122 protein-coding genes and 7 pseudogenes (1 of these 129 running past the window's edge) are annotated in these 115343 nt (G+C 39.8%); 113 read left to right on the top strand and 16 right to left on the bottom strand.

Annotated elements, in window-relative coordinates; all coding sequences use genetic code 11:
• The 4 genes in view from AB5916_RS08355 to AB5916_RS08340 are tightly spaced (at most 55 nt apart) and all read left to right on the top strand, a layout consistent with a single transcriptional unit that may run on beyond the window.
• Positions 1–1134 carry the 3' portion of a restriction endonuclease subunit S gene (locus tag AB5916_RS08355; RefSeq protein WP_368190261.1) on the top strand. It extends 900 nt beyond the left edge of the window, so the window shows 1134 of its 2034 coding nt (coding positions 901–2034); the start codon falls outside the window, past its left edge; its stop codon occupies positions 1132–1134.
• Positions 1135–1189: 55 nt separating this feature from the next.
• Positions 1190–4351 (top strand): type I restriction endonuclease subunit R, encoded by a 3162-nt coding sequence (locus AB5916_RS08350; RefSeq protein WP_368190259.1) that lies wholly within the window; start codon positions 1190–1192, stop codon positions 4349–4351.
• 12 nt (positions 4352–4363) lie between these two features.
• Entirely contained in the window at positions 4364–6430 is a 2067-nt protein-coding gene (locus AB5916_RS08345) for a DUF262 domain-containing protein (protein WP_368190258.1), read from the top strand.
• 31 nt (positions 6431–6461) lie between these two features.
• A complete protein-coding gene (locus AB5916_RS08340) occupies positions 6462–7496 on the top strand; it encodes a virulence RhuM family protein (protein ID WP_368190256.1) in 1035 nt (344 codons plus the stop codon).
• Between the two features lie 697 nt (positions 7497–8193).
• Here AB5916_RS08340 and AB5916_RS08335 read toward each other — a convergent pair.
• Positions 8194–9378, bottom strand: a complete 1185-nt coding sequence (locus tag AB5916_RS08335) for an IS110 family transposase (RefSeq protein WP_368190254.1) — start codon at positions 9376–9378, stop codon at positions 8194–8196.
• Positions 9379–9685: 307 nt separating this feature from the next.
• On the opposite strand from AB5916_RS08335, the gene rhuM reads away from it, so the two are divergent.
• The 29 genes and pseudogenes from rhuM (at position 9686) to AB5916_RS08190 (ending at position 36657) form a co-directional block, all read left to right on the top strand.
• Complete coding sequence (gene rhuM / locus AB5916_RS08330) at positions 9686–10678, top strand: RhuM family protein (RefSeq protein WP_368190252.1); 993 nt, start codon at positions 9686–9688, stop codon at positions 10676–10678.
• Between the two features lie 417 nt (positions 10679–11095).
• Positions 11096–11872 (top strand): CpsB/CapC family capsule biosynthesis tyrosine phosphatase, encoded by a 777-nt coding sequence (locus AB5916_RS08325; RefSeq protein ID WP_173726881.1) that lies wholly within the window; start codon positions 11096–11098, stop codon positions 11870–11872.
• The gene (locus AB5916_RS08320) at positions 11865–11987 is read left to right on the top strand and encodes a hypothetical protein (protein WP_262582731.1); all 123 of its coding nucleotides are present in this window, start codon (positions 11865–11867) and stop codon (positions 11985–11987) included. Before AB5916_RS08325 ends, AB5916_RS08320 begins: the two co-directional genes overlap by 8 nt.
• 31 nt (positions 11988–12018) lie before the next feature.
• Entirely contained in the window at positions 12019–13026 is a 1008-nt protein-coding gene (locus tag AB5916_RS08315; RefSeq protein ID WP_368190250.1) for an LCP family protein, read from the top strand.
• A gap of 85 nt (positions 13027–13111) precedes the next feature.
• On the top strand, positions 13112–13852 hold the full coding sequence (locus tag AB5916_RS08310) for a YveK family protein (RefSeq protein WP_368190249.1): 741 nt from the start codon (positions 13112–13114) through the stop codon (positions 13850–13852).
• Positions 13849–14589 (top strand): CpsD/CapB family tyrosine-protein kinase, encoded by a 741-nt coding sequence (locus AB5916_RS08305; RefSeq protein ID WP_368190247.1) that lies wholly within the window; start codon positions 13849–13851, stop codon positions 14587–14589. The genes AB5916_RS08310 and AB5916_RS08305 overlap by 4 nt, the downstream gene beginning before the upstream one ends.
• A gap of 165 nt (positions 14590–14754) precedes the next feature.
• A complete protein-coding gene (locus AB5916_RS08300; RefSeq protein WP_368190245.1) occupies positions 14755–15333 on the top strand; it encodes a hypothetical protein in 579 nt (192 codons plus the stop codon).
• A gap of 156 nt (positions 15334–15489) precedes the next feature.
• The gene (locus AB5916_RS08295) at positions 15490–16941 is read left to right on the top strand and encodes a sugar transferase (RefSeq protein WP_368190243.1); all 1452 of its coding nucleotides are present in this window, start codon (positions 15490–15492) and stop codon (positions 16939–16941) included.
• Between the two features lie 41 nt (positions 16942–16982).
• On the top strand, positions 16983–18113 hold the full coding sequence (locus AB5916_RS08290) for a glycosyltransferase family 4 protein (RefSeq protein WP_368190242.1): 1131 nt from the start codon (positions 16983–16985) through the stop codon (positions 18111–18113).
• Positions 18113–19312 carry a glycosyltransferase gene (locus AB5916_RS08285; RefSeq protein WP_368190240.1) on the top strand — a complete coding sequence of 400 codons (1200 nt, stop codon included), beginning with the start codon at positions 18113–18115 and terminating at the stop codon, positions 19310–19312. The genes AB5916_RS08290 and AB5916_RS08285 overlap by 1 nt, the downstream gene beginning before the upstream one ends.
• A 17-nt stretch (positions 19313–19329) precedes the next feature.
• Positions 19330–20304 carry a glycosyltransferase gene (locus tag AB5916_RS08280; protein ID WP_368190238.1) on the top strand — a complete coding sequence of 325 codons (975 nt, stop codon included), beginning with the start codon at positions 19330–19332 and terminating at the stop codon, positions 20302–20304.
• 145 nt (positions 20305–20449) lie between these two features.
• Positions 20450–21631, top strand: a complete 1182-nt coding sequence (locus AB5916_RS08275; protein WP_368190237.1) for a radical SAM/SPASM domain-containing protein — start codon at positions 20450–20452, stop codon at positions 21629–21631.
• 118 nt (positions 21632–21749) lie between these two features.
• Positions 21750–22286 (top strand): DapH/DapD/GlmU-related protein, encoded by a 537-nt coding sequence (locus AB5916_RS08270; protein WP_368190235.1) that lies wholly within the window; start codon positions 21750–21752, stop codon positions 22284–22286.
• Positions 22261–23076 (top strand): 6-hydroxymethylpterin diphosphokinase MptE-like protein, encoded by an 816-nt coding sequence (locus AB5916_RS08265; RefSeq protein ID WP_368190234.1) that lies wholly within the window; start codon positions 22261–22263, stop codon positions 23074–23076. The genes AB5916_RS08270 and AB5916_RS08265 overlap by 26 nt, the downstream gene beginning before the upstream one ends.
• A 1-nt stretch (position 23077) precedes the next feature.
• Positions 23078–23734, top strand: a complete 657-nt coding sequence (locus AB5916_RS08260) for an acylneuraminate cytidylyltransferase family protein (protein WP_368190233.1) — start codon at positions 23078–23080, stop codon at positions 23732–23734.
• Between the two features lie 23 nt (positions 23735–23757).
• Positions 23758–25332: an aldolase catalytic domain-containing protein gene (locus tag AB5916_RS08255; RefSeq protein WP_368190231.1), complete on the top strand. Its 1575-nt coding sequence runs from the start codon at positions 23758–23760 to the stop codon at positions 25330–25332.
• 14 nt (positions 25333–25346) lie between these two features.
• Positions 25347–26369 (top strand): PfkB family carbohydrate kinase, encoded by a 1023-nt coding sequence (locus AB5916_RS08250; RefSeq protein ID WP_368190230.1) that lies wholly within the window; start codon positions 25347–25349, stop codon positions 26367–26369.
• Positions 26370–26383: 14 nt separating this feature from the next.
• On the top strand, positions 26384–27592 hold the full coding sequence (locus AB5916_RS08245; RefSeq protein WP_368190229.1) for a hypothetical protein: 1209 nt from the start codon (positions 26384–26386) through the stop codon (positions 27590–27592).
• On the top strand, positions 27589–29106 hold the full coding sequence (locus tag AB5916_RS08240) for a lipopolysaccharide biosynthesis protein (protein ID WP_368190227.1): 1518 nt from the start codon (positions 27589–27591) through the stop codon (positions 29104–29106). The genes AB5916_RS08245 and AB5916_RS08240 overlap by 4 nt, the downstream gene beginning before the upstream one ends.
• Before the next feature lie 140 nt (positions 29107–29246).
• Positions 29247–29503: pseudogene (locus AB5916_RS08235) on the top strand (nucleotidyltransferase); the annotation flags it as partial.
• A 1309-nt stretch (positions 29504–30812) separates the two neighbouring features.
• A complete protein-coding gene (locus AB5916_RS08230) occupies positions 30813–31781 on the top strand; it encodes an alpha/beta hydrolase (RefSeq protein ID WP_368190226.1) in 969 nt (322 codons plus the stop codon).
• A 230-nt stretch (positions 31782–32011) separates the two neighbouring features.
• Positions 32012–32914: a sugar phosphate nucleotidyltransferase gene (locus tag AB5916_RS08225; protein ID WP_368190225.1), complete on the top strand. Its 903-nt coding sequence runs from the start codon at positions 32012–32014 to the stop codon at positions 32912–32914.
• Positions 32914–33522 carry a VanZ family protein gene (locus AB5916_RS08220; protein ID WP_368190224.1) on the top strand — a complete coding sequence of 203 codons (609 nt, stop codon included), beginning with the start codon at positions 32914–32916 and terminating at the stop codon, positions 33520–33522. Before AB5916_RS08225 ends, AB5916_RS08220 begins: the two co-directional genes overlap by 1 nt.
• Positions 33523–33630: 108 nt before the next feature.
• Positions 33631–33960: a hypothetical protein gene (locus AB5916_RS08215; protein ID WP_161283974.1), complete on the top strand. Its 330-nt coding sequence runs from the start codon at positions 33631–33633 to the stop codon at positions 33958–33960.
• Between the two features lie 51 nt (positions 33961–34011).
• A complete protein-coding gene (locus AB5916_RS08210) occupies positions 34012–34404 on the top strand; it encodes a pyridoxamine 5'-phosphate oxidase family protein (RefSeq protein ID WP_368190223.1) in 393 nt (130 codons plus the stop codon).
• 105 nt (positions 34405–34509) lie between these two features.
• On the top strand, positions 34510–34893 hold the full coding sequence (locus AB5916_RS08205) for a VOC family protein (protein ID WP_161283976.1): 384 nt from the start codon (positions 34510–34512) through the stop codon (positions 34891–34893).
• A gap of 15 nt (positions 34894–34908) precedes the next feature.
• Positions 34909–35424, top strand: coding sequence for a GNAT family N-acetyltransferase (locus AB5916_RS08200; protein WP_368190221.1), 516 nt, complete (start codon positions 34909–34911; stop codon positions 35422–35424).
• A gap of 3 nt (positions 35425–35427) precedes the next feature.
• A complete protein-coding gene (locus tag AB5916_RS08195) occupies positions 35428–36222 on the top strand; it encodes a hypothetical protein (protein ID WP_368190220.1) in 795 nt (264 codons plus the stop codon).
• An 87-nt stretch (positions 36223–36309) separates the two neighbouring features.
• Positions 36310–36657: a hypothetical protein gene (locus AB5916_RS08190; RefSeq protein ID WP_368190218.1), complete on the top strand. Its 348-nt coding sequence runs from the start codon at positions 36310–36312 to the stop codon at positions 36655–36657.
• Between the two features lie 65 nt (positions 36658–36722).
• On the opposite strand, the gene AB5916_RS08185 is transcribed toward AB5916_RS08190, so the two are convergent.
• The 7 genes and pseudogenes from AB5916_RS08185 to AB5916_RS08155 all read right to left on the bottom strand — a co-directional run bounded on the left by AB5916_RS08185 (position 36723) and on the right by AB5916_RS08155 (position 40839).
• Positions 36723–36911: a DUF6219 family protein gene (locus AB5916_RS08185; protein ID WP_368190216.1), complete on the bottom strand. Its 189-nt coding sequence runs from the start codon at positions 36909–36911 to the stop codon at positions 36723–36725.
• Positions 36912–37083: 172 nt separating this feature from the next.
• Positions 37084–37536 carry a YolD-like family protein gene (locus AB5916_RS08180; protein WP_368190214.1) on the bottom strand — a complete coding sequence of 151 codons (453 nt, stop codon included), beginning with the start codon at positions 37534–37536 and terminating at the stop codon, positions 37084–37086.
• Between the two features lie 11 nt (positions 37537–37547).
• A pseudogene (locus tag AB5916_RS08175) lies at positions 37548–39015 on the bottom strand (DNA methylase).
• Between the two features lie 61 nt (positions 39016–39076).
• Positions 39077–39268: a hypothetical protein gene (locus AB5916_RS08170; RefSeq protein ID WP_368190213.1), complete on the bottom strand. Its 192-nt coding sequence runs from the start codon at positions 39266–39268 to the stop codon at positions 39077–39079.
• Positions 39269–39282: 14 nt separating this feature from the next.
• Complete coding sequence (locus AB5916_RS08165; protein ID WP_368190211.1) at positions 39283–39555, bottom strand: hypothetical protein; 273 nt, start codon at positions 39553–39555, stop codon at positions 39283–39285.
• On the bottom strand, positions 39548–39928 hold the full coding sequence (locus AB5916_RS08160) for a hypothetical protein (protein WP_368190210.1): 381 nt from the start codon (positions 39926–39928) through the stop codon (positions 39548–39550). Before AB5916_RS08160 ends, AB5916_RS08165 begins: the two co-directional genes overlap by 8 nt.
• Before the next feature lie 11 nt (positions 39929–39939).
• Positions 39940–40839 (bottom strand): S24 family peptidase, encoded by a 900-nt coding sequence (locus AB5916_RS08155; protein WP_368190209.1) that lies wholly within the window; start codon positions 40837–40839, stop codon positions 39940–39942.
• Positions 40840–41025: 186 nt separating this feature from the next.
• Here AB5916_RS08155 and AB5916_RS08150 point away from each other — a divergent pair, with 186 nt between their 5' ends.
• The 11 genes and pseudogenes from AB5916_RS08150 (at position 41026) to AB5916_RS08100 (ending at position 47543) form a co-directional block, all read left to right on the top strand.
• Positions 41026–41235: a hypothetical protein gene (locus tag AB5916_RS08150; protein WP_368190207.1), complete on the top strand. Its 210-nt coding sequence runs from the start codon at positions 41026–41028 to the stop codon at positions 41233–41235.
• Between the two features lie 18 nt (positions 41236–41253).
• A complete protein-coding gene (locus AB5916_RS08145; protein WP_368190205.1) occupies positions 41254–41487 on the top strand; it encodes a hypothetical protein in 234 nt (77 codons plus the stop codon).
• 67 nt (positions 41488–41554) lie between these two features.
• A complete protein-coding gene (locus AB5916_RS08140) occupies positions 41555–41824 on the top strand; it encodes a hypothetical protein (protein WP_368190286.1) in 270 nt (89 codons plus the stop codon).
• A gap of 118 nt (positions 41825–41942) precedes the next feature.
• Positions 41943–42527 (top strand): abortive phage infection protein, encoded by a 585-nt coding sequence (locus AB5916_RS08135; protein ID WP_368190204.1) that lies wholly within the window; start codon positions 41943–41945, stop codon positions 42525–42527.
• Position 42528: 1 nt separating this feature from the next.
• Positions 42529–43368 (top strand): nucleotidyl transferase AbiEii/AbiGii toxin family protein, encoded by an 840-nt coding sequence (locus AB5916_RS08130; protein WP_368190202.1) that lies wholly within the window; start codon positions 42529–42531, stop codon positions 43366–43368.
• Between the two features lie 259 nt (positions 43369–43627).
• On the top strand, positions 43628–43756 hold the full coding sequence (locus AB5916_RS08125) for a hypothetical protein (RefSeq protein WP_368190200.1): 129 nt from the start codon (positions 43628–43630) through the stop codon (positions 43754–43756).
• Positions 43757–43875: 119 nt separating this feature from the next.
• A complete protein-coding gene (locus AB5916_RS08120; RefSeq protein WP_368190199.1) occupies positions 43876–44670 on the top strand; it encodes a hypothetical protein in 795 nt (264 codons plus the stop codon).
• A 96-nt stretch (positions 44671–44766) separates the two neighbouring features.
• Positions 44767–44936 (top strand): annotated as a pseudogene (locus AB5916_RS08115) (VOC family protein); the annotation flags it as partial.
• A 343-nt stretch (positions 44937–45279) separates the two neighbouring features.
• Positions 45280–45570 carry a hypothetical protein gene (locus AB5916_RS08110; protein ID WP_368190197.1) on the top strand — a complete coding sequence of 97 codons (291 nt, stop codon included), beginning with the start codon at positions 45280–45282 and terminating at the stop codon, positions 45568–45570.
• Positions 45571–45732: 162 nt separating this feature from the next.
• The gene (locus AB5916_RS08105; RefSeq protein WP_368190196.1) at positions 45733–46656 is read left to right on the top strand and encodes an ABC transporter ATP-binding protein; all 924 of its coding nucleotides are present in this window, start codon (positions 45733–45735) and stop codon (positions 46654–46656) included.
• The gene (locus AB5916_RS08100) at positions 46653–47543 is read left to right on the top strand and encodes an ABC transporter permease (RefSeq protein ID WP_368190195.1); all 891 of its coding nucleotides are present in this window, start codon (positions 46653–46655) and stop codon (positions 47541–47543) included. The genes AB5916_RS08105 and AB5916_RS08100 overlap by 4 nt, the downstream gene beginning before the upstream one ends.
• Here AB5916_RS08100 and AB5916_RS08095 read toward each other — a convergent pair.
• On the bottom strand, positions 47530–49173 hold the full coding sequence (locus tag AB5916_RS08095; RefSeq protein WP_368190194.1) for a hypothetical protein: 1644 nt from the start codon (positions 49171–49173) through the stop codon (positions 47530–47532). The genes AB5916_RS08100 and AB5916_RS08095 overlap by 14 nt on opposite strands.
• A gap of 223 nt (positions 49174–49396) precedes the next feature.
• Between AB5916_RS08095 and AB5916_RS08090 the strand changes: the two genes are divergently transcribed.
• From AB5916_RS08090 to AB5916_RS08065, 6 genes are all read left to right on the top strand, one after another.
• Positions 49397–49945: an NUDIX domain-containing protein gene (locus AB5916_RS08090; RefSeq protein WP_368190192.1), complete on the top strand. Its 549-nt coding sequence runs from the start codon at positions 49397–49399 to the stop codon at positions 49943–49945.
• 161 nt (positions 49946–50106) lie between these two features.
• Entirely contained in the window at positions 50107–51648 is a 1542-nt protein-coding gene (locus AB5916_RS08085) for an ABC transporter substrate-binding protein (protein ID WP_368190191.1), read from the top strand.
• 73 nt (positions 51649–51721) lie between these two features.
• Positions 51722–52735, top strand: a complete 1014-nt coding sequence (locus AB5916_RS08080) for an ABC transporter ATP-binding protein (protein ID WP_368190190.1) — start codon at positions 51722–51724, stop codon at positions 52733–52735.
• A complete protein-coding gene (locus AB5916_RS08075) occupies positions 52728–53639 on the top strand; it encodes an ATP-binding cassette domain-containing protein (protein ID WP_368190188.1) in 912 nt (303 codons plus the stop codon). Before AB5916_RS08080 ends, AB5916_RS08075 begins: the two co-directional genes overlap by 8 nt.
• Positions 53639–54643: an ABC transporter permease gene (locus AB5916_RS08070; protein WP_368190187.1), complete on the top strand. Its 1005-nt coding sequence runs from the start codon at positions 53639–53641 to the stop codon at positions 54641–54643. The genes AB5916_RS08075 and AB5916_RS08070 overlap by 1 nt, the downstream gene beginning before the upstream one ends.
• Entirely contained in the window at positions 54640–55527 is an 888-nt protein-coding gene (locus AB5916_RS08065; protein ID WP_368190185.1) for an ABC transporter permease, read from the top strand. The genes AB5916_RS08070 and AB5916_RS08065 overlap by 4 nt, the downstream gene beginning before the upstream one ends.
• 60 nt (positions 55528–55587) lie before the next feature.
• On the opposite strand, the gene AB5916_RS08060 is transcribed toward AB5916_RS08065, so the two are convergent.
• The 3 genes from AB5916_RS08060 to AB5916_RS08050 are packed head-to-tail and all read right to left on the bottom strand — an operon-like array spanning position 55588 to position 60226.
• Positions 55588–57090, bottom strand: a complete 1503-nt coding sequence (locus AB5916_RS08060) for a response regulator (protein ID WP_368190184.1) — start codon at positions 57088–57090, stop codon at positions 55588–55590.
• A 2-nt stretch (positions 57091–57092) separates the two neighbouring features.
• Complete coding sequence (locus AB5916_RS08055; protein WP_368190183.1) at positions 57093–58871, bottom strand: sensor histidine kinase; 1779 nt, start codon at positions 58869–58871, stop codon at positions 57093–57095.
• A 2-nt stretch (positions 58872–58873) separates the two neighbouring features.
• Positions 58874–60226: an ABC transporter substrate-binding protein gene (locus AB5916_RS08050; RefSeq protein ID WP_368190181.1), complete on the bottom strand. Its 1353-nt coding sequence runs from the start codon at positions 60224–60226 to the stop codon at positions 58874–58876.
• A 122-nt stretch (positions 60227–60348) separates the two neighbouring features.
• Here AB5916_RS08050 and AB5916_RS08045 point away from each other — a divergent pair, with 122 nt between their 5' ends.
• The 5 genes from AB5916_RS08045 to iadA all read left to right on the top strand — a co-directional run bounded on the left by AB5916_RS08045 (position 60349) and on the right by iadA (position 66366).
• Positions 60349–61947, top strand: a complete 1599-nt coding sequence (locus AB5916_RS08045) for a carboxylesterase/lipase family protein (protein ID WP_368190179.1) — start codon at positions 60349–60351, stop codon at positions 61945–61947.
• A gap of 250 nt (positions 61948–62197) precedes the next feature.
• Complete coding sequence (locus AB5916_RS08040) at positions 62198–62683, top strand: HD domain-containing protein (protein ID WP_368190177.1); 486 nt, start codon at positions 62198–62200, stop codon at positions 62681–62683.
• 19 nt (positions 62684–62702) lie between these two features.
• Positions 62703–63743 carry an alcohol dehydrogenase gene (locus tag AB5916_RS08035; protein WP_368190176.1) on the top strand — a complete coding sequence of 347 codons (1041 nt, stop codon included), beginning with the start codon at positions 62703–62705 and terminating at the stop codon, positions 63741–63743.
• Positions 63731–65185 (top strand): putative basic amino acid antiporter YfcC, encoded by a 1455-nt coding sequence (gene yfcC / locus AB5916_RS08030; protein ID WP_368190175.1) that lies wholly within the window; start codon positions 63731–63733, stop codon positions 65183–65185. The genes AB5916_RS08035 and yfcC overlap by 13 nt, the downstream gene beginning before the upstream one ends.
• Positions 65186–65217: 32 nt before the next feature.
• The gene (iadA, locus tag AB5916_RS08025; RefSeq protein WP_158421283.1) at positions 65218–66366 is read left to right on the top strand and encodes a beta-aspartyl-peptidase; all 1149 of its coding nucleotides are present in this window, start codon (positions 65218–65220) and stop codon (positions 66364–66366) included.
• A gap of 421 nt (positions 66367–66787) precedes the next feature.
• On the opposite strand, the gene AB5916_RS08020 is transcribed toward iadA, so the two are convergent.
• Positions 66788–67252, bottom strand: a complete 465-nt coding sequence (locus AB5916_RS08020; protein ID WP_158421228.1) for an Rrf2 family transcriptional regulator — start codon at positions 67250–67252, stop codon at positions 66788–66790.
• Between the two features lie 260 nt (positions 67253–67512).
• Between AB5916_RS08020 and AB5916_RS08015 the strand changes: the two genes are divergently transcribed.
• The gene (locus AB5916_RS08015) at positions 67513–67719 is read left to right on the top strand and encodes a hypothetical protein (RefSeq protein WP_368190174.1); all 207 of its coding nucleotides are present in this window, start codon (positions 67513–67515) and stop codon (positions 67717–67719) included.
• Positions 67720–67813: 94 nt separating this feature from the next.
• A complete protein-coding gene (locus tag AB5916_RS08010) occupies positions 67814–68440 on the top strand; it encodes a DUF3786 domain-containing protein (protein ID WP_368190173.1) in 627 nt (208 codons plus the stop codon).
• Here AB5916_RS08010 and AB5916_RS08005 read toward each other — a convergent pair.
• On the bottom strand, positions 68362–69009 hold the full coding sequence (locus tag AB5916_RS08005) for a TetR/AcrR family transcriptional regulator (RefSeq protein WP_368190172.1): 648 nt from the start codon (positions 69007–69009) through the stop codon (positions 68362–68364). The two genes, AB5916_RS08010 and AB5916_RS08005, sit on opposite strands and share 79 nt — an antisense overlap.
• A gap of 173 nt (positions 69010–69182) precedes the next feature.
• Here AB5916_RS08005 and AB5916_RS08000 point away from each other — a divergent pair, with 173 nt between their 5' ends.
• The 38 genes and pseudogenes from AB5916_RS08000 (at position 69183) to AB5916_RS07815 (ending at position 96632) form a co-directional block, all read left to right on the top strand.
• A complete protein-coding gene (locus AB5916_RS08000) occupies positions 69183–69953 on the top strand; it encodes an AAA family ATPase (RefSeq protein WP_368190170.1) in 771 nt (256 codons plus the stop codon).
• Positions 69950–70519, top strand: coding sequence for a hypothetical protein (locus AB5916_RS07995; protein ID WP_368190169.1), 570 nt, complete (start codon positions 69950–69952; stop codon positions 70517–70519). Before AB5916_RS08000 ends, AB5916_RS07995 begins: the two co-directional genes overlap by 4 nt.
• Before the next feature lie 227 nt (positions 70520–70746).
• A complete protein-coding gene (locus tag AB5916_RS07990; RefSeq protein ID WP_368190168.1) occupies positions 70747–71529 on the top strand; it encodes a ZIP family metal transporter in 783 nt (260 codons plus the stop codon).
• A 19-nt stretch (positions 71530–71548) separates the two neighbouring features.
• A complete protein-coding gene (locus tag AB5916_RS07985; protein ID WP_262583268.1) occupies positions 71549–71731 on the top strand; it encodes a hypothetical protein in 183 nt (60 codons plus the stop codon).
• A 14-nt stretch (positions 71732–71745) separates the two neighbouring features.
• Positions 71746–72414 carry a class I SAM-dependent methyltransferase gene (locus tag AB5916_RS07980; protein WP_368190282.1) on the top strand — a complete coding sequence of 223 codons (669 nt, stop codon included), beginning with the start codon at positions 71746–71748 and terminating at the stop codon, positions 72412–72414.
• A complete protein-coding gene (locus tag AB5916_RS07975) occupies positions 72404–73105 on the top strand; it encodes a transglutaminase family protein (protein ID WP_368190166.1) in 702 nt (233 codons plus the stop codon). The genes AB5916_RS07980 and AB5916_RS07975 overlap by 11 nt, the downstream gene beginning before the upstream one ends.
• A gap of 402 nt (positions 73106–73507) precedes the next feature.
• Positions 73508–74500, top strand: coding sequence for a helix-turn-helix domain-containing protein (locus AB5916_RS07970; RefSeq protein ID WP_368190164.1), 993 nt, complete (start codon positions 73508–73510; stop codon positions 74498–74500).
• Positions 74490–76301, top strand: coding sequence for an ABC transporter ATP-binding protein (locus tag AB5916_RS07965; RefSeq protein ID WP_158422739.1), 1812 nt, complete (start codon positions 74490–74492; stop codon positions 76299–76301). Before AB5916_RS07970 ends, AB5916_RS07965 begins: the two co-directional genes overlap by 11 nt.
• Positions 76286–78046, top strand: coding sequence for an ABC transporter ATP-binding protein (locus AB5916_RS07960; RefSeq protein WP_368190162.1), 1761 nt, complete (start codon positions 76286–76288; stop codon positions 78044–78046). Before AB5916_RS07965 ends, AB5916_RS07960 begins: the two co-directional genes overlap by 16 nt.
• Before the next feature lie 14 nt (positions 78047–78060).
• Positions 78061–78657 carry an MptD family putative ECF transporter S component gene (locus AB5916_RS07955; protein WP_368190161.1) on the top strand — a complete coding sequence of 199 codons (597 nt, stop codon included), beginning with the start codon at positions 78061–78063 and terminating at the stop codon, positions 78655–78657.
• Entirely contained in the window at positions 78657–79334 is a 678-nt protein-coding gene (locus AB5916_RS07950; protein WP_158422742.1) for an energy-coupling factor transporter transmembrane component T, read from the top strand. Before AB5916_RS07955 ends, AB5916_RS07950 begins: the two co-directional genes overlap by 1 nt.
• A 5-nt stretch (positions 79335–79339) precedes the next feature.
• Positions 79340–80722: an ABC transporter ATP-binding protein gene (locus tag AB5916_RS07945; protein ID WP_368190159.1), complete on the top strand. Its 1383-nt coding sequence runs from the start codon at positions 79340–79342 to the stop codon at positions 80720–80722.
• A 336-nt stretch (positions 80723–81058) separates the two neighbouring features.
• On the top strand, positions 81059–81478 hold the full coding sequence (locus tag AB5916_RS07940; RefSeq protein ID WP_368190158.1) for a DUF6361 family protein: 420 nt from the start codon (positions 81059–81061) through the stop codon (positions 81476–81478).
• The gene (locus tag AB5916_RS07935; RefSeq protein ID WP_368190156.1) at positions 81432–81932 is read left to right on the top strand and encodes a hypothetical protein; all 501 of its coding nucleotides are present in this window, start codon (positions 81432–81434) and stop codon (positions 81930–81932) included. Before AB5916_RS07940 ends, AB5916_RS07935 begins: the two co-directional genes overlap by 47 nt.
• Positions 81925–82764: a GIY-YIG nuclease family protein gene (locus tag AB5916_RS07930; RefSeq protein WP_368190155.1), complete on the top strand. Its 840-nt coding sequence runs from the start codon at positions 81925–81927 to the stop codon at positions 82762–82764. The genes AB5916_RS07935 and AB5916_RS07930 overlap by 8 nt, the downstream gene beginning before the upstream one ends.
• Before the next feature lie 51 nt (positions 82765–82815).
• On the top strand, positions 82816–83883 hold the full coding sequence (locus tag AB5916_RS07925) for a macro domain-containing protein (RefSeq protein WP_368190153.1): 1068 nt from the start codon (positions 82816–82818) through the stop codon (positions 83881–83883).
• 178 nt (positions 83884–84061) lie between these two features.
• Positions 84062–85390: an ADP-ribosylglycohydrolase family protein gene (locus AB5916_RS07920; RefSeq protein ID WP_368190152.1), complete on the top strand. Its 1329-nt coding sequence runs from the start codon at positions 84062–84064 to the stop codon at positions 85388–85390.
• Positions 85374–86042 (top strand): SIMPL domain-containing protein, encoded by a 669-nt coding sequence (locus AB5916_RS07915; protein WP_368190151.1) that lies wholly within the window; start codon positions 85374–85376, stop codon positions 86040–86042. Before AB5916_RS07920 ends, AB5916_RS07915 begins: the two co-directional genes overlap by 17 nt.
• A gap of 94 nt (positions 86043–86136) precedes the next feature.
• The gene (locus AB5916_RS07910; protein ID WP_368190150.1) at positions 86137–86529 is read left to right on the top strand and encodes a pyridoxamine 5'-phosphate oxidase family protein; all 393 of its coding nucleotides are present in this window, start codon (positions 86137–86139) and stop codon (positions 86527–86529) included.
• Positions 86530–86541: 12 nt separating this feature from the next.
• Positions 86542–87228 carry a PAS domain-containing protein gene (locus AB5916_RS07905; protein ID WP_368190149.1) on the top strand — a complete coding sequence of 229 codons (687 nt, stop codon included), beginning with the start codon at positions 86542–86544 and terminating at the stop codon, positions 87226–87228.
• A 4-nt stretch (positions 87229–87232) separates the two neighbouring features.
• A pseudogene (locus AB5916_RS07900) lies at positions 87233–87355 on the top strand (DUF4186 family protein); the annotation flags it as partial.
• A gap of 71 nt (positions 87356–87426) precedes the next feature.
• Positions 87427–87645: an aspartate dehydrogenase gene (locus AB5916_RS07895; protein ID WP_368190147.1), complete on the top strand. Its 219-nt coding sequence runs from the start codon at positions 87427–87429 to the stop codon at positions 87643–87645.
• A 3-nt stretch (positions 87646–87648) separates the two neighbouring features.
• A complete protein-coding gene (locus tag AB5916_RS07890) occupies positions 87649–88167 on the top strand; it encodes an O-acetyl-ADP-ribose deacetylase (RefSeq protein ID WP_368190146.1) in 519 nt (172 codons plus the stop codon).
• Between the two features lie 364 nt (positions 88168–88531).
• The gene (locus AB5916_RS07885) at positions 88532–89299 is read left to right on the top strand and encodes a zinc ribbon domain-containing protein (RefSeq protein WP_368190144.1); all 768 of its coding nucleotides are present in this window, start codon (positions 88532–88534) and stop codon (positions 89297–89299) included.
• A gap of 92 nt (positions 89300–89391) precedes the next feature.
• Positions 89392–89985, top strand: a complete 594-nt coding sequence (locus tag AB5916_RS07880; RefSeq protein ID WP_368190143.1) for a TetR family transcriptional regulator — start codon at positions 89392–89394, stop codon at positions 89983–89985.
• A 14-nt stretch (positions 89986–89999) separates the two neighbouring features.
• Entirely contained in the window at positions 90000–90623 is a 624-nt protein-coding gene (locus tag AB5916_RS07875; protein ID WP_368190142.1) for a GNAT family N-acetyltransferase, read from the top strand.
• Between the two features lie 193 nt (positions 90624–90816).
• Positions 90817–91278, top strand: a complete 462-nt coding sequence (locus tag AB5916_RS07870; protein WP_173728360.1) for a LytTR family DNA-binding domain-containing protein — start codon at positions 90817–90819, stop codon at positions 91276–91278.
• Positions 91265–91705 (top strand): hypothetical protein, encoded by a 441-nt coding sequence (locus AB5916_RS07865; protein WP_368190140.1) that lies wholly within the window; start codon positions 91265–91267, stop codon positions 91703–91705. Before AB5916_RS07870 ends, AB5916_RS07865 begins: the two co-directional genes overlap by 14 nt.
• A 10-nt stretch (positions 91706–91715) precedes the next feature.
• Positions 91716–92060, top strand: a complete 345-nt coding sequence (locus AB5916_RS07860) for a DJ-1/PfpI family protein (RefSeq protein WP_368190138.1) — start codon at positions 91716–91718, stop codon at positions 92058–92060.
• A 13-nt stretch (positions 92061–92073) separates the two neighbouring features.
• Complete coding sequence (locus AB5916_RS07855) at positions 92074–92517, top strand: GNAT family N-acetyltransferase (protein ID WP_368190136.1); 444 nt, start codon at positions 92074–92076, stop codon at positions 92515–92517.
• A 363-nt stretch (positions 92518–92880) separates the two neighbouring features.
• Positions 92881–93246, top strand: coding sequence for a hypothetical protein (locus AB5916_RS07850; protein ID WP_368190284.1), 366 nt, complete (start codon positions 92881–92883; stop codon positions 93244–93246).
• The gene (locus AB5916_RS07845; RefSeq protein ID WP_368190281.1) at positions 93140–93463 is read left to right on the top strand and encodes a helix-turn-helix domain-containing protein; all 324 of its coding nucleotides are present in this window, start codon (positions 93140–93142) and stop codon (positions 93461–93463) included. Before AB5916_RS07850 ends, AB5916_RS07845 begins: the two co-directional genes overlap by 107 nt.
• Positions 93464–93541: 78 nt before the next feature.
• Positions 93542–93676: a hypothetical protein gene (locus AB5916_RS07840; protein ID WP_368190134.1), complete on the top strand. Its 135-nt coding sequence runs from the start codon at positions 93542–93544 to the stop codon at positions 93674–93676.
• 13 nt (positions 93677–93689) lie between these two features.
• Positions 93690–94292, top strand: a complete 603-nt coding sequence (locus AB5916_RS07835) for an alpha/beta hydrolase (protein WP_368190132.1) — start codon at positions 93690–93692, stop codon at positions 94290–94292.
• Positions 94289–94531 (top strand): hypothetical protein, encoded by a 243-nt coding sequence (locus tag AB5916_RS07830; protein WP_368190130.1) that lies wholly within the window; start codon positions 94289–94291, stop codon positions 94529–94531. The genes AB5916_RS07835 and AB5916_RS07830 overlap by 4 nt, the downstream gene beginning before the upstream one ends.
• Positions 94532–94697: 166 nt before the next feature.
• Complete coding sequence (locus AB5916_RS07825; protein WP_368190128.1) at positions 94698–94922, top strand: hypothetical protein; 225 nt, start codon at positions 94698–94700, stop codon at positions 94920–94922.
• 129 nt (positions 94923–95051) lie between these two features.
• Entirely contained in the window at positions 95052–95513 is a 462-nt protein-coding gene (locus AB5916_RS07820) for a DUF1284 domain-containing protein (protein WP_368190126.1), read from the top strand.
• A 222-nt stretch (positions 95514–95735) separates the two neighbouring features.
• On the top strand, positions 95736–96632 hold the full coding sequence (locus AB5916_RS07815) for a helix-turn-helix domain-containing protein (protein ID WP_368190125.1): 897 nt from the start codon (positions 95736–95738) through the stop codon (positions 96630–96632).
• An 88-nt stretch (positions 96633–96720) separates the two neighbouring features.
• Here the strand turns inward: AB5916_RS07815 and AB5916_RS07810 are convergent, their stop codons facing one another.
• A complete protein-coding gene (locus AB5916_RS07810) occupies positions 96721–97584 on the bottom strand; it encodes an AraC family transcriptional regulator (protein WP_368190123.1) in 864 nt (287 codons plus the stop codon).
• A 200-nt stretch (positions 97585–97784) separates the two neighbouring features.
• Between AB5916_RS07810 and AB5916_RS07805 the strand changes: the two genes are divergently transcribed.
• From AB5916_RS07805 to AB5916_RS07725, 17 genes and pseudogenes are all read left to right on the top strand, one after another.
• The gene (locus AB5916_RS07805; protein WP_368190121.1) at positions 97785–100823 is read left to right on the top strand and encodes a glycoside hydrolase family 2 TIM barrel-domain containing protein; all 3039 of its coding nucleotides are present in this window, start codon (positions 97785–97787) and stop codon (positions 100821–100823) included.
• 167 nt (positions 100824–100990) lie between these two features.
• Entirely contained in the window at positions 100991–102388 is a 1398-nt protein-coding gene (locus tag AB5916_RS07800) for an MFS transporter (RefSeq protein WP_368190279.1), read from the top strand.
• A gap of 351 nt (positions 102389–102739) precedes the next feature.
• Positions 102740–103540: a helix-turn-helix domain-containing protein gene (locus AB5916_RS07795; RefSeq protein ID WP_368190119.1), complete on the top strand. Its 801-nt coding sequence runs from the start codon at positions 102740–102742 to the stop codon at positions 103538–103540.
• 161 nt (positions 103541–103701) lie between these two features.
• Positions 103702–104514: pseudogene (locus AB5916_RS07790) on the top strand (HAD-IIA family hydrolase).
• Between the two features lie 783 nt (positions 104515–105297).
• Complete coding sequence (gene ltrA / locus AB5916_RS07785; protein ID WP_202188988.1) at positions 105298–106830, top strand: group II intron reverse transcriptase/maturase; 1533 nt, start codon at positions 105298–105300, stop codon at positions 106828–106830.
• A gap of 80 nt (positions 106831–106910) precedes the next feature.
• Positions 106911–107333, top strand: a pseudogene (tnpA, locus tag AB5916_RS07780) (IS200/IS605 family transposase); the annotation flags it as partial.
• 609 nt (positions 107334–107942) lie between these two features.
• Positions 107943–108107: a rubredoxin gene (gene rd / locus AB5916_RS07775; RefSeq protein ID WP_015524975.1), complete on the top strand. Its 165-nt coding sequence runs from the start codon at positions 107943–107945 to the stop codon at positions 108105–108107.
• Positions 108108–108183: 76 nt separating this feature from the next.
• On the top strand, positions 108184–108618 hold the full coding sequence (locus AB5916_RS07770) for a bacteriohemerythrin (RefSeq protein WP_019161195.1): 435 nt from the start codon (positions 108184–108186) through the stop codon (positions 108616–108618).
• Positions 108619–108879: 261 nt separating this feature from the next.
• Entirely contained in the window at positions 108880–109029 is a 150-nt protein-coding gene (locus AB5916_RS07765) for a hypothetical protein (RefSeq protein ID WP_015524977.1), read from the top strand.
• Positions 109030–109208: 179 nt separating this feature from the next.
• Complete coding sequence (locus AB5916_RS07760; RefSeq protein WP_158422007.1) at positions 109209–109421, top strand: DUF6219 family protein; 213 nt, start codon at positions 109209–109211, stop codon at positions 109419–109421.
• 3 nt (positions 109422–109424) lie between these two features.
• Complete coding sequence (gene bcp / locus AB5916_RS07755) at positions 109425–109880, top strand: thioredoxin-dependent thiol peroxidase (RefSeq protein WP_368190117.1); 456 nt, start codon at positions 109425–109427, stop codon at positions 109878–109880.
• Complete coding sequence (yaaA, locus tag AB5916_RS07750; protein ID WP_005421606.1) at positions 109880–110626, top strand: peroxide stress protein YaaA; 747 nt, start codon at positions 109880–109882, stop codon at positions 110624–110626. Before bcp ends, yaaA begins: the two co-directional genes overlap by 1 nt.
• Positions 110627–110701: 75 nt before the next feature.
• The gene (locus AB5916_RS07745) at positions 110702–110860 is read left to right on the top strand and encodes a rubredoxin (protein ID WP_005339874.1); all 159 of its coding nucleotides are present in this window, start codon (positions 110702–110704) and stop codon (positions 110858–110860) included.
• 153 nt (positions 110861–111013) lie between these two features.
• Positions 111014–111760 (top strand): SDR family NAD(P)-dependent oxidoreductase, encoded by a 747-nt coding sequence (locus AB5916_RS07740; RefSeq protein ID WP_368190115.1) that lies wholly within the window; start codon positions 111014–111016, stop codon positions 111758–111760.
• A 92-nt stretch (positions 111761–111852) separates the two neighbouring features.
• Positions 111853–112158, top strand: coding sequence for a thioredoxin (trxA, locus tag AB5916_RS07735; RefSeq protein ID WP_005421612.1), 306 nt, complete (start codon positions 111853–111855; stop codon positions 112156–112158).
• 12 nt (positions 112159–112170) lie between these two features.
• Positions 112171–112491 carry a rhodanese-like domain-containing protein gene (locus AB5916_RS07730; RefSeq protein ID WP_368190113.1) on the top strand — a complete coding sequence of 107 codons (321 nt, stop codon included), beginning with the start codon at positions 112171–112173 and terminating at the stop codon, positions 112489–112491.
• Position 112492: 1 nt separating this feature from the next.
• Positions 112493–114184, top strand: a pseudogene (locus tag AB5916_RS07725) (FAD-dependent oxidoreductase).
• A 120-nt stretch (positions 114185–114304) separates the two neighbouring features.
• Here the strand turns inward: AB5916_RS07725 and AB5916_RS07720 are convergent.
• The gene (locus AB5916_RS07720) at positions 114305–114988 is read right to left on the bottom strand and encodes a Crp/Fnr family transcriptional regulator (protein ID WP_173718988.1); all 684 of its coding nucleotides are present in this window, start codon (positions 114986–114988) and stop codon (positions 114305–114307) included.
• Between the two features lie 166 nt (positions 114989–115154).
• Here AB5916_RS07720 and AB5916_RS07715 point away from each other — a divergent pair.
• The coding region (locus tag AB5916_RS07715) for a thioredoxin family protein (protein WP_368190277.1) at positions 115155–115343 on the top strand (189 nt) is incomplete at its 3' end.

Below are 115343 nucleotides of genomic sequence, written 5' to 3'. Positions count from 1 at the left end.
TGTGATAGAGACTTCTTTGATTTTGGAAATTTGGAAGTGCAGCCAGAATTATTAGGCGGAACGTCTTATGACGGAACACAAGAGGAAAAAGATAAGCATAATAAAATAACAGAGTTAGAATACAGTTTACATCGAGTGCAGATGATGGACTGGTACGTAACTACCTTTGATGGAATGTTGTTTTTGCCGCTTGCAATTGAAAATGTTTCTACTGTTTACGACGAAGATGTTGATATTCACTTTAGTGTTAAAGGAAATGTTGATATAATTCGCCCATCGAAAAAACTGATAAAATCTGAAATGCAGGGATTGGAGGGCTTGATTTATGAGGAAGATATCATTAAGGAACTTTTATTGATGCCAGAAACAGCAGATATATCCTATGATACCGACATATCTTACAACATAAATGATAGTTTAGCAGAGAGTCAAGCTACTGTCAGAGCACAGTTTAGTGGAGCCGGAATTAATGGGAATTTAGAGCAGCAAGCAGAAGCTCTTTTTCACTCATTATTTATTGAGAATGCTAATCCAATATGGGAAGATGGTGTGCTTTCCGACCTTGGAACTGTAGTCGCAGGTGGAACTCCATCCAAAACAAAGCCAGAATATTACTCCGAGCAAGGTATAGCATGGATCACTCCAAAGGATTTATCTCTTAATAAGTCAAAATTTATCTCTCGCGGTGAAATTGATATTTCAGAATTAGGACTTTCCAAGAGTAGTGCAACCAAAATGCCAACCGGAACAGTTTTGTTTAGTTCCAGAGCGCCTATTGGGTACATTGCCATTGCTGCCAATGAAGTAACAACTAATCAGGGATTCAAATCGGTAGTTCCAAATGAAAATGTTGGTACAGCCTTTATGTATTATCTTCTGAAATTTTTATTGCCAACCATCGAGGGAATGGCTTCAGGTTCAACTTTTAAGGAAATATCAGGCGCAGGGATGAAATCTGTTCCTGTTGTAATTCCAGATAATGAGACTATTGAAAAGTTCAATGCCTTTTGTACTCCAATCTTCCAACAGCAGGAAGTGCTTGAAGCAGAAAACTCACGACTTGCTGATATTCGAGATACGTTGTTACCTAAGTTGATGTCTGGCCAACTTGATGTCTCTGACATCGACCTTTAAACCGCTAAATTCTTGTTTACCATAGAAATATAACGAAAAATACAGGAGGTTGAACATGCCAAATTTATTTACAGAGGATACATATGAACAGGCAATCATTGAATTGTTTGAAAACATGGGCTATGACCACCTCTACGCTCCGGATTTTGATAGAGATTATACCAGTCCGATTCTGGATTCTATTCTGAGAGATAGTTTGGTGCGTATCAACCGTGGTCTGCCTGTAGAAGCTATTGATGAGGCAATGGCCAAATTGAAGAATTTTGATACCGGAAGCCTGCTGCAGAAGAATATGATATTTATGGATTATCTGCAAAATGGCATCACGGTTAAGTTCTTTGTGAAGGGCGAGGAGCAATCGTCGATTGTACGTTTGATTGATTATCAAAATATAAAGAACAACTCTTTCTATGTGGTAAATCAGTTTACATTCCTTGAAAACGGAAATAACCGTCGTCCGGATATTATTCTATTTATAAATGGATTGCCGCTTGTTTTAATGGAATTAAAGAGTCCGGCGAAAGATGAAGTGGGAGCGGAGAATGCATTCCATCAGATTCGCAATTATATGCAGGACATACCATCTATCTTTTATTATAACGCAATCTGTGTAATTAGCGATTTGTCTACGAATAAAGCAGGAACGATCACTTCCGGATTAGATCGCTTTATGGAATGGAAAACAAAAGACGGTAATTACGAAGATACTGCGTATGCGTCCTTTGAAACTTTCTATGAGGGTATGTTCCAAAAGGAGCGTCTGTTGGATATCTTGAAGAATTTTATTCTTTTCTCGGGCGTTAGCAATAGTCGTTTCAAAGTATTAGCCGGATATCATCAATATTTCGCAGTCCGCAAAGCAATCGAAAAAGCAAAGGTAGCAACTAAGACCGACGGCAAGGGTGGCGTGTTCTGGCATACACAGGGCTCCGGTAAGTCATTATCTATGGTTTTCTATGCACATTTATTGCAGGATGCATTAGACAGTCCAACAATCGTAGTTATGACAGACCGTATTGATTTGGATGATCAGCTTTATGCACAGTTCTTACAATGCGCAGATTTTTTGCGTCAGACACCGGTACAAGCAGAGAGCAAGGAACATTTGAAGTCACTTCTTGATGGCAGAAGTGCGAATGGAATCATATTTACTACGATGTTTAAGTTTGAGCGTGGAGAGAAAGCCTTATCGGAACGTAGAAACATTGTTGTTATGGCAGACGAAGCACATCGTGGGCAGTATGGTTTTGATGAGAAAATCGTTATGTCAGAGAATGAAAACGGTGAAAAGGAAGCGCATACGGTAATTGGTAATGCCCGTGTTATTCATGACGCATTGCCAAATGCTACATTTATTGGTTTTACTGGTACACCGATCTCAGCTAAGGACAGAAATACTCGTGAAGTGTTTGGTGACTATATCGATGTTTATGATATGACACAGGCAGTGGAGGATGGCGCCACTCGTCCGGTTTATTATGAAAGCCGTGTGGTTCATCTAAAGTTGGATGAGAATACGCTAGCGTTAATTGATTCCACTTATGATGTCTTGGAGCAACAATCCGACGCGCAAACAATCGAGAAGAGCAAAAAGATGCTTGGCCAGATGGAAAGCGTATTGGGAGCAGATTCTACAATTGAATCTCTTTGTGATGATATCGTTGAACATTATGAAAAATACAGAGCAAATCTTCTGACAGGTAAAGCTATGATTGTGGCGTATTCTCGTCCGATTGCAATGAAAATTTACCGCCGTATCTTAAAAATTAGACCTACATGGACAGATAAAGTGGGTGTGGTCATGACTGGCGGTAACAATGATCCAGAAGATTGGAAAGAGATTATCGGAACCAAAGCGCACAAGGAGGAACTCGCGAGGAAATTTAAAGATAATAATGATCCGATGAAAATAGCCATTGTTGTAGATATGTGGCTTACCGGATTTGATGTACCTTCTTTGGCGACTATGTATGTGTACAAGCCAATGCATGGCTATAACTTGATGCAGGCAATAGCTCGTGTTAACCGTGTATTCAAGGATAAAGAAGGTGGATTGATCGTTGATTATGTTGGAATTGCGTCAGCTCTAAAGGCGGCGATGAAAGAATATACGAAGCGTGATCAGTCTAAATATGGTGACATGAACATTGCAAAAATGGCCTATCCGAAGTTTCAAGAAAAGCTGCAGGTCTGCAAGGATTTACTGCATGGCTTTGATTTTAGCGGCTTTGTAGGTGGCTCTCCGCTTACAATGGCTAAGCTTATTACGGGTGGTGTAAACTTTATTCTCGATGCAAGTGTACCAGAAAGAAAAGATTTGTTCTTGAAGGAAGCTATGCTTTTGAAACAGTCTCATTCGCTTTGTTCCAGTATGACAACAGAACAGGAAAGGCATGAAGCAGCTTATATGGAGGCTTTGCGATCTACGGTTATTAAAATCACTTACGGTGGTACTGGTGGAAAGAGCCTGTCGCTTACCGAGATTAACGATCAAATCAACGAACTTTTGAAAGCGGCAGTACAGAGCGAAGGTGTCATCAGCTTATTTGACAGCAGCAAAAGTGGCGGTGAAAATTTCAGCTTGTTTGATCCGGCTGTTTTGGATGAAATCTCTAGAATGAAGGAAAAGAATATAGCTGTTGAGATTTTGAAAAAACTTATGGCTGAGCAGGTGGCCCTTTACAAGAGAACAAATGTGGTGCAGTCACAAAAATTCTCAGAAAAGATAGCGCAACTGATGAACTCCTATTATAACGGATTAATCACCAATGAAGAAGTTATTAAAGAACTGCTTAAAACTGCGGAGGAAATTGCAAATCTCTATAAGAATGGTCAAGAGTTGGGACTTTCGCAAGAAGAGCTGGCATTTTATGATGCACTTACAAAACCAGAGCATATCAAGGATTTTTACAAGAATGATGAATTGATTGCTCTGACAAGAGAACTTACAGAAATGCTTCGCAAAAATCGCACTATCGATTGGCAGAAAAAAGAAACCGCTAGAGCACAAATGCGTAAGATGGTTAAGCGACTCCTTAAGAAATATAAGTATCCGCCGGAAGATTACGATTTTGCAATAAGCACAGTAATTAGTCAGTGTGAGCTTTGGACAGATAATGTGGAACCACGAAAAGAGGAAAAGCTATATAAATATGTGTCTGAAATAGAACTAAGCAAGGTGGCAGAAGATACTGTTTCTTACGGAGAAAAGAAGTAATGGAGGTGCGGTATGGATGCACGTAAAGGCAATATCTATGAGATATTAAATGGAAATAAACAGTTTTTGATTCCAGTTTATCAGCGATTTTACAGCTGGGACATTGATCAGTGTAAACGACTTTGGAACGATATTGTAGAGATGCAGAGAAAAGGTAAAGCTGGTCATTTTGTTGGATCTATTGTTAATATTGCTGAGCAGGCAATGCCAACAGGTGTTCAGAAGTATATGATTATTGATGGGCAGCAGCGAATGACTACGTTAACGCTTCTCCTCCTGGCTTTGCGCGATTATGCAATAAAGAATCCTAGTGACACAACAATTAATGCTCGTCGTATAGATAATATGCTTCTAAAAAATGAGTACGAAAATGGTGATGAACGGTATAAGTTACTGTTAACCGAAACAGATCGGGACATTCTTATAAGCCTTATTGAGGAAAAGCCAATTGCAGAAGGTACTCGATCAAGGCTGATTGAAAATTACAACTTTTTCGCTAACAAGCTGGCCGATAAAGAAATTCAGCCTGCAGAGGTATACGAGTCAATTGGAAAATTACAGATTGTTAATATCACGTTAGACCGTACTGTAGACGATGCACAGGCAATTTTTGAAAGCTTGAACTCTACCGGTAAGGAACTTTCAGAATCTGATTTGATTCGTAACTATGTTTTGATGGGATTAGAGCCATCAGAGCAAACCTATGTATATGAGCATCTCTGGCGGCCTATGGAACAACTGTTTATTTATGAAACGCAAGGATCTGTAATGGATGCTTTTTTCCGCCATTACTTAACCATGAAGCTTTCTCGTATTCCAAAGCAAGGACGTGTATATGAAGAGTTCAAGTTGTATCACTTGAACTGCGAATTTGGAAGTATTAGAGAACTGTGTCAAGATTTGCTGGACTACGCAAAATATTACACTAACATCGTATTTAAGCGAAATTCTGACACGGATTTAAAGAAGTTATATGAAGATATTATTGATTTGAGAATGGAAGTATCTTATCCGTTCTTACTGAAAATTCATCATGACTGTACTGAAGAACTGATAACATCAGATGAATTGAAGAAAATTCTGAAGCTTTGTATTAGCTATGTCCTGAGACGTGCAATTTGCGAAATTCCGACTAATTCGATGAACAAGACCTTTGCAACGTTGAAGAATTATATTAAACCAGATGATTACCTGAATTCTGTTAAGGCATTCTTTGTAATGCAGGATACTTATAAAGAATTTCCAGATAACGATAAGTTTGAAGGTGCATTCGTAAATCGTGATATTTATAATATGCGTGCTAGAAATTATATCCTAAGTCGATTGGAAAACTTTGAAAACAAGGCTCCAATTACTATAGAAAATTACACCATTGAGCATATTATGCCGCAAAACAAAAACCTTTCTTTGGAGTGGCAAACTGATCTTGGCCCTGAGTGGCAGGAGGTCCAGAAAAAATATTTACATACAATTGGCAATCTTACTTTGACTGCATATAATTCCGAGATGAGTGACAGGCCTTTCTTGGATAAGATGGATATGCCGGGTGGATTTAAGGAAAGTGCACTTAGGCTTAATAAATATGTGGTTTTGCAGAATGAATGGAATGAGAAAAACATCCAAGAGAGAGCAAATGAATTAGCAAAGAAAGCAGAAGCTATTTGGCCATATCCAACTTTAACAGATGCAGAACTAGCACCATATCAAGCAGAAGAAAAAACAGTGCAGAAGTATTCCTTAGAATCATATGATGTTAATGCTTTTACAAGAATGCTGTTTGAGTCTTTGGATAAGCGTATTATGAACTTATCTCCAGCGGTGAAGAAGGAATATAAAAAATTGTATGTTGCTTATAAGCTGGATACTAATTTTGTTGATATTGTCTTCCAGAAACAAAGATTGCGTATTTCGATTAATATGAAGTTTTCAGAGATTAATGATCCTAACGGTATCTGCAAGGATATTACAGGTTTAGGACGCTGGGGAAATGGTGATGTAGAATTGTTTATGGAGCATCAGGATGAATTAGATCAAATCATGGAAATTGTGAAGCAATCCTATGATGCACAGGCAGAATAATGATTTGGGAACATTAAAGGAGGCCTCTTATTTGAAAAAGAAAAAAGATGAAATAACCATCCGTTCCAGTGCTGCAGAATACCTGACGTATGTTGCCTCTGTCGGCGACCAGCAGGATAGTATCGAGATGCGCTATGAGGATGAGAATATATGGCTGACACAGAAGATGATGGCAACATTGTACGATGTCGGCACTAACACTATAAATTATCATATTAAGAAAATCTTTGAGGACAGTGAGTTACAAGAGAATTCAGTTATTCGAAAATTTCGAATAACTGCTGCCGACGGAAAAAGCTACAGCACAAATCACTATTCCTTAGAGATGGTCATTGCAGTAGGATTTAAGGTAAATTCTGAGCGTGCGGTACAGTTCCGTAAATGGGTAAACCAGATTGCCAAAGACTACACCATCAAAGGATGGGTTATGGATGACGAGCGCCTGAAACGCGGAACTTATTTGACAGAAAAGTATTTTGATGAGCAGTTAGAGCGAATTCGTGAAATTCGAGCAAGCGAAAGAAAGTTCTATCAGAAAATAACTGACCTGTATGCCACAGCCATTGATTACGATAAGAATTCTGCAACTACCAGGAGATTCTACGCAACAGTTCAGAATAAAATGCATTACGCAGTTCATGGCCATACGGCGGCTGAACTGATTGTAGAAAGAGCTGACCATACAAGAGAGCATATGGGATTAACTACTTGGGCAGATGCTCCTGAAGGAAAAATTAAGAAGAGCGATGTTACGGTTGCCAAGAATTATTTGAGTCAGGATGAAATGAAACAGCTGAATCGTATGGTTACTGCATACTTAGATTTTGCTGAGAATATGACATTAAGGCATATTCCTCTCACGATGCAGGACTGGGAAAAAAGGCTTAATAGTTTTATTGAAATGTTTGATTATGGTATTTTGCAGGATGCAGGGAAAGTGTCAGCTGAAATTGCAAAGCTTCATGCTGAGACCGAATTTGAAAAGTATCGAGTCATTCAGGACAGATTGTTTATGTCTGACTTTGATAAATACATGCTGGAATTGGAAGAGAATGCGAAGAAATAACAGGAGTGTTTCTTCGTTTCAATGCCGAATTTTCAGGCTTAATAAGGTCGAGTGCATGGAAAACAGATCATCAGTTAGAACGAAAAATAGCCGTTGACCCGTTTTTGTAGGAAGAACGGACAAGGTTGAGACAATGGCAGTTCTTCGCCGAATTTGACTTTTATGTTGGAATCACTATAATAGTAGAAACGATAAAAAAGTTGAACTTTTTCCGTGGAAGGGCAAGGTTCAGGCTGCGATATGGATAGCAGAATGTATCAAGAATTTTCTGCTACAGAATTTGTGGATATGTTTCCGCAAACAAACGGAGATATTTGGGTACATGCCATATTAGTCTGGACAGGTTCCAGATGACTGACATCAATCCGGACCTATCGAGCCATGTGGAAACTGTGTGCCTCTTGAGCAAACGAAAACCAGATGCCACGGTAAAACTCAGTGTGGATATGGATGATTACTACCGTATTAAGGATGGTAAAGATGAGGAATGATGATTTCGCTAGAGTGACTCGTTCACGTTGATAATGTATCTGATTTTGGAGCTAATTATATAAAAATCAAGTAGTTTTTTAGAAAAATTGAATTTTAGTTAGCAAAAGTATGTACCTTGAAAATATGTGAATAATTATGGATTTTATGGCACGACAAATAGACCTTTCAAAGAAGGCTGAATTTATAAGGTAAGTGGTATGTATGGTTATATCAGTAAAGCGGGATCAAATGTCTGTCCGGTACTTAAAAGATGATAGATGATTCTTAAAAGTTTTCTGATACAGTGACCCTGGGCACATCTGTAACCTTTGCCTTCGATTAGCTTTTTGTTGTAATACGCAGTAAAGACCTTGTTGTGGTTGATAACCAGCAAAATAATCTGATATAGAGTTTTCCTCAGATATCTGGATCCTTTCTTGGTTATTGCAGTGTGTTGGGCAGTAAACTGGCTGGATTCATAGTGATATGGAGCAACACCAGCGAATTTGATTATTTGAGACGCTTTTGTATAGTTGCAAATATCTCCTAACTCCGCTAAAATAGAAGTACCAGAGAAGTGAGAAATTCCTGGTATGGAGAGGATAGGAGAGTTGTTTTGTAAGGAGAACTCTTCTATCTTTTTGTCTATTTCAGAAAGCTGTTCTTCAATCATTTCAATCTGACATACAAGATGTCTGATCTGTATTTCTTCGGCAACAGAAGGTATGCCGACAGAAGTTTTTGCCGCTGCTTTAAGCTGCTCAGCAGAAAGCGTGATCCGTTTTCCACGTCCTTCATACTCAAAGTATTTCCGGATGGTTCGAATATCAGAAGTTGCAATTTTTTCAGCAGAAGCAAAAGCTTTCAAAACATTCATATAAACAATACCATATTTTGACTGGAATAAGGAATTAGATTCAGGAAATACGATGTCGATACATTTTTGAAGACGGTTTTTATAAATATTTAATTCCTCTTTCAAGTTGTGATGATGACGTGTCAATTGCTTTTGTTCATAAAGGTCAAAGCGATTCACTTTTGTAATACGATATGGTTTCTTACGCTGATTAGAGCCGATCACATCACAAATAGTAAGAGAATCAAGAGGGTCATTTTTGGTGATTCCACCTTGAAGTTTTCTGGTAAGGTCAGTAGTTGTTGGATTGATCAGTGCAACAGTATAACGGATATCAAGAAGATATTTGAGTAAGGCAAAGTGATAATGCCCGGTGTCTTCCATACCGATTAAAAGGTCTGATTTGGAATATCTGTTTAGCTTTTTGATGAGGCACAGAAACCCTTCCTGATTATTAGTAAAAAGGGAAGGGTTAGAAAGTATTTCTCCAGTATTCTTGTCAACGATGGAGAAGGTGTGTTGGTTTTTACCAATGTCAATTCCGACTAAAATCATGATAATACATTCCCTTCGTAAAAATATGCAATGTGTTATCCATAGCACTTACTTCGTAAAACCTGGTACAAGATACGAATTCAAGACTCATCTAACTAATCATTATTTAGAAATAAGGTGTGGTAAGAACCTCCAAAAAGTAGTCAAAGCCACAGGGAAATAATATACAAATCCACATCACATATTTTAATAATACAAATGTATAACACCGTAATCAACCACGGATAGTAGGTTGATAGAAAGGAAAAGGTATATTTGTAAATGACCGTTAGATGAGTCAATTACAATATACCAGGAAAATTAATTTATGGACAAAGAAAAAGCAAATATGATTATTTATACGACAGAGGATGGTCTGACGAAAGTTGAAACTACTTTTGATGGTGATACAGTCTGGTTGTCTATTGATCAGATGGCAGAATTGTTTCAGAGAGATCGTAGTGTGATTGGAAAACATGTCAGAAATATTTTTAAAGAGGGAGAGTTAGAAAAAGAGTCAGTGTGGGCAAAATTTGCCTACACTGCTACTGATGGAAAAGTTTACAATGTAGATTATTACAATCTTGATGTTATTATTTCTGTTGGCTATCGTGTAAAATCAAAACGAGGAACACAGTTCAGAATCTGGGCAGCTGGGATTTTAAAAGAATACATGAGAAAAGGTTTTGCACTTGATGATGATCGTTTGAAAAATCTAGGTGGCGGTGGATATTTCAAGGAATTGCTAGAGAGAATCCGTGATATTCGTGCATCCGAGAAAGTATTTTATCGCCAGGTTCTGGAAATTTATGCAACGAGCATAGATTATGATCCGAAAGCGGAAATATCCATTGCATTTTTCAAAAAAGTGCAAAATAAAATTCACTACGCAATTCATGGACAAACTACAGCAGAAGTAATCTATAACAGAGCAGATGCAGAAAAAGAATTTATGGGACTTACTACTTTTAAAGGAAATCAACCAACATTAAAAGAAGCTGTAGTTGCAAAGAATTATTTATTTGAAAAAGAATTACGTGCAATGGGACAGCTGGTATCGGGATATCTTGATTTTGCAGAACGTCAGGCAGAACGGGAACAGGCTATGACAATGAGGGACTGGGCAGAGCATCTGGATCGGATTCTGACAATGAGCGGGGAACAGCTTTTACAGGGAAACGGAAGTATATCGCACAAACAGGCTGTTGATAAAGCAACGGACGAGTATAAAAAATATAAAGCACGAACACTCAGCACGGTGGAAGAAGACTACCTGAATTCAATAAAAATGTTGGAGAAAAAAACAGATAAAAAACAATGAGAACATCATCAGAATTAGTGGTCTGGAATTCCCGGTGTATAATGACCGGATACCAGGTCGAAACGGTGGCAGGCGGTAGCGGTGTAAAATCGCCTCTGCGGTCTTTTCATACAACGAAGTCAATCGCACCGCAGAAAATTTACAATTGACTTCATTGCTCCACACATCCCAAACAATATAAGCAAAAAAGCCGATAAGCTTGTGAGTAATCACAGGAATATGCTTTTTTTTATGAAACTCTTGATATATATCAAGATAAGCAGGTTTGCACTCTTGACAAATTTTGAGAAGAAATTTATATTACACGAGATTTAGTACATGATGTACTTGTATCATGCCGTTTTATACGGTATTAGCTGGTTTTGTACAGTATCATGCAGCGTAGTTCTCTGTATATCAGGTTTTGGAGAAAAGAATATGATTATTGACTTTCATTCACACATACTTCCGGGGATCGATGATGGATCCAGGGATCTGGATACATCCATGGCAATGCTGGAGCAGATCAGGGCACAACAGACAGACATTATGATAGCAACACCGCACTTTTGTGCCACACAGGACAGGATTGACACTTTTCTTCAACTTAGACAACAGGCCTATGATGCTCTTTGCAAAGCCACAGCAGAGCGTGGATGGACAGACTATCCACAGATTCTGACCGGCAGTGAAGTGGCATTCTTTAATGGTATCAGCAGATCAGAAGAGATCTGCAGACTCACCATAGAAGGCACAGATCTTCTGCTGCTTGAGATGCCCTTTGTCCCATGGAATGAACACATTATTGAAGAAGTTTCCGGCCTAATCCAGAATCGTCATTTACGGATCATGATCGCACATCTTGACCGTTTCATCCGGATGCCAGGCAACAAGAAGTACATCTGCCAGTTACTGGAACTTCCGGTGTACGTACAGCTTAATGCAGAATGCCTGACAAACTGGAGATATCGACATTTCTTCCTGAAAATGCTGGAAGAGGGCACTGCCCATGTTCTTGGCAGCGACTGCCATGGAGCCCATCACCGGGTACCGAATTTAAAGGCTGGCAGAGATATGATCCAAAAGAAAAAGGGCATACAGCTTCTGGAGAAGATTGACCGGCAGGGATATGAATTATTGTTTGACAATGGGCAGACGGTGCCCACGAAAGCAGCAGGATATTCAGAAAAAAAACGGAGGAGTAATAATGTCTAAAAAAGTATGTATCACATTCAGCGTGATATTATTTATCATTTTGGCAGCACTTATGTATTGTGAAGCCACCCATCCGGCAGGCGGTCCCGCTATGCTGAAAGAGATGATGAAGTGATCTGCCTGAAGAAGTTTAGAAAAGGAACAGTATGACCAGATACAGAAAAAAATCAGAAATCAAGCGTATATATGCGAAGATTGGGATATTTATTGCTATACTTGCAGCAGGATTCGCTATCATATCCTGCATCCTTGGCATGGCAGACAGGCAGTCCCTGAAGAATACCGTTCAGAAGAATGAGGATAATAAGATCCTCTATCAGGGTACTGCGTATGTGCCAAGAGGAAATCTGGAGACCTATCTTTTTGCCGGTATCGATGATCCGGGAAAAGTGGAACAGATCAGTGAATATGATGGCAGCGGTCAGTGTGATGTACTGATCCTGTTGGTACGGGATCGAAGTACCGATCAGTGCCAGATGGTAACGATAGATCGAAATACGATCACACCAGTTCAGAGTCTGGAGGATGATGGGAGCTACATCAGTACAGATGATATGCAGATTTCACTGGCACACGCCATGAGCCTGGATCATATTACCAGGGCAGAGAATACAGTTCAGGCAGTGTCCACTCTTCTGAGTGGAGCCAGGATCGACTATTATGCCATGGTAAATATGGGAGCGATCCAGACAGTGAACGATCTGGTAGGCGGTGTTACTGTTACTATCCAGGATGATTTCACCGGTGTGGATGACAGCTTGAAAAAAGGAGAAACCGTTACTTTGACTGGATCTCAGGCAGAGCATTTTATTCGTGGCAGGATGACGATGAAGGATGATGATACCAATCAGAACCGTATGGCGCGTCAGACACAGTATGAGGATGGCTTCAAGACAGCATTCCGGCAGAAGTGCAAGGAAGACAATACCTTCCCACTTCAGATGTATCATGTGCTGGAAGATTATATGACTACGAATATCAACGCCAAAAAGTTCAGTCGCCTGTCGCTTCTTTTGACAGATGGCAGGGAGGTTGGAAGGCTGTCCATTGATGGGAAATATGGCGTGGATGACAGCGACTGGCAGACCTTTGTACCGGATGAAAACAGTCTGGAACAGGTGATACTGACCTTATTCTATGAGAAGCAGAAATAGATTCTTGTAAGAAACAGGACAAAAGATGCTTTCCAATATGCATTGAATAACTATCAATAAGAAAACAGTACAAGGAGAAAGGAAAATGAATCAGAATCAAACAAACGAGGAGATGGAGATCAATCTTCTGGATCTGGCAAACAAGCTGCTGGATAAGTGGTATTACCTGCTTCTCTGCCTGCTGGCAGGTGCGGTGCTGCTGAATGCATATGCTTTTTTCTTCATTGAACCTACCTACGATTCCACATCAAAATTATACGTAGTATCTGCATCCGATGACTCAGTGGTTAATCTAAGTGACCTGAATCTGGGTACATCCCTTACTGCAGATTATGAAGAACTGATGCTTAGCTATCCGGTATTGAATCTGGTTATTGATAAGCTGCACCTGGATATGACACCGGATGATCTGAAAGGACTGTATTCCTTAAGCAATCCGGCTGATACACGTATTCTTCAGATCACAGCAACCACTACAGACCCGCAGCTTTCCATGGATCTGGCAGAAGCAATGGCAGAAGTGGCAGTATCCTATCTTCCGGAGACTATGAGCACACTGGCACCAAATATAGCCCAGCATGCCAAGCTGGCAGATTATAAGGCAGGCCCAAGTTACAAAAAGTATACAATGATCGGTGCGCTTCTGGGGCTTTTTATTATGGCTGGGATTCTGGCGGCACAGTATCTTATGGATGATACCATACATACTGCAGAAGACATGGAGAAATATTTTGGCCTGGTACCGCTTACCACGATTCCGGACAGCGAGCAGGTGGTTGATTTTGAAGAAGAGGTACATTCCGGAAAGAGAGGACATAGAAGATGAAGCAGCTGACGATCACCCTTCCTGAATTGCCATATGCAGTAGAAGAGGCAATGAACCGTTTGCGTATCAATATTAAATTCTGTGGCAAGAATACACGAAAGATCCTGTTGACAAGCTGTCTGCCAAATGAGGGCAAAAGCACGGTATCTTCCTACCTGTGGAAGATGCTGGCTGAGGCCGGGTTTCCTACTGTGCTGGTAGACGCTGACCTGCGTAAATCCGTGATGAGGAAGCGCCTCCAGATCGAATACAAGGAGGATGTGCGAGGCCTGAATCATTACTTATCCGGCATGGCAGAATACGATGAAGTAGTCTATCAGACCAACGTAGCCAATGGATATCTGGTGCCGTGCACACAGCTTCTGGAAAGCCCGTCTGCCTTACTGGAGGACAGTCGTTTCCGGGATCTTCTGAATACCCTGGCAGAGAATTACCGTTTTGTCATAATTGATACACCACCTCTTGGCAGTGTATCTGACAGTGCACTGATTGCTTCCATGTGTGATGGAGCAGTACTAGTCATACGTGCCGGAGTTACCCCAAAGGGTATGATCAAGCAATCCTTATTTGAATTGGAGCAAGTCAGTTGTAAACTGCTTGGAACCGTACTGAATCGTGCAGAAGTACATAGCCGTGCCTATGGCAAATATTACAGCAAGTATTATGGGAAATATGGAAAGAAATATGGATATGGTTATGGCTATGGAAAAGAAGAAAAACCGGATGCAGGCAAATAAGCTTTGCAACGCAGGAAGATAAGCGTGCATCCGATGATATATCATATGGATCCGGAAGCACAAAGCTGTACCGGAATGGCGCACAGACGTCACTGAATCTTGGATAAATGGAAGGTGCGTGGAAGCTTCTGTTTATTGATACATGCAACAAAAGGAGTGAGAAACATGAAACTTTCTAAAAGAATCGCCCTTATTTTTGCTTCTTTACTGATGGTTCTTTGTGTATCAGTATCGGTATCCGCAAAAGAATCACCGACAAAACAATCCTTTAAGGCTTCTCTGAAGCAGTCTGCAGTGGTATATGATGGCAAGACTCATAAACCATCTGTAGTTGTAAAAGACCTTAATGGCAAAACGCTTAATAAGAAGTACTACACTGTACAAGCAAAGAAAGTGAAAAATGCCGGTACCTATACCGTTACTATAAAAGGTAAAGGAAAATATGCCGGATACGTTCAAAAGCTTACTTACAAGATCAAACTGAGGAAACAGAAAGTATCTGTATCCAAGTCGAATATTACAGTAAGGTACAACAGAAATAAAGCTACAAGCCAGGTGGTTAAAGTTACTAAGAAGACCGGAAGGGTTACCTACAAAACCAACAGCTCCAGGATCAAAGTCAACAAATATGGCAAGATCACTGTGGCTAAGGGCACCAGAAAAGGTGTTTATCGTATAACAGTTACTGTTAGAGCAAAGAATTACAGGACAGTAAAGAAATCTATTAGAGTTACTGTAAAATAAGCCGGCTATTTGGCAAAAAAGCTTTAGCAAGTTCCCCAACCACGCAGGGGAACGCTGGCTTATTATAGCAGTACCCTCAGAATTACAGAGGTAATCTCAGACCATTATGTTACCACCAATATACGTTTTGAAAAATAGAAGGAAAAAGAAAAATACATGTATAGAAAAGATTCTGAAGGATGGATAAAGCATCTGGACTTTATTATTTTAGATTTGATCTGTTTGCAGATAGCATTTATATTGGCGTATGCGTTTAGTGGATATGGGATCAATCCATATACAAATTTTAATTACAGAAATATGGCAGTATTTATCGAAATGGCAGATCTGCTGGTAATGTTTGAAGCAAATACAATGAAAAATGTTCTGAAACAAGATTTTTACAGGGGATTTGTTTTAACGGTGCGCCAAGGGGTGACGATCGGGGCACTTTCTTTAGTATATCTGTTCATGTTACAGCGGAGCCATTCTTATTCCAGACTTGCGTTAGTGCTGACTATCATAATATACATATTGCTTACGTACCTGATAAGAGTGCTCTGGAAACGCCATCTACGTAAAAAAATGAAAGAGGATGGGGATTGCTCTTTATTGCTGGTGGTTTCTGAAGATGTGGCTAATACAGTAGTAGAGAACATGATAACACATAATTATGGCAGATATAAGATCGCCGGTATCGCTGTCATTGATAAGGAGATGACAGGTCAACATATAGGCGGTGTGGAAGTGGTTACGGACATGGCGAATGCTGCCGAATTTGTATGTAAGCAATGGATCGATGAAGTACTGATTGCAACCTCCGGCACGGTGCCTTATCCCAAAGAACTGATCCGGCAATTCACAGAAACAGGTGTGACTGTACATCTGAACCTGGTAAAGGTACAGAGCGTACCAGGCAAGAAACAGTTCGTGGAAAAGATCGGAGATTATACAGTCTTAACCACCAGTATTAATTATGCATCTACCCAGGAGCTTATGCTGAAACGTCTGATGGATATTGTAGGTGGCTTGGTTGGATGTCTGGTTACAGGGATCTTATTTATATTCCTTGCACCTGCCATCTATATAGCATCCCCCGGCCCCATTTTCTTTGCCCAGGAGCGTGTAGGAAAGAATGGAAAACGTTTCAAGATGTACAAATTCCGCAGTATGTACATGGATGCGGAAGAACGTAAAGCGGAACTGATGAAAGATAATAAACTGGGTGATGGAAAGATGTTTAAACTGGATTTCGATCCACGGGTCATTGGAAATAAGATCTTGCCCGATGGAACTCATAAGACAGGCATCGGAGAATTTATCCGGAAAACAAGTATTGATGAGTTTCCACAGTTTTTCAATGTATTAAAAGGAGATATGTCTATTGTGGGGACACGTCCGCCACTTATTTCCGAGACAAACCTATATGAGCTTCACCAACGTGCAAGACTGGCCATTAAGCCAGGGATAACCGGCATGTGGCAGGTGAAAGGACGCAGCACGATTACCGATTTTGAAGAGGTTGTAAGGCTTGATAAAGAATATATTGAGAACTGGAACTTTGGAATGGATATCAAGATCTTACTTGAAACATTGTTAGTGGTTTTTAATAAAAAGGGAGCTGTCTAAGCTTCAGTCATTTTAAATGGACTGTATTATGGAGAAAAGCGATGGAAAAGAACTTAAGGTTGGCTGTATTTGGCCACAAACGGTGGTCCAGAGAGGGCGGTATCGAGATCGTGGTAAAAGAGTTATGTACCCGGATGGCCCACATGGGATGTCAGGTAACATGCTACAACAGGTCAGGGCATCACGTCAGTGGGGCAGAATATGACAATACGGATCAAATGGAATATCAGGGGATCTGCCAGAAATATGTTCCCACGATCGAACAGAAAGGGCTTGCGGCCGTAAGTTCTTCCTTCTTCGCAGCTCTCTTTTGTGCACTGGGAAAATATGATGTGGTTCATATTCATGCTGAGGGACCGGCCTTTTTCGCATGGCTTCCCAAGTTGTTTGGCAAAAGAGTCATAGTCACCATTCACGGGATCGACTGGCAGCGTGAGAAATGGAAGTCTGGTTTTGGATCCAGATTCATCCGGCAGGGTGAAAGAAATGCGGTAAAATATGCAGATGAAATAATTGTCCTAAGCAAAAGTGTTCAGGATTATTTCAGTGATACATATGGCAGAACCACTCGATTCATACCTAACGGTGTGAATCCTCCGGAACTGAAAGCAGCGGAGCATATTACAGCCAAATATGGACTGACAAAGGATTCTTACATCTTATTCCTGGGTCGCCTGGTACCGGAAAAAGGGATCCGATATCTGATCGAAGCATTCAAGCATGTTCACACAGATAAAAAACTGGTGATTGCCGGTGGCTCCAGTGATACGGATTCTTTCATGAAGGAGATGGAAGATCTGGCCAAAGAAGATGGAAGAATCCTTTTTACCGGATTTGTGCAGGGGCAGATGCTGGAAGAATTATATAGTAATGCCTACATTTACACATTGCCTTCAGATCTGGAAGGCATGCCCCTGAGCCTGCTGGAAGCAATGAGCTATGGGAATTGCTGTCTGGTTTCCGATATTCCGGAATGTGCAGAAGTAGTGGAAGATAAGGCACTAACCTTCAGGAAATCCGATGTGAATGCTCTCAGGGAAAAGCTGCAAGATGCCTGCGATCATCCTGAAAAGATCAAGAAGTATAAAGAACAGGCAGCAGACTTTATCTGTGGGAAATACAACTGGGATGATGTTGCAGAAGAAACGATAAAGCTATACAGGAGAACATGATGAGAAGTTTGATGATAAATAAATTTTTATATCCCAATGGCGGCAGCGAGACGTACATATTCAAATTGGGTGAGGCACTGGAGCAGCATGGACACGAGGTTCAGTACTTCGGTATGGAGCATGAAGGCCGCTGCGTGGGCAACCGTGTCAATGCTTATACATCTGATATGGACTTCCACGGTGGCAGCAAACTGAGCAAGCTGACCTACCCGATCAAAACTATCTACAGCAAGGAAGCGCGGGTGCAGCTGAGAAAAGTTCTGGACGACTTCAAGCCGGATGTCTGTCACCTGAACAACTTCAACTACCAGCTGACACCTTCCATCATTCTGGAAATCGTGAAGTGGCGCAAGGAGACCGGAAGAGATTGCAAGATCATCTTCACGGCACATGACTACCAGTTGGTCTGCCCGAACCACATGCTGAACAATCCGAACACTCACCAGAACTGTGAGAAGTGCCTGGGCGGCCATTTCGTTAACTGCATGAAAGGCAAGTGCATCCACGGCTCCACGGCGAAGTCAGCCATCGGCATGATGGAGGCTGAGTTCTGGAAGTGGAAGGGCACCTACAAGTACATTGACACCATGATCTGCTGCTCGGAGTTCATGAAGAGCAAGATGGACAGCAACCCACTGTTTGCGACCAAGACCGTGGCGATGCACAACTTCATCGACAAGGTGGAGTGGAAAGAAACGGAGAAGAAGGATTACGTCCTCTACTTTGGCCGCTTCTCTGAAGAAAAGGGCATCGGCACACTCATTAGGGTCTGTAAGGAGCTGCCGGATGTACAGTTCATCTTCGCCGGCACTGGCCCGCTGGAAGAGACGGTAAATGGTATTAAGAACATCAAGAACGTTGGCTTCCAGAAAGGCGAGGCACTGGAAAAGCTCATCCGTGAGGCACGGTTCTCCATCTATCCGTCTGAGTGGTATGAGAACTGCCCGTTCTCCGTAATGGAATCCCAGATGTATGGCACACCGGTGCTGGGAGCGAACATTGGTGGCATCCCTGAACTGATTCAAGTCGGCAAGACCGGCGAGCTGTTTGAGAGCGGCAATGCCGAAGATCTGAAGAAGAAGATCGAGAAGCTCTGGGCTGATAAGAAGCTGTGCGCGAAGTACAGTGCGAACTGTAAGGACATCAGCTTCGATACTATCGATGAGTATTACGAGAAAATTATGAAGGTGTATCAGTAAGGGAGGGGGACAGGCCGATGGTTTATATGCTGTTTGATAACCCGGCAGATAAACAGAATATGACATTTCTGAACAGCTATGAAACAGCCAAGATTCGGCAGGTTTATCCTCACCAGAAATGTAATTCCACTAAAGAAATGCTGGCAGCCTGCAAGGATATAATCAAGCAGTCGGCCGATGGTGACACTATCATCTGCTGGTATGATTTCATGGCTGTTCTGTGCTGGTGGCTGTGTAAGGTACAGTTCAAAAATAGAAAAATTATTGCACTGAATATATTACTCAAAGATAAAGCATCTACTAAGAACAAAGTGGCGAAGCTCTTATACAAGCCAGTTCTGAAATCAAAAAAGGTTCAAGCGACTGTGACCTCTAAGAAGTACGGTGAACACTTGAACGAAATGCTCGGAATCCATAAGAGATACACACTGCTGCACGATACCTATCATGGTGGTTACAGTATCGAATATGAAGGCGAAGTAGTGCCGAATAGTGTATTCTGCGGCGGACGGAACGGTCGCGACTGGGAGTTTCTGATTAGAATTGCACAGACGATGCCGGAAGTTACATTCAACTGTGTTATGCCGAAGGATAAGTTTGAAGAGTACAAAGAGAACTTCGGCAAAAATATGGTGGTGAAGTCGGATATTCCTGAACAGGAATTCCTTGAGTTTATGTGTCAGTCACAGCTGGTAGTTACGCCGTTGGATACGGAGGCACCGGCTGGATTGATTGCTTTTTACCAGACAGCCGCCAATGGGAAGATGGCAATTACGTCGGATACGGTAACTACACAGGAGTATTTCGCCGATGGCAGAGGTGCTTTATGTGGTAAGGATATAGAAGACTGGAAAAATAAAATTCAGTACTACTTACAGCATAGAGAAGAAGCTAATGTTTGTGCAGCAAAGTACAAGAGTTTCCTTGAGAGTGAATGTTCAGAGGAAAAATATGCAAAGACACTGTGGGGGATGCTTACGGAACGCCGGTAATCCTTATATTAGAAAAATGGTCTGCTGGCATATATCTTCACAGCTGTTGCAGTCATCTGTGGGTCGGTTGTGTTCTCGGTATGTGCCAAGTGGTTCTTAAATAAAATCGAAACATTCTTAAAAGAGAGAGTTAGGAGAGTTAATCATGTCTGAAGAAAAGAAGTTAAATGGTACGGTCATCGTCACTTATCGCTGCAACGCTCGTTGTTCTATGTGCAACCGTTATAAGGCACCTTCCAAGCCGGAGGAGGAAATCAGCATTGAGACCATCAAGAAGCTGCCAAAGATGTATTTCACCAACATTACCGGCGGCGAGCCGTTCATCCGCACCGACCTGAAAGATATCGTGCGTGAACTGTACAAGAAGTCTGACCGTATCGTTATTTCGACGAACGGTTTCTTTACCGACCGTATCGTTGACCTGTGCAAAGAGTTCCCGCAGATCGGTATCCGCATATCTATCGAAGGTCTGGAGCAGACCAACAACGAGATCCGTGGTTTGCAGAATGGCTACCAGCGTGGTTATGGCACGCTGAAGAAACTGCGTGAGATGGGCATGAAGGATGTCGGTTTCGGTATGACCGTTCAGGACAAGAATGCTCCCGACCTGGTGCCTCTGTACAAGATCTCTGACGAGATGGGTATGGAGTTTGCAACTGCTTCTCTGCACAACAGCTTCTACTTCGTTGAGGCCAAGAACATCATCCATGACCGTCCGATGGTTGCTAAGAACTTCGAGAATCTGGTCAATGAACTGCTCCGCAGCAATAGCCCGAAGAAGTGGTTCCGTGCATACTTTAACCACGGTCTGATCAACTACATCTATGGCCAGAAGCGTCTGTTGCCTTGCGACATGAGCTTTGATACCTTCTTCATCGACCCGTATGGCGATGTTATGCCTTGCAATGGTACCAAGGATAAGGAAGTCATGGGCAACCTGAACAATCAGACCTGGGACGAGCTGTGGAACAGCCCGGAGGCCGAGAAGGTTCGTGCTAAGGTTCGCTGCTGCGACCGTGACTGCTGGATGATTGGTTCTGTTTCTCCGGCTATGCACAAGTACATCTGGAAGCCTGCTACTTGGGTTCTGGTACATAAGTTCAAGGCTCTGTTCACTAAGCATCCGTACAGCATGTACGAGCTGAAGATCTGCCGCGACTACCGCGATGGCAAGGTCACCAAGGAAGATCTGGACAAGTGCAGCACCTGCGATATGAACTGTGTGATCAACAACGGTCTGAGTGAAGCCTCCAAGGAGCAGCTGAAGCATAAGACCGGCGAGGAAATCGTAGATGCCGATATCGCACAGCAGATGGAGAATAAGTGACACATTTCAAGATTTTGTGAAATACAATGAAGCTTATTACGTGCTTTAGGAGGTAACGAAGAAAAACTATGGCTGTTAAGATAAAAAGATGTGTAAAAACTCTTTTGGGAAGAATTAGATGTGTGATAAATGGCATTACTTGTCCGGGGGGGTATATATTGGAAGAAATGTGCACTTCACCAGCGGCAAAAAAATTAAATTAGGGAAGAATGTATCGATAAGACCGGAGTGTGATTTGTTTGCTGGAGAGAGGTTTCAGATTGGTGATAATTGTGATATAGGAACAAGAAATCGCATTGCCGGAAACATAGTAATTGAAGATTCAGTATTGTTTGGACCAGATAACTTTGTATGTTCACACACGCATACTTTTGATGATATAAATATACCAATAATGTATCAGAAAGAGCATGAAGAACATAAAAACGGGCATACAGAACTCAAAATCGGAGAAGGCAGTTGGATTGGAACTCATGTTGCAATTATTGGTGATGTTCATATTGGAGAGCATTGTGTCATTGGTGCTAATTCGGTTGTGACAAAAGACATTCCAGCCTATTCCATTGCGGTGGGGAGTCCAGCAAAAGTAGTTCGACAGTACAGCCAAGAAAAAGGTGAATGGATAAAGTATGAAGATAAAAAATGTACTAATTAGTGCAAGAGAGAAAAATAGAGTGCTGCAGTATTGTTCTTTTCTTATAAAGAAGATGAAGTTTTCAAGGGAAGAGAAATGCTTTTTGACAAAAAGAAAAAATATTGATCAGATAAGAAAAGTGAAGAACAAATATGAAGGGAAGAGGTGCTTCATTGTTGCAACTGGACCTAGTTTGACAGTGGATGATTTGAAACTTATTTCTAATGAAATAACGTTTGGAATGAATTCTATTGTTAAAATGTACGACAGTATTAGTTGGAGACCTACATTTTATGGTATACAGGATTCCTTAGTGTATGAGAAACTGGAAAGTGTTATCAAAAAAGAGTACAAAAATGCCACAAATGTGTTCGTAGGAAGTAATTTGGCAGAACAATTTGAAATTCCATCAAATTTTGTACAATTTCCATACGATAATTATTACCATGAAGCAGAACGTGATATCGGAAAATATTTTGCTAAATTTTCCGACGACGCATGTAACGTTGTGTATGACGGATATTCTATTACATATTCGTTGATTGAAATTGCTATTTATATGGGATTTAAAGAAATCTACCTTCTCGGTGCAGACTGTAACTATCCAAAGGGAGAGAAAAACCACTTTGTAGAGAGCGGATTTGTTGATAAGAATGCTGCATCGAATCCAATCAGAATGCGTGTTGGATATCAGGCTGCAAAAGAATATGCGGATGCGCACGGAATCAAAATCGTAAACTGTACCCGTGGTGGCATGTTAGAAACATTTAAAAGAATGAAATTGGAAGATGTTTTAAAGGAGAGAGATTAAAATGAAAACAATAGCAATTGTTCCTATGAAGCTTAATAATCGTCGTTTGCCGCAGAAAAATACTAAGAGCTTTACCAACGGAAAACCGCTTTGCCATTATATCTTGTCTACTCTTTTGACAGTTGAGGGTATAGATGAGGTATATGTTTACTGCAGTAATCCAGATATTCAGGAATTTATCCCGGAAGGAGTAAAGTATCTTCAGCGTTCGACCAGTTTAGATCAGGATACTACAAAGATGAATGAAGTGCTGCACTGCTTTGCAAATGAAGTACCGGCAGATATTTATGTGATGACCCATACGACAGCTCCGTTCATTAAGAAAGAATCCATCGAAAATGGATTGGAAGCAGTTAAGAGTGGGGAATATGATTCTTCGTTTGCGGCAAAAAAGTTACAGGATTTTCTATGGAAAGATGGAAAGCCGTTTAACTATGAGCTGAATAATATTCCACGCACACAGGACTTACCAGCACTTTATGAAGAAACCAGTGGCTTCTATATTTATAGAAGCAATGTTATGACAGACCTTAATCGTCGAATTGGCGATAAACCATTTATCGTTGAGGTAGGCGAAATTGAAAGTGTTGATATCGATGAGGCAGAGGATTTTATGATTGCTGATGCAATCTATAACTATCAGCTTCAGCAAAAGTAAAATCAATTTTATGGAGAAAGTATATGAGCAAAATACAGGTACTGGACTGCACACTTAGAGATGGTGGTTATTGCAATAATTGTAGATTTGGCTTTGATAATGAGAAAAAAATTGTTCGCGGACTTGTAGAAGCCGACATCGATATTATTGAATGTGGTTTCCTCATGAATACGGTGGAATATGATAAAGATGTCACAAGATTTACTTCTCTCGATGAGGTTGCAAAAATTATTCCACAAAATAAAGAGGGTAAAACCTTTGTGATGCTTACTGACTATGGTAAGTATCGTTTCGAAGACTTGCCAGAGTACGATGGAACTTCTGTAGATGGTTTGCGTGTAGCTTTTCATAAAAAAGATCGCGTGGCTGCATTGGAAGAATGCAAAGCTATTAAAAGCAAGGGGTATAAGGTCTTTGTCCAAGCAATGGTTTCATTGAGCTATACGGATGAAGAATTCCTTGATCTGATTCGTCGCGTGAATGAATTAGAGCCTTATGCGTTTTATATCGTGGACAGTTTTGGCATGATGAAACGTAAAGATTTAACCAGACTCTTCTATTTGGTTGAGCATAATCTAAAAGAGAATATTAAGATCGGCTTCCATTCGCACAATAATATGCAGTTAGCTTACTCGAATGCTCAGAGTCTGGTCGATCTGCATTCTGATAGAGAGCTGATTATTGACGCTTCTGTCTATGGGATGGGGCGTGGTGCTGGAAATTTGAACACAGAGCTGTTCGTCCAGTACCTGAATGATAATGCTGACGGCAATTATGATATCAAACCGTTGCTATCTATTATCGATGAAATTTTGAATGAATTCTATCAGCGTAACTACTGGGGCTATTCGTTACCGAATTATTTGTCTGCGGCACACAATGCACATCCGAATTATGCAGGATATTTGGACGATAAAAAGACTCTAACTGTTGAAAATATGAATGAAATTTTTGACATGATGGATGAGGATAAGAAAGTATCCTACGATAAAGACTATATTGAAGAACTTTATCTGAGATATATGGCAACGGGAAAGTCACAGGAAGAACATAAGGCTGAATTAATTGAGAACTTAAATGGGAAAACAGTTTTGTTAATTGCTCCAGGAAAAAGTTCGATAGAGGAAAAGGATGAGATTACATCTTTTCTAAATGAAGATGTCGTGACGGTAAGTGTTAACTATAACTATCCTCTTGTGGACACAGACTATATTTTTCTGAGCAATTTGAGGCGCTTTAGAGAATTGGATGTATCAAACAGAGGAAAGTGCATTGTTACATCAAATATTCCGGCAGATAATGTTTATCTCCAGACAAAATATCGAGATCTTCTGTGTGACATTGACGCAGTGAAAGATAATGCAGGTCTGATGGCAATTAAGTTCTTTGCACAGATGGGTGTGAAAAAGATTTATTTGGCTGGGTTTGATGGATATTCTCACGATGAAAAAGAAAACTATGGGGAATCTACAATGGCGTTCGTTACGAGAACGGCTGTCCTTGATGCAATGAACCAAGGAATGACAGAGATGCTGAAAAAGTATAGAGCACTTGTAGAACTGAACTTTTTAACCAAACCACATTATGTGAAGATTTGAGGAGACAGTATAGGATGAAAGTGCTTTCTTTTGGCGAGATTCTTTTAAGATTAGCATCGCCTGGATATACAAAATTATTTCAAAAAGATAGTTTGGATGCTACTTTTTGTGGCGGAGAAGCAAATGTTGCAGTGTCGCTGGCCAACTTTGGTGTACCGTCAGAGTTTTTAACTGTTGTTCCCGATAATGATGTCGGACGTGCATCATTGAATGCCCTGAGGTATTTTGGTGTTGACACGAGCAAGACCTTTTTTAAGAATGGTAGAATGGGACTTTATTATCTTGAAAAGGGTGCTTCGCAGCGCCCATCTAAGGTGATCTATGATCGAGCATTTTCATCAATTGCTTTGGCTGAGCCAGCAGACTTTGATTGGGATGCGTTGTTTGATGGCGTGAGCTGGTTCCACTGGACAGGGATCAATCCGGCTTTGTCCAACAATATGGTTCAAATCTGTGAGCAAGCCTGCAAAAAAGCAAAAGAAAAGGGCATCACGATTTCCTGTGATCTGAACTTCAGAAAAAATCTTTGGAGTTCCGAAAAAGCTCAGAAAGTGATGAGTAACCTTGTTCAGTATGTTGATGTTTGCATTGCAAATGAAGAAGATGCGGACAAGGTTCTTGGGATTAAAGCACCAAATAACAATGTCGAATCTGGAAAGCTGAATAAGAGTGGCTATGAGTATGTAGCGAGGGAAATTTGCGAACGATTCGGTTGCAAGAAAGTAGCTATTACATTGCGAGAGAGCATCAATGCAAGCCGCAATGGATGGAGCGGAATGATATATGATGCAAGTGGTGTGGCAAATTATTCCTCTCATTATGATATTGATATTGTAGATCGAGTGGGTGGTGGCGATAGCTTTACTGGAGCAATGATTTACAGCTTGATTACAGGTAAAGATGATAAGGATGCCATTGAATTTGCAGTTGCCGCGAGTTGCCTGAAACATTCGATTGAAGGGGACTTTAACAGAGTGACTGTATCTGATGTAGAGAACCTGATAAAGAATGGAGGGAATGGAAGAGTTCAAAGATAAGAGGGGGTTAGAATATGATTATTTATAAATGTGATATTTTTGCATACGCAATTGTTCTTTTCCCTATTTTTAATCTGATTGGAGGATGGACTGGTTACTATGATGAAGTAATTGGTCTAATATCGTTGTTCTATGTGATAGTTCTTCTTATAAGAAAAGGGCTGGAAAAAGAAGATCGTAAAATTTTTTTGATACTATGTGCTGTGACATGCATAGGGTTGATTTCCAATTTTTTGAGCAAGTTAACAAATAATGCAATGGCTGTTGCTGTTGATATTTTGTGGCTTTGGAAAATGTATGCGTGTTTTATCGCATTTAGGTATATAGCATCAAATAGATATTACGGAAAAAGAATAAACTATGTACTTATAAAATATGCAAAGTTTATAATTGTAACATGTTTTCTTATGTCATTGATTGGCCAAGTTGTTGATATTGGTGTAACAGGAAAAATTGAGTTTGGAAATATAAAAAGTTTTCTCTTTTTTTGGAATAATGCTATACAAACAGGTTGGCTACTATTTGGTGCCGTTGTCATATTGGCATTCTCAGGTATATCTGAAAAGAAATTTAGAAGATATCTAATTCTAGCCATAATACCTATGCTGTTAACCTGTTCATCTTTGGTTTTATGTTGGGTCTTTGCTGCACTTTACTTATTCTGGATGTTAAATGAGGATAAGCTCTTTAAAAAAAGATATTTACTGTTTCTTGCATTGGGAGTCGTAATATTTACTTCGGCTGACATTTCGACCTACATTCTTTCAGAGTCGGTAAGAATGACGATGTTGAAGTATGGGGCAATAACAGCAAATACTTATTTTCCTTTTGGATCCGGTTTTGCTACATACGGCTCCGAGATGGCGGCTAGATATTACTCACCTTTGTATATAAAATATGGCTGGGAGCATTTGTGGGCACTAGGACGTGGTGGCAAGTTTCTCAATGATAATTTTTATGCAAGCATTATTGGGCAGTTTGGGTGGATTGGATTTGGACTCTATTTGCTTATTTTACTGTGTCTCTTAAATCTGTTTAACTCTAGAGATTTTAATAAAAGAGAACGGGCAACAACGATTGCTACGGTTATCACAATTGCTGTTGTAATGATCGGCAGTGCATCAGCCAAGTCGATGATGGGTGTGTTTATGTTCGCCATACTTGGCTTAGCATCGTCCAAAAGCGAGTGGGAGAATAATGATGAAGAGGAATTTCAAATATGAACGAAGGACGATTGAAAAATTCCATAAGAAATGTTTTTGGAGCACTGATAAATAAAGCAACAGCAATAATATTTCCATTTGTTATACGAACAATTATTTTGTATTATTTGGGTACAGAATATGCAGGATTGAGTAGCTTATTTACATCAGTTTTGCAGATTTTAAGTTTGAGCGAACTTGGAATAGGCTCAGCTATAGTGTTTAGTATGTATAAGCCGGTTGCAGAAGGCAATGATGTTGAAATTAATGCATTATTAAAATTGTATCGAAAATTTTATTACATTATCGGTACGGTGATACTTCTTGTGGGTGTTACATTGATTCCGCTGATTCCAAGGCTGATTGATGGAACCTACCCTTACGACATTAATTTGTATGCATTGTATCTGGTATATCTTTCCAATACAGTACTTAGTTATTTCTTATTTGCGTATAAAACATCTATTCTTAACGCATTTCAAAGAAGTGACATTGAAAGCAATTTGACAACGTTGATTAATACAGGAATGTATATTCTTCAAATTATTACGTTGATCGTTTTTAGAAACTATTATCTATATATCGTATGGCTTCCGGTTGCAACGATTGTAATCAACATAGTGAGGTCTCATATTGTGGATAAGCAATATCCAGCGATACGTTGTGCGGGTGAAGTCTCACAAGGAGTAAAACAGGATATATTTAAAAGGGTAGGTGCTTTAATCGGTCATCAGCTAAGCGGTACGGTAAACTGTTCTTTGGATAATATTGTTGTTTCTGCATTTTTGGGTTTGAAAGTAGTTGCGCAATATGGAAACTACTATTATGTTGTTTCTGCTTTGTCAGGAGTCATGCAGGTAACGTTCAATGCCTTAACAGCAAGTATAGGAAATAGCCTTATAAAGGAATCGAAAGAAAAAAATTTATCGGATTTTTATGACCTGCAGTACATTAATAGTTGGATTGTCGGCTGGATGTGTATTACCATGATTTGTATATATCAAGACTTCATGGAACTATGGGCTGGAAAAAATCTGCTTTTTACATTTGATATTGTCATATTGTTTGTTATTTATTTTTATTCATGGCAGATTCGCAGAACGGTATTAACATACAAAAATGCTTGTGGAATGTGGTGGGCTGACAAAGTAAAACCTTATGTTTCTGTGATTACAAATTTAATCCTAAATTTTTCACTTGTACAGATTTGTGGAATATATGGAGTAATGCTGTCTACAATTGTGTGCTACATATTTATAGAAGCTCCGTGGGAAACACATGCATTATTTAAGGAGTATTTTCACCGGGGAACAGGCAAGTATTGGAAAAATGTATTGATATACACTTCAATGACTGTTGCGCTGATGTTTGTAACATGGAGTGTATGTGCGTGTGTAAAGGTAAATGGATTATTTGCTATTTTGATAAAGGGAGTAATATGCACTATTCTGCCAAATGTGCTGTGGATTCTGTTTACATTTAAAATGCGTGGTTTCAGTAGAGCTATGAGCGTTGTCAAAAAGATAATCAAATAATACACTATGTTGCGTGTTGCTGAGCGTTTTATGAAAAGGATTATTATATTTTAAAAAAGTGACATTGGAAGGAAATAAACAAAATGCAAACAATATTGCTTATAATGGCGGCTGGTATCGGTAGCCGCTTCTGAACAGGAATTAAGCAGTTGGAGTCAGTGGACGATGCTGGACATATTATCATGGACTAATCAGTCCATGATGCAATTGAAGCTGGCTTTAATCATGTAGTATTTATTATCTGTAAGGATATCGAAAAGGAATTCAAAGAGGTCATCGGTGATCGCATTGCCTCTATCTGCAAATCTCACAATGTAACGTGGACTACGCTTTCCAAGATATCAACGATATTCCGGGAACTCTGCCAGAAGGCCGGACAAAGCCATGGGGAATCGGTCATGACATTACGTGCCAGACCCCGGCAAACAAGTATAAACTTTATAAAAGTTCTATAAACAAAAGTTTACATTTTGCGTAGTATGGGCACATTGGCAATGCCATTTAGCTAGATGTTCGAGTGCTACATTCCAAGTGCCAGACCCTGGTACTTAAAAAAGTGCCAGACCGTGCGTCCAGCAAAGGGTGTATAATCCGGCGGGTGGAAATCCCGTCAAATAAGCTGCTAACCACAGCATTTGAAGCGAGTCTTGAGTGTGTTACAGTAATGTAATGGGCTAAGCGTAGACAGCAAGGTTGCAGGGACAGCAATTGAGCGCCGAAATACCATAAATCGGAGTGCCGACTCTGTGGTCTGAGGGGAAGGCAACATGTGGGTTTATCGTTAAGGTGAGATTTCACACAGCTCTGCGGCGTCGGAAGGACCTGTTCATGTAATACAAGGATTGCACATCAACTGGAGAGAGCCTATATTTTCTCAGCTTTAGAAAAAAGGAGCAGAGTATGTCTTGTCAATAAAAGAAAGAGAGACAAAAGAAATATAGGTAGTCGGATAGTTCCATAGTACCGTTGAAGGTGGGTAATGCCGCTGGAGGGAAGGGAACTACATGTGGCAATATCCGAGAAAGAAACTTGCCCAATACACAGAGATTGGCATGACGAGGAAACTGATTTCAAGGAGAAAAGTGTCAGATACACAGAGATCAGACATACGATTAGCCATATGAAGAGCCGGATGCGGGAAAGCCGCACGTCCGGATCTGTGAGGAGCGTACCTTGTGAAAGGTACGTCTACTCGACCCAGGTACTAAACTGTAAACGCAAAATGAACAAAATATGACTAAAAAGTCGAATGCTGTCGAATTAGAGTGTCAAATTTACGTGCCAGACCCCAGGTACTATGCAATAGTCGTTTTCTTGGTTGTATCAATAGTTGTTGTTTTAATAAATGCTATTTTTTATAACATTGAAACGCGAAAGGGAATTAAAATACTGCTTAAACGCATCAGTAACTGAGATTAGTAAAGGCTAATATGCTAAAATTTCTGCTCGCATATGGAGTGTTTTTACAATACTGAGTCAAAGTTAAAAATCCACATTTTTGTTAGTGGGAAATAAAGAACCTGTAGAGATAATTATAAAATGGCTGCGTGGAATACAGAAAAGAAGTTGGATTAATGTAGGACATTTATAAATAAACACGATTTGAATCTGATTATCAGTCAAATGAAAACATGATTGTGGTGTTAGAATATTGCAACTTCTCTTTGATAAATTCGGCTAAGTGATATGGAGATTCTGTACAATGTATGGGAATTGCGATGATGAAAACATGTGTAAATAGAAGACGAATTTTAATAATCCTGTTGATTTTAAGTATTGGAATATTGGCACTGCTGGGAATAAGTAAATACTCTTTTCAGAAAGCCTGCCTGAGAAGAGAAATTCGATGGCCAGATTTAGGAATTGCTGATGACTGGCAGTATGAAATTCTTACAGAGGCATATAAAATAAAAAATGAGCCAAATAGAAAAATTACAATTACGGCATCTGATGGAGTACAATTAGTTGGTCACTATTATGAAAGAAAGAAAAATGCGCCAGTCATAATCTTTTTTCATGGGCTTTGGGGTAATTGTTATACGAATAGTGTGCCAATCTATAGAATAACAGAAGAAAAAGAATGGAATCTTCTGTTGGTGAACTTACGAGCACACAATGAAAGTGAAGGTGACGTTTCAACACTTGGCGTTTTAGAAAGATACGACTGTCGTGAGTGGGCAAATTGGGTGGATTCTGAATTTGGAGAACAGGTACCTATATTCCTTATGGGAATTTCCATGGGAGGAACGGTAGCAGTGATGAGTAGTGATTTAGAATTGCCGGAATCAGTTTGTGGAATTATTGATGATGCTGGGTTTACATCACCATTAGAAATGATAAAAATAGACAGTAAAGAGAAACTTCGTTTTGAATTACTGACAGATTTATTCCCTCGGATAGTGAATGCAGGAACAAAAATTTGGGGCAGATTTGACTTGAAAGAAGCAAACGCATGTGCCGCAGTGTCTAAGACAAGTGTGCCAGTTCTAATTATTCATGGAGACAAGGATAAGAAAGCACCGGTATCTATGGCGTATAAAATTTACAATAGTTGCAAAAGTGAAAGAGAGTTGTACATAGTTTCTGAGGCAGAACATACTGGATGCTATAGAACAGATCCTGAAAAATACAAAATGATTGTTTCTGAATTTATTGAAAAACATATTCCGCGATGAAGAAAGAACAATCTATGTTTTTAGAATAAGACCACATTGGTGCCAGACTAAGATTACGTGCCAGACACCTGGTACTAAACTTGATATATTACAAATGTACTAAAGATAAAAGCTATGCAAGATACATTAGAGAGCGGAGTTGCCTAGGCAACGATCTATGATTGGCAGAGATGTGAAGAATAAAAACTATGATAAAATCAATTTGATAGAAAAAACTTGGAGAAAAAACAATGAATACAACATTACTTATCATGGCTGCTGGTATCGGTAGCCGCTTCGGAACGGGAATCAAGCAGTTAGAGCCAGTCGATGATGCTGGACATATCATCATGGACTATTCCATCCATGATGCGATTGAGGCTGGCTTCAATCATGTGGTATTTATCATCCGCAAGGATATCGAGAAGGAGTTCAAAGCGGTTATCGGTGAGCGTATTAAAGCTATCTGCGTTGCCCATGATGTGACGGTGAATTATGCTTTCCAAGATATTAACGATATCCCTGGAAATCTGCCGGAGGGCCGTACAAAGCCGTGGGGAACCGGTCAAGCTGTGCTTGCTGCGAAAAACGTGATTGATACCCCGTTCATCGTGATCAATGCAGATGATTACTATGGAAAAGAAGGCTTCAAAGCCGTCCATGAGTATTTGGTGAATGGTGGCAAGTCTTGCATGGCGGGATTTGTGCTGAAGAACACATTGTCCGATAATGGCGGTGTAACCCGTGGCATCTGCAAGATGGATGAGCAGAATAATCTGACTGAGGTTGTGGAGACAAAGAACATTGTAAAGATTGTGACTGGAGCAGATGCAGACGGAGTGGCTGTGGATGTGAATTCTCTGGTATCCATGAATATGTGGGGACTGACACCTGATTTTCTGGATGTACTGGAAGAGGGCTTCAAAGAGTTCTTTGAGAAAGAAGTCCCGGGCAATCCTCTGAAAGCAGAGTATTTGATCCCTATCTTCATCGGTGAATTGCTGGAGCAGGGAAAGATGTCTGTAAAGGTTCTGAAAACCAACGATACCTGGTATGGCATGACTTACCATGAGGATGTCGCAGCAGTAAAGGATAGCTTTAAGAAGATGCTGGAGAACGGTGTGTACAAGGCTGACTTGTTCAGTGATTTGTAATGGAAATAATAAAAGTATTGGCCAAAATCCTCACAAACATCCTGACTGCTCTGTATGAGCCATTTGGATTTTCACTCTTGCTGTCCTTTCTGGCAATGTTTTTCTACCTGTATGCGTATGAGCCTCAAGATGCCGGCAAAGGCTGGAAGAACGCCATAGTGACTTGGTATCAGAAATTCAAAGAGAGCGTGTTATTTCGGAAATTGTTCTTGTTGGCTTTTGTGACTTCCATGATCTTGTTCAGAACGTTACTGAATCGGAATCTGTGGCTGAATCCTTTATCTGATGTCATGGGTGGCTGGGGCATCTGGGAAACCGTGAACGGCGAACAGAAGCTGACCACCGAGTGCATCGAGAATGTGATCATGATGGTGCCGTTTAGTTCTGTAGTGATGTGGACATTCGAAGAAAAGATAGGAAACGGCTGGAAGAAGATGCTGTGGCAAAGTGGAAAGATAGCGTTTATCTTCTCGGTAAGCATTGAGATGCTACAATTATTACTTAGATTGGGAACGTTCCAGCTATCAGACATCTTCTATAACACAGTCGGCGGAGTAGTAGGTGGTTTGGTGTACTATGCGACGATGAAGGCAAGAAAGCGTCTGTAAAAGAGTATAGTTTTGTGATATACTAAAAAAAGAGACTTTTATGTTGTTCTCATACCTACACAATACTTAATTTAAATGATTATAATTTTGGAAAGAGGTTTGTGTCCTATGCCCAGAACTAAAGGTAGTAAGAATAAGCCCAAAACTGTGACTGCAGATTTTGCAACACAGATTGCAGAAAAGCAGTCCGCAAAGGAAGCACTCACAGCCGAGATCGCATCCATTACCGCTAACATTGATACTTTGAAGGCTGACCTGAAAGAAAAGAAGACTGCTCTGAAGAAGGCCGAAAAAGAAGTGGCATCCTTGGAAGCGAAGAAAGCAAAGGCAGATGCTAAGGCTGCTGAAGAAGCTAAGAAGACCGAAGCAGAGGCTGTGCTGAAGAAGTTGCTGGCAAGCGGCATGAGCGCGGATGAGATTCTGGAAAAGCTGAAATAAAACCATAAAACTATAAAACACACACGACTATGTGGGAAAGGAAAGAATTAAATGGAAGAAATCGTAAAGTTCTTAAAAGAAGCTGAAACATATTACTTGGCAACGGTCGAAGGCGACCAGCCGAGAGTGCGTCCGTTTGGCACGGCACATATTTTTGAAGGCAAGCTGTACATCCAGACTGGCAAGAAGAAGGATGTTTCCAAGCAGCTGCATGCCAATCCGAAAGCAGAACTGTGTGCATTTAAGGGCGGCGAGTGGATTCGCATTGCCGGCGAACTGGTAGAGGATGACCGTGTGGAAGCGAGAGAATCTATGCTGGATGCCTATCCGAGTTTGAAGAAGATGTATGCCGCAGATGATGGAAACACTGAGGTGTTTTACTTCAAGAATGGTGTGGCTACCATTAGTTCTTTCACCCATGAGCCGAAAGTGATCAAGTTTTGATGATACGCCGTGTGGACAAACTGAACTCCAGGAGTTCACACGGTAATTTTTGAAGGCTTTTGTATAGTTTGCAACGGAAATAAAAGTAATGGAGCGTGAGAAAAAATGAATTTATCAAAAATACATCATATTGCAATCATCGTGTCTGACTACGAAGCCGCAAAGGATTTCTATGTGAACAAGCTGGGATTCTCTGTCATCAGAGAAAACTACCGCCCAGAGCGTAAAGACTGGAAGCTGGATCTGCGTGTCAATGAATACACAGAGCTGGAGATTTTTGCTGAGGAAAACCCGCCGAAGCGTGTGAACCGTCCGGAAGCATGTGGGCTGCGTCACCTTGCCTTCTGCGTGGAGAGTGTGGAGCAGACAGTGAAAGAACTGGCAGAGGTGGGAATTAAATGTGAGCCGATTCGTGTTGACGATTATACCGGCAAGAAGATGACCTTCTTCCATGACCCAGACGGCCTGCCGCTGGAACTGCACGAGTAAAAAGAGGTGAACAAAATGATATTCCGTAAGGCTGAAAAAGAAGATTTCGACAAAATAAGATCCCTGTACTGGAACTTGATTGATCAGGAGAAGGATGACCCGTCATTTCCACAATGGAAGAAAGGAATCCATCCATCGGATGAAATGATACAGGCCAGTATTGATAAGGGAGAACTGTATGTGCTGGCAGATGGTGATGAAATTGCGGCATGCGTGATAGCAAATGATGAAAAGGTCGATGGCTATGCAGATGCTCCGTGGCAGATTAATTCGGATGAGATAATTGTTCTTCATGTTCTGGCAGTGAATCCGGGCCAGAGAGGAAAAGGACTCGCGCGGAGATTAGTGGAGAATGTGATTGAACTGGAGAGAAAAGCTGGCAGGAAAGCATTGAGGCTTGATGTAATCGAGAACAACACAACTGCCGAAAAGCTGTATCAGAAACTGGGCTTTCAATATGTTCAGACAAAAACGCTCTATTATGATGTAGTCGGGAAGATGACGTTCAAATTGTATGAGCTGGTGCTGTGAGCTATGGGAGAGAAAAGAGCGTATAAATCTCGGAAGCCAGGCGGCGGTCGAAAGAAGATGAAGCCGGAGTACGATGCCGAGAAGAATCTGAAAGAACAGATGGAAAGTGCTGTGGCGCTTTATGAGGAGGACTGCCCCCTCCGATCCATTGCAGATGCGCTAACTATGAATCCAATCAAAGTAAGAAAGCTGCTCATCACGGCTGGTGTGTATGAATCGGATGTGGCGGAGAAGGTACAGGATACCTTTGAGGAGTATCGGAAAACACAGAACTATAAAGAAGCCATCCTCTCAACCGCAAATACTCTTCAACTCTCCAAAGCCTCCGTTACCTCGTACCTACCATATCAGAAAGGTGTGTACTTCCCAAGTACAGCAGATAAAGAAAAGATTAGTGTTGGAGCAGAACGGCGGCGGAGATATAGAGCAGTAAGAAAACTGAGATCAGAGCCAACAGAGGAACACCTGTGGGAGACGGTCTTGCTTTATTCTGGTGTGTGCTTTAAAACCTATTCCGGCTTACCCTTTACCTATGAAATACGAAAAGGAAGAAGCGGCGAATACACAAAAGAACTGTGGATAGACCGCCGAGAGAACAGTAAAAGTCTGGTATGGAGTTCAGTGCTGCTGGCACTACGGAATATGAAAAAGGTGGGAGAAGTAGTAGACCGCCCGAAAGCTCTGGGGGATATCCGGGGAGTGACTTACATCTATGGGATGTTCTATCGGTTCGGATTGATTGACGTGCCAGACGAGATAAAGGAGAAGATGGGCCATCCGAAAGACCGCAAAAAATAGGTTGCTATGTGTAGAAGTCTACGGTAATATGTGCCGTAACTGAGGAAATGAATCTCAGTTGGGAAGGATGGTAGCATTATAGAAAAATTGAAGGAGCTGCTAGAAGACTACATTAAGAAAACGAAACCAGAGTATTATCCGCCAGTGGAGAATCTGCTGGATCTGATCTACGAGCATTACACAGAGAATAATCCAGTAGAGAAGAACACAGTTGCCGGGAAAGCTGCGAAGGCCAAGGAAAAGGAACTGGAAGAGTGGCTGCGTGGCTTGGAAGGTATGGATAGGCTGGTCGATGATTATGTCGGAGATAAGATTCCACTCTGGGAGAAGATCATGGACCGGCAGGGGACGGTGTGGTGCACATGGGAGAAGACCGCTTTTGAGGAAGGTCTGAAAGTCGGGATACGGCTTATGATGGAAGTGTATAGTTTGTAACGGAAATAAAATGAACTTCTGGAGTTCAAAAAAGCCCTCGCTTGTTACGGCGAGGGCGTGTGTCCTTATTTTTCAGGCTTTTCAGCTTTCTTCTTCGGTGCGATTTTATGACCAGAGTAGATTGCCATGCCCATGCAGATCAGAGAGCCACAAGCGAAATACTTGTGAGCTTGCATCAGCTTCTTGCAGCCTGTGTAGAAGCATCCTGCCATACAGGCAAGTGCGCCGAGTGACCAATATTTATGTGCTTTCATTTTGTGTCCTCCTTATCTTCTTTCCGTATTCTAAGCAATTCTGCTATTTCGGTATCTGTTGCCAGCCGTACTGCTAAGCGATCGTTATATGCCACGGCACCGCAATCAGGGCAACGATCTGGGAGCTGCTCCGCAGAGAAGCAGTAGCGGCAGGCGTCGCAAAAATAGTAATTCAAGTCATATTCACCCCAATCTCTAAGATATCCTCGAATGCAATAATGGTCGGCAGCTCTTTGCCGGTATCGTTTATAAAGCCTGTGTAAATTCGCAGTTCTTTTGTTATCGTATCCACAACATCCAGTACTCCGGCTATATCTTCATAGTAGCCGTCCGTGAAATATTTTATTGTGATCTCTTGACCTTTCTGAAGCTGGCTGATCTTTTGATTTAGAACTTCCTTACCTTCTTCAGACAACTCGATTCTATTTCCTTTGAGGTGGTCTCTGCCCTCGGAAGTAATCTCATCCTCATAGCCTCGTAAGGCGGCAAAAGGAGAGAAGATTTTAGCGCGATTTGACATCGGCATCCGGGGATGATTATGCGGCGGCTCCGGGCGGGAAGCATGGAGTATTTTGCCATACTTACTTTGGACGGCTTTGCCTTCCGGTGTGTTCTTGTAGTCCATGTTCTCCCTCCTTACTTAGCCTTATGGCCGCCTATCTGTTGATTCCTTTCTCTCATCGTTGCGCCGTCCAGATAGTTGGTTCCTTTCAGAACGGCGTTCTTGCCGAACTTTTTCTTGAGTCCCAGCATTGCATTCTGCAGCTTTTTCTCTTTTTCCAGCTTAGTTGTGTCCGTGAACAGATCAACTTGGAAGAATCCCTCATCTTTGACCACACGGTTGGCGGCTATTGTGATCCGTCTTACGGTCAGTGTTTTATCGGCAATTCTATCAAACAGCTCAGTTGTGGCAGAGATCAGGATGCTTCCGAGGTTGGTCGGATTATCCAGCTTCGTGCTGCCATGTGCGCCCTTCGGAACGGTGCGACCGTAGTGGTCAATGTGTACCGGACCTCTGTACTTGCCGCTGTCACAGTTTTCACGGTCATAGCCCCAGCGTCAGGCTGTCCGTTACCAGACCTTTGTCCGTCAACTGTAATACTAAGCTGTCAGCCATCTCCATGACAATGATTCTGGCTTTGTTATATGGGTAAGGGCAGGAGAGAACCTGTCCCTCGGAGATACTGTTGGTGCTGGGCTTGTACGCCTTGATTTCTTTCATGCCGCAGGGTTCCAGACCCCAAGCATGGTCGATAAGGAGTTCAGCATCAACACCGAATTCCTTATATAAGATATCCTGATTGACGGTGCTGAAATAGGCCAGCTCGCCCATCGTATGGATGCCGTGCTTTTCTAGCCGCTTGACTGTGCCGGGACCGGTCATCCAGAAGTCTGTGAGTGGCTTGTGATCCCAGCGGAGATAACGGAAACTCTCTTCATCCAGCTCAGCGATGCGGACTCCGTCCTTGTCAGGAGCAGCGTGTTTGGCAGTGATGTCCATTGCCAGTTTCGCCAGATACAGATTCGTACCGATCCCGGCAGTGGCGGTGATGCCAGTCGTATAAAGCACTTCCCGGATCATCGTCATGGCAAGGTCGTGTGCTGTCATATTATATTGGGATAGGTACGAGGTGGCATCGATAAACACCTCGTCGATACTGTAAACCACAATGTCCTCTGGGGCAATGTATTTCAGATAGATGCCATAAATCTGCCGCGACACCTTTTCATAATATGCCATCCGGGGTGGCGCAACGAGGTAAGAGAGTTCGAGCGCTGGGTCGGCTGCAAGGGATAAGGAATCATAGGAGGCCGAGGAGAAGGATGGCTTACCGTCCTTATACACAGCTTTTCTTAATCGTACCGCTTCCCTTAATCGATTCGCATTGACCTCTTTGACCTTCTGTACGACCTCGAACAGTCTGGCACGACCCGGAATGCCATAGGCTTTCAGGGAAGGGGATACAGCGAGGCAGATGGTTTTCTCAGTGCGGGAGGAATCTGCCACGACCAGATTTGTGGTAAGTGGGTCGAGATGGCGAGCGGCGCATTCCGCACTCGCGTAATAGCTTTTAAGGTCTATCGCAAGATATGTGCGTTGCATCTGCAATTTCCTCCTTTCTGACTGCGCGTTATTTTTCTTTTTTCAGTTCATCTATCTCTTTCTAAAGACGTTCAATCTCGCGGATTTGCTTTTGGAAGATTTCTTCATTTGTTTTGATGTTTTGATTATAGGTTAGTGCAAGCGTCATCAGAGCCAGACGAAGATCTTCATCTGGAATTTCTGAACATGCTTTTGCCATTTCATCCCGGTCAACGATACCACCGAGATTGCTGAGTTTTTCTATCAAAGTCATGATGCTCCTCCTATTTATTGCGCTGCTCGTTCCACGAACCACCGGCCTAACCGTCCATTGAAGCGTGGATCAAGGTGCTCAAAGAACAGATGCTTCTCTTGCCCCTGGATGAGCACAGTAAAACAGTCACCGGAGTAACCGTTATCGGCAGTCCCGGCGGGACGGAAGTCGCGCACTGTTTCGATTGGGAAGGTACGTCCATCCGACCAGGTGATCGATGTCGGCTGCATATAGCCGGTAGGGTCGAATGTGGAATCGACTTTTACATAGACTTTTTCTTTATTCATGTTGGTCACCTCCAGCATCGAAACCGGCTGCTTTCAGAATCTGCTTTACACTTTGAGCATCAAGATTGCAAATCCGGCATTTTTCCAAGATAGATTCCTTGGTCAGCGTGGCGCAGTATGACTTGTTGCTGTATCGGATCTGGGCGGTAATTGCGGCATCACAATGAACATGTGCGATGTCACGGAAAAAAGCCTTGTTTTCTTCCAAGCCCATCCTTTCATCTGGCCCCTGTTCTTTGAACTTTAGCATGTCTTTCTTCATATAGGTGGCTGCATGAGAAGAGACAGCCTTCTTTATCAGAGGATAGATTCCTGCAATTGTGGTATCTGCGTAATCGTTGTAATCTTTGATTTCTGATTCTGTAAAACTCATAAGCAATCACCTCACAGCAATCCATATTTCTTCTTGAACTCCCGGACTTCCTGGGATTTTACCTCTTCAAGCAGATGGATGTCATCATCAGCAGGAAGCTCCAACGGACTTACCTTTCCGAGAACTTTGCCGACAATGGTAACATGATCATCTTCAGACTTCTCACCATAAGGGAGTGCTTTATTTAAAGAGTAGAGTTTATGGTTAAGCATCTGCTTGATGACGGCACCATCTGCAGTAGAGCAGATAACAATATCACCATCTTCAACAGACTGGGTATACTTTACATATACCAGATCTCCGTTGTGATACTGTGGCTCCATACTTGCACCGGATACACGAATCAATACATCAGCAGATTCGTTGTATCCGTTTTTCTTTATAAACATATACTCTGGTGGTGTGTCGATGAAAGCGCAGCCGGGACCAGCGGCAGCAGGAGTAGACTGCAACTCGGATAGGAAATAATTCTCGTCCAGGTATCTGTCATGGGCATCCTGCTCTTCACCCATAACGGATTCAATCATCCGGTCTACGATGCGCTGTCCAACAGGACTCAGTTTTCGGTATTGTCTGAACACAACTTTTTCATGGGAAGACAGCTGGGAAGCGTTTGGCAGAGCAAATAGCTCATAAAGAGGAATTCCGAGCATACTGCAAAGAATCCGGATGGTTTCCACTTCCGGGCGGGCGCGGTCATTTTCCCAGTTTGTGATAGTATTACGCGACACTCCCAGAAGCTCCGCCAGCTTTGGCTGGCTCATTTCATTTTTATTTCTGTATTTACGGATAACAGCACCGAAAGCAAATTCGGCTTGTTCATTCTTTTCCGCCTGCGGAAGATAGACAACAGAGCTGGAATCAGACGACCGTTTTACAGTTACTGAGGCTTTCTTTGATAGTTTAGCCATAGTGTTTCCTCCTTGGTCAGACTGTTCTGTGCTCAGTATCTGACGGCCTTATTATAGCACAACATTATTGTGCGTTCAAGAGAAACTAAATGGAAAATAGATAAAAGATATTGTGCTTCGCTATTGAAATTGGTATCCGGGCTGTGTATAATTGAGACAAAACGAATGTTCTGAGGGATGATAGGATTGCACTATGAGATATTGGACACTGATGTAGGGCAGGGGGCCAGAGCAGTTGCAGTACCCGTGACATATGGAAAACCGGTAGAGAGGACGGATATTTGCCAGCCATATTCCGTGGCGGAGGTGCTGCAGACTGTTTTTCATGCGGATTTTCAGGCAGTATTGGAAAATTACGTGCGGACAGAGACCGAGCAGATCCAGGCAGCCGGATGAGCAGAACCGTCAGCATCGATGAGATGGCAGATCGATGATGTCTATAACAAGTGGTATGATGCGGTCTACGAGCCGCAGGCGGAAGCCCAGAAGACTTCCATTGCCGCAGACGCACAGGCAGAGGCAAAACGCAAACTGGCAGAAAGTCTGTCCGATACGCTGATCGAGTACCAGAAGATCCAGAAGTGGGATGGCAAGCTGCCCACTGTGAGTGGCAGTAATGCACTGGTGAGCATTGACCCGGCAGAGTAAGAAACACGATATACGGCAGGGCTTCGGCTCTGCCAATTTTACATGAAAATTTTGGAGGATTACGATTATGGCAGTTACAAAGAAAATCGAAATCGATGGCAAGGAAGTCACCTTTAAGGCAAGTGCCGCTGTGCCTCGCCTGTACCGCATCAAGTTTGGCCGTGACATCTACAAAGACCTGCGCCAGCTGGAAAAGAGCGTGGGAGAAAATGATGAGGATAATTCCGACCTCGACCTGCTGACCATCGGGTTGGTCAATGATATGTTCACGGAGCGGCAGAATGACGACTATCCGTATAAAGAACTGGCCTCGCAAGCTGATTTTGACAAATTTTGACAGAATTAAACTTGACAAGCGTGCATATATTAAATATGAAATAAGCACGATCGGTTGATCTTACTTGACTACCGTGCTTATTTCGATTACAATATAAGCACGGAAGGATGGTGATTCTATGAATGAGATGACAAGATTAGTTCAAAATCATGATTACCTTACGCCGAGAATCGCGGGAAAATCTGGAATTTCAAAATTTAAGTTTTACAAATATGTTCGAGAAAACGGATTGGAGCCGGTCAGCCGTGGTGTGTATTCTACGGGATCGGATTGGGTCGATGAGTTATATGTGCTCCATAAGAGATGCCCGAATGCTGTTTTTTCACATGATGAGGCCTTTTATTATCATGGTCTGACAGACAGAGAACCGTTTGTTCACACACTTACCATATACAGCGGTTACAATGCACATCGGCTTATAGCGGATGGAAGTTGTAAAGTATATACAGTAAAACGGGAATTACTGGACGTCGGAAAGATCATTGTGAAAGACAACGATGGTAATATGATTCCAATGTATGACTTGGAACGAACGATTTGTGATCTGATGAGAAGCCGGAGCAGTATTGAAGCACAGGATTTCAATTCCGTTCTGAAGACATATGTTTCCAGAAGAGACAAGGACCTGAATCGACTCATGGAATATGCAAAGCTGTTTCGGGTTGATAATGTGATCCGCAGATATATGGGGGTATTATTGTAAAATGCAGCTGACACCAGAACAGGTTAAGGGAAGAATTAAGAATGTGGCAAAGGAAAACAAGGCAGATGCCAGAACGCTCATGCGAATCTATATGATGGAGCGTTTCCTTGAGAGAGTTGCCAGTTCACAGTACAAAGATAATTTTATCATTAAAGGCGGATTGCTGGTGACAGCGATGGTTGGCGTAGCATTGCGGTCCACGATGGATATCGATACGAGCATTAAAAATCAGAATCTGTCGGCAGAAGATGCAAAACGGATTGTGGATGAAGTCAAGGATATCAATCTTGGGGATGGAGTGACCTTTGAGGTTAAGGAAGTTTCTAATATCATGGATGAGATGGAGTATCCGGGTATTCGATTTACCATGAATGCTGTGATGGGAAAACTCGTTACACCGATGAAGATTGATATATCTACAGGAGATGTTATCACGCCAAGAGCAATCGAGTACAACTATAAATTGCTCTTGGGTGACCGTTCCATCAGCCTTTGGTCGTATAATTTGGAAACAATTCTGGCAGAAAAACTTCAGACGGTCCTTGCAAGAGGTCTTTTGAATACCCGAATGAGAGATTTCTATGACATCAAGGCTCTGCTTTCTATTTACGAGCAGGCTATCGATGCTGATGTGCTGAAAAAGGCATTTGAGGCAACCTGTAAGAAAAGAAGCACCGAAAATCTGAAAGAGGAAGCACCCAAAATTATGGCTGCCGTCAGTGATGACGCACAGTTACATACACTTTGGAAGTCCTACCAGAAGAAATATCCGTATGCTGCTGATATCAGCTATGAGGATATAATAGAAAGTACACAACTCTTGTGGAGTAAAATTCAATAATTGGCAGTAACCCCGTTGGAGTAATCTGACGGGGTATTTTCATGTTCATTTTCGATTGGTTACGCAGTTGAAAAATATCGAAAATGAAAATTTGTGGCCTGTTATGCTTTAACAATTTCAGAAAAACGCATAAACTTGAAATTTCTCAGACGAAAACATAGTAGAAATTTCAAGTTAAGAATTTTATAGCTTAAATTTGCCCTACTTATGTCAAAGAAAGTAGGGCTTTTCTTATGCCAAAAAGGAGGTGGTCATCTACATGGCATCCAGAATCCAGGGCATCACCGTTGAGATCGGCGGCGATACCACAAAGCTCTCCAAAACCAACGACACCTGGTACGGCATGACCTACCATGAGTACGTTCCGGCCATCAGACATTTTCTATAACACAGTAGGTGAAGGGATCGGCTGAGAGGTGATATGATTGGCTGTGTGTTCTGATGATAAATACAGATATCTGGATTCAGAAGTAGAAATACCTTTAATTAAAAGCGGAGGTATTGTGTATGGATGCTAAAACTGGGTTAGCGAGAAAGATACATGAAGACATTCAGTCTGAAATAATGAAGTATTATAATCGGGTTGGAATTACATATCGAGCAGACGAAAATGCCCCGGAAAAAACCATAATTGATTTTTTTTCTTATCTTTATAAAAGGATACCTGTGCTGAAAAGAAGAGTGGAATACTCTAACGAACTGCAAGCCAAAATTGACAGAGGAGAACTTTCGGAGAAGGAAATAGAAGTCTTAAAGAAGTACAAGAATGCTTTTGAAAAAGGAATGGATATGAATGCCTTTTTATCCAATCAAACAAGTGCTCCTGGCAAAGTGGATTTTTTACGATATACCTGGCATTTATATCATTTGCACTTAAGTGAAAATCTTAATGTGAATAATAAAAACAATCGAAGCAATAAACAGTTGCTTTGTATCATAAATGATGATTGTACTTATTTTGTGGACATGATTTCACATCCTGAAAAAGCAGAGAATTATTTTAAACTGATTTATCTTAAGATCATACAGAGAAATAACTGGATGGAGCATATTGGTTTTTTGGAGATTCCTAGAATGGTACCCGGATCACAGGCTTTCAAAGTTACAAGTGAAGAGGATATTTTTGAATTATACAGCAAAGGACCTATAAATATCCTTTTGGAAGTTGAGAACAAAGGATACATTTCATTGGACTCAATAACTTCAACCAGAAATCCGCAAAGATCAACGGAGCAGATGAGGATAATAAATAGAAACATCAGAAAATTGAAGGATCGGGCAGATGATTATAAAGGATTTTAGTTTGAAACTGATAAAGCAGGATTACTGATGGGTATGGTAGAATTTGAGAATTCAAAACAAGGAGCATTGCGGATAGATATTTTGAAAGAAATGTAGCGTAAGGACTGGAAGCTGGATCTGCGTGTCAATGAATACACAGAGCTGGAAATATTCGCTGAGGAAAATCCTCCGAAGCGTGTGAGCCGATCCGTGTGGATAATTATACCGGCAAGAAGATGACTTTCTTCCATGACCCAGATGGTTTGCCGTTGGAGCTGCATGAATAATCTTGGGAGAGAATAGAGCAGATAAAGAGAAAATCAGTGTAGGAGCAGAGCGACAGGTGTGCGCTTCAGAACCTATTCCGGTTTACCCTTTACCTATGAAATACGAAAGGGTCGGAATGGGCAATATACAAAAGAACTGTGGATTGATCGTAGAGAAAACAGTAAAAGCTTGGCATGGAGTTCTGTGCGTCTGGTGGTAAGGATTATGTATAAAAATATGCAGGAATATGCACTATAATTAAGACACAAAATCCTGACTGGAAAGGACGGTAGCATTATAAGTACGTTAAAAGATATACTGGAGAACTATATATCAGAAACAAAGCCACATTACTATCCTCCTGTGGAAAAACTGCTTGATCTGATCTATGAACATTACACGGAAAATAACCTGTGGAAGGAAAATACAGCTGCCAGGAAAGCAGGGCAGGCAAAAGAAAAGGAACTGGAACAATGGCTGCAAGGAATCGAAGGCATGGACCGAGTGGTGGAGGACGATATGGGGGAGAGGATACCACTTTGGGAGGAGATCATGATTCGTCATGGGAGTGTATGCTGTGCATGGGAGAAAGATTCATTTGAGGAAGGATTGAAGGTTGGGATCAGGCTTATGATGGAGGTATTTTCAGAATAGCCCAATCCACAACATATCGTTCACGGGAAAACAAATATTCACTGGATTCACTGGGAATCTGAGAGGAATGGTAGAATTATATATGCTGGTTATGGTATAGTGGAAAAGGAGATTTGATCATTTCCGTAAGAAAGAATGTTTGTGGAAAGGAAGATATGAAAAATGGAAAAACAGTTGGATCCTGTAATAGAAATACAGCATCTGAATAAGTCCTTCGGCAGTGTACATGCTGTAAATGATCTCAGCTTTCAGGTAAGAAAAGGGGAGCTATTTGCTTTTCTTGGCGTAAATGGAGCAGGCAAGAGTACCACGATCTCGATTATCTGCGGGCAGCTGAAAAAGGACAGTGGAGAGGTAAAGATCGGCGGCAACGAAGTAGATCAGAAGCCGGGAGACATTAAAAGAATGATAGGTGTTGTTTTTCAGGACAGTGTGTTGGATAAGCCGCTGACTGTCAGGGAAAACCTGGAGAGCAGAGCCGCACTGTACGGTATTACAGGTAAGGAATTTGATAAGAGACTGGAAGAACTGTCCATTATCCTGGACTTTAAAGAGTTTATGAACCGGCAGGTGGGCAAACTGTCCGGCGGTCAGCGAAGAAGAATTGACATTGCCAGGGCACTACTTCACAAACCTGAGATATTGATTCTGGATGAGCCTACCACAGGACTGGATCCTCAGACCAGAAAGCTGATATGGAGTATTATCGAAAAGCTTCGGGTATCAGAGAATATGACCGTTTTTCTTACAACACACTATATGGAAGAAGCGGCATCTGCAGGTTATGTAGTGATTCTGGATAAGGGGAAAATTGTGGCAGAGGGTACACCTTATCAGCTGAAAAATCAATATGTACAGGACTATGTTTCTATATATGGAGCAGGAGAAGAACAGATCCGGCAGCTTGGCAAACCTTATAAGGCAATCCGGGATGGTTATCAGATCCAGGTACAGAACACCGGTGAAGCAACAAAGCTGATTGTAGAGCATCAGGAACTGTTTCTGGATTATGAAGTAGTAAAGGGCGGCATGGATGATGTATTTCTTGCTGTAACCGGAAAGGTATTAGGAGGTGAGAATCCATGAAAACCACGTTGGCATTAATAAAACGAAACAGGAAGCTGTTTTTCAGAGACAAGGGCATGCTGATCTCATCCTTGATCACTCCGATTATTCTGATCGTATTATATGGGACTTTTCTTGCTAATATATACAGAGATTCTTTCCTGTCGGCCCTTCCTGATTTCTTTAAGATTTCTGATAAATTAGTGGATGGCACAGTAGCTTCACAGCTTGCAGCCGGACTTCTGGCAGTCAGTTGTGTAACAGTAACCTTTTGTGTAAACCTGACTATGATACAGGACCGGGCCAGTGGTGCAAGAAAGGATTTTAATGTATCTCCTGTAAAAAGACCATTGATCTACCTGGGCTACTTTTTTTCAACTGTGCTGAATTCCTTAATGGTAAATCTGCTGGCTTTGGCATTGTGCCTTGGCTATATTGGCATCATGGGATGGTATTTAAGCGTGGCAGATGTTTTATGGCTGATTTTGGACGAGATCCTTCTGGTCCTGTTTGGAAGTATTTTATCCAGCATTGTCTGCTACCCTTTGAAAACCCAGGGACAGATGTCAGCTGTGGGAACCATTGTAAGTGCAGGATATGGATTTATATGTGGTGCATATATGCCTATTTCTAATTTTGGAAGCGGATTGCAGAAGGTTCTTTCCTTTATTCCAAGTACATATGGGACTTCTTTGTTGAAGAATCATATGCTGAGAGGTGTTTTTGAGGAAATGGAAAAGGAAGGGATCCCCACACAGGCAATTGCGGGGATCCGGGATTCCGTGGACTGCAATCCTATCTTTCTTGGGAAAGTTGTAGGAACAGGATGGATGTTGGCAATCATGGCTAGTACCATTGTGATCCTGGGGATTCTTTATCTGCTGATCACAGACCTTAAGAAAGAGTAGAAGGTTTTTCTGTCTGATATCCGCTCCAGCTTTGAAGAGCTGTTGCACCGGATTGATCTGCAGAATCACTGTAAGAATCGGTTGTGATGGTGTATTGGCTGTCACCTTCTACATAAACAGTGCCGTCAGTTCCCTGGATAGTCACAGCTTTGCCCTGGTCATCTACGATGGTTCCTTCATTGGAGAGGAAAGTAACGGTACTGTCTCCGGTAACCGTCCAGGTTGAGTCTTTGCTGACAGTTACGTTGCAATAACCGGAACCACCGTCACCGGCATATGTTTCATCATCAAGGATTGCGCCTGTCAGATTACTGCTGTCTGTAATATAGAAATCAAGGTCACTGATAGAATCCCATATCACATCTCCCTGCATGTCCTGACTGATTGCGGTAAAGGTACAGTCTGCGCCATTGGCACCTGCCTGTCCCCAGCCACGCTGATTGGTATTGCCTGTACACTGCAGGAAAAACTCATTGTCATCATTATAATTAATATCTACATCATTTAAAGTGATGGTGCTTTCCGTGTTGGTGGTGTAGAATACACCACCGTTTTGGGAAGTAAGGGAACCACCATCCATCTGGAAGGTGCTGTTACCTACTTCTGCGTCACCAGACATGCTTTGATATAAAATGACAGTCCAGGTGTTGTCATTTTGATCCTGATCACTCATATTTCCGGTAAGATCGCAGTCATACAAGTGGATTGAGTTAAGACCTTCGATACATACAGCTTCCGATCCGTTGGCTGTGAGAGTCGCATTATTTACTGCAATATCTGCTGTACTGTAGATGGCAGGAGAGCCGATCCCGTTGGAAGTATAGCTTCCTCCATCCAGAACCATTGTGCCGCCGCCTCTGTCGCTTCGGATGGCTGCGGAAGATTCACCATTGGTTTCAACATTCAGATCCCAACCATAAAGGGTGCCTCCGCCAGCGGTATGTACACCGCCGGAGGTGCCCTGCTCTGTTTTAATGTCTGTATCTGCCGCATAGATCGTACCATTACCATATGCGAACAGACCAGCTCCACCATTTGCGTTCGTTGTAATACTTCCACCTTTTACATAAGCTGTTCCGTCTGTTGCCAGAACGGCTGCACCTACCCCATAAAAGCTAGCATCATTGCCGCCGGTACTTTCCTGGGACTCCCGGGATATGGTTACGTTGTCAAAAGTCACATTGGCACCGGAAGAGATCAAAGCTGCATTTTCATCGGTTCCTGTGGATTCAAGGGTTGTATTTTCAATAGAGGTATCTTCTGTATATTCATTGACAGCGGTGTAGCTATCCACGCCTTCAGACTGACCACCATCAGGACCGCCTTGTCCGTCCGGAGTCTCACCTTCCGGTTTTTCAGGAGCCTGTCCATTGGGAGCCTCACCTTCCGGTTTTTCGGGAGCCTGTCCGTCCGGAGCCTCACCTTCCGGTTTTTTAGGAGCCTGTCCGTCCGGAGCTTCACCTTCCGGTTTTTCAGGAGCCTGACCATCTGGTGCTTCATTTGTGACTTTCTGCTCCTGTGCTGTATCTGCTTCTGTAGTGGTAGAGACGTCTTCTGCAAACGTGGTTGCTGGAACGGCTGTAGATGTTACCATGATTCCCATCAAAACTGCTAAGTATTTTTTCTTCATTTTTATATTGTCCTTTCTGTATGAATGTTTGTTGTCTTGTTGTTTATGTAAAATAATATATATGAAGACTGTGTTTAAAATATGGAAAAAATATGTTCCTTATGTGGGAAAAATGAAAAAAAAGTGTGTATTAAGATTTGCACGAAAATGTGGAAAGGCATATAATTGATTCCCGAAAGGGTATTGTTGGTTAGAAAATCTGAGATAAAGGACGAAAGAAGCCATGGAATTTTTTGATATTATTAATGAGGCAGGAGAGCCAATCGGGCAGACTGTAGAGCGGAGTATTGCACATGCTCAGGGGATAAGACACAGAACTGCCCATATCTGGATCATAAGGGAAATGGAAGGCAGGATTCAGGTTTTGCTGCAAAAGCGTTCCATAGAGAAAGATTCTTTTCCCGGCAGGTTTGATACCTCTTCGGCAGGGCATGTGCAGGCAGGAGACGAACCATTAGAATCTGCACTAAGGGAACTTTTTGAAGAACTGGGGATTAAAGCACAAGCCAGGGATCTGGAATTTGCAGGAACATTTCCTATCCGGTATAAAAAGGTGTTTTATGGAAAGCTTTTTTGGGATAACGAGATTGCATTTGTATATGCTTACAGGAGGCCTGTGGAAATAGAAAGCTTAAAACTTCAAAAAGAAGAGGTTGAGGAAGTGCAGTGGTTTGACCTGGAAAATACTCTGTCAGAATGCAAAAAGAAGAATCAGAAATTTTGTGTCCCAATAGATGGATTAGAGCTTATCAAAAAATATCTTACAGCATAAACGCCGAGGCATTCTTGAATGCTTGAATAACGTATGCAAATATTGAATACATCTGTTGCAAATAAGAATGGCCGAATATCCCCCCACAGGGCTTATGAAGAATCGCTGATTTTGGTATCATTGAGAAAGTTACCAAAATTAAAAAAGCGAGGGATCAAAGAATGAAAAAGGGACTTTTAACAATGGTAGGAATGCTTCTGACTGTATTTATGGCCAGTGCAGGCACAACAATTCCTGCATTTGCAGAAGAAGAAACAACTCTGGTATATGGAAGCGGAGATTATACCAGGATCAACCCGGCTATGGATGAGCATGGCGAGATCAATATTCTGATCTTCAGCGGATTAACTGCACATGACGGAGAGAATCAGGTAGTTCCAGGACTGGCTAAGAGCTGGGAGTTCGATGATGCAAACAATACCTACACATTTCATATGGTAGAGGATGCCAAATGGCAGGATGGTGAACCTGTTACTGCAGATGATGTTAAGTTTACAATCGAAGCTATTATGGATCCGGAAAACGGTTCTGAGAATGCACCTAACTACGAGGATGTAGAAGAGATTAATGTGATCGATGATCATACTGTTTCATTTAAGCTTAAAGACAAAAATGTTGCATTCCTTGATTATATGACAATGGCAGTTCTTCCTAAGCATCTGCTTGAGGGAGAAGATATGCAGACATCTGATTTCTTCCGTAACCCGGTAGGAACAGGCCCATACAAAATCGAATCTTGGGATGAAGGACAGGCTATTACTCTGGTTAAGAATGAAGATTATTTCAAAGGCGAGCCATCCATTGATAAAGTTGTATTCAAGATCGTACCCGATGACAATGCGAAAGCACTTCAGTTAAAATCAGGAGAATTGGACCTGGCTCTTCTCACGCCGAAGGATGCAGCTTCTTTTGCTGATGATGATGCATATACATGCTATGATATGAAGACTGCTGACTATCGTGGAATCATGTTTAACTTTGGCAACGAATACTGGCAGAAAAACCGTGATCTGATCCCGGCAGTATGTTACGGAATTGATCGTCAGGCAATCATTGATGCAGTGCTCCTTGGACAGGGAATGCCGGCTTATGGACCGCTTCAGAGAAATATTTACAACTATGAAGATGTTGAGCACTATGATTACAATCCGGAAAAAGCAAAAGAAATCCTTGAAGCTGCTGGATGTGAGATGGGTGATGACGGATTCTATTATCGTGATGGGGAAAAAGTGGGATTTGTTATCAGCGTAAGTTCCGGTGATCAGGTACGTATTGATATGGCACAGATCGCAGCACAGGAACTGAAAGAAATTGGCATGGATGTATCCGTTGAGATTCCTGCACAGATAGACTGGGCTGGACAGATGGCATTCCTGATCGGATGGGGAAGCCCATTTGATGCTGACGACCATACCTACAAAGTATTCGGAACAGATAAGGGAGCAAACTACTCCAGCTATTCCAACGAGGAAGTTGACAAATATCTGACCGAAGCAAGACAGACCGCAGATCCGCAGGTTCGTGCCGAGGCATATGCTAATTTCCAGAAAGCTCTTGCAGAGGATCCGGCTTATGCAATGATCTGCTATATCGACGCTAACTATGTTGCTGACAGCAATATTAAGGGAATTGATCCTGATACAGTTATGGGACATCATGGAGTTGGTATTTTCTGGAATGTTGCAGACTGGACGATTGAATAATAAAACGAAATAAGGGTTGTGATGGGGGCGCCAGGAGTGCCCCCTTTTTACACTAGCGGAAAAAGGATTAAAAATGGAACATTTATTAGAGGTTAAAAATCTTTCAGTCAGCATAGAAGGTTCCTTAGGAGAAGTACAGGCAGTGAGGGACGTGTCTTTTTCGTTAAAAAAGGGAGAAGTGCTGGCTATAGTTGGCGAATCCGGATGTGGAAAGAGTGTGCTTTGCAAAAGTATCATGAAGCTTTTGCCACCAAGTGCAAAGATCAAAGAGGGAAGTATCCATGTGAATGGACAGGATATCACTTGTTATCGGGAGAAGGAGATGCAGAAGCTTCGTGGAAAGGTTTTTTCCATGATTTTTCAGGATCCTATGACATCCTTAAATCCAACGATCAAAATTGGAAAACAGATCGCAGAAGCAGTGGTGATCCACAATAGAAAATATACAAAAGCGCAGGTAGATCAGAAGGTTCTGAGACTTATGGAGCTGGTAGGTATTTCTCATCCAAAGGAACGCTACCATCAGTATCCCTGGCAGTTTTCTGGCGGAATGCGCCAGAGATGTGTTATGGCGATTGCACTGGCAGCAGATCCGGATATTTTATTTGCAGATGAACCGACCACAGCATTGGATGTGACCATACAGGCACAAATCCTGGATCTTCTGCGTGAAATACAGAAAAAGCTTGGAACAGCGACGATACTGGTTTCTCATGATTTGGGAGTTGTTGCCAGGGTAGCAGACCGGGTAGCAGTAATGTACGCAGGTAAAATCGTAGAGATCGGTACAGCAGAGGAAGTGTATTACGATCCCAGACACCCATACACATGGGGATTGATGAAGTCACTTCCTGCATTTGCAAATGGAAAAGAAAGTTTGTACACAATTCCCGGTATGCCGCCTACATTGATCCATCCGCCTAAAGGTGATGCTTTTGCATGTCGAAACGAGTATGCCCTGAATATTGATTATGAAGAAATGCCGCCTATGTTTAAGATAACAGATACGCATTATGCGGCAACCTGGCTGTTGGACCCACGGGCACCACAGATCAAATCACCTATGGGAGGGCAGTTCAGTGAGTAAGAAAGTTTTATTAGATGTGAAGCACCTGACCCAGCAGTTTCACCTGACAAGAAAAATCAAAGTAAAGGCTGTGGACGATGTTTCATTTCAAATCCATAAAGGTGAAATCTTTGGTCTGGTAGGAGAGTCTGGTTCCGGGAAATCTACAGTAGCCAGATGTTTGATGAATATATATCAGCCCACGAAGGGAGAAATCTGGTACAAAGATGTAAATATCTGTGATAAAAAGGAATTTAAAAAGCATAAGAAAATGCTGCAGACCAGACGCCAGATGATCTTTCAGGATTCAGCATCCAGTCTGAATCAGAAAATGAAAGTGTCTGATATTATTACTGAGCCTATGAGAATTCAGCATATCACACCGCCCAGAGGAAGCTTTGTGAAAGAGGCTGCATTTCAGATGGAATATGTAGGACTGGAGAATAGCTTTCTGGATCGTTATCCATCTGAATTGTCAGGCGGCCAGAGACAACGAGTGGCGATAGCCAGATCCTTGTGTATGGAACCGGAATTTCTGGTGGCAGATGAACCGATTGCTTCTCTTGATGTGTCCATACAGGCACAGATCGTGAACCTGTTCCGCCATCTGCAGGAGGATCATGGATTTACATTTTTTTTTATTGCACATGATCTGGCGATGGTTGAATATCTTTGTGACCGGGTGGGAGTCATGTATCATGGAAAACTGGTAGAACTGGCTCCAGCAGAAGAATTGTATTCCAATCCGGTGCACCCTTATACGAAAACATTGTTATCTGCAATTCCTGTTCCGGATCCGATCAGGGAAAGAAAAAGAGTCCTCCAGTATTATCATGGGGAGGGAATGGAAAACAGTGTATGGACAGAAGTGTCACCAGGACATTTTGCAATGACCCAGGCTGACAGAAAGGGGTGCAGTATATAATGAGACAAAAAAAGTTAGTCTACTATGGTAAAAAAAGCCTGATATTCCTGATTTCTGTATTTATACTTTCTGTTGCAGTATTTTATGTAGCACGTCTTGCACCGGGAGATCCGCTGATCTCTTATTATGGAGACCGTACAGAGAAGATGAGCTCGGAAGAACGTGAATGGGCAATGGGAAAACTGGGTTTGAATGAACCCATTTCTGTGCAATACGTGAAATGGGTAAAAAATGCTTTTCATGGAGAGTTTGGCATTTCCTTTAAATATAAACAGGATGTATTAGAAGTAATTGGCAACCGCATTGGCAATACACTTTTGCTTGGAGGAATCGGATTTATCATTATGTTTGCAGGAGCTTTGCTTCTTGGAATCCTGTGCGCCTGGTACGAAAACCGGATGGCAGACCGGATCCTGTGCAAGCTGGGAACCATATCAAGTTGTATTCCTGAGTTCTGGATGGCTCTGGTGCTGATCCTTATCTTTTCCGTAAATCTTAAGGTTTTGCCAAGTAGTGGCGCTTACAGTACCGGAAATGCAGGAAATGTTGGAGACCGGATTCTGCATCTGATCATGCCGCTGACCATCGTGGTTCTGGAGCATTTGTGGTATTACGCTTACATGATCCGAAATAAGATCCTTGAAGAGGTTCGTGCAGATTACGTTCTTCTGGCAAAAGCAAAAGGATTGAATAAGAAAAAGCTTATGTTCACACATTGTGTCCGAAACGTAATGCCTGCTTATCTGAGCATTATGGCAATTGCAGTCCCTCATGTACTGGGGGGAACCTATGTAGTAGAAAGCGTATTTTCCTATCTTGGAATCGGAGCTCTGTCTTATGAGAGTGCCAGATATCATGATTATAATCTGCTGATGTTGCTGTGTATGATGTCAGGAATCCTGGTTATTTTCTGTAATATTGTCAGTCAGACTATCAATGAACAGATTGATCCTCGTATGAAGGATGAAGTAATAACCGAGAAATCGGAGGTAGTGGAAGGATGACAAATAATTTATTTGAATTTGCAGGAAACAAAAAGACAGAAACAATAATTCCGAAAGCAAAGAAAAAGTGGTATAAGAACAAACCAGTGGTTTCGATAGCAATCCTGGTGCTTATCATACTTGGCTGTCTGGGTGCAGAACTGATCATGACAAAGGATCCCACCTATATGGATCTGCAAAATTATAACAAGGCGCCTGACAAGGAATTCCTTTTTGGTACAGATACCATGGGAAGAGATATTTTTTCTATGATCTGGTATGGGGGAAGAATCTCAATTCTGATCGGTGGTTTAGCTACTGTAATTTCTACTTTTATTGCAGTTGTGGTTGGGGCATTCAGTGGAGTGGCACCGGCATGGCTTGATGAACTGATTATGAGATTTACAGAGATATTCCTAAGTATTCCAACTCTGCTTCTGATCATTTTACTGCAAGCTATCATGGGAAATGCGAATGTTCTCAGCCTGTCATTTGTAATTGGCGTGACCAGCTGGACCAGTATTGCAAAAGTGGTACGTACTGAAGTACGACAGATACGAAATAGTGAATATATTATCGCTGCAAAATGTATGGGAGCAGGGTTCTTTCGTGTTTTGTGGAAACACCTGGTACCCAACTTTTTCTCATCAATCATGTTTATGGTTGTTATGAACGTAAGAACTGCAATGATCTCAGAGGCTACCTTGAGTTTTATGGGAATCGGTCTTCCCATAGAAGTTATCACATGGGGCAGTATGCTATCTCTGTCAGATAAAGCATTGATGACAGGCTCCTGGTGGATCATCCTGATCCCAGGGCTTTTCCTGATTGCTACAGTACTCTGTCTGACTAATATAGGAAATGCCTGCAGAGAGCAGGCAAACAGAAAAGAAAGTAATTTTTAAGAATTTTTTTAGTGGCAGCCTCCTGCATCTGTTATGTTTTCAGGTGCTGGAGGCTGCATTTTACATGGAACGATATTCTGAAGGTGTCATACCACAGGATTTTCGGAAAATCTGAGTGAAATAAGAAGCATCATTATATCCTGTAAAAGTGGCTATATCCGTAATGTCAAAGTCTGTATTTATTAAAAATTCCTTTGCCTTTTTCAGGCGCAGTTCCGTCAGATACTTGGAAAATGTTTGTCCTGTTTTATTTTTGAATGTTCTGCTCAGGTGTCCCACGCTTACAAAATATTTATGTTCTGCAAGCTCATTTAATGTGATATCGTCAGCATAATGATTTTCAAGATAACCTAAAATGTTTTCTATCAGAAGTTTGTTTTCATCTTCCTCATTTTTCTCCCCAACTTCTTTCAAAATCATATATAAATATTCTTTTAACTCATCCGCTGTATGAAATTGATACAGATCAATCTTAAAGTCAAACAGGAAATATCCCCCTTCTCCAGCCGGAACCTGACATCTATTATAATAGTTGTTCCGGAGGACAGAAAAAAGCTGTATGACCGCATTATAAAGGCTGTAAATGTTTGCATGTTCTTTTATACATCTGGCAAATAATTTGTCTATGATTTTTTCTGCCTCATGAATGCGTCCAAATTCTATGAACCTGCTGAATATTTCCAATGTTTCTTTTTCCAGCAGATTCGTGATTTCCAGTTCTTTCTTCCAGAAAAACAGATTGTCATTTATTAAAATACGGTTATTAATTGCGTAAATACATTCTCGGTATGCTTTTTCAATTTCAGCTCTTTCTTTATGAATGCCACTGATTCCAAACCAGGAATTATGACCTATGCTATTTCTTAGCTGCAGAAAATCAGCCTCACCAATACATGCTTTGAAATCCATTTTCTCTTTGCAAAAAAAGAGTAATATACATTCTCCTTTATTTTTAAAATACCAGCTTTGTATATTAGAGGCATTTTTTTTGCCCTGTAAATAGTTTTCAATTTTTTGATAACCTGAATTTGAAACTTCTCCCTTCACCATATAAAACCAGGAATGAGCATTCCAAAGATCAGCAGGCATCATGTCGTCAAATAGCTTTTTATTATGTATCAGCTGTGCAAAATCCAGGTTCTCAACAACACCTTTTAATTTATTAATATTCTCCAGATTATCGAACTTCGCTTTTTCAATAAGAATATCCTTAATACATTCAAGTAATTCTGATTCATTAATTGGTTTTGTCAAATAGTCCTTTACATGATATCGCAATGCCTTTTTGGCATATTGAAAATCTTCATATCCCGTTTCTACCACTACTGCACATTTTGGCAAATGTTCCTGTACATATTTTGCCAGTTCCAGACCATCTAAATTGGGCATCCGAATATCCGTAATGATAATATCTGCTTCATTTTCCTGAAGATATTCTATTACTTCTTCCCCATCTTCAAAATCTCCTTCTACCAAAATTGGTAATCCGGATTTCTCAAGCATCATAACAAGTACTTTTCTTGCATAATATTCGTCATCTGCAACTAAAATTTTAAAGTTCATTATTACACCTCTTTTGGCAATATAGGAAAACGGACCTTTATACAAGTATATTCTCCCAGGGTACTTTCAATTGAAATTCCAAATTCTTCTCCATAATAATTTTTAATTCTCTGGTGCACGTTGATTAGACCAATTCCGGATGAACTATGATTTATGCCCTGCTTCAGGTCCTTCTTAAGTTCCTGGTGCAGCATCTGCAATGTTTCATCGTTTATTCCATTCCCATTATCACAAATACTGATCTCTGCTATATGATCTGAACTGATTTTTCCTGTCAGTTCTATTCTGCCTCTTTTTTTGCACGGAATAACGCCATGTTCTATTGCATTTTCCATTAATGGCTGCAAGATGAATTTTAACATTTCACAGGTCATCATCTCATCATCCACGTTATAAATTACATCAAATTTTCCAGGAAAACGCAGGGACTGTATTTTTACATAGCATTGAAGATTTTCAAGCTCCATTTTCAGCTGTACAATATTTCCACCTTTTACATTGTAATGGAAAATATGGGACAGGCTTTCCGAGATTTCGGATATTTCTTTAATTCCGTTTAGCTTTGCCAACGCACTGACAATATTTAATGTATTATATAAAAAATGAGGATTGATCTGATATTGCAGCATTTGCAGTTCGGTTTTCTTCTGACTTATTTCGTTTTTGTAAGCCAGAATAATATTTTCTTCAATACGCGATACAAGATCGTTATAACCACTTACCATTGTAGAAATTTCTTCTGGTACGTCCTCTGATAATTGAATATGCCTTGGCTTTTGTTTTTTATGTAATGTTACCTGATTTAAGGCATTGGAAAATTCAGAAATAGGTTTTGTAATACGACTGATCAGCTGCATGCCTCCAAACAGTAAAAATACAAAAATCATCAAAACCCAAAAGCAAAAGGGCAAAATATTCTTTGTACTATTGAAGGTAAAACTTTTTTTCGGCATACATTGAACCAGATACCAGTCCAAATCAGTGATTTTAACAACATATGCGTTCCAGACAGTGCCGTCTGTTTCCAATACTCCTTGATGATCTGAATTTTCATAAATGTTTTTCACATCCTTCAGAAGAAAATGGTTTTCTTTTTCAGAAGAATAAATCATCCCGTTTTTATTAAAAAGACAACATTCGATTTCATTATTTGAAAACACAGAAAAACTTTTTTCTATTTCTTCAAAGTTCAGATCGATATAAATCGTAGCAAGCTTTTCGTCTGATGTTACCGGATACATAGCATATGCAATTGTTAATAATTTATATGGAAGCATGTTTATTTCGCCTTCATATATGTCTGTGATGTATTTCTCGTTTTTATGACCTGCTTTTGAATAGACAATATGATCTTGTGCCTGCTCAACCTGCTTTAATGAGTCCTCAACAAAATTGCCATAAATATTTCCATTTTTGGTTAAAATCGTAGCACGTAAAATAAATGGGTTAATCCCGCAAATATCCTCTAAAATATTATTTACATAGTTCGAGTTTGAAAGTTGTTTTTTTAGAGATTGCTTTTGATAGTCGTTTCGGAGATTTGTCATGATATCTTTATCTATTAAAGGTAAATATTGCAAATAATCCAGATTCTTTGTTATCGTTTCAATCTCCAGTTCCCACTGACTGTTCATTCTGTGCAAGTAAGACCAATTATTTTTTTCAGCCTCTTTTATATCAATAAAAAAGGATGCACAAATGACTATTAAGGAAAATAGAAAACAGCATGCCAGTCCAATAAAAAGCTGCCACCATATCGGCAATCTTGAAATCCTCTTCACATTCAGTCTCCTTTCAACAGAATTAAAAGATCATTCCATTCCTTTAAAAATGATTTTTCGGTATTCCTTTGAGGCGAACTGAAAAAGTTCTGAAATAAAGCATCCCTTGTATCAGACTTGTCGCTCTCGTAAGCAAATTCTTCCAGATCAAAATCACCATTCCTGATGCTATCCGTAAATGCTTTTGCATATTTGTCTGCTACATCTACAGATTTTATACAGGAATATGCCCCTGCTTCTTCTGCATAATATTCACTCATCTTTTTTGAAAATACATAATCCAGAAATTTTCCAACTGCTTCTGTATGGGTACAGGAAGCTGAAACTCCCAAGGATGCATCTATTTTTACTACTACTTTTTCATCACCTTCATGATATGCAGGGAATGGCATAAATAACAGATCGATATCCGGATTGATTTTTTTTATTAAGGGATATGCCCAGTTTCCCTGGAGAAACATATATGATTCCCCGTTTGCAAATGTTTTTACTGCTTCGTCATATCCTGTGTTTATTGTTTGTTTCTGACTGTATTTTCTTATTTCTAAATATCTCCTGGTGGAATCAAGTGCAATAGAATCTTCATATAAAAGTGCATCACCATCTAATACCTTCTGAAATAGGTCGTCCTGGCTTCCCCTGGATGACATATCAATTGCATCCCATCCCTGGTGAACGGTCCAGCTGTCTTTATCTGCAAAAACAATAGGAAGCTTTCCAGCTTTTTTTATTTGCTGCATGGTATCAATAAGTTCAGAATAAGTAGAGGGAATCTGATACCCTTCTTCCTCCAGCATCTTTTTGTTATAAAATATTCCTCTGTAGTTCACAGATAATGGAAGTACGTAAGTACCATTATGAATTTCTAATTTTTCCAAAAAATGTTCATTAACACAACGGGTTGCCGAAAAATTGTCTAAAGCCTGCAAATATCCACCCGTTACATATTTTTTTAGATCATCTTTCTTAGCTCCAATAAATTCAACAATATCCGGGAATTCTCCCTGAACTGCACGTATTTGCAACTCCTGATCTGGATTGGGTACTTCCAGATGTTCAACATATATCTCGTCCTGTGACTCATTAAAATCTTCAATGATTGTTTCAAAAATATGCCTTGTTTCTCTTTTGGACGTGAGAAATATAAGTGTTTCTTTTTCATCTTTTTCACTGTTTATTTGCTGCTTTTGACTATATTCTTTCACATATAACAGACCACTGCCTGCAATGGCACAAACAGCAATGAATAATAATATTTTCAGATTTTTTTTCATAGGAGTTCCCTTTTCATATTGAATTAAAAAATACACTATTTTCCTACTAAATATAGTACAACGAATCAGGTGGTTTTTCAATCAGATTTACCAAACAATTAAAGAAATCAAAAAAATAATAGTGACAAGTTCAAAAACTTATAGCGCTGCCAGAACGGTTTTTTTATAATAAAGTTACAAAATATGAAGGAGGGTATTAAGAAATGAAGAAAAAAATTATTAGTATTCTTTTAAGCAGTGTTATGATTTTCTCTATGGGGATTTCAACAGTTTCTGCTGCTGCAGCTGACGATACTTCAGCTACAGAAAGTGTTGTAGTCAGCAAAACAGAGGGCATTACAGATACCGCATACGGAAAGGTTCGTGGTTTTATTGACAACGGAACTTATACTTTCCGTGGGATTCCTTATGCAAAAGCCGACAGATTTGAACAGCCGGAGGCTCCTGATACATGGGACGATGTGCGCAATTGTCTTGTCTATGGTTCTACAGCTCCTATTACAAATATGACAGATCCGGATGGCGGAGATTTCCTGATTCCTCATCGTTACTGGGCACAGAGCGAAAACTGCCAGAATTTGAATGTTTGGACACAGGATCTGGATACCAATGCAAAGAAGCCGGTTATGGTATGGTTCCATGGTGGCGGATACACCAACGGTTCTGCTATCGAAGGTATTGCATATGACGGAAAAAATCTTAGCGAATATGGTGATGTAGTTGTAGTAACTGTAAACCATCGTTTAAACGTACTTGGCTACTTAGATGTTTCCGAATATGGTGAGGACTATCAGTATTCTGGTAACTGCGGCACAGCAGATATGATTGCATCCTTAAAGTGGGTAAAAGAAAACATTGCTAATTTTGGCGGCGATCCTGACAACGTGACTATTTTCGGACAGTCTGGTGGCGGCGGTAAAGTCATCAGCATGTTAGCTTCCCCTGAAGCAGAAGGATTATTCAATCAGGCGGTTGTACAGAGCGGAAGTGAACGCTATATCGAAAAAGATACTGCAAAAAAGATTACTGCAAAAACTCTTGAAATTTTAGGAATTTCAGATAACCAGATTGAACAGTTAAAAGAGGTTCCGTATGATACTCTTGATGCTGCTGCAACTGAAGCATTAAAAGAAGTTGGCGATGAACTTGGAACTTCTTTAAGCTGGCGTCCTGTTCTTGATGAAGATTATATTCAGAGTAATTTCCAGGAATGGACAAATGACATTCCGGTTATGGTCGGTTCTGTATTTGGAGAAATGAATTGCTGGACATGCCTGGATCCCAATGAAACCAACAAAAACTCCTGGACTGAAGAAGAAGTTGACGCAAAATTAACAGAAAAATACGGTGATAAAGCTGAGGCTGTAAAAGAAGCTTTCCTGAAAGCTTATCCTGAAAAGAGTGCTTGTGACGCTTATTATGTAGCAGATCGTACAAAGTTCACCAATACCCTTACAAAACGAGTAGAAGCTGGTGCAACTAAAAATTATGATTACGTTGTATCTTATGAATCTCCAATTGATGGTGGTGTAAACCTGTGGCACTGCGGCGAAATTCCATTTGTATTCCACAATGTAGATCTGGTATCCGGCAGCTATGGCGGAAGTCAGGATGCTTATGATCTGCAGGATGTAATGGCAAGTGCATGGGTAAACTTTGCACGCACCGGAGATCCAAATGGTGACAATGTACCTGAATGGAGCACCTATACTTCTGACAACAAATCTACTATGGTATTCGATACCACAAGTGGAGAAAGAGTTGATTATGATGCTGAATTACAGGAACTGATCAGCCAGTAACAGTATATAACCGCTCTAGTAAGTAATAAAGATATTAAAAGTATATAACCTCTCTTAATAGACAATATAAATCCTCTTGGAGTGACAGACACTTAATGATCCTGTCATTTCAAGAGGATATTTTGTTGAAAAAATGTACATCGTATTCTCACTTTTTTCCCTCCCATAATAGCATTTAGCTTTTGTTTCTGTTAAAATATAGCATGAATATTATTTGCATGTTTTATTTTCAACAGGGAGGAAACATTAAATGATAAACAAATTACATTTGGCAATGATTGAATTATATAGAGGAGATGCAAAGAGGATTCAACATTTTTGTAAAGTGCATAGCTATGCAAAATTGATAGCAGAAACGGAAAATGTAGATAAGAAATGCTTATTTACTATTGAAGCAGCAGCTTTGACACATGATATTGGAATTCATTTCTGTGAAGAAAAATATGGAAATTGTAATGGAAAATTACAGGAAAAAGAAGGTCCTGCAATCGCAGAAAAGCTGCTTGGAGAATTAGGCTTTGATCAAGATGTATCTGGTCGGGTACAGTATTTGATTGCACATCATCATACCTATGATAATATTGATGAAATCGATTATCAGATATTGGTAGAGGCTGATTTTCTGGTTAATATTATGGAGGACGGTTTATCGAAAGATGCAGCTCTAAAAGCCTATCATAATATTTTTAAAACCTCATGTGGAAAAAGGATGTGCAGGGAGATGTTTAATATTTGAAAATGGTGGAGGAAAAACAGTGCAGGCTTATACATATGTATCAAAAGGAAAATTTGAATTAAGAGAAAAAACAAGACCGTTAATCATGCATGAAAGGGATGCTATTGTAAAGGTAACACTTGCGAGTATCTGCTCCAGTGATTTACATATCAAGCATGGAAGTGTTCCACGTGCAGTTCCGGGAATTACTGTTGGTCACGAGATGGTTGGAATTGTTGAAGAAGTTGGAGGTGCTGTTACTCATGTTAAACCGGGAGACAGAGTAACAGTAAATGTGGAGACATTTTGTGGTGAATGTTATTTCTGTAAAAAAGGTTATGTTAATAACTGTATTGATCAAAATGGCGGTTGGGCTCTTGGCTGTCGTATTGATGGTGGTCAGGCTGAGTATGTGCGTGTACCGTTCGCAGATCAAGGCTTAAATAAGATTCCGGACAAAGTTACAGAGCGACAGGCATTATTTGTTGGAGATGTTCTGGCTACCGGCTACTGGGCAACTCGTATTTCTGAAATAACAGAAGACGACACAGTACTGATCATCGGTGCAGGCCCTACAGGAATATGTACATTGCTTTGTGTTATGCTGAAAAATCCCAAGCACATTATCATGTGTGAGAAAGACGAAGATCGTATCCGATTTATTAATAAGCATTATCCTGATGTACTTACTGTTTCTCCGGAAGAATGTGAGGAATTTGTTAAGAAAACAAGTGATCATGGTGGAGCAGATGTTGTTCTTGAAGTTGCAGGAGCTGAATCAACGTTTCGTCTTGCATGGGAGTGCGCAAGACCGAATGCAATTGTAACAATCGTTGCACTTTATGATAAAGCACAGAGTTTACCGCTTCCGGATATGTATGGCAAAAATCTTATTTTCAAAATCGGTGGAGTGGATGGATGCGATTGCGATGAGACATTGAAACTGATTGCTGAGGGAAAGATAAATACAGAACCACTTATTACGCATACCTATCCTCTAAGTAAGATTGAAGAGGCCTATGATCTCTTCGAGAATAAGAGAGATGGTGTTATAAAAGTAGCTGTTGAATGTTGGCATTAGTAGAAAATGTTATCGCAGCAGTTCTGACATTTCTTGTACCAAAAGGATTTTACGAAACACAGGATATTTCATATATGATCAATGGTGTTGAGAAAACCCGTACAGTAATCAAAGATGGGAGTTTCCAGTATCTGACAGATGATGCAGGAAATGTGGTAACAGAAGGAGTAGCACTCTTTAGTGGAGATGGTGGAACAGGATTCTTCAACTATATGTATAACGGAATCGTAAATAGTTCTGCAATCGAGATTATCGCATTCCTTATGGTAGTAGGTGGTGCATTCGGTATCATGATCCGTACAGGTGCGATTGAATCTGGATTGATCGGACTGATCCGTAAGGCAAAGGGAGCAGAAAAATTATTGATTCCGGTACTTTTCGTACTGTTTTCTCTTGGTGGAGCAGTTTTCGGGATGGGAGAAGAAGCTCTTCCGTTTACTATGATTCTTTGTCCGTTGTTTGTAGCAGTTGGATATGATTCAGTTATTGCAGTTCTTGTTACTTATGTTGCAACACAGATTGGTTTCGGTTCATCTTGGATGAATCCATTCTCTGTAGGTATTGCACAGGGTATTGCAGGCATTGACGTATTCTCTGGAGCAGGATTCCGTATGGTAATGTGGGTAGTATTTACAGCACTCGGCTGTGGAATGACTATGTTCTATGCATCAAAGATCAAAAAGACTCCCACAATCTCAATCGCATATAAGACAGATGCATATTTCCGTGAGCAGAATGAAAAAACAGGAATTGGCGAAGGACATTCATTTGGTCTTGGACACATTTTAGTTCTTCTGACACTGGCTGCTACAGTAGTATGGGTAGTATGGGGAGTTATGGCTCAAGGATACTACATGCCAGAGATTGCTACACAGTTCTTCATTATGGGAATTGTTTCCGGTGTGATTGGAGTTATCTTTAAACTGAATGATATGAAACTGAATGATATCGCAACATCATTTAAAGATGGAGCAAAAGACCTGATTGGTGCTGCACTTGTTGTTGCTATGGCACAGGGTATCATGCAGGTTCTTGGTGGATCTGATCCCACAACACCTACAGTTATCAATACAATTATGTATAATATTTCAAATGCACTGTCTGGAGTTTCAGGAGCAGTTGCAGCAGTACTTATGTATCTGTTCCAGTCCGTATTCAACTTCTTCGTTGTATCCGGAACAGGACAGGCTGCGATCACAATGCCGATTATGGCTCCATTGTCAGACCTGTTAGGTGTTTCACGTCAGACAGCTGTAGTTGCATTCCAGCTTGGTGATGCATTTACAAACCTGATTGTTCCTACGTCTGGGTGTCTGATAGGATCTCTTGCAATTGCAAAGATTGAGTGGTCTAACTGGATTAAATTCATGTGGAAATTCCTTGGCGTCTTAATGATTGGTGCAATCATTACAGTTCTTATTGCAGTTGGAATTGGATTCTAAAATATGCATTTGATAATTGGGAGTGGTTTATGATGAAATTAATTCAGAATATTGATGTTTATGCCCCGCAGCATCTGGGAAAAAAAGATGTACTTACAATTAATGATAAGATTGTCAAGATTAAAGATGCAGGTTCTATATCCACAGACGGATTTCTTTCTGAGGCAGAAATAATCAATGGAGAGGGGTTACTTTTAACTCCGGGATTCATTGATAGTCATGTTCATGTACTCGGAGGCGGTGGTGAAGGTGGATTCGCCAATCGTACTCCGGAAGCAACTATGGAAGGACTTACGAAGTTTGGAGTAACAACAGTTGTTGGTTGTCTTGGAACAGATGGAATCGGTCGTGATATGTGTGCACTGGTTGCAAAGACCAAAGGATTGAATGAGCAGGGAATGTCTGCATACTGTTATACAGGCAGTTATCAGATTCCGGTTCGCACGTTGACTGACAGTATTGTGAAAGATATTATGATGATTCAGGAAATTGTTGGAACTGGAGAAATCGCGATCTCTGATCATCGTTCTTCACAGCCGACTTTTGAGGAATTTGCACGTGTCGTTGCGGATACAAGACTTGGTGGTGTTCTTTCCGGGAAAGCTGGTATTGTAAATGTTCATCTTGGCGACAGTCCCAGATGCTTAGATCTTATTGAACGAGTGGTAGATGAGACAGAGATCCCGGCTTCTCAAATATTGCCAACACATATCAATCGAAATGAGATGCTTTTCTGCAAGTCGATTGAGTATGCGCTGAAAGGCGGAGCAGTAGACTTTACCGGAAATGAAGATATTGACTATTGGGAAACTATCTGTGATGAGGTACGTGTATGTAATGGTATCAAACGGATGTTAGATGCAGGAGTAAGGCCTGACCGCATGACTATTTCTTCTGATGGACAGGGAAGCCTTCCGATGTACAGTAGTAATGGCGAATTCCTTGGAATGGGTGTTGGACAGTCCAGCTGCCTTCTGAAGGAAGTAAAGGAATGTGTATTTAAAACAGAAATTCCTTTAGAAATAGCGATTTCTACAATTACATCTAATCCAGCAGATATTCTTCGTCTCAAAGGAAAAGGTAAGGTTGAAGAAGGCTACGATGCTGATCTTTGTATTCTTGACCAGGAACTTCAGCTTGTTGAAGTAATTGCAAAAGGGAATACAGTTTATGCAAAATAAAGTATATCAGCTGGGAGATGACTCCCACCTCTATAGGTGGTGAGAAACAAGCTGGTATCAGTGGTGGGAGTCATTCCCCCAGCTGATATAGCCTCCGGCAGGATTGCAGAGGTGCGCAGGAGAAGTATGTCATGCAATTGCATGACGCGCACCTCGCAGCAAGAATGCCGAGGCATTCTTGAATGGTGTTAGAAGCATCAGCCATTCAGTTGGCTGGCTAACCATATGGTGAAGCGGTACAATGATATTTTCGGATTCTGGAAGAGAAAAGAGAAAACAGATATAGACAGGCAGTTTGAATACAATACGTATATCCAGGCTTTTTGAAGATAATCAGGGAAATGAAAAAGGATTATAAATAGTTAAGACGAAAAGAAAAACCGGGGAAAAGTCCTCGGTTTTTTGATATTTGTGTTTCTGTTTAACTAATGGGGTTCTGAACAGTTACCTGTAAGTTATTTTCTATAGATGTCCGCTGATAGTAGGTATCTATGATATCCTGTAAAGTAATCGTATTCATTTTTTCTTCGGCAGCCTTTTGAATTTCATTATAAAATCCCTGCAAAGATAACTGAATGTTAATGCCAACGCCACAATCTGGATTGGTATGAGTATCTAAATGAAGTAATGGTTTATCACCTTCAACTGCTTTATAAATATCCAGCAATGTAATCTGATCTGCTGGTTTTGAAAGAGAAGGACGGGCATGTCCGGCTACACTGGTCATAAGTCCCGCTTTTTTTAGTTTTAACATAAGCTGGCGTACAAAGCCGGGATTTGTATGGACACTTTCTGCAATTGAGGCACTGGAGAGGGATTTTTCCTGGTTGATAGCAATCAGAACCATCACATGAACAGTATCACTTAATTTCGTTGAATATTTCATGATAAGAAACTCCTTGTAGTATGATATAATGATCTTGTTTTCCCGTTTTTGGGGTGAAAATATTTCTGGTTTGTTTAAAACATCCTAAGTTCTCAACAGTTCTTTTTGATGTGTTGATAAACTGCACATTTTTAATGTTTTGATGATTGTAAATAATATAATTACAACTATAATGGGGATTAAAGGAAAAGTCAACACAGTAATGAAACTTACGGAGGATTCGTATCATATGCTATTTATACACAAGAATTAAAAAACATATGACTAAAAAAATGTATCACCTTTATTATCGTGAAAACAGGGAAGTTTCACAGCATAAAGAAGAATATGAAGCAAACTTATTAAGAGCATACCGGCGTTTAGATGTATGCAGATTTAAGAATAAGGGATGGCCATGTCCAACATGCCCGAATTGCTGTTTTTGTGGAAAAGATTATGAAACTATGACGGAGGTAATGGATGAATGAGAATCCGGACAAAGTTAGATTTATGAGAACACCATAATCTTTGTATAAACATTGATTATTACATGATATTATAAATGTTCACAAAGGAGAACTTATGGAATACAAAAATCAAGCAGAAAATCGTGCATTTCAGGAAATGTTGCAGGCAGCAGTAAAACGGCTGCAAAATCGTTCCGGAGAGGATCTTGCTGCAAAAAGTGGGGCTGTTTTTCATAGCAGCCGAAATGTGCTTGAAGTACTGAGTTTTTATGAAACGATTGAAATTCAACTCCCTGAGTTTTGTATTAACTCAAACATGGACGAATGGCATTATCTGACATTGCTGCATTATCTGGATATGGCCGATGGAACAGAAGGTTCACAGAAGCTCATTACTTTTGGTAACCTGAAAGATGGATTGATTCGAGGAACCAAGTTTGATCAGACTGCAGAGCAGAAACTGGAAAAACTTTTGCAGGATAAAGATCCTGAGATGATTCAGAAAGCATGTAAAAGCCTAGGTGCCGAATTCACAGAGACAAAGGCGGATTTGTGTGCTGTTTTTCCAGTTCTGCCAAGATATCCGATAACTTTAAAGGTATGGTTTGCAGATGAAGAATTTCCTGTATCTGGCAAAATATTTCTTCAGGATAATGCCGATCATTATCTAAGTGTAGAAGATGCGGTAACAGTTGGAGAAATTTTGTTGCAAAAATTATCGGAAGCATTTTCTTCTCTCTGATCATGAATCAGAAAACTTTTCAGCCCGGATTTGATAAATTTGTCGATTATTGTCTGAATCTGTTTCCAGTCATTACAGTGATTGCGAAGCATCAGTCTGTTGATGGAAAGGCAGCCATTCATTTGAAAATAAAAAACAGATTCTGCCTGTTCAAAGGTTAGGAGGCTGTGTGACATAAGCCAGGTCACATAGCCTTCTTTTGTATTTTCTGCTATTTTTTCCAGAAGAATGGGGGCAATTGCATCATCCAGAAACAGTGACCTGTATTGTGATTCCATCTGTATTTTCTGACAGAACGGATAGGAACAGCTTTTTTGATTTAGACAGAATAAATGATCTACAGTTGTTAACATATCCTGAGTCATATCATTAAAAATATCTGATAATACATCATGGATATCGTAGTAATGAAGATAAAAAGTGCCACGGTTGATTTCAGCATTTTTGCAGATCTCTGTAACTGTAATTTTCGTAAAACTTTTCTGCTTTAACAATTCTAGGAAAGTATCTTTTATGGTTTGCCTGGTATAGCGGGTACGGCGATCCTGCTTGTTTGTTTTTTCCGACATAATGGCCTCCATTGAATGTATGCTTTACAATGTATCATTTCTCAACAGTTTTTGGGTTGTGTTGAGGAACAGAACAGATTTCATAGATTGATTATTGTAATTTATATAATGACAACTATAATGAGGCTTAAGTAAAAAGTCAACAGATTATTCAGAATGCTAGGAGGAAAAACATGGGACATGTAATTGCTGTATCAGGAAAAGGCGGTGTAGGGAAAACAACCCTTTGTGGATTGTTGATTCAATATTTATGTGAAAATAGAAAACATCCTGTTTTAGCTGTAGATGCAGATGCAAATGCGAATTTGAATGAAGTGCTCGGCGTCGAACCGGAGATTACACTGGGAGAGCTGAGAGAAGAGATTGAACGTGCAGGAGTTGATCCGCGATATCAGATTCCGGCAGGAATGACAAAACAGGCTTATCTGGAGATGCGTCTTTCCGATGCAATTGCAGAAGAAGACGATTATGATTTGATGGTAATGGGGCGAACCCAGGGACAGGGCTGCTATTGTTTTGTAAATGGTCTTGTGCAGACCCAGGTTCAGAAATTGCAAAGCCATTATCCATATATTGTGGTTGATAACGAAGCGGGTATGGAACACATCAGCAGAGGAATCCTGCCAATGATGGAAGTTGCGATTCTTGTAAGTGACTGTTCCAGAAGAGGTGTTCAGGCAGCCGGACGTATTGCAAAGCTGATGAAGGAGTTAAGCTTTAAACCACAGAAAACCGGATTAATCGTGAATCGTGTTCCGGATGGAAAACTGGATGCCGGAACTCTGGAAGAAATCCGAAATCAGGGACTGGAACTGTTAGGGGTTGTACCACATGATGACCAGGTATATCAGTATGACTGTGATGGAAAGCCGATCGTACGGCTTCCGAAAGATTCTCCTGTAAGAAGTGCACTGGGAGAAATTATAAAGAAGTTAGGATTGTGAGTTGGAGCAATCTTGATACTGTGAAGTTGTCTGCATTTGCAAAAAAGTTCTATTCGGAACCATTTACATTGAATGAGATACCCGAAGAATATATTTCACGAAACAATGGCGTGATGCTTATTTCCAGTGGAAAAATACATCAGGCAAATGAAGGCTGTGCCTGCACAATGAATAGTATTTTAAAGCAATTTATCAAACATCTGACGGTAGGGGAAAATGTAATGCTTAAACGGATCATCAATAATCTTATTCTGCACAGAGAGGATGTTGTGCTGCTGGATATGGAAGCAGGTTTGGAACATCTTGGAAGAAGGACAACAGAAGGCATGGATCAGTTTATCGTTGTGATAGAGCCGGGAGCCAGAAGTGTTCAGACTTATAGAAACGTAAAGCGTCTGGCAGAAGAACTGGGGGTAAAGAAAGTAAGGGTTGTTGCAAATTATGCTATTTTTACAGTACTGCTGTCAGAAGGAGATACAACCATAACATTATTGTGTGAAAGAGTAAATTCCACCACCCAATTTTGTAAATTGTTGAAAGAAATATATTGTTATATGATTACTTAAGTGATATACTTAAGCATAAGAAAACCGTGTGAAATTACAGTTTGCTTTTTGCACGGTTTTCTTTATACTAGACAGTTAGTTAAAGCTAACACAGTGAAAGTATGAAAAATTATAGAATAACAGATATTAGGCAATATAATCAATAAGCTATAGAACTAATACTATACCGCTGAAGATAATTATTTTTGCCAATGAATTTTTTCGAGCATATATGGAAGGAAAATATAATGCGAATAAATATTTTTGAAGGTATACTGATTCCGTTTGTTGGAACAACGATAGGATCAGCATGTGTGTTTTTTATGAGACAAACACTTAATAAATCCGTGCAACGTGCACTTGCAGGATTTGCAGCGGGTATAATGGTTGCTGCTTCAATTTGGAGTCTTCTGATTCCGGCTATTAAACAATCTGAGAATATGGGAGCTTTATCATTTGTTCCGGCAGTTGTTGGGTTCTGGATTGGTATATTGTTTTTACTCGCTCTTGATCATTTGATTCCGCATCTTCATGTTGGAAGTGATCAGGCAGAGGGACCGAAAAGCAAACTTGGCCGTACTACGATGATGGTGTTGGCAGTTACATTACATAACATCCCTGAAGGTATGGCAGTTGGTGTAATGTATGCTGGATTTCTTGCTGAAAATGCACAGATTACAGCAACAAGTGCACTTGCTTTATCACTTGGAATTGCTATCCAGAATTTTCCAGAAGGAGCGATTATATCCATGCCGCTTAGGGCAGAGGGTGAAAGTAAGAAAAAGGCATTTCTGGGAGGTGTACTTTCAGGAGTGGTTGAACCGATTGGAGCAGTACTGACGATTCTTGCCGCACAGCTGGTAATCCCGGCATTACCATATTTACTCAGCTTTGCAGCAGGAGCCATGTTATATGTCGTGGTTGAAGAACTAATTCCGGAAATGTCTCAGGGACAGCACTCAAATATCGGTACGCTTTTCTTTGCACTTGGATTTAGTTTGATGATGATCTTGGATGTGGCACTGGGGTAAGAGGAGAGGAATGATTCTTATGAGAATATTGATTTATGGTGCGGGTGTGATCGGTTCCTTGTATGCAGCACTCACTCCAAGGTTGATTCAGCCGACAACATTTGCAGAAATATCAGGAAATAAATCCGAAAGAACTAAGCAGTTTTATGCTTATATGAACAGAAGGAAGAAATGCGGATGCAAGACGAAAAAGGCACAGTGATTGGAGAAAAAAGCATGAAAAATGAAGAATATAAAAAATTGTCAATTAAAGAATTTACAAAAGCAGCAGGAAGATATGAAAGTAGCCATGCTGGTATTTACGAAATGTGCAAGAAAGATTATCCGGATATTCTGGAAGAATTAGAAAAGGAGCCATTTAGAGATCTATTAGATGCAGGTTGCGGACCTGCTCCGATGATTTCTTTATTAGCAGAAAAATATCCAGACCGACATTATACAGGACTGGATCTGACTCCTGCCATGATCGAGCAGGCAAAAAAGAAAAATATTCCAAATGCAACATTTGTTGTAGGAGACTGTGAGAACTTTCCTTTTGAAAACGATTCATTTGATGCAATTATTTGTTCTATGAGCTTCCATCATTATCCGGATCCACAGGCATTTTTTGACAGTGTGAAAAGATGTCTTCGCCCAAATGGAAGATTGATACTGAGAGATGTGACCAGTGACAATAAAGTATTGGTATGGCTGATGAATACATTGGAAATGCCATTGGCAAATATATGCGGACATGGAGATGTCCAGGTGCCAACAAGAGATGTGGTCATAAAATGCTGCAAAAAAGCAGGATTAAAAGTAGAAAAATTTGAAATCCGTAAAGGTATGCGACTGCATTGTGTTGTGAGAAAACCTATGGGAAAGGCGATAGGAAATGAAGGATAAGTATCTTAGGGAAACACGAATGGTTGATTTTTCTAATCCGGCAATTCAAAAACTTATTCAAAATATGAAATGGAAGGAAATGGGTGAATTTGAAAGGATTAAGGCAATCTACAACTATGTAAGAGATGATATTTTATTTGGATATAATATTGATGACGGAATTTCAGCTTCAAAAGTACTTGCAGATGGTTATGGACAATGTAATACAAAAGGAACTTTATTTATGGCACTTTTACGTGCCTGCAATATTCCATGCAGAGTACATGGTTTTACGATTGATAAAAGATTGCAGAAAGGGGCTATGACCGGGTTTGTTTACCGTAATGCTCCAAAAAGTATTTTCCATAGCTGGGTAGAAATAAATTTCGAAAATCAGTGGTACGAACTGGAAGCTTTCATTTTGGATAAAACCTACATAAAGAAGTTACAGGAACAAAATTCGGAATGTACAGGTGCATTTTGCGGTTATGGAGTAGCAGTTAAGGATTTCAGAAATCTCATTATTGAGTTTGATAGGAACAATACTTATATTCAGAGCGAGGGAATCAATCAGGATTTTGGTGTTTATGATTGTCCAGATAAACTGTTGAAGGAACATCATCAAGAAATTTCAGCTTTTAAAGCATTTGTTTATAGACATATTGGAAGACACCTCATGAATCGTAATATCAGGAAGATCAGAGAACGATAGTTTTAAACTTTTAGAATTAAAATTAAATTTGAATGGTAATATGGCAGACAAAATACAAAATGCCTATAAAACATAAAAAAATATTCTTGCAAAGAAAGGTCGGTTTTCTCCACCGTGTCAGACGGAGAAAGAGCTAAGAAATATCTTTCAAAAACTATATAAAGAAACGGATATCCATGTTGACGGTTCCATGGTATATTTCTATTGCGTGAAGTAATGCAATGATGATGATTCATTATAAAGTTTCAGATAATAAGTCTGGAACTTTATTTTTTGTCCAAATGGAGTATTGCCGTCCGTTCAGGTATGGATAATGCTTGATTCTCATGTTAAGATAATAGAAAAAGGTTAGATAAAACTAACACAAAGAAATACCATTATGTGAAAGGAAGGAGAAGAAATTTGAATGTAAATGAAATTGCAAGTCTTGGAAGTAATGTGAAGCCTGTGATTCAGAATGAGAATTGCTCTGTTCTTATGTTAAATGATGCGACAGGAGAGGGCGTTATGACGGTTTACCGAGTAATGCCAGGTGTGATGATTTGTTTTTCAGACATGCACATGGAACAGTGCGCATCTGAATTTGAATTGAAGAATGACAGAAAAATATTCTGTATTGACCATTGCCGGGAGGGAAGAATTGAGATGGAGGTAAGGCCAGGCGTGTTCAGCATTATGCAGGAAAAGGAACTTCGTCTGGATAACAGAGAAAATCATAAAGGGACAACTTATTATCCTCTGAAGCATTATCATGGAGTCAGTATTTTCATGGAAGTTGTGGAAGTTCAGAAGGCACTTGATGAATTGTTTCAGGGATTTTCCGTATCCATTGAGAATCTTCGAAGCCGGTATTGTGCCGAAGAGAAACCTTATGTAATTCGGGGAGATAAGGAACTTGAGTCGATTCTTTCTGGATTTTACCAGAAAAACATGGCTCATCCAGAGCTTGCAAAAGCGAAAGAATATTATCAGATAAAAGTCGTGGAATTATTGTTGTACTTAAACACGATAACCGTAGAAGGCAGAAAAGAAGTCAGACCATATTATTACAAAACTCAGATGGAAAAAATCAAAGGGATTCATGCGCAGATCACAGGGAATCCTCAGACACGGTTTACCATCGAAGAACTTTCCTCTATGTATGAGATTCCACTGACAACTATGAAAAAATGCTTCAAAGATGTTTATGGAGATTCTATTTATTCTTATCAGAAGAGGTATCGCATGAATCTGGCTGCAAATATGCTGTTACAGGATAAAGAGAAAGAAGTACAGGAGATCGCCGCAAGTGTAGGATATGAAAATCCGGGGAAATTTTCATCTGCATTTCGAAGTGTGATGGGGCTGTCTCCAGCAGAGTACCGATTCAGAAAGGAAACCTTTGATGGAAAATAAAAAAGTATCAGAAAAAAAAGACAGTTGGCTGAAAGTATTGCTTGGTTATACCGAAGGAAGCGGGCAAAGGCTTGGAATATCCGTTGTTTTATCTGTTATCAGTATTATCAGTGGACTCATGCCATATTATTGCATTTACCGTGGCATTGATTTGTATATAAGAAATCTGAACCAGGCTCCTATGCAGGAAATTTTAAAGTGGTGTCTATATGCCCTACTCTTTTACATTATAAAAATTGTAAGCTTTTCTGCATCCACATGGATTTCCCATATAGCAGCCTATCACATATTGGAGGGTCTAAGGATCCGCCTGACAGACCGGTTTCTGAAAGCACCGTTAGGAGATGTAGAAGGGCACAGTATTGGTGAAATCAAGAGCATTATGGTAGAAAAAATCGAAAATATGGAACCTCCTATTGCCCATATGATTCCGGAAGGAAGCGGACATCTCCTGCTTCCGGTAATCAGCTTTATCGCTTTGTTTACATTGGACTGGAGAATTGCACTGGCTTCTCTTGTAACCGTTCCATTGTCCATGGTATTTATGACACTTACCATGATAATCAGCGGAAAAAGTTTCACTCAGTACGATGAATCTAATGCACATATGAACAGTACCATTGTAGAATACATAGAAGGAATCGAAGTCATTAAGGCATTTGGCAGGGCTGGAACCTCTTATGAGAAATATGCAAAAGCAATCCTGGATTACAAGAAATTTGTTGTGAAATGGCTGTCCTCCACCTGGATCACCATGAAAATGACATTCGCCCTGTTTCCTTCTACCTTGCTTGGAACTTTGCCTGTAGGTCTGTATCTGACCATGCATGGTCAGTTGACCATATCACAGCTTGTGCTGGCAGTTATGTTGTCTATGTCAATGGTAACATCTTTTGCAAAAATAGAGGTATTCTCTGAAAATCTTCGTGAAATGCAATATAACATTGAAAGTATACAGGACTTTTTAACGATGAAAGAATTGCCGGAGTCTTCTGTACGTGCCAATATCAGCAGCTATGATGTGAAACTGGAAAATGCGCATTTTTCCTATACTGGTAAGGAAAAGGATGAGGTGCTGCATGGAATAGACCTGACAATGCCGACAGGAAGTTTTACCGCATTGGTCGGACCGAGCGGTGGTGGTAAATCCACGGTAGCAAGGTTGATCTCAAGATTCTGGGATGTGACATCAGGAAGTATTACCATAGGTGGTGTGAATATTAAGGAAATTCCATTGTCACAGCTTTCAGAAATGGTTAGTTTTGTGACACAGGATAATTTCCTGTTCCGGTGTTCCATTCTGGAAAATATACGTCTTGGCAATCCGGCTGCATCGGATGAAGAGGTGCGGGAAGCAGCAAAAAAGGCATGCTGCCAGGAATTTATAGAAAAACTGCCACAGGGCTATGATACCCCGGCAGGGGAAGCAGGAAAACGCTTGTCCGGTGGAGAAAAGCAGAGAATTGCTATTGCCAGAATGGTATTAAAAAATGCACCGATCGTCATCCTTGACGAAGCGACTGCATTTACGGATCCGGAAAATGAGAACAAGATTCAGAAGAGTATTGAAGAACTGACAAAAGGCAAGACATTGCTGGTCATTGCACACAGACTTTCCACAATCACAGATGCAGAAAAAATCGTTGTTTTGAAAAATGGCTGTATAGAAGGAGAAGGAACTCAGGAAGAACTGATTCAGAACTGTCCGCTTTATCAGAGAATGTGGCAGGCCCATGTGGGAGTAAGGCACTGGGCAGTAGGAAGCCAGAAAGAAGGTGAAGAATCATGTTTGGCACTGTAAAAAGAATCATTGACTGGTGTGGAAGTTTTAAAAAGAATCTGTATATCGGTTTTATTTTTTCCTTTTTTTCAGGCTGGTTTGCGGCAATGCCGGTCATATGGGCTGCATATATAATCGGGAAGCTTGTAGAATGCGAAGGACAGGGAAAAGCTGTCTCAACGGTTTGGATTGGAAAAAGTATCGTGATTCTGTTGTTCTTTATTTTTCTGCGCTTTCTGTTTGATTATCTGAGAGCAAGATTTCAGGAGTCGATCAGTTATGAATTGATTGCCAGAGACAGACTTGCAGTGGGAGATGCACTGAAACGTGTATCTTTAGGATATTTCCAGAACATGAATACAGGCACGATTCTCAATTCTATTACTACAGGTCTTCATACGCTGGAAGGAATGGGAATCCGTATGATTGATAATTTTGTAGGAGGTTATCTGAATTTTATCTGTATTCTTTTGTGGCTTACCTGTATGAACTGGAGAGTGGGGCTGATTGCAGTGACGGGTGCTGCTGTTTCTCTGATATTTCTGCTTATCATTTCAAAGTACAGTACAAGAAATGCACCAGTCCTTGCAGCAGCAAACAGAGATCTGACCGGAGCAACCCTGGAATATGCCAGAGGACTTTCTGTAGTAAAATCCTTTGGAAAAGCAGGAGCTTCTATGGATTCTATGAAAAAAGCATGCAGGGACAGCCGTGATATTAATCTGAAAATAGAATGGGGGTATATTCCTTATAATGCACTGCATCTGCTGGCGTTAAAGACAGCAAGTGTGTGTATCGTGATCGCTGCATTTTATCTGGGATTTTCTGGACAGCTGGATTTTACTTATATGATGATTATAATTCTGTTGTCATTCCATGTGTTTGGTTCTTTGGAGCCGATTGCAGACTGCGCCCATGTACTGGCTGTCATTGATGATGCCTTGGATCATTTGGATGAATTGACAAAAGAGTCCTTCATTGATGCAGATGGACAGCAGATAGAGATTGCACACTATGATATCGAATTTCGTAATGTAGATTTTTCTTACGGAGAAGGGAGGGAAAGAAGACAGGTGCTCCATAATGTGAATCTGAAAATTCCGGAGTATTCAGTTACAGCAATCGTGGGTCCTTCCGGAAGCGGAAAATCTACGATCTGCAATCTGATTGCCCGGTTTTATGATGCAGACAGTGGAAGTGTTCGTGTGGGAGGACATGATGTGAAAGAATTTACCTGTGACAGTCTGTTATCCAACATTTCCATGGTATTTCAGAATGTATATCTGTTTCATGATACAGTGAGGAATAATATTTGCTTTGGAAAAACGGATGCAACAGAAGCAGAAATGGTCGAAGCGGCAAAGAAAGCGCGCTGCCATGATTTTATTATGGCATTACCGGAAGGCTACGATACTGTCATCGGTGAAGGGGGTGGGAGCCTGTCCGGTGGAGAAAAACAGCGCATTTCCATCGCAAGAGCGATTCTGAAGGATGCACCGATTATTATACTTGACGAAGCGACAGCCAGTGTAGATCCGGAAAATGAACATTTGATCCAGGCAGCTATATCGGAACTTACAAAAGGAAAAACCATAGTAACCATTGCACACAGACTGGCGACGATTGAACAGGCAGATCAGATTCTGGTGGTAGATAATGGGCAGATTATTCAGAGAGGAACTCACACGGAACTGGTGGCTGTTCCTGGAAAATACAAGGATTTTGTAGATATTAGAAGCCAGTCGGAAGGCTGGAAAATCGGCTAGGAGGAACGAAAAACATGGAAGAATCAAGAAAATTATCAGGAAAGGATCTTATTACAATAGGAATCTTTTCTGCAATTTATTTTGTGCTCAATCTGGCAGCTATGTTTACTGGATTTGTGCCAGTGTTGTGGCTGCTGTTACCGGGCGTGACAGGAATTGTGACCGGAATCCCATTCCTGCTTATGACAGCTAAAGTGAGAAAACCAGGGGCAGTACTTATTATGGGAACAATTACTGCATTGCTTTATTTCGTGACTGGTCAGTTTACAGTATTGTTACTGATTACATTTGCTATTGCATGTATATTGTCGGAACTGTACAGGTCTGTGACAAAGTATGATAACAGTTTTACACATATGATGATATCGTTTGTGTTTTTCTGTTATGGAATGCTTGGCTCTCCACTGGCAATATGGGTGTATAAAGACAGTTTTCTGGCGCAGATTCAGCAAAATGGAATGTCTGCAGAATATGTCCGGTCTTTATCGGGATTGATTTCTACGCCAATGCTGATTATACTTTGTATCTCTCCAGTCATAGGAGGCGTGATTGGAGCGTTGATTGCTAAAGGTTTATTCCGTAAACATTTTAAGAAAGCAGGGATTGTCTGATGAATAAGAGAACAGTCATCAATCATCTTGATCCAAGAGCTGGGCTGTGGCTGCTTTTAATGGCAAATATTGGTATGTTCTGTCAGAAAAATTCTGAGCAGGGGAGTATGCTTTCAGGCATATTTCTCCTGCTTATGCTGGTGCATGGACTATATAAGGCGGCAGGTAAAGGTATCGTTTTACTTGTTTCTTTCCAACTTTTACTAATGTATGTATTTCCGCAGTGCCCCGCATGGATGAATATGGTGTTTCCGGTTTTAGTTAATTATTCATTACGTATGCTGCCATGTGTTTTGGCAGGTTTGTTGCTGCTTCGAACATCGTCCATGCAGAAAATGATCGCTGCCATGTATACACTGCATCTACCACAAGGATTTATCATAGCAATGTCTACGACACTTCGATATTTTCCGGCTTTGAAAGAGGAGTTCGTACATATAAATGCTGCCATGAAACTTCAGAATATTTCATGGGCATCCCGCTTGGAATGTACGTTAGTTCCATTGATCGTGTCTGCAGTCAATACATCAGATGAAATAGCGGCAGCGGCAGTGGCAAGAGGAATCGAGAATCCAGGAAAGAAGACCAGTGAAATAACACTTCACATGGGAATTTCAGACTGGTTGATAATGATTTTGGTAACATTTGGAATACTTATAGTGGTGATCGCAGGATAAAGAAAATGATAAAGTTTGAAAATGTAAATGTAACAATGCAAGGAAAAAGAATTCTGTCAGACGTGAATCTGGAGATACAGGATGGGGAGTTCGTATTGATATGTGGGGAAAGTGGATGTGGAAAAACCACAATGACAAAATTGATTAATGGATTGATTCCACATTTTGTGAGGGATGTCAGCGTAGATGGAACGATTACGGTTTGCGGGAAAAATGTTGCAGAGATACCTATGTATGAAATTGCAGAGCTTGTAGGGTCTGTTTTTCAGAATCCAAGAACTCAGTTTTTTTATACGGATTCTAATGCTGAGATGGCATTTGGCCTGGAAAACAGAGGCGTGGAACCGGAATATATACGAAAAAGAATTAAGAATACAATAAATGAATTAGATATAGGGAAGCTGGAAGACCGAAATGTATTTTCCATGTCAGGTGGTGAGAAACAGCTTCTTGCGTTCGCATCAGTATATACCATGAATCCGCAGATTTATGTGTTGGATGAGCCGTCGGCAAATCTGGATATAGTAGCGATGGAAAAGCTGAGTGAAAGAATGAAAGTAATTAAGGAGAAGGGACATACTGTAGTTGTGGCAGAGCACCGCTTGGCATGGATCCAGAAATTCGCAGACAGAATTATTTACATGAAAGAAGGACATATAGAACGGGAATTTACACCATCGGAGTTCAGGACTTTGTCAGATTCAGAGCGGGAACAGTTGGGATTAAGGAGTATAGTGCCGGAACAGATACAGATTCCGGAAATTTCCGGTGACTTGGAAAATGCAGAGCTTAAGGTGTGCAATCTTTCCTTTAAGAGAAAGAAACAGATGATTTTTCAGAATATTAGTTTATCTGCAAGAGCGGGAGACATCATCGGTATCACAGGGAAAAACGGTGCCGGAAAATCTACGTTTTGTAATTGTTTGTGTGGCTTGCTTAAACCAATGAATGGTGAGATTCTGTATAAAGGAAAAAAATTATCAGGAAAAGCGAGGACAAAATTATTTGGTATGGTCATGCAGGAAGTAAACCATCAGTTGTTTTCAGATAGTGTGAAAAATGAATGCCTGCTTGCAAATGAAGACGCTTCCGAACAGGAAATCAGGGAGCTGCTTGAAGAATTTGACTTGAAAGAGTATGCAGAATATCATCCGATGATATTATCTGGCGGACAAAGACAAAGGCTTGCTGTTTGCCAGGCAGTTATGAGTGGAAAAAAGCTGCTTATTTTCGATGAACCTACCAGTGGACTGGATTTTAGGCATATGTGTCAGGTGGAAAAATTGATGAAACGGCTGGCAGAAGAAAAATATATTATTATAGTTGTAACACATGACTATGAGTTTTTGAATCGAGCTTGTAAGAGGTATATTAGAATCAATAGGTGACTTTTAGAAAAGGAAAACGGATTAAAGGAAGGAATTACTCATTCATGAACAGCTGAGATTATGAGAGAATTAATTAGGAAAAACAGGGAAAAGATAAGCCGGAGAGAATATGATCAGGATATAGGACGGTATAGCATAAGCAGAACAAGTCGGAGGTCGCAGATTACATGGTGACTTCCGGTTTTTTTGCGTGAGCAGTTACTGTGAAAGAAAAGTAACAAATCTCAATGTGTAAGGGCAATCTTCTCATAAGGCAAATTATTGATACTTAATAAAGCAATATATGCTATACTGAGAACAGTTGAAATTCATTATAATTATCAGATAAACAGTTAAGTGGGGACATCAACCATCCAGACTAGAGCAAAGTATTTCCTTATTGTTCCATATGTGCTAAGGGAAGCTGTTGATGGCAGATATGGAAAGGATGTCAATAGAGTTTTAAGAGCTATAGATTCAGCTGAAAAAGATTGTGGTATTAGATTGTTGAATGCGGATCCAAAGGCAGAAGGAGTTATCGGAACTCGTGTATTGCCGAAAGGCTGGGTGGCTAGAAAGCCATCCGACATTTACTGGAATGGTATTCGCACCTATGGAATATTTTGTGATTATGGTTTATCTATTTCTGAATATGTTTCATTGGCAATGAAACTTCGAGAAGAGAAGAAGGTTAGCCGATTTGGAAATAGAAATGATAATGCAGAGGAAAATGATAAGGATGATTCTGATGCAGGAGGAAGCTTTCTATCTGGATAAGCAGATTCAGAAGTCAACGAAAGGGTCTCTTTTGGAATATGTGTTGAAAAATCACATTGATTTGAATGAATATGTTAATTTTGCTTTTTTGATGGTTGAATTATCAGAAAAAGTAAGTGAAAAGCTGGCATATATGATAAAGCTTGCCTGCGATTTTAATAATCTGGTGTATATGGCAAGAGTAAGATACAATGTTATGCTGTCAGAAGGCGAGAATATTTATGCAAATGATGAATGGAGCAAGTTACTTCCGGATATCAGGCATAATGCAACAGTCGATCTGGATGCTGTCTTTGTAGAATTGCAGCTGATAAATCCAAGAGCAAAGCTAAGCAGAACAAAAGAATTTGATCATTCCAAATGGGTAGGTGGTGGAATGATTGATTACAGATTCTCGAATGCCAGAAGAATTGTGAATGACATCTATGCTGGGGAGGTGAGTGCTGATGTTTAGACCGGATTCAAATCGAGACAGAACTGATTACAGCAGTATTTTGATGCCTCCGGACGGATATAGACTGGACAGAGCAGTAGGCACTACATATTCACTTGACCTGGAAGCACTCACAGCTGTGGCGATATGTCTTGGATTATCTGAAGAAACAGATAGTAAGCTTATGCAAAATGTAAAAGAACGTTTGTTGCAACATTTGCGAGACTATCAAGCTGAAAAAGAGAAATATTATTGGACCACAGCAGTGATTTTTATAGGGAGAGACCTGAACAAGGCATTGATTCGTTATCTTGAAAATCGATTTGTAGACATTGCAAGACAGTGTAAACGGTATCTGGTGCTTACAAAAAACACTTATCGAAATACGGTGATGAAGGAATCACAAATAGCAGTCATGGAAGAATTTATTGATAATGTTAGAATTTTGATAAGTGTTTTAGGATATAAAGTCTTGGAACCTGTCAATAAACCAGCAGCTATAGAAGAAAACGATGGTAACGAAATTGAAAAAGAAGAAATAAAGTTGCACTTGGAAAGAACAGTGAAGGGAATAGGAAAGATAGAAGCTGATGGTATTCGTACATCTGAAGGCTTTGTAGTGCTAAACGGGAGTCATATTGATCCAGAGGATGATGAGACAATCTCAGCAGGTATTAAAGAAAAGAGAAGTAAAGCTAATATTGCAGAGGGTATTCTACAGGAGGATGTTTTGTTTTCAAGTCCATCTGGTGCAGCAATGTTTGTGGTAGGTAAGAGTGCTAACGGATTGACAAGCTGGAAAAATGCAGACGGTATTACACTTAAAGATATTGAAAGCGATGAGACAAAATGAAACTAATGTTATTGCGAATCGGATGAGAATTAGAAGATAAGGAGATGTACGATGCCATTTAAGATAGTTCGCAACGATATAACAAAAGTAAAAGCAGATGTGATTGTAAATACTGCCAATCCGAATCCTATATATGTAAGTGGTACAGATTTAGCCATATATGAGGCGGCAGGAAAAGAACAGCTTCTTGCCGAAAGAGCGGGTATCGGCAAAATTGCAAGAGGTGATATTGCTGTTACCGGTGCATATAATCTAAATGCAAAATATATTATTCATACAGTAGGACCGATATGGACAGATGGAAAGCATTATGAATTTGAAATTCTGGAGGACTGCTATCGTAAATCATTGCAAAAAGCATTAGAACTTAAGTGTGAGAGCATTGCCTTTCCATTAATTTCGACAGGAGTATATGGATTCCCGAAGGACAAAGCATTACAGATTGCTGTGTCAGTATTCAGCCAGTTTCTTACTGAAAATGAAATGGAAATCATACTGGTAGTGTTTGATAAAAGGTCTTTTCAGCTGTGCGGTCAGATTGTTGGGGATATTGATTCTTATATAGATGCTAATTACGTCAGAGAAACCCATAGAAAAGAGTATCCGTTAAGGAGCAGAAGAAGTACTCGTGTAAAAGAATTGGCAGAAGAAGATTTCAATGAAGAAATGCTTCAAAGAGAAGAATACAACTATTCACTTGAGGAAATGACAGATACGGGTATGACAGAGTTGCTCATGCCGCTGGAAAATATTTCATTGGAAGACCAGCTTGCGAATATTGGAGTTTCATTTCATGACAAATTATTTGAGCTGATTGATGAAGCACATCTTGATAATAAGGATGTGTGGAAACGGGCAAATCTTGATAGGAAACATTTTTCAAAGATTCAGTGTGACCAGAATTATCATCCAAAGAAAAAGACGGTAATGGCACTCTGTATTGCACTGCAGCTTGATCTGGAACAGTCAAAAGACTTGCTTGCCAGAGCAGACTGGGCATTCAGCCCAAGCAGCAAGGTTGATTTGATTGTACAGAAAGCTATCATTGATAAGCAGTATGATATTATGCAGTTGAATGTGACTTTGTTTAAGTATACGAATGAAATATTAGGAGTATAAAGAGTTTACAAGTAAATATTGATTGGCATATATTACGTCGGTACTTATAGTATCGGCGTTTGTTTTTGCCCTAAAAAGTGTCGCCTGGACAGCGACCATATAAAGATGCTGCTCAACTATACTCATATTGTGACAAAGAAAAAGAGCTGCCGGAGCAATCCGGAGATTGGAGGAATATATGTACGGAGCAATTTTAGGAGATATTATTGGAAGCCCATTTGAGTTTGACAGAGGAAATAAGACAAAGGAATTTGATTTGTTTAGTAAAGGCTGTGGCTTTACAGATGATTCTGTTATGACAATAGCGGTTGGAGAAGCTCTTCTTGCAGTCGGAACGGAAGCTACAGTAAAGGAAATAGAAGAGGCGGTAGTAACTAACATGCAGGATTGGGGGAAAAGATATCCATATGCAGGTTATGGTGGAAGATTCAGGTATTGGCTTAGAGAAAAAAATCCTAAGCCATACGGAAGTTATGGGAATGGTTCCGCTATGAGAGTATCAGCGGCAGGATGGCTTTATGATTCGATGGAAAGAACAAGAGAGGTAGCAAGAGCGACAGCAAATGTGACACATAATCATCCGGAGGGCATTAAGGGTGCAGAGGCAACAGCCAGTGCAATATACATGGCTAGGAATGGAGCTTCAAAAGAAGAAGTTAAAGAATATATCGAAAGGGAGTTTCATTACAATCTTGATAGAACACTTGATGAGATCAGACCGGGATATCATATGGATGAGACTTGTCAGAGAACAGTACCGGAAGCAATTATTGCATTTCTGGAATCCAAAGATTTTGAGGATGCCATACGGAATGCAGTATCACTTGGTGGAGATACTGACACACTTGGTGCTATTACAGGCAGTATTGCAGAAGCATTTTATGGAATTCCGGCTGTATTGATTGCAGAGTGTAGAAGCCGGATTGATGAAGGCTTGATGACGGATATTCTTGATGAGTTTGATCATGTTCTTGGAAGAGATAGAAATGTTGATTCAGATGATAAGAATGGAACACAGGCAAATCAAATAATTGAAGCTGCAATAGATCAGTGTTATGCTCAGCAGGATGAAAATGGAATGCAGCTGTTTATGGAAACTATGGTGACAAGAATGCAGCAGGCAGGAGAATTTGTGGTGCCTTATATTACTGCGGATTCTTTCATGTCCGAAGAGCAGATCAACAAAGTAAAGGTAGGTGACACAATTTCGCTTGATCATGATGTAAGACTTAAAATGGAAACTGTGAAAGATGCTGGTGGAAAAGAATGGGTTGGAGTATTTACATCTTCTGAGGAAATGCATAAGGGCTCAGCAGGAAATGTTCAGATGAATCAGCCTATTTTATCAATCCTTAAACTGGCACTGGAATGGGAGAAGATTAATGGAATTGTGATTAATCCATTTGGTAAGTATATTCAGATGACAAAGAAGATGATAGAGCTTTTAATCAGCGGATATGAATATTATGAGAATGAAAGGAAGAGCAAAGATGATGAGAACCATTAAAGTTACAGGAAAAGGGAAAATAGCAGTAAAGCCGGATATAATCCGGTTATATGTCAACAAGGAAGAACTTTGCAGAGAATATGAAGATACTCTCCGAAGGTCAACAGAAGATACAGAGCTTCTCAAGGATTTGTTTGAGAAACATGGCTTTCAGAGAAAAGACCTTAAAACAGTATATTTTAATGTCGATACAGAATATGAAAGCTATCAGGACAGAGATAAGAGCTGGAAGCGAAGATTTAAAGGTTATAAGTACAATCACCACATGAAAATAGAGTTTGCAGCCGATAATAAAAGATTAGGGCAAGTCCTTTACGCTTTGGCTCATAGTTCATTAAAGCCAGAGTTTTCTATTGAGTATACAGTGGCAGATGTAGAAAAATGCAAGAATGAGCTGTTACATAAAGCAATTGAGGATTCCATTCAAAAGGCACAGGTGCTTACAACAGCAGCAAATGTGGAACTGGGTGAAATACAGGCAATTGATTATTCCTGGGGAGAGATAGATTTTGTAACAAAGCCATTGAATGAAATGAGATTAATGGAGTGTACAGAATGTGAAATGAGTACACTGGGAGCATATGATATAGATATTGAGGCAGACGATATAGATGTTACCGATACAGTTACTGTAGTCTGGACAATAGCTTAGGTCTGAGAAAATCTATGGTATTGTGTTTGGTGAAAAGGGAAAATAGTGGTATAATTCTATTATTGATAAATTTTAATAACAGGAGACTTATACCATGGAACGAGTAGTAAATTTTTTAAAAGAAGCAGAGACATATTATTTGGCAACAGTGGAAGGAGACCAGCCAAGGGTAAGACCTTTTGGAACAGCACATATTTTTGAAGGAAAACTGTATATTCAGACCGGAAAGGTGAAAGATGTTTCAAAACAGATTCATGCAAATCCAAAGGTAGAAATCTGTGCATTTAAGAATGGAGAGTGGCTTCGTGTAGCAGGAGAACTTGTAGAAGATGATAGAAGAGAAGCAAGACAGTCTATGCTTGATGCTTATCCATCTTTACAGAATATGTACTCAGCAGATGATGGAAATACAGAGGTGTTTTATTTTAAGAATGCAACAGCTACATTTTCATCATTTACACGTGAACCGGAAGTAGTGAAGTTCTAAGGATAACATAAGATGGCAAAAAGTAAGAAGACAAAAATACATAAAAAGATAGATGGTCAGCTTTTACAGATGAACAAGAAGTTTACTGATCTCAAGATGAAACAGAAGGATAAGATTACAGGCTGGGTGTATGAAGAATACAAAAAGTATGTAACAGAACATGATAAAGCACCTGATTCGCTGGCAGATGAACAGATTGTTGAAGCTGTACTTGATAAGATAAATGAGGCACAAATCTGGATACCAGGTGGAGAAATATACGATTATTATCGAAGAAAGAAACCACAACTTCAAAAGAGGCAGGATAATGAAAAAGTGATTAAGTTTAAATCTTATGTCAGCTTTTATAAAAGTATTGTTGATCAGGATAAGGCATCCGTTGTTATATGCAATCTTAAGCATGAGATTATTTACATGAATCCGGCAGCTGTTATCAGTTATGCGAAGCGAGGTGGCGATAAACTTATTGGAAAAAGTCTGTTAGATTGTCACAATCCGGAATCAAGAGATAAAATACAGCAGGTAGTGGACTGGTTTGCAATAGATGAAAGTCATAATATCGTTTACACTTTTCACAATGAGAAACAGAATAAAGATGTTTATATGGTGGCACTCAGAGATGATGGGAAGTTGATAGGATATTATGAGAAACATGAATATCGAAATGCAGAGACTATGAAACAATACGATTTGTGGTGATGATATGACGAAGGATAAATGGTACAAGCAGTTATTTGAGCGACTGAACAATTCCAAGTTCCGAAGCAGTTTCCATCTAAAGCAGAAAGATATTGATTACATAAACGAAAAAGGACTGGAGAGAATTTGTAGATGCAGATGCATGTCCGGTAGTAGGTATTATCGAGACAATGGCAAAGTTAAAAGAAGGTGCACAGAGTGGGTCTATTTAAGAAAAAGCCAGCTACAAAGACATATGATAAAGAAAATAAGAAACCAGTAATCAAAGTGAGCATATGTAATGGCGAGCAAGTAGCTGAATTTAAAGATATTCATACAGGCAAAATAGAGGAGGTTATGCTGATTAAGAACCAAGCAGACCTTGATGCATTCAAGAAAATGTATGGAATAGATGGCGAGATAGAAAAGGAATATTAAACAATGTATTTGATTAAGACGATTAAAGGTGACATAACAAAAGTTACCGATGTGCAGGCAATCGTAAATGCAGCAAACAACTCCCTTCTTGGAGGAGGTGGTGTAGATGGTGCGATTCACAGAGCAGCAGGACCGGAACTTCTGGCGGAGTGCAGGACACTTCACGGATGTGAGACAGGAGAAGCAAAGATAACAAAAGCCTATAAGCTGCCATGCGATTACGTGATTCATACTGCAGGACCGATATGGAACGGCGGCAGGAATAGAGAAGAGGAACTTCTTGCTAACTGTTATTTTAATTCTATGAAGCTGGCAATGGATAATGGAATCAGGTCTATTGCATTTCCTTCCATATCAACGGGAGTATATAGTTTTCCGGTTGAGTTGGCGGCAAAGATTGCGATACATACAGTAAACAGATTCTTGCAGGATAATCTAGATTGTTTTGATCTGGTGGAGTGGGTACTTTTTGATGCTCATATTGAAGAAGTGTATAAAGCTGAGGTTGATAAGATATATTAAAAGATTAACTGATATGGATCAAACAAGAAATCAGTAGATATTTTATACTCTACGAAGCGTAGAATCCGCATATATTCACCATTCTCTACGCTACGTGGGTGTGAAGTGTCTATTTTTTATACTACACTTGGGGCAGAAAGGGAGGAAAACAATGGATCAGGTGAAAATTGGAAAGTTTATTTCTAATGAATGCATTTATTAAGCACAAGATACTTAAAATGTCCTCACTGTAAGACAAGAACCTGGTGTAAGAAAGTCATGACCAAAGAGTGCGGATCAAATCATATAGACATGGTATGGCAACAGCAGGTTGCTTTTCAGAACATGAATTTATCTGTATGATATGGTTATGGAGGTGACGACGATGGAAACAAAAAATATTATTTTGAAACTTCGTACTGAAAGAGGAATGTCACAGGACGAGCTGGCAGATAAAATTATGGTAACAAGGCAGGCAGTATCACGTTGGGAAAATGGAGATACCGTTCCCAATACGGATACACTTAAGCTCTTATCGAAAGAATTTGATGTTTCAATCAATACGCTTTTGGGAGAACCCAGAAAGCTGATCTGTCAGTGCTGCGGGATGCCAATTGATGATGATTCCATATTGGGACGTGATAAGGATGGCACATTAAATGAGGAGTATTGTAAATGGTGCTATGCAGATGGAACATACACATATAACGATATGGATGAATTGATTGATGTATGTGTAAAGAATATGGTAAATGAAAGCTTTACCGAAGAACAGGCACGCACTTATCTGAAAGAAATGCTTCCAAAGTTAGATTACTGGAAAAGATATGATGAGCTTAGTGACAATGGGCAGTTTGAAGAGTTTAAAAAGCAATTGATAAATGAAATTAATGATCTACATATAGACGGACTTCCAAGGGTAGACAAACTAAATGCACTTGTGGGAAAATATGTGAATCTGGATTATACTCTGCCTAATGGCCAAAAAGTGAAATTCCTTGATGATCAGAAAACCTATCTGGGGAATCAACTGGAGTCTGAATTTGGAGGAGACAGGTGCTTCGGTATTCTGGCAGATATGGATTTTATTCTAGTATGTACATATGAGAAAGCTGGTGAAAATCCAGAACTTCTGATTTATAAAAAGAGATAATATAAACAAAAAGAAAAGTCTTGACAAATAAACGACCGTTTACTATTATAAAAATGTAAACGGTCGTTTATTTTAACTTGGAGGTTATCAGCGTGAGTAATAATAGAAAAGAAGAAATATTGATTGTAGCACTGCATTTATTTGCCAGAGATGGTTATGAGGCTGTCTCAGTCAGCCAGATAGCAGGAGAACTTGATATGACAAAAGGGGCATTGTACCGCCATTACAAAAGCAAAAGAGATATTTTTGACTGTATTGTGCAGCGTATGGAACAGCAAGATGGTGAACAGGCATCCGAATATGATATGCCGGAAGAGGAAAAAGAAAAAATGCCTGAACAGTATGAGAATGTGTCTCTGGATGATTTGGTGGAATACAGCAAGTCAATGTATGAATACTGGACAGAGGATGATTTTGCATCATCGTTTCGGAAGATGCTGACAATCGAGCAGTTTCGCAGTAAAGAGATGCAGAATTTATATCAGCAGTATCTCGTAGCTGGACCTGCATCCTATGTGAAAGATTTATTTGATAGCATGGGATTTACAAATGCTAAGGATAAAGCTGTCAGATTCTATGCTGTTATGCATTTTTATTACAGCCTTTATGATGGAGCAGAAGATAAGGAAAATGTAAAAGATGAATTTGTATCAGCTATAAAAAGCCTGGTACAAGATTTGAAGTGAAGGAGAATCAGATCATGAAAAATAATATAGTAATCCGTTTAGAAGAAAAAAGTGAATATCGAAAAGTAGAAAATCTGGTAAGGGATAGTTTTTGGAATGTATACCGCCCCGGATGCCTGGAGCATTATGTCCTTAACCAGTTAAGAAATGATTCGGCATTTGTACCGGAGCTTGATTTTGTTATGTATCAGGACGGAGAACTTATCGGACAGAATATCTTTGTGAGAACTGCAATCACAGCAGATGACGGAAGAAGCATTCCCATTATGACGATGGGACCAATCTGTATCAAAAACGAATATAAACGTAAGGGATATGGAAAAATTCTGCTTGATTATTCATTGGAGAAAGCTGCAGAGCTTGGCTGTGGAGCGCTGTGCTTTGAAGGAAATATTGATTTTTATGGAAAGAGCGGTTTTAAGCAGGCAAGCGAGTATGGTATCCGATATCATGGATTGCCGGAGGGGGAAGATGCATCATTCTTTCTGTGTAAGGAACTGATACCGGGTTATTTTGATGGAATTACAGGAGAGTATGCAACACCGGAGGGTTATCTTGTAGATGAGCAGGAAGCAGAGGAGTTTGATAAGCAGTTCCCATATAAAGCGAAAAAGAAACTGCCGAGGCAGATTTTTTAGATATGAGGTTGGCAGTACGAATCTGATAAGGTTTGTACTGCTTTCGTATTATTGACGAAAACTGGGATTATTATGCATCTTGGCATCGGTTTGGTGCATGTTAGTTGTCTGCATATGGACAATGAAATTGAATCACGATAGAGTAATTATGGTAGCAAATTGGTAATATGATTTAGCCGGAAAGGAAATACACATGAGGGTAACGGAAAAACTTGTAAAAAGTCCGGAAGAAGAAGGAGTGACCCTTGCGTACATAAGACTTACTAAGGACTTTGAAGAGATAAAAGAATATGTACAACATAAAGGGGATACTCTGACCGGATATAAGAAGGCAAGGGAAAGGGCATCTGTCAGAATAGAGGATATTCTGTATTTTGAGACTGTGGATGGTCTGGTATTTGCATATACTGTGGACAGTGTTTATGAAATAAAAGGCAGATTGTATCAGGTAGAAGACAAGGTCAAGAGAAGAACTATATGCAGAGCGTCCAAAACAATGCTTGTCAATGTAGAGCATATTACTTCCGTACGGACTGCATTGAACGGAAGACTATATGCCAGAATGGAAAACGGTGAAGAAATATTGATTACAAGAAGGTATGCAAAGGAAATTGAAGATTGTTTTATGGAGGATGATGACGATGAAAGAATTTGATCCGAAGAGAGAGTTTCTGTTTGATTACATAACGGTTGTGGCAGAATGTACATTTGCAATTGCAGTGATCGGCAGTCTCTTTGCAAGAAATAACAGCATTAGCTTTATCTATTTTTTCCTGCCGTTTGGGTTGGCATTCATTTGTATGATTCCATGTATTCCTATTTATCTGAAGGAAGATATGACGATTCCTCAGATCATGTGGCAGAGAGGTATAGAACTTGTAGTTCTGGAAATTGCAATGTGTGCTGTGATTTATCTGATAATGGGAGACAGCGTTTCTAGAATAGTTTATGTAGCAATATTGATTTCAACGGCTGTCTGTGATGTGCTGTCCTATCTTGTGAAGTGGTATCTGGAAAAAGAAGAGGCAGATAAGATAAATCGAAAGATTGCAGAGCGCAGAAGAAAAAAAGAGAATGAATAGGGGGATAAGGATGAAAGATCAAATCAGAAGTTTTATCCTTCCGGGTGGAAACATCGCTGAAATTGTTACTCGAGAGGTGAAAGCGTGTCTACAAGCCTTAATGAAACGTGAGATTTTGATTGCCGGGATCTGTGCAGGGGTTGATGTGCTGGATCATGCTGGGATTCTGTGTGATGTGAAATCAACCCATTCCTCCGATGCGGACCTAGTAACGGATAAAAATGTGATAACTGCACGAGCAAATGCATATGTCGATTTCGCAGTTGAAGTTGCGAAGAAGCTGAACCTGTTCGCCAGTGAAGCTGATCTTCAGGAAACAATCAACTTCTGGAAACATTATCAAAGAGTGCAGTAGTACGGAGGTGGCTGTGGAATATCTAAAGCAAATTACAGAAGATAATTTTATGGAAGCATTTCATTTGAAACTTGCAAACGGACAGGAACGCTTTGTTTCCCATCCAATTCGAAGCCTTGCACAGGCTTATGTTTACAGGAATCAATGTCAGCCGTTTGGAATCTATAAGGATGATACTATGATTGGTTATGTCATGGTGATTTATGATTATGATATTCCGGAATACAATATATGGCATATGATGATTGACGAATCTAATCAGGGACAGGGGTATGGAAGTATTGCATTGGATCTGACGATTGAGTACATTAAAACGAAACCCTTTGGACCATCAGACAAGGTAACATTAACCTGCAATATGGACAATATTCATGCATTAAGTTTATACAAGAACAAAGGCTTTAAAGAGACTGGAACGATGGATGAAGATGAGATAGAGCTATCCTTGATGTTATAGTAAAAGCGCAGAATTTGTTATGGCAATTTGGGAGAAAAGAGAAATTTATGATTGAGTATAGTAAACTTCAGATAGGCTGTATGCTTATTGTAATTTATATTGCATTTATATATTTCCGTGAGCGATATGCCTATAAGGTTCAAAAGAAAGAAATCGTGTTTGAATTATTGCTTTTTACGGGAATATTCAGCATTGCCGTTTGCAGTAAATATGGCTGCTGTGATCTTGTTTATGCCAAAGATTACGTATTGTCATGGAGAGATTACAAATTATTCGATGGGAATTCCGGTGTATACCTGTTACATTATGGTAGCTGTTTATATGCTTGGTAGTGTTATATTACTGATATGCGGAAGAAAAAATATGGGGTACAATAAGCTCATTACAATAACAACCTGTATTGTGGCGGTATTAGCAGTTACAGTATATCAGATGATACATCCGCAGGCGCTTCTTACAAGCCTGGTGTCAGTTTTTGTAATCATAGGGGTTTATCTTAATATGGAGAATCCTTTGCTTCAGAAGCTGCGTGCTCATAATAAAGAGATGGCAATGGGATTTGCAACTCTCGTGGAAAACAGGGATGGCAGCACAGGAGGTCACATACGTCGTACAACCACTTATTCTGTTTGTTTCGAGGACAGCTATTTCGAAGTGGGAATCGGACAGAGGGTATCCGAGTATAGATTCTCTAAAAGAAATTTCAACTTTTTTCTCTGTGACAATTGATGAACTGGTGTCTGGAGAAAAATTACTTTCAATTGCGGAGAAAGAAAATAAATCCAATATGCAAAATCTGTGCAGCATTCTGATCGGGGCTATTGACTTGTTTCATTTTCTGCTGATTGTGCTGCCTCTGTATCCAAAATCAATGAAAGAATATATTGCATCCGTAAACCTGTTCGGCTATACAGAAACATCAGCCTTTAACAGGATGGTTTATTGAGTATTGTTCTTTTTATTAATGTTAATTGGAGTTTCAGAGCTTATAGTTACGCAGTTAAAAATTGAGAAAGTATACAAGATGATAATTGTATTTTCCATGTTGCTTGGTATCGTAGCAGTACTGTTTCTGGCTTTGACAGGGGAGACATATGCAACAGCACTGGCATTTCTGCTTTTGGTGTTGAAAGCAGGTTTATACATGAAAGGAAGATAGAAAGGTAAGATTCATGAGACAATTAGTTTTATATATTCATGGAAAAGGTGGAAATGCTATGGAAGCTGACCATTATAAAACATTATTTGCAGGTTATGATGTGATAGGAATTGATTATCATGCAGACAATCCGTGGGATGCAATAAGTGAATTTAAAGAGTTTTTTCACAGATATAGGCAATGGTATGATTCAATTATTCTAATAGCGAACAGTATTGGAGCTTATTTTTCAATGTGTGCTCTTAATAATGAACAGGTAGACAAAGCCTTTTTCATTTCACCAATCGTTGATATGAAAAAGCTGATTCTTGATATGATGGGATGGGCAGATATAACGGAAGAAAAGTTACGTGAAAAACAGTTGATAACCACAGGATTTGGAGAAACATTGTCCTGGGAATATTTGTGTTATGTGCGTAATCATCCGGTCAATTGGTCGGTTCCTACTTATATACTATATGGAGATAAAGATAATCTGACATCACAGGAAACTATCCATAAGTTTGCCAATGATGTCAATGCAGAACTAACAATAATGCAAAACGGAGAACATTGGTTTCATACAGCAGAGCAGATGGCATTTTTAGATGACTGGATTAGAGGATTGTTGAAATGAAAAAGGCAACCAAAAGAAAAATTATTTTATCCGGAATACTTTTTCATATGATATTAGTCTTTACTGCCTGCGGTTTATGTAATAAAGCTACATTTATAGGGGATGAGATATCGGATACAGATTTTTACGATATAGCTTTTGAACAGATGAACTCGACACATTCTCATAATATAGATATGGACGCCGGTGAAAGTATTAAGGTAAAGATTATCAGCAAATCCGGGAAAATTTCCGTATAAATATATAATGAAGATGATCAGCCAGTGTATAGAGGTGATGATGTAACGGATGCAGAATTTGAAATACAGATTAATGAAAAAGGAACATACCGGTTATGCGTTAGTGGAAAGGAAGCAAAAGGGCATGTTATTTTTTCAAGATGCAAAGAGGAAAAGAACATAAAGAATGAATAAGAAAAGTGAAAAAAATCTGCCTTTGTATGGTATAGGTCCGGTTATTGTATTTGGGCAGTTACTGATTGCCGGTGGCGCAATTGCCATTTCATATAAATTAAAATGGGATTGTTATGAATATGAAATGCTAAACATTCCATTAAAAATCATTGGTATTTTGTCTGTTATTGATCCAAAATCAAGGAAGATTCATAATAAGCGAGAAAACAGAGATTAATTATATGTAGACAAAACGCATCCGGCTTCCTTCAGAGGAGTGGCATTTACCCATTGAGCAGATTGTTCATTTTAACCACCTCAAAGGATCGGGAGGAAGAAACGCCTATTTGGCATAAAGGAGAGTAAAATGGAATACCAGTACAAACTTCGTCCACATCACAGATTGTGTATCTCCTTTTTCTCAGTGAAAAAGTATAGTGAAAAATATAAAGAACATATAAAGAAAATAATAGCTGAATTAGAAAACGCTTCAATTGTTTGTGTCACCTTGCAGTCAGATATTTTTTGTGAGGGATGTCCCAGTAGATTACAAGATGGAAGTTGTAGTGTTGCTGATAAGGTTCGAGAATACGATCAAAAGATTCTTGAATTATGTGGATGGAAAGAAGGAATGCTACTTCCGTATTCTGAATTTAAACAAGATATTCATGATAATATTTTGTCTTGTAGAAAGTGTGAAACAATTTGTGGTGATTGTGAATGGAGCGAAATTTGTTACATAAATGAAAGAAAAAACAAAAAGCTAATATGTTGGATTAATGAACAAGATATAATATTGTCTTTCCACCAAGAAGAAGGATTTGTGTAAAAGAAATTTACAGACAGAGACGAGCTTCGATGCTTCTTGCTTGCAGTGTATGGAATATATAGGATACAGTAATAAAAACTGTAAGGTTATATATGAATCCGATATATAAGCTCTTTCGTTTATCTGGCAAACTAGACAGGCTTAAAAATCATATTCTACCTTTGAGGGGTATGTTTTTTCTCTAAAAAAGAGTATGATCAATATAAAAAAGGAGGTAGATGGATGGATCTTATCAAAATTGGAAAATACATTGCAGGTAAGCGAAAGTCATTGGGGATGACACAAAAGCAATTGGCAGAAAAAATAGGTATGAGTGATAAGTCTGTTTCTAAATGGGAGAGAGGAATCTGTTTGCCGGATGTATCAGTATACTTAGAATTATGCGAAATATTAGGTATTAGTCTTAATGAGTTTTTGGCTGGTGAAGATATTGAGATAGATAATATTGAAAAAAAATCAGAAGATACATTGATACAGATAACAAAGGACAGTGGCCGCAAACAACGATACTTAAAGAGAATCATTATAGTGCTTCTTATTATAGTGGGAATATCTATGGTTACTTTTGGATCCATCGTATGTAATAAATTGCGGCAACCACAAAACTATATTGAAGCAGTAGACTCAGATAGTATAGAAATGAAAACTGCTGAATTGTTATCAGGAATTGATGGAACAATGATGTTTCGATACAATTCAAGGGATACATTTAAAACGTTATCTATTTACTTGTCAGAATATCAGCTTGGACAACGAGTTTCACATAAAAAAGTTTTGGAACTTTCCTATGAAGATGTGAAATCTTCCACAAATGGATTGATTGTCATCACTCCGGATTTTGATAATTTTACTGCAAAGCTTATTGCAGCAGATGAATATTCAAAATATATGACAGAAACGCCAATCTTGGAAGGTGTTGCAAACAGGGAATATTATGGAAGATCAGCGACCTCTATAGAGAACAAAAGCACGATAGAGTACGGAACAGAGCAAGGATTGGCAGCACTGATTTATGGAGAAAAAGGGTTAAGTTCATTGCCAATACAGGATATTGCAGGGGAGCATATAGATACAGATAATGAGTACATGTATTACTATTCGGTTGAATTTATAAAATAGCACTAATAAAAAGAAGAGGATGTCACGTAATCTGTTTTGATTCGGTGGCATCCTTTTTTGACATTTAGTTTTTATGATATTATAGATTTCATAACTTATTTCTTATTTTTCGGTATTCTCTTGGCGAATATCCTTTCAGCTTGTGAAAAAGCCGGCTGAAATAAAGCTGGTTATCATATCCGACAATCTTAGAAATCTCATTGATGGAATAAGTTGTTGTTTCAAGTAACATCTGAGCATTGTTGATGCGGATTCCCACAATGAATTGCATTGGTGTAGAATCGGTATATTTTTTGAAATTTCGTATAAACCAGCTGACACTCATGCCTCGTGAGGCAGCATAATCATCAATATTGATATTTTGATTGTAGTTTTCACTGAAAAAGGTAACAGCATTATCCATCTCATGATCAAGATATTCATTTTTTAATATGTGCTCTCTTGTCAGTTCCCGGTGGAAACTAATCAGAAGATGACGTAGCAAAAGGACAAGCATTTCCTCATAATTATCTTGACAGCGTTGGAGCTCGATAATGATACGTTTGAAAATTTGTTCATATTCATTAGATGTACCCACTTGAAAGACACGTTCTTTATCCGGAAACCCATATTGATGTAAGATATTTTTCACATTGCTTCCTGTGAAGTGAATCCAGTATACTTCTGTCTTATCTTCTCCGTAATATTCATATTTCTGAAGTTCTTTCGGTCTGTACAGTACAATGTTGCCGACTGGAACAATCGTTTCGTTATTTACATTATCAAAATGAAAATGCCCACAACCAGCAGTGATATATATAATTTGATAATCCAGACGACCCCTTGGACGGTAGGTAGGAAGTTTGGGATGTCTGGAAAGACGGTAAGTACCACAGCTACCTACAATCAGCGGACGACTTTTGTCTTTGAAATCCATATGTGAGTGATTCAAATAACCGGTGTTCAAATACATAGGACAGCACCTCTTTTCGCACTTTTTATCATTGTATCATTTAGTGCATATTTTGTCTAATCCAATTCATAGACATATTTTGCGGATTAGGATAAGCTATATATAGCATAACTAAGGAACGTAAACAAAAAAGTAAAGTATAAGGTTTGCTTTAGGGAAACAAAGAACAAAAAAGTATATGTATTGGAGGAGAGTTATTTATGATCGTACCACGTTATTATGAAAATCTAAGCGTACTGCACGAAAACACAATGCCAGCCAGAGCCTATTATATTCCGGCATCCAAAAGAATGGATAACTTGGTGGAACACAGAGAAGAATCAGATCGTATGCAGTTATTGAATGGAACTTGGAAATTCCAGTATTTTAACAGCATCTATGACATTCAGGATTCTTTCTTTGAGAAGAATTATGATACAGAAAATTTTGATGAGATTCAGGTTCCAAGTGTATGGCAGATGGCAGGATATGATACACACCAGTATACAAACATCCGGTATCCGTTTCCGTTTGATCCACCATATGTGCCACAGGATATTCCGTGTGGAGCTTATGTACATAATTTTGAGTACAGCAGAGATGAGAAAGCATCAAAAGCTTTTTTGAACTTTGAAGGAGTAGATAGCTGCTTTTATGTATGGATCAATGGCTCTTACATAGGATACAGCCAGGTTTCACATATGACCAGTGAGTTTGATGTTACCGATGTACTTCAGGATGGAACGAATACGGTGGCAGTGTTGGTAATGAAATGGTGTGATGGTTCCTATTTGGAAGATCAGGACAAATTCCGTATGAGTGGTATTTTCCGGGATGTGTACATTTTGAAACGCCCAAAACAGGCAATCAGTGATTATCATATTAAAACAAGAATTGAGGATATGCTTGCGAAAGTAGAAATTGAAATGAAATTCTACTCTCCCTTAAATGTAAAAATTTCGATTGAAGATAGAAACGGAGCAGTTGTAGCACTAGGAAGTATTGCTGAAAAAGGAACAGCTGTATTAGAAATTGCAAGTCCGGAACTTTGGAATACAGAAAATCCATATCTATATAAACTGATTCTTGAAACAGAGAATGAAGTAATTGTAGATCACATTGCATTAAGAAAGATAGAGATTAAAGACCAGGTCATTTACCTAAATGGACAGAAGATTAAATTCCGTGGTGTCAATCGACATGATTCCGATCCGGTTACTGGATTTACAATCAGTCTGGAACAGATTACAACCGATCTTACGTTAATGAAGCAGCATAATTTTAATGCGATCCGTTCCAGCCACTATCCGAACGCACCATTTTTCTATGAAATGTGTGACAAGTATGGATTCATGGTAATAGATGAAGCAGATATTGAAGCTCATGGTCCATTTATGATCTACAGAAAAGAAGACACTGATTACAATCGGTTCAAACGATGGAATGAGAAGATTGCAGATGATCCGGTATGGGAAGAGGCAATCGTTGATCGCGTAAAACTCATGGTGGAACGTGACAAAAACCGTTTCTGTATTGTTATGTGGTCAATGGGAAATGAGAGTGCTTATGGCTGCAACTTTGAAAAAGCACTGGAATGGACAAAGAATTTTGATCCAGACCGTATCACACAATATGAGAGTGCAAGATACCGTAATTATGATGAAACATATGATTACAGCAATCTGGATGTGTACAGCCGGATGTACCCAGCGCTTTCCGAAATTCAGGAATATCTGGATAAAGATGGAAGCAAACCCTTCCTTTTGGTAGAGTACTGTCACAGCATGGGAAACGGACCTGGAGATTTTGAAGATTACTTCCAGATGATTCAGGATAATGATAAAATGTGCGGCGGCTTTGTCTGGGAATGGTGTGACCATGCGATTGCTCATGGAACTGCTGAGAATGGAAAGACTATATATGCTTATGGGGGCGACCATGGCGAAGAAATTCATGATGGCAACTTCTGTATGGATGGATTAGTATATCCGGACAGAACGGTACATACAGGACTTTTGGAATACAAGAATGTTTATCGCCCGGCAAGGGTTATTTCCTATGACAAAGAAAGCGGAGAACTGGTGCTTCATAACTACATGGATTTTGATGACTTGAAAGATTATGTGAAGATCAGTTATGAACTGACGCAGGACGGGCTTGTAATCAGCAAAGGTAAACTCCCAGAAGTTTCAGCAGCACCACACAGTGAAGGAAAAATAAACCTTAAAATCAATGTGCCAGAGAGTGGAAAATGTTATTTAAAATTTATTTACCATCTGAAAAAGGAATTGCCACTGTTGGATGAAGACCATATCCTTGGATTTGATGAGATCGAAGTAAGCCAGAAGGATGCCAAATGCCAGTTAGCAGAAAAATGGGTTGAAAAAACAGTGACGGATTCTGAATTACAGGTGAGTGAAGATGATACACAGATTCATATCAAAGGTCGTGAATTCGCATATACAATTGACCGACGGACTGCACTCTTTACAGAGATGAAATTCGCAGGGCGGGAATACTTGAACCATCCGATGGAATTAAATATTTGGAGAGCTCCAACAGATAACGATATGTACATCAAGTCTGAATGGAAGAAAGCCCACTATGATAAGGCTTACACAAGAGCCTATACGACAGAGGTCGTGCAGGGAAAGCATGGTGTGAAAATTATAAGCCATGCATCCGTTGTGGCAGAGACAGTACAGAAGATTCTTGATGTGACGATCACATGGAAAATAGAAGCTGCTGGAAAGATTGATGCAGATATTGCAGTAACAAAAGATGATGAATTTCCGGATCTGCCAAGATTTGGTGTGAGGATGTTCCTGGATAAAAAACTTTCAGATGCACGATACTTTGGAATGGGACCACAGGAAAGCTATTGTGACAAACATCAGGCTGCGAGCCACGGTTTGTATCATGCAAATGTAGATGATTTGCATGAGGATTATATTCGTCCACAGGAAAATGGAAGCCATTATGATTGTGAATATGTAGAGCTTAACAACAGCCGATATGGAATTGTGGTATCTGCGGAAAATGCCTTCTCATTCAATGCTTCTTATTATACGCAGGAAGAACTTGAGAAGAAAACGCATAATTATGAACTGACAGAATCAGATAGTGTAGTATTTTGCGTTGACTACGCATTAAATGGCATTGGTTCTAATAGTTGTGGTCCAGTTGTATTGGATCAGTACCGATTTGATGATGTATTATTCCGGTTCCAGTTTACGCTGATACCGTATGTAAAGGGATAATAAAGTTTCATGTAACTCGTAAACAAAGAAGGATAGTCTGATTGCAATGTAAAGTCCGGATATACAGAGCAATCAGACAAAAACAGAGAAAAAAATATAATTAGACATCATACGGTTAGACATATTGAGATTCTAAGTGCGATGAAGATGAGGAGCAAAGAAATTTGATGGAAGAAAAAAAGTATTTGAAATGGTATAACAAAATTGGATATGGATCAGGTGATATTGCAGGTAATGTAGTCTATGCCTTCCTGACATCTTTCATGATGGTCTATCTGACGGACTCAGTAGGACTTGCTGCAGGTGTCGTAGGTACCCTGATTGCCGTATCAAAACTATTTGATGGTTTTACGGATATATTTTTTGGATCAATGATTGACAAAACACACAGTAAAATGGGAAAAGCGAAGCCATGGATGCTATACGGATATATAGGTTGTGCCATTACGCTGGTCGGCTGCTTTGCAGTACCGGTGAGTTTGGGAACAACGGCTAAATATGCATGGTTCTTTATTTCTTATACACTGTTAAATGGTGTGTTTTATACAGCAAACAATATTGCTTATTCAGCACTTACGTCACTGATTACAAAGAACAGCAAAGAGCGTGTACAGATGGGATCTTACCGTTTTATTTTTGCGTTTTCAACAAGTCTTCTGATTCAGGCGATTACAGTTGGATTTGTAGATAAATGTGGTGGAGATGCTGCGGCATGGAGAACGGTTGCTATTATCTATGCAATCATTGGTCTTGTCATAAATACGATTTCAGCACTTTCTGTTAAGGAACTTCCTGAGGAAGAACTTAACGAAGGAGAAGTAAAGGATGATAATGAAAAGTACGGAATGGTACAGGCATTCAAGCTTCTTGTTAAAAACAAATATTACATGATGATTTGTGGAACATATATTTTACAGCAGTTATATGGTGCCATGATTGGAGCTGGCATTTATTACATGACATGGGTACTGAAAAATAAGAATTTGTTTGGACAATTTGCATGGGCAGTTAATATTCCACTGATCATTGCCTTAATTTTTACACCAACCTTAGTTGGTAAGTGGAAAGGTATGTACAAACTGAACTTAAGAGGTTATGTTTTAGCAGTCATTGGTAGAGCACTTGTTGTTATTGCCGGATATATGGGCAGTGTTCCGCTGATGATGGCGTTTACAGCTCTTGCAGCCTTAGGTCAGGGACCATGGCAGGGAGATATGAATGCAGTTATCGCATCCTGCTCTGAATACACTTATCTTACACAGGGAAAGAGAATTGACGGAACGATGTACTCTTGTACTTCTCTTGGCGTAAAAATCGGTGGAGGTATTGGAACCGCTGTTGTTGGATGGATGCTTGAGTTCAGTGGATATATCGGAACAAATGCAACTCAGCCGCAGTCTGCACTTGATATGATGCAGTTTATGTATCTTTGGCTTCCGTTAATCTTTGATGTATTGATTATGTTTGTACTTTCAAGAATGAATGTAGAAGATGCAAATAAAAAACTGAAAGCAGAAAAAGAAATTGCTACAGATGAAGTAACAGATGCATCGGACATAAATTAGAATTGACAGGAGAAAGCGTTGTCTGATCGTTGTTCGATGAGACAGTGCTTTTTTCTATATATAAAGTGATAGAACTGTATTTTGAAAATAAAAAAGGACCACTTCATTTTTGTGAAATGGCCTTAAGAAAATATTCAGTTTTCACAAAATAGTCCTTTTAGTATTTATACATGGTAAGGATGCTCAAAATATTCAGTGTAGAATACTAAAAGGTCATTCAGATATTTTTTTAGGTTGCTCATTTGCAATTCCTCCTTTCCTTATTTACAAGTTGATTATAAGATAGGTGTAAAAGAATTGCTTGCCAAATCGAAAGAAGATATAGACAAATGTTGCAAAGGGGAGTATTTCATGCAGTTAAAATATGTTGACACAAAAGAGGAGATTATAGCAATAAATAGGAAGTCAAAACATATTGAACCACATCTTCATAATGCACTGGAGATCGTTTGTGTAACAAGTGGATCATTAGAACTTGGTGTCGGACAGGAACTATACCATATGGAAAAAGGAGATATAGGCTTTGTATTTCCAGATGTTATTCATCACTATCAGGTACTGACGCCCGGTGTAAATAAAGCGACTTATCTGATTGCATCGCCATTTACGATAGCCAAATTTGCAGATATCATGCAATCCATGGCTCCTGAATACCCAATCATCAAAGCGGAAAAGGTTGAAACGGAGGTATATAGGGTTATAAATGCAATTTTAGAGACAGAACAGTCGGATATTACTGTTGCACAGGCATATCTTCAAATTGTGTTGGTACGCTGCATAGGAAAATTAAATTTGGTAGAAAAGAGCAGTGTGGGGAGCAACGATCTTATTTACCAGACAGTTTCCTATATATCAGCAAATTTCAAGAAGAAGTTTTCGTTGGAAGAGATGGCAAAAGACCTGGGCGTGAGCAAATATGTTTTATCCAGACTCTTTTCTAAGACATTCCATAGAAACTTTAATCAATATCTTAACGATGCAAGGCTGAACTATGCATGCCATCGTTTGGAAAATACGAGTGATTCTATTACAAATATTTGTCTGGATAGTGGATTTGAAAGTCAGAGAACGTTTAACCGAGTATTTAAAGAAAGATATAAAATATCACCAAGTGATTATCGAAGTACTTGTGTGAAAGAGATGTTGTCATAAAAGGTTCTGTTGATCGAAATATTTACTTTGATTTTACAGTGCTATGTATTTGATTTCATGTGTGGATGATATAATATAAAAATATTTGTAGAAAAAAGAGTTTTATTCTATTATGAAAAGAATAAGGTGTATTCTAAAGAAACAAGAAAGGCAGGGCGCATATGAACATGATAAAATCCATAATCGATTTTAATGAAAAAAAAGGATTCATCTGTGATATGGATGGTGTGATCTATCATGGCAATCAGATATTGCCAGGTGTTCCAGAATTCATCCAGTGGTTGCATGATGAAAAGAAAGAATATTTATTTTTGACAAATAATAGTGGATATACACCACGGGAATTAAATTAGAAACTGGCAAGGATGGGACTTGATGTGCCAGAAGAACATTTTTATACCAGTGCATTGGCAACAGCCGCATTTTTAAAAGAACAGGCGGCAGGCTGTTCAGCATTTGTGATAGGAGAAGCCGGCCTGTTAAATGCACTTTATGATGTAGGTATCACAATGAATGATGTAAATCCGGATTATGTTGTTGTGGGAGAGGGACGCTCCTATTCATTGGATACATTAACAAAAGCAACGAATTTAGTTCTGAAAGGTGCAAAGCTGATCGGAGCAAACTCAGATGTTTCCGGACCGATTGAGAACGGCATTGCTCCTGCTTGTCGTGCATTGATTGCACCTATAGAAATGGCAACAGGTACACAGGCATATTTCTGTGGGAAACCGAATCCACTGATGATGAGAACAGGATTGAATATGCTTGGATGTCATTCAGCAGAAGCTGTAATGGTTGGGGATCGTATGGATACAGATGTGATTTCAGGAATGGAAAGTGGTATGTCTACTGTATTGGTTCTCTCTGGATGTTCAACGAAGGATACACTCAAAACTTATGCGTATCGTCCAACTATGGTTTTAAATGGTGTGGGGGATATTGCTATGTTAGCAAAGTCAAAGGCAGAGTAATAATGAATAATCTGAAGTACTAAGAGATAAACAGAGCTTGATAGACAATCGAAAATGTGGTTGCCTCTCAAGTTCTGTTTGATTGTGTGACAGTAAAAATAAACCCCCTGCTATGCAGGGGGAGGGAAGCTCTTTAGATATAAGTAATCTCCTGTGTTAAAATAAATGTAGGTCTGCAAACCACAAATATTAAATCACAGGAGGTTCATAAAATGAACGTAAATAGTTTAGCTCATACTAAATGGGAATGCAAGTACCATATTGGTGCGACCTGCGGTCATTGCTTGAAGTGCGCGCATGCGCTATCACCTCCATTCGTGATATTTCTACCACGAAATGCCTAGTAAGTGATGAAAGGTGTGAAGCAGTGGGACAATGCGGGTAAGTGGAAGTCACATCCACCCAACCGCTAGGAATTGATGCACACGGCTAACATATGTGAACCATTGTAAGGGTCGTGATACTTGAAATGGTGAAAGTGACTGATACACCATTACCAAAACGGTTAGAGGGCGTGGGCTGGCGGTTTCGATATGCGCTGAGCTGAATGGACGAAGCACCTCCGGCCTAAAGATGGAGCCTAAATGCATCGCAATAATTCAAGCAATGGAACTGGGAAACCCTCTTGTGCTCCTTTCACAGGTAGGTTAATCGTAAGAAAAATACAATGCACAGGAGGAATGGATGCCAGAAGAAGCGAATGCTGTTGTGTAATGCAACAGATAGGGATTCAAACTTTGTCCCATCCGAAAGGAGGCAGACGTCTGGCGCGTGTCTAATCATATGAAAGACTGGGAATCTATGAATGCACAAAGTTCAATGACGCCATCTGCGAGGACAATGCAGACATACAGAAAACTGAAATGGAAAGAGATTAACTGGAAACAGGCAGAATTGTATGTTAATAGACTACAAGTACGGATTGTGAAGGCAGTACAGGCTGATAAGTGGAGACTTGTAAAGAGACTCCAAAAGTTAATCACAAATTCATTTTATGCAAAAGCCCTGGCAGTTAAGAGAGTGATAACAAACAAAGGTAAAAATACACCTGGAATTGATGGAGACATCTGGTCGACAGACGAAGACAAAATCCAGGCAGTTCACAACCTTACAACTTCTTCATACAAAGCAAAGCCATTGAAGAGAACTTATATCGAAAAGTATGGGAAAAAGGAAAAACGTCCACTAGGGATACCAACTATGACTGACAGAGCCATGCAAGGGTTACAACTGCTGGCTCTTGCCCCGATAGCAGAAACAACAGCAGACAAGGTTTCCTTTGGATTCCGGCAAAACCGATGTGCACAGGATGCAATGGAATACATGTTCAAACTTCTGTCAAGAAAAACTTCTCCGGAATGGATTTTGGAAGGTGACATTAAAGGATGCTTTGATAACATCAGCCATGACTGGATGTTGGAAAATATCCCAAGTGATAAAAGAATAATGAGGCAATTCTTGAAGTGCGGCTATGTGGAGAATAAGAGATTATTCCCCACAACAGGAGGTAGCCCCCAGGGAGGGCTGATCAGTCCGACCTATGCAAATATGACATTGGATGGACTTGAAAGATTGTTGCTTGAAAGATACAGTACGAGCAGTACAGGGCACTATCACCCGAATTACAATAAACATAAAGTACACCTATGCCGCTACGCTGATGATTTCATTATAACAGCAGACTGCAAGGAAGTTCTTGAAGACGTTAAACAAGTGGTTGAAGAGTTCATGAAAGAGCGGGGGTTGAAACTATCAGAAGAAAAAACGGCTACTACAAATATAAATGACGGCTTCGACTTTCTGGGATGGAATTTCAGAAAATTCGAAGGCAAACTTCTGATTCAACCGTCGACTAAATCTAAGAAGAAAATCACGAAAAAGCTTAGCCAGACAGTGCGGTATTATCGTGAGTCAAAACAAGAGCTTTTGATTGTAAAACTAAATCAGATAACAAAAGGATGGGCAGAATACCACCATTGCGTCTGTGCAAAAAGCACATTCGCTCTCATAGATCACAGACTCTGGGAGATGCTATGGAAATGGGCCAAACGAAGACATCCGCAGAAATGTAATAAATGGGTGAAGAACAGGTATTGGCATCCAAAATGTGGAAGACAGTGGTCATTCAGAACAGACACGATTGTTCTCTATCAAATGATGGACATGCCGATAGTAAGGGTAAAATCACTGTATTTGAATAAAAATCCCTTTTTGAACAGCGATTACTTCATAAAGCGGAAAAAGGAGCATGAAATGAAGCGAAAACTAGCATATCAGAAGAGTACAGCCGCACGTAGTGAATACTATGTGTTATAGATGCGTGAGCGGAATGCGGTGAAAGTCGCACGTTCCGTTCTTAGGGGAGGGACGGCCAGTAATGTCCGTCTCTTACCCGACTTTTTGCACCAAAATACCGTAGGCAGGTAATATATGGACAGATAAAAGCAGATGTAGCAGAAATATTAAGTATGTTGTGCAAAAGAAAAGGAATTGAAATAATAGAAGCAGAGTGCTGTAAAGATCACGTTCATATGTTAGTAAGAATACCACCTAAATATAGTGTATCAGAAATAATGGGGTACTTAAAAGGAAAGTCATCGCTGATGATATTTGAGAAGCGTGCAAATTTGAAATACAAATATGGAAACCGCCATTTCTGGTGCCGAGGATATTATGTAGATACGGTAGGAAAAAATACGGCTGCAATAAAAGAGTATATTCAGAATCAATTAAAAGAAGATTTAGAATATGACCAGATGTCATTAGTAGAGTATATCGACCCGTTTACGGGTGAGCCGGTGAAGAAAAACAAGAAATAAACTGCTTGGAGTAGTAGTAGGAAATCAAAGCAAACCAGCAAGCCCCTTTTGGGGCAGCGCCGGAATAAGGAAGCACTGAAATAGCCCCTGGAAGGGGCTGCTGTAAATGTGGTGCAGTTGGCAGACTGTCAGTGCGCCTTCCGGGCGCAAGCAGGGAATAGTCCCTTATAGGGACAGAGCAAGCCACCCGCTAATGGTGCTGTTTGGGCATTTGATTATGATAAGATGTTCTGTGTATTGATGGAAAATGAAATTTGTCGAAAGGTGTGTGAAAAGAATAAATATAACAGTTGGATGAATCTGATTGGACAGTATTGTGTTTCAAGGACTTAAAGACGAAGAAAGTTGTTGGAGAGAAATAATTTCCAGCAACTCTGTCTTTAATGAATAGAGTTCATTTTTTTATTCAACTATTCCCATGATATATACAATATGTAAATGTGCAATTCAAATATCAGTTTATGCTAAGTGCAAAAATAATAATAATTACTATTATTGACAAAAGAATAATTATCATGTATAATACAGATATATAAGAAACAAAGTGTTAGAAAAATTGCTAGGAACTTGGTAACAAAAATAAATCGACATTGAAAAGGGAAAATGACTATGAAAAAATATGAATGTGAACCATGTGGATATATTTATGATCCGGCAGTAGGAGATCCAGACGCCGGTATCGCTCCAGAAACTGCATTTGAGGATATTCCAGATGACTGGACATGCCCAATCTGCGGATTAGGAAAAGATGTTTTCGTTCCTGTAGAAGACTAAGCAGAAAATGCAGGTACGAAACTGCCAGACATTAAAAGAGCCTAAGAGAACATATAAAAGAAATGGAGGTCAAATTATGACTTACGATTTAAACATTACCTTTGATGACAATTTAGTAACAGGAAATAAAACAATCGATACACAGCACAAAGAATTGATTGACCGTATTCAGAACTTTGTAATTGCCTGTCAAAATGGCGACAGCAAGGTAAAGGCGATCAAACTTCTGGATTATCTTAACGAGTATACTGACTTTCATTTTAAAGAAGAAGAAGCACTTCAGGAAAAAGCCGGTTATCCAGAGCGTGAAAAACATTATGAAAAACATGAAGAGTTTAAAAAGACAATTCAGGAACTGTATGAATACCTTCAGGAGTATGAAGGACCAACAGATCGGTTCAGTGAACTTGTACAGAAAAATGTAATCGACTGGCTGTTTGGACACATTAAAACATACGACCGCTCTGTGGCAAAATTTATCTTTATGAAACAAAATCCAGATCGATGCTAAAATAAACCAGGGAACGAGTTCACTCAGAATGTAGACAACGTGATGAAGTAAACTAGGGGCTGTCACAATGCAGCCCTTTTCCTGTTATAGCGATATTCTAGGTAATATATTGCACTGGCATGACATATTATTTTACTACTACTATATGGGAAGAGCAAGCAGCTCTTCTTTTTTTGTCCTTTTTATCCAATTTTAAGTTGTAAAGTCTCTTTTCATTCGACAAAATTCTCCACAGACAGAGGATATGCGACGAGCATTGATATGAACATCTATTTATGGAAAGAGGATATTGAAGACGGGGAATCGGTAATGACAGCCGAATATAGACCTGTAGAATACGGAAAGGACTATGATGTTGTCAATAATCCTGATAAATTTCAACTATATATAGATGGAAAAGAGATTAAATAGTAATCTCCTGAAAGCAAGCTTTTTGTCAATTATTTCAAAGAAAAATTAAAGGATAACAATACATAGTTTTGATAATGATATTTTGAAAAAATTTATAGGAATGCTCTATTATCAAATTGACATAGGAATATGGTAGCGTATAATTAGAATTGAATACACTGAAAAAATGGAGGAATTACATGAAAGCACATAAATATTGGTCAGTAGGAGCATTGATCACAATGCTTGGGACTTTTTACACTGGATATAAAAAGCAAAAATCAAGTCACAAATACTTTGCTTTAAGTTCTATGTTATGTATGGTAGTGGCGATATATACAGGTCATAAAATGATTACCGGGAATAGGAAGAAAAAGGCGAATAAAGAGAAAGATACAGAAAGGGAGGGATAAATAATGTTGGAAGTAGGGGTTAAGGCACCGGATTTTGAGTTGCCAGATCAAAATGGGAAAATACATAGATTATCGGATTATACAGGAAAAAAAGTGATTTTATATTTCTATCCCAAGGATAATACAGCGGGATGCACGAAACAGGCATGTGGGTTTTCTGAGCGATACCCTCAGTTTACCGAAAAAGGAGCAGTTATTCTTGGAGTCAGTAAGGATTCTGTATCCTCTCATAAGAGATTTGAGGAAAAATATGGATTGGCATTTACACTTTTAGCAGATCAAGAGCGGAAAGTTATTGAAGCATATGATGTATGGAAAGAAAAGAAAAATTATGGCAAAGTCTCTATGGGAGTAGTAAGAACCACATATCTTATTGATGAACAGGGGATTATTATAAAGGCAAATGATAAAGTCAAGGCTGCAGATGATCCTGAAAATATGCTCAAGGAATTAGATTAATGAAGATAATATTATCCCCTGCTAAAAAGATGATTACAGATACTGACAGCATAGCGCCGGATGGATTGCCTGAATTTATTGAAAAGACGACAGAGATACAAAGTTGGTTGAAAAGTAAGTCAAAAGAAGAACTGAAGACTATCTGGAAATGTAATGACAAAATTACAGAACAGAACTTCAATAGATTGGAAAACATGGATCTTTATCATTTACTTACCCCAGCTGTCTTATCATATGAAGGAATTGCTTTTCAATATATGGCTCCATCCGTGTTTGAGGACAGTCAGTTCGAGTATGTACAAAATCATTTGAGAATAATATCTGCATTTTATGGTGTGCTAAAACCAAGGGATGGTGTGACACCTTATCGTTTGGAAATGCAGGCGAAGGTTGGAATAGGAGAAACAAAAAATCTGTATGAGTACTGGGGAGATTTATTATACCGCTCAGTGATTGATAACAGCAGGATTATAATCAATCTGGCATCGAAAGAATACTCTAAGTGCATAGAAAAATATCTGACACGACAGGATAGATACATTACGATTACATTTTGTGAGTTATCAGGAGATAAACTGGTGACAAAAGGTACATATGCTAAGATGGCCCGTGGTGAAATGGTTAGGTTCATGGCTGAAAACAGAATTGAAAATCCTGAGGATATTAAGAAATTTGATAGACTAGGCTATTCATTCCGCTCTGATTTATCATCAGATGCAGAATATGTTTTTGAACGGAAAAAATGATGATTGAATGATTATTTTAAATAAAAGGTAATCAGTAATATTGATTATTATAATAATAGAAGGAGGAACAAACTAATGAAATATGTATGTGACGTTTGCGGATGGGAATATGATGAAGAGGAAGGTTATCCTGAAGGTGGTATTGCACCAGGAACAAAGTGGGAGGACGTTCCAGAAGATTTTGAATGCCCATTATGTAATGTTGGAAAAGATCAGTTTTCAGAAGTTGAATAAAATTCTGATTATTTAAATACGGATAGATAAACAAAAACCCTGGTGCGTGTGAGCAACAGGGTTTTTTATTGCGATAGTTTGTGATGATATCACAGAAAATGATTTACCTTTTGCTTATAATGTAACTACAAACAAAGTAAGGAGGTAGTCTAAATGAGATTAAAAGATAAAGTTGCAATCATTACGGGTGGAAGCCGTGGTATAGGATTTGCTACAGCTGATAAATTCTTGAAGGAAGGTGCTTCAGTTGTGTTGGCAGCAAGTTCACAGGAATCGGCAGATGTTGCTGTAGATAAATTAAAAGAAAAATATCCCAATGCAATAGTTGCTGGAATTAGTCCAAATCTGGCAAGCATGGAGTCTGTTAGAAAGGCTTTTAAAGGGGCAACTGAAAAATATGGATGTGTCGACATACTGGTAAATAATGCAGGGATTTCAGAAAACACCTCATTTATGGATTATACAGAGGAGACTTTTGATAAAGTCATGGATCTAAATGTAAAAGGAGTATTTAATACTACTCGTGTAGCAGCAGAATGTATGGTGGCAAGAGGCAAGGGGGTCATTCTCTCAACTTCTTCCATGGTGAGTATTTCGGGACAGCCAAGTGGGTTTGCTTATCCGGCATCGAAGTTTGCAGTAAACGGATTGACTGTATCATTAGCAAGAGAACTAGGACCTAAAGGTATTCGTGTTAATGCTGTTGCACCTGGGATTACAGAAACTGATATGATGAAGGCCGTGCCAAAGGAAGTTATCGAACCTATGATTGAAAGAATTCCATTGCGTCGTCTTGGACAGCCAGAAGATATTGCCAATGCGTTTGTGTTTCTTGCTTCAGATGAGGCGAGTTACATTACAGGTGTTATATTAAGTGTAGATGGTATGGCAAGAAGTTAAGTTAATGAGGTATGGTGATGTAATCACGGAAAATAAATGAAATTAAGACTATAATAAATCTACAAAAAGAAAAAGATAAGGAGGACTGTAAAATGTCTGCTATTAATATCAATAAAAATAATTTTCAGAACGAAGTACTGAATTCCGATAAACCCGTTCTTTTAGATTTTTGGGCATCTTGGTGTGCGCCTTGCCGCATGGTAGTACCTATTGTAGAGGAGATTGCAAGTGAGCGTAGAGATATTAAAGTTGGAAAGATTAATGTAGATGAAGAGCCTGAACTGGCAAATAAGTTCAGTATTATGAGCATTCCGACTTTAGTGGTTATGAAGAATGGGAAGATTGTACAGCAGGTTTCAGGGGCGAGACCTAAGAATGCGATTTTAGAAATGCTTTAGGGAGGTGTGCTAATGGGATTTTTTGATTTCTTTAAACAGTCGAATATTAATCAAGGCATAGAAGAATATAAAAGGACTGATGATGCAGTTCTGCTGGATGTACGTACACCGCAGGAATATCAGGAAAGACATATACCAGAAAGTAAAAATGTGCCGTTGCAGCAACTTGACAATATTGCTTCTGTAGCGAAGAATAAGGATATCCCACTGTTTGTATACTGTTATTCCGGTTCACGAAGCCGCCAGGCAACTGGGATACTGCAACGAATGGGATATTCTAAAGTAAATAATATCGGTGGCATTGCAGCTTACTCAGGAAAGGTGGAAAAATAAGATGAAAGTAATAATTGTAGGAGGTGTAGCCGGAGGAGCTACAGCCGCAGCAAGAATACGCAGACTGAATGAACATGCTGAAATTACTATGTTTGAAAGATCCGGATACATATCCTATGCAAATTGTGGACTTCCATATTATATTGGAGACGTGATCACAGACCCGGAAGAACTTACACTATAGACACCAGAGAGTTTTTTTAAACGCTTCCGTATTAACATGAAAATTCATCATGAAGTTATTTCCATATATCCGGATCGTAAAACTGTTTTAGTGAAGGATTTAGAGAATGGTGAGATATTTGAAGAAAAATATGATAAGCTGATCCTCTCTCCAGGTGCAAAGCCAACACAGCCGAGACTTCCCGGAGTAGGTATTGATAAACTTTTTACACTTCGTACTGTAGAAGGCACTTTTCGGATAAAGGAATATATAAATAAGAATCATCCAAAATCGGCTGTATTGGCAGGTGGCGGTTTTATTGGTCTGGAACTGGCAGAAAATTTGAGGGAGCTTGGCATGGATGTTACGATTGTCCAGCGGCCTAAGCAGCTGATGAACCCTTTTGACCCGGATATGGCATCCATGATCCATAATGAAATGAGAAAGCATGGGATAAAACTGGTACTGGGCTATACAGTAGAAGGATTTAAAGAAAAAGACAACGGAGTGGAGGTTCTGTTGAAAGATAATCCATCCCTTCAGGCTGATATGGTAGTTCTGGCAATCGGAGTCACACCAGACACAGTATTAGCAAAAGAAGCCGGTCTGGAACTTGGCATCAAGGAAAGTATTGTAGTGAATGACAGAATGGAAACCTCTGTACCGGATATTTATGCTGCAGGTGATGCAGTTCAGGTAAAACATTATGTTACGGGTAATGATGCGCTGATTTCTTTGGCAGGACCAGCCAATAAACAGGGCAGAATCATCGCTGATAATATTTGTGGCGGTGATAGTCGTTACCTGGGCAGTCAGGGAAGCTCCGTTATAAAAGTGTTTGATATGACAGCAGCCACTACAGGTATCAATGAAACCAATGCCAAAAAGTCAGGATTAGAGGTAGATACAGTAATTCTTTCTCCTATGAGTCATGTCGGTTACTATCCTGGTGGAAAAGTGATGACCATGAAGGTGGTTTTTGAAAAAGAGACCTATCGTTTGCTTGGTGCTCAGATTATTGGATATGAAGGAGTTGATAAACGTATTGATGTGCTGGCAACAGCAATCCATGCAGGGCTGAAGGCAACCCAGCTGAAGGATTTGGATCTCGCATATGCACCGCCTTATTCCTCTGCCAAGGATCCTGTAAATATGGCAGGATTCATGATAGACAATATAGCAAAAGGTACCTTAAAACAATGGCATCTGGAAGATATGGATAAGATTTCTAGAGATAAAAGTGTTGTGTTGCTGGATGTGAGAACTGTAGGTGAATTTAACAGGGGGCATATGGATGGATTCAAAAACATTCCTGTAGATGAACTAAGGGAACGTATCAATGAAATTGAGAAGGGAAAGCCTGTTTACCTGATATGCCAGAGTGGGCTGCGAAGTTATATTGCCAGTCGTATTCTGGAAGGAAATGGATATGAAACATACAACTTCTCCGGCGGATTCCGCTTCTATGATGCAGTTGTCAATGACCGTGCGCTGATTGAAAAGGCATATGCATGTGGTATGGATTATTAAAAATAATCATAATATTTTTATAATTTTCTCGTAATATAAAAAGATCCCCCATTTATTAGAATGACTTTCATAATTCTGATAAATGGAGGATTCTTCTTTATATGTTACAGAAAAACAATTTTATGACCTTTGGAGTGTTTCCAGTCTTTTTGGATCAAGGATTGTGATTTTGCCGCGGGAGAGTTTGACGAGACCCTCGCCTTGAAAGTATCGAAGCATTCGAGTGATAACTTCCCTGTGGGAACCAAGATGATTAGCAATCGTCTCATGAGTGATTTTCAGCTCGTTTGTTCCTTCGATAGAGGTCTCTTCTAAAAGAAATGAAGCAACACGCTTATCCAAACTCTTCCACATGATTTGTTCAATCAGCCACATGACATCAGAAAAACGGGTGGCTATTAACTCATTGGTATAGTTTGCGACGGGAGCAGATTCCTTCATAATGCCCTTATAGATTTCAGCAGGGATGATCCAAAGATCAGTATCTTTTTCTGCTTCAATGGTTACTTCAAATTGAATGGAGCGTATGATACATGAGGCGGATAAAAGACACATATCCATATCGAACAGACGGTAAAGTGTAATCTCTCGTCCTTCATCTGAAAGTATGTAAGTTCGAAGCTGCCCGGATTTAACCAGTAATAATCCAGTACAATCCAGGTTTCCATTGTGAATGATTGTCCCTTTTTTTACATACTGTGTGATTAAATTGTCTGAAATTATTTTTTTCTGTGCTGTATTTAAGTCATTCCATAGTGGAAAACAATTTTCGAAGTTCATAACCGTTATCTCCTTTACGAACATAGTATACTTGCTTTTTTTAGATGCGTCAATTATATAACTGGCATATGCCATAAATAGAAATAAAAAGAAGTGTAATAAAGTAAATTATCTTTTCTGTGATATCATCACGGAAGCAAGCACTTATTTGGGGTATATTAAGTTCAAATAGGAGAAGGAGTTGAAAAATATGACATCTATAAATATAAATAAAGAAAAGTTTGGGCAATTAATTCATAAGGAAAAACCGGTTTTGGTTGATTTCTGGGCACCTTGGTGTGGTTATTGCCGTAGAATTGGAACGGCTTATGAAAAAATAAGTGAAGAATACAGCGATATTCTTATTGCTGGAAAAGTAAATATTGATGAAGAACCACAG

The sequence above is a fragment of the Blautia sp. 1033sp1_1033st1_G9_1033SCRN_220408 genome (genome assembly GCF_040929965.1).
In the GTDB taxonomy this organism is placed as follows: domain Bacteria; phylum Bacillota; class Clostridia; order Lachnospirales; family Lachnospiraceae; genus Blautia_A; species Blautia_A ammoniilytica.
Note: the sequence above shows the minus strand (reverse complement) of the source record. Positions and strands in the feature narration are given on the sequence as shown.

What these genes read in the sequence shown, in the direction of transcription:
- AB5916_RS08350 (WP_368190259.1), top strand. Translation starts at nt 1,190, where the DNA reads ATGCCAAATTTATTTACAGAGGATACATATGAACAGGCAATCATTGAA.
- AB5916_RS08345 (WP_368190258.1), top strand. Translation starts at nt 4,364, where the DNA reads ATGGATGCACGTAAAGGCAATATCTATGAGATATTAAATGGAAATAAA.
- AB5916_RS08335 (WP_368190254.1), bottom strand. Translation starts at nt 9,378, where the DNA reads ATGATTTTAGTCGGAATTGACATTGGTAAAAACCAACACACCTTCTCC.
- rhuM (WP_368190252.1), top strand. Translation starts at nt 9,686, where the DNA reads ATGGACAAAGAAAAAGCAAATATGATTATTTATACGACAGAGGATGGT.
- AB5916_RS08325 (WP_173726881.1), top strand. Translation starts at nt 11,096, where the DNA reads ATGATTATTGACTTTCATTCACACATACTTCCGGGGATCGATGATGGA.
- AB5916_RS08320 (WP_262582731.1), top strand. Translation starts at nt 11,865, where the DNA reads ATGTCTAAAAAAGTATGTATCACATTCAGCGTGATATTATTTATCATT.
- AB5916_RS08315 (WP_368190250.1), top strand. Translation starts at nt 12,019, where the DNA reads ATGACCAGATACAGAAAAAAATCAGAAATCAAGCGTATATATGCGAAG.
- AB5916_RS08310 (WP_368190249.1), top strand. Translation starts at nt 13,112, where the DNA reads ATGAATCAGAATCAAACAAACGAGGAGATGGAGATCAATCTTCTGGAT.
- AB5916_RS08305 (WP_368190247.1), top strand. Translation starts at nt 13,849, where the DNA reads ATGAAGCAGCTGACGATCACCCTTCCTGAATTGCCATATGCAGTAGAA.
- AB5916_RS08300 (WP_368190245.1), top strand. Translation starts at nt 14,755, where the DNA reads ATGAAACTTTCTAAAAGAATCGCCCTTATTTTTGCTTCTTTACTGATG.
- AB5916_RS08295 (WP_368190243.1), top strand. Translation starts at nt 15,490, where the DNA reads ATGTATAGAAAAGATTCTGAAGGATGGATAAAGCATCTGGACTTTATT.
- AB5916_RS08290 (WP_368190242.1), top strand. Translation starts at nt 16,983, where the DNA reads ATGGAAAAGAACTTAAGGTTGGCTGTATTTGGCCACAAACGGTGGTCC.
- AB5916_RS08285 (WP_368190240.1), top strand. Translation starts at nt 18,113, where the DNA reads ATGAGAAGTTTGATGATAAATAAATTTTTATATCCCAATGGCGGCAGC.
- AB5916_RS08280 (WP_368190238.1), top strand. Translation starts at nt 19,330, where the DNA reads ATGGTTTATATGCTGTTTGATAACCCGGCAGATAAACAGAATATGACA.
- AB5916_RS08275 (WP_368190237.1), top strand. Translation starts at nt 20,450, where the DNA reads ATGTCTGAAGAAAAGAAGTTAAATGGTACGGTCATCGTCACTTATCGC.
- AB5916_RS08270 (WP_368190235.1), top strand. Translation starts at nt 21,750, where the DNA reads ATGTGTGATAAATGGCATTACTTGTCCGGGGGGGTATATATTGGAAGA.
- AB5916_RS08265 (WP_368190234.1), top strand. Translation starts at nt 22,261, where the DNA reads ATGAAGATAAAAAATGTACTAATTAGTGCAAGAGAGAAAAATAGAGTG.
- AB5916_RS08260 (WP_368190233.1), top strand. Translation starts at nt 23,078, where the DNA reads ATGAAAACAATAGCAATTGTTCCTATGAAGCTTAATAATCGTCGTTTG.
- AB5916_RS08255 (WP_368190231.1), top strand. Translation starts at nt 23,758, where the DNA reads ATGAGCAAAATACAGGTACTGGACTGCACACTTAGAGATGGTGGTTAT.
- AB5916_RS08250 (WP_368190230.1), top strand. Translation starts at nt 25,347, where the DNA reads ATGAAAGTGCTTTCTTTTGGCGAGATTCTTTTAAGATTAGCATCGCCT.
- AB5916_RS08245 (WP_368190229.1), top strand. Translation starts at nt 26,384, where the DNA reads ATGATTATTTATAAATGTGATATTTTTGCATACGCAATTGTTCTTTTC.
- AB5916_RS08240 (WP_368190227.1), top strand. Translation starts at nt 27,589, where the DNA reads ATGAACGAAGGACGATTGAAAAATTCCATAAGAAATGTTTTTGGAGCA.
- AB5916_RS08230 (WP_368190226.1), top strand. Translation starts at nt 30,813, where the DNA reads ATGGGAATTGCGATGATGAAAACATGTGTAAATAGAAGACGAATTTTA.
- AB5916_RS08225 (WP_368190225.1), top strand. Translation starts at nt 32,012, where the DNA reads ATGAATACAACATTACTTATCATGGCTGCTGGTATCGGTAGCCGCTTC.
- AB5916_RS08220 (WP_368190224.1), top strand. Translation starts at nt 32,914, where the DNA reads ATGGAAATAATAAAAGTATTGGCCAAAATCCTCACAAACATCCTGACT.
- AB5916_RS08215 (WP_161283974.1), top strand. Translation starts at nt 33,631, where the DNA reads ATGCCCAGAACTAAAGGTAGTAAGAATAAGCCCAAAACTGTGACTGCA.
- AB5916_RS08210 (WP_368190223.1), top strand. Translation starts at nt 34,012, where the DNA reads ATGGAAGAAATCGTAAAGTTCTTAAAAGAAGCTGAAACATATTACTTG.
- AB5916_RS08205 (WP_161283976.1), top strand. Translation starts at nt 34,510, where the DNA reads ATGAATTTATCAAAAATACATCATATTGCAATCATCGTGTCTGACTAC.
- AB5916_RS08200 (WP_368190221.1), top strand. Translation starts at nt 34,909, where the DNA reads ATGATATTCCGTAAGGCTGAAAAAGAAGATTTCGACAAAATAAGATCC.
- AB5916_RS08195 (WP_368190220.1), top strand. Translation starts at nt 35,428, where the DNA reads ATGGGAGAGAAAAGAGCGTATAAATCTCGGAAGCCAGGCGGCGGTCGA.
- AB5916_RS08185 (WP_368190216.1), bottom strand. Translation starts at nt 36,911, where the DNA reads ATGAAAGCACATAAATATTGGTCACTCGGCGCACTTGCCTGTATGGCA.
- AB5916_RS08180 (WP_368190214.1), bottom strand. Translation starts at nt 37,536, where the DNA reads ATGGACTACAAGAACACACCGGAAGGCAAAGCCGTCCAAAGTAAGTAT.
- AB5916_RS08170 (WP_368190213.1), bottom strand. Translation starts at nt 39,268, where the DNA reads ATGACTTTGATAGAAAAACTCAGCAATCTCGGTGGTATCGTTGACCGG.
- AB5916_RS08165 (WP_368190211.1), bottom strand. Translation starts at nt 39,555, where the DNA reads ATGAATAAAGAAAAAGTCTATGTAAAAGTCGATTCCACATTCGACCCT.
- AB5916_RS08160 (WP_368190210.1), bottom strand. Translation starts at nt 39,928, where the DNA reads ATGAGTTTTACAGAATCAGAAATCAAAGATTACAACGATTACGCAGAT.
- AB5916_RS08155 (WP_368190209.1), bottom strand. Translation starts at nt 40,839, where the DNA reads ATGGCTAAACTATCAAAGAAAGCCTCAGTAACTGTAAAACGGTCGTCT.
- AB5916_RS08145 (WP_368190205.1), top strand. Translation starts at nt 41,254, where the DNA reads ATGAGATGGCAGATCGATGATGTCTATAACAAGTGGTATGATGCGGTC.
- AB5916_RS08140 (WP_368190286.1), top strand. Translation starts at nt 41,555, where the DNA reads ATGGCAGTTACAAAGAAAATCGAAATCGATGGCAAGGAAGTCACCTTT.
- AB5916_RS08135 (WP_368190204.1), top strand. Translation starts at nt 41,943, where the DNA reads ATGAATGAGATGACAAGATTAGTTCAAAATCATGATTACCTTACGCCG.
- AB5916_RS08130 (WP_368190202.1), top strand. Translation starts at nt 42,529, where the DNA reads ATGCAGCTGACACCAGAACAGGTTAAGGGAAGAATTAAGAATGTGGCA.
- AB5916_RS08125 (WP_368190200.1), top strand. Translation starts at nt 43,628, where the DNA reads ATGGCATCCAGAATCCAGGGCATCACCGTTGAGATCGGCGGCGATACC.
- AB5916_RS08120 (WP_368190199.1), top strand. Translation starts at nt 43,876, where the DNA reads ATGGATGCTAAAACTGGGTTAGCGAGAAAGATACATGAAGACATTCAG.
- AB5916_RS08105 (WP_368190196.1), top strand. Translation starts at nt 45,733, where the DNA reads ATGGAAAAACAGTTGGATCCTGTAATAGAAATACAGCATCTGAATAAG.
- AB5916_RS08100 (WP_368190195.1), top strand. Translation starts at nt 46,653, where the DNA reads ATGAAAACCACGTTGGCATTAATAAAACGAAACAGGAAGCTGTTTTTC.
- AB5916_RS08095 (WP_368190194.1), bottom strand. Translation starts at nt 49,173, where the DNA reads ATGAAGAAAAAATACTTAGCAGTTTTGATGGGAATCATGGTAACATCT.
- AB5916_RS08090 (WP_368190192.1), top strand. Translation starts at nt 49,397, where the DNA reads ATGGAATTTTTTGATATTATTAATGAGGCAGGAGAGCCAATCGGGCAG.
- AB5916_RS08085 (WP_368190191.1), top strand. Translation starts at nt 50,107, where the DNA reads ATGAAAAAGGGACTTTTAACAATGGTAGGAATGCTTCTGACTGTATTT.
- AB5916_RS08080 (WP_368190190.1), top strand. Translation starts at nt 51,722, where the DNA reads ATGGAACATTTATTAGAGGTTAAAAATCTTTCAGTCAGCATAGAAGGT.
- AB5916_RS08070 (WP_368190187.1), top strand. Translation starts at nt 53,639, where the DNA reads ATGAGACAAAAAAAGTTAGTCTACTATGGTAAAAAAAGCCTGATATTC.
- AB5916_RS08065 (WP_368190185.1), top strand. Translation starts at nt 54,640, where the DNA reads ATGACAAATAATTTATTTGAATTTGCAGGAAACAAAAAGACAGAAACA.
- AB5916_RS08060 (WP_368190184.1), bottom strand. Translation starts at nt 57,090, where the DNA reads ATGAACTTTAAAATTTTAGTTGCAGATGACGAATATTATGCAAGAAAA.
- AB5916_RS08045 (WP_368190179.1), top strand. Translation starts at nt 60,349, where the DNA reads ATGAAGAAAAAAATTATTAGTATTCTTTTAAGCAGTGTTATGATTTTC.
- AB5916_RS08040 (WP_368190177.1), top strand. Translation starts at nt 62,198, where the DNA reads ATGATAAACAAATTACATTTGGCAATGATTGAATTATATAGAGGAGAT.
- yfcC (WP_368190175.1), top strand. Translation starts at nt 63,731, where the DNA reads ATGTTGGCATTAGTAGAAAATGTTATCGCAGCAGTTCTGACATTTCTT.
- iadA (WP_158421283.1), top strand. Translation starts at nt 65,218, where the DNA reads ATGAAATTAATTCAGAATATTGATGTTTATGCCCCGCAGCATCTGGGA.
- AB5916_RS08020 (WP_158421228.1), bottom strand. Translation starts at nt 67,252, where the DNA reads ATGAAATATTCAACGAAATTAAGTGATACTGTTCATGTGATGGTTCTG.
- AB5916_RS08015 (WP_368190174.1), top strand. Translation starts at nt 67,513, where the DNA reads ATGACTAAAAAAATGTATCACCTTTATTATCGTGAAAACAGGGAAGTT.
- AB5916_RS08010 (WP_368190173.1), top strand. Translation starts at nt 67,814, where the DNA reads ATGGAATACAAAAATCAAGCAGAAAATCGTGCATTTCAGGAAATGTTG.
- AB5916_RS08005 (WP_368190172.1), bottom strand. Translation starts at nt 69,009, where the DNA reads ATGTCGGAAAAAACAAACAAGCAGGATCGCCGTACCCGCTATACCAGG.
- AB5916_RS08000 (WP_368190170.1), top strand. Translation starts at nt 69,183, where the DNA reads ATGGGACATGTAATTGCTGTATCAGGAAAAGGCGGTGTAGGGAAAACA.
- AB5916_RS07990 (WP_368190168.1), top strand. Translation starts at nt 70,747, where the DNA reads ATGCGAATAAATATTTTTGAAGGTATACTGATTCCGTTTGTTGGAACA.
- AB5916_RS07985 (WP_262583268.1), top strand. Translation starts at nt 71,549, where the DNA reads ATGAGAATATTGATTTATGGTGCGGGTGTGATCGGTTCCTTGTATGCA.
- AB5916_RS07980 (WP_368190282.1), top strand. Translation starts at nt 71,746, where the DNA reads ATGAAAAATGAAGAATATAAAAAATTGTCAATTAAAGAATTTACAAAA.
- AB5916_RS07975 (WP_368190166.1), top strand. Translation starts at nt 72,404, where the DNA reads ATGAAGGATAAGTATCTTAGGGAAACACGAATGGTTGATTTTTCTAAT.
- AB5916_RS07965 (WP_158422739.1), top strand. Translation starts at nt 74,490, where the DNA reads ATGGAAAATAAAAAAGTATCAGAAAAAAAAGACAGTTGGCTGAAAGTA.
- AB5916_RS07960 (WP_368190162.1), top strand. Translation starts at nt 76,286, where the DNA reads ATGTTTGGCACTGTAAAAAGAATCATTGACTGGTGTGGAAGTTTTAAA.
- AB5916_RS07955 (WP_368190161.1), top strand. Translation starts at nt 78,061, where the DNA reads ATGGAAGAATCAAGAAAATTATCAGGAAAGGATCTTATTACAATAGGA.
- AB5916_RS07950 (WP_158422742.1), top strand. Translation starts at nt 78,657, where the DNA reads ATGAATAAGAGAACAGTCATCAATCATCTTGATCCAAGAGCTGGGCTG.
- AB5916_RS07945 (WP_368190159.1), top strand. Translation starts at nt 79,340, where the DNA reads ATGATAAAGTTTGAAAATGTAAATGTAACAATGCAAGGAAAAAGAATT.
- AB5916_RS07935 (WP_368190156.1), top strand. Translation starts at nt 81,432, where the DNA reads ATGATAAGGATGATTCTGATGCAGGAGGAAGCTTTCTATCTGGATAAG.
- AB5916_RS07930 (WP_368190155.1), top strand. Translation starts at nt 81,925, where the DNA reads ATGTTTAGACCGGATTCAAATCGAGACAGAACTGATTACAGCAGTATT.
- AB5916_RS07925 (WP_368190153.1), top strand. Translation starts at nt 82,816, where the DNA reads ATGCCATTTAAGATAGTTCGCAACGATATAACAAAAGTAAAAGCAGAT.
- AB5916_RS07920 (WP_368190152.1), top strand. Translation starts at nt 84,062, where the DNA reads ATGTACGGAGCAATTTTAGGAGATATTATTGGAAGCCCATTTGAGTTT.
- AB5916_RS07915 (WP_368190151.1), top strand. Translation starts at nt 85,374, where the DNA reads ATGATGAGAACCATTAAAGTTACAGGAAAAGGGAAAATAGCAGTAAAG.
- AB5916_RS07910 (WP_368190150.1), top strand. Translation starts at nt 86,137, where the DNA reads ATGGAACGAGTAGTAAATTTTTTAAAAGAAGCAGAGACATATTATTTG.
- AB5916_RS07905 (WP_368190149.1), top strand. Translation starts at nt 86,542, where the DNA reads ATGGCAAAAAGTAAGAAGACAAAAATACATAAAAAGATAGATGGTCAG.
- AB5916_RS07890 (WP_368190146.1), top strand. Translation starts at nt 87,649, where the DNA reads ATGTATTTGATTAAGACGATTAAAGGTGACATAACAAAAGTTACCGAT.
- AB5916_RS07885 (WP_368190144.1), top strand. Translation starts at nt 88,532, where the DNA reads ATGGAAACAAAAAATATTATTTTGAAACTTCGTACTGAAAGAGGAATG.
- AB5916_RS07875 (WP_368190142.1), top strand. Translation starts at nt 90,000, where the DNA reads ATGAAAAATAATATAGTAATCCGTTTAGAAGAAAAAAGTGAATATCGA.
- AB5916_RS07870 (WP_173728360.1), top strand. Translation starts at nt 90,817, where the DNA reads ATGAGGGTAACGGAAAAACTTGTAAAAAGTCCGGAAGAAGAAGGAGTG.
- AB5916_RS07865 (WP_368190140.1), top strand. Translation starts at nt 91,265, where the DNA reads ATGAAAGAATTTGATCCGAAGAGAGAGTTTCTGTTTGATTACATAACG.
- AB5916_RS07860 (WP_368190138.1), top strand. Translation starts at nt 91,716, where the DNA reads ATGAAAGATCAAATCAGAAGTTTTATCCTTCCGGGTGGAAACATCGCT.
- AB5916_RS07850 (WP_368190284.1), top strand. Translation starts at nt 92,881, where the DNA reads ATGGGGTACAATAAGCTCATTACAATAACAACCTGTATTGTGGCGGTA.
- AB5916_RS07840 (WP_368190134.1), top strand. Translation starts at nt 93,542, where the DNA reads ATGATAATTGTATTTTCCATGTTGCTTGGTATCGTAGCAGTACTGTTT.
- AB5916_RS07835 (WP_368190132.1), top strand. Translation starts at nt 93,690, where the DNA reads ATGAGACAATTAGTTTTATATATTCATGGAAAAGGTGGAAATGCTATG.
- AB5916_RS07830 (WP_368190130.1), top strand. Translation starts at nt 94,289, where the DNA reads ATGAAAAAGGCAACCAAAAGAAAAATTATTTTATCCGGAATACTTTTT.
- AB5916_RS07825 (WP_368190128.1), top strand. Translation starts at nt 94,698, where the DNA reads ATGAATAAGAAAAGTGAAAAAAATCTGCCTTTGTATGGTATAGGTCCG.
- AB5916_RS07820 (WP_368190126.1), top strand. Translation starts at nt 95,052, where the DNA reads ATGGAATACCAGTACAAACTTCGTCCACATCACAGATTGTGTATCTCC.
- AB5916_RS07815 (WP_368190125.1), top strand. Translation starts at nt 95,736, where the DNA reads ATGGATCTTATCAAAATTGGAAAATACATTGCAGGTAAGCGAAAGTCA.
- AB5916_RS07810 (WP_368190123.1), bottom strand. Translation starts at nt 97,584, where the DNA reads ATGTATTTGAACACCGGTTATTTGAATCACTCACATATGGATTTCAAA.
- AB5916_RS07805 (WP_368190121.1), top strand. Translation starts at nt 97,785, where the DNA reads ATGATCGTACCACGTTATTATGAAAATCTAAGCGTACTGCACGAAAAC.
- AB5916_RS07800 (WP_368190279.1), top strand. Translation starts at nt 100,991, where the DNA reads ATGGAAGAAAAAAAGTATTTGAAATGGTATAACAAAATTGGATATGGA.
- AB5916_RS07795 (WP_368190119.1), top strand. Translation starts at nt 102,740, where the DNA reads ATGCAGTTAAAATATGTTGACACAAAAGAGGAGATTATAGCAATAAAT.
- ltrA (WP_202188988.1), top strand. Translation starts at nt 105,298, where the DNA reads ATGAAAGACTGGGAATCTATGAATGCACAAAGTTCAATGACGCCATCT.
- rd (WP_015524975.1), top strand. Translation starts at nt 107,943, where the DNA reads ATGAAAAAATATGAATGTGAACCATGTGGATATATTTATGATCCGGCA.
- AB5916_RS07770 (WP_019161195.1), top strand. Translation starts at nt 108,184, where the DNA reads ATGACTTACGATTTAAACATTACCTTTGATGACAATTTAGTAACAGGA.
- AB5916_RS07765 (WP_015524977.1), top strand. Translation starts at nt 108,880, where the DNA reads ATGAACATCTATTTATGGAAAGAGGATATTGAAGACGGGGAATCGGTA.
- AB5916_RS07760 (WP_158422007.1), top strand. Translation starts at nt 109,209, where the DNA reads ATGAAAGCACATAAATATTGGTCAGTAGGAGCATTGATCACAATGCTT.
- bcp (WP_368190117.1), top strand. Translation starts at nt 109,425, where the DNA reads ATGTTGGAAGTAGGGGTTAAGGCACCGGATTTTGAGTTGCCAGATCAA.
- yaaA (WP_005421606.1), top strand. Translation starts at nt 109,880, where the DNA reads ATGAAGATAATATTATCCCCTGCTAAAAAGATGATTACAGATACTGAC.
- AB5916_RS07745 (WP_005339874.1), top strand. Translation starts at nt 110,702, where the DNA reads ATGAAATATGTATGTGACGTTTGCGGATGGGAATATGATGAAGAGGAA.
- AB5916_RS07740 (WP_368190115.1), top strand. Translation starts at nt 111,014, where the DNA reads ATGAGATTAAAAGATAAAGTTGCAATCATTACGGGTGGAAGCCGTGGT.
- trxA (WP_005421612.1), top strand. Translation starts at nt 111,853, where the DNA reads ATGTCTGCTATTAATATCAATAAAAATAATTTTCAGAACGAAGTACTG.
- AB5916_RS07730 (WP_368190113.1), top strand. Translation starts at nt 112,171, where the DNA reads ATGGGATTTTTTGATTTCTTTAAACAGTCGAATATTAATCAAGGCATA.
- AB5916_RS07720 (WP_173718988.1), bottom strand. Translation starts at nt 114,988, where the DNA reads ATGTTCGTAAAGGAGATAACGGTTATGAACTTCGAAAATTGTTTTCCA.